Raw genomic sequence first — 115343 nt, forward strand, 5'->3', positions numbered from 1 at the left:
TCCACTGCCTTTTCATAGCTGCCCGACAGGGCGAGCAGCTCATCCCGGGCTGCCCGGAACAAAGTGGTGGCGCTGGTCTGGTTCATCGTGCCTCTTCCTCGTGCTTGGTGTCGTCAGCGGTGGTGCCGGGTGCCGTTCCGTCAGGGAAAACCGGTCCGGTCCAGGTGAAACGGGGATCCTCCTTGGCAAGGAAGGCGCGGACACCGATCCCCGGATCCGGTGCCGCCGCCATCTCGTGCTGCCAGCGGCGGCTGGCCGCCTCGAGGCCGGGCAGTTCCACCGGAGTCCCGCCGGCCGCAATAATGTCCACCAGTTCTTTCGTGGCCTGCAGCGAGAGCTGGGACCTGCCGGCGAGCCGGTGCGCAAAGGCAGCGACGTCGGTCCAGAAGTCCGCCTGCGGAATCACCCGTTCCACCAGGCCCAAGCGCAGCGCCTGTTCGGCGGGAACAAAGTCGCCGCTGAACAGCAGGTACTTGGCTGCACCGGGACCCGCCAGCCGGACCAGCCGCTCAATGCCGGAGAGCGGATACACAATCCCGATCTTGGCCGGCGTGATGCCAAAAACGGCCCGGTCCGAGGCCAGCCGGATGTCGCATGCACCGGCCACCTGCCACGCCCCGCCCAGGCAGTACCCGTCCACGGCGGCAATGACCGGTTTGGGGAACGCTGCAATGGCTTCCTCCCCCGCTGTGACGTCGCCGCCGTCGTGCAGGCCGTTGTCCGGATTGTGCAGGATCGCTTTCAAATCGGAGATGTCCGCACCGGCGGAGAAATCTTCGCCGTCTCCGCGGATGATCACCGCCTTGACGTCGGGATCCTCCGCAAGCGGAGCAAGCACGACGGCGAATTCCCGCCACATGTGCGCGGTCAGGGTATTGCGGCGGCCGGGATTGGACAGCGTCAGCGTTGCCACCGGCCCGTCCCGGGTAAGGCGCAGGGTGCCTTTGCTCATGGATTCCTCAGCTGCCCGGCAGGGTTCAGCCGCGCAGCTTAACGTTGATCTGCTTGGTTTGAGTGAATCCAGCCAGCATGCCTTCGAGCGACACCTCACGGCCGATCCCGCTCTGCTTGTAGCCGCCGTAGGACTGGCCCACCACCTGACCGCCGCCCTGGTTGACCTGCACCCAGCCGGCATCGACCCGGTGGGCGGTGTTCAGCGCGTTGTCCAAATTGTGCGACCAGACGTAGGCGGCCAGTCCGTAATGCGAGTCATTGGCCATGCGGATGACGTCTTCGGTGTCGCGCCACGGAATGGCGACGAGCACGGGGCCGAAGATTTCCTCCTGCGCCAGGCGGAAATCGTTGCGGCCGCCGCCAAAGATCGTGGGCAGGTGGAAGTAGCCGTCGGTCAGCGGGCCCTCTGCGGGAACGCTGCCGCCCAGGATGGTGTCCATGGACCCGCGGCCGTCTTCAAGGTAGCCGCTGATGGAGGAGAACTGGCTGTTGTTGATGATTGCGCCCATGTCGGTGGCCTCGTCCAGCGGGTTGCCCACCTTCAGGGCGCCGAGCTTGGCAGCGAGCCGTTCCAGCACCTCGTCGTAGATGTCCTCGTGCAGGAACAGCCGGGACCCGGCCGTGCAGCTCTGTCCCTGGCGGGTGAAGCGGGAGGCGAGCAGCAGGCCGTCAATCAGGTCATCATCCACGGCATCCGGGAAGACGATGGACGGGTTCTTTCCGCCGAGTTCCAGGGACACATGGGCGAGCCGTTCCCCGGCGGTGCGGGCGACGCCGCGGCCCACCTCGGTGGAGCCGGTGAAGGAAACCTTATCCACGCCGGGGTGCTCGGCCAGCGCAGCGCCGATGACGCTTCCGCGTCCGGTCAGCGCATTGACGGTTCCGGCCGGAAGATGGCGCGAGCAGATCTCGGCCAGCAGCAGGATGGTGAGCGGGGCGTCGTCGGCGGCCTTGAGGATCACCGTATTGCCGGCAGCCAGGGCGGCCGGCAGCTTGAAGCCGGCAATCATCAGCGGCGAGTTCCAGGGCAGGATGCAGGCCACCACGCCCAGCGGTTCCAGCCGGGTGTACTGCAGCTGGCCGTCGCCGGCCGGCAGTGTCACGCCCTTGACCTCGCCGGCAATTCCGGCAAAGTAACGGAACAGCGCCACCAGCGTGGTGACTTCCGGGCGGGCCTGCGTGCGCAGGGCGTTGCCGGTGTCCAGCGCCGTAAGCCGGGCAAAGTCCTCCGCCCGCGACTCAATCTCATCCGCGATCAGGGACAATGCCCGTGCCCGGACCGTGAAGTGGACGTTGCGCCAGCCCGGGAATGCTTCCCGCGCAGCGGCCACCGCCCGGTCCACGTCCTCGGGGCCTGCGGCCGGAACCCGGGCAATCACGATTTCCCGCTTGGCAGGGTTCATGACGTCCCGCCAGGAGCCCGAGGCAGCTTCCACCGGTTCCCCGCCGATCCACATGGGCTGGTCCGTGCCGGACAGAAACGAGCTGTAATCGGGCGTTTCGGAAGCTCCGGCCGCGGGTTCCGCCGGAATGTTGAGCTGGGTCATGATGCCTCGTTCTCTGGGTGGACTGGGTGGGATGGGTGGAGAGGGGAACGGTGCTTAGCGGTGCTTGAAGTCCGGCTTGCGTTTTTCGATGAACGCAGCCATTCCTTCCTTCTGGTCTTCGAGGGCGAATACGGAGTGGAACACGCGCCGCTCCAGACGGATGCCGGAGTCCAGCGTTGTCTCAAAGGCGGCGTTCACGAGTTCCTTGCCGAGCATGGCCACGGGAGCGGACATGGAGGCGATGGTCTCTGCGGTGGAGCGGGCGTCGTCGAGCAGATCCGCGGCCGGCACCACGCGCGAAACCATGCCCGAGCGCTCGGCCTCCTCGGCACCGATGGTCCGGCCGGTGAGGATCATTTCCATGGCTTTGGCCTTGCCCACCGCACGGGTCAGGCGCTGCGAGCCGCCGATTCCGGGAATGACTCCGAGCTTGATTTCCGGCTGGCCGAACTTGGCGGTGTCGGCGGCGATGATGAAGTCGCACAGCAGGGCCAGTTCGCAGCCGCCGCCCAGGGCGTGGCCGGCGACGGCGGCGATCACGGGGGTGCGCACGGCCGCCAGGGTGTCCCAGCCGCGGAACCAGTTCCCCAGATACATATCCATGTAGGTCTTCTCGGACATTTCCTTGATGTCCGCGCCGGCGGCAAAGGCCCGTTCGGATCCGGTGATCACGATGGCGCCGATGTCCGGATCGTTGTCCAGGTCGGTGGCTGCGGCCACCACGTCCTGCATCATCCCGAAGTTCAGCGCGTTCAGCGCCTTGGGCCGGTTCAGGGTGATGATGCCCACCCGGCCGCTGCGCTCCAGGAGGATGTTCTCGTACTCGCTCATGCTGCTCCGCTCTTTCCTGCCGGCTGCTGCCCGGCAGTGTCACTGTTGTTTTTGACGCTGCTGCTGTCAGTGCTGCTGTCCGCTGCGCCGCCGGTGGCGGCGCGGATGGTCTTGATGACGGCTGAAAAGTCTTCCCCGCCGCCGCCGGAATCCGTCAGGTTCCGGAAGATTTCCCCGGCCCGGCGGCCGAGGTCGGCCTGCACACCGGTGGAGTCCAGGGCGTCGGCGGCCAGACCCAGGTCCTTGGCCATGAGGGCCGCCGCGAATCCCGGCCGGTAGTCCCGGTTCGCCGGGCTCGCGGGGACCGGACCGGGGACCGGACAGTTGGTGGTCAGTGCCCAGCACTGTCCGGATGCCGCCGAAGCGACGTTGAACAGCGCCTCATGCGTCAGGCCGAGCTCCTCGCCCAGGACAAAGGCCTCGCTGACGGCGATCATGGACACGCCCAGGATCATGTTGTTGCAGATTTTTGCTGCCTGCCCGGCTCCGGGCCCGCCGCAGTGCACCACGCGTCCGCCCATCACTTCAAGCACGGGCAGGGCCGAGGCAAAGTCTTCCTCCGCTCCGCCCACCATGAACGTCAGGGTTCCCGCTTCGGCTCCCACCACGCCGCCGGACACCGGCGCGTCCAGGCCGCGGTGTCCGGTTTCCAGCATGAGGGCGTGGGCGGTGTTGGCGTCATCCACGGAGATGGTGGAGCACTCGATGAAGAGGGTGTCGGGGCCGGCGGCCGCGAGCAGCCCCAGGGAGTCGCCGTCGCCGGAGAGGACGTTCAGCACATGCGTTCCCGTGGGCAGCATGGTGATGACGATGTCGGTGCCGGTGACTGCCTGATCGGCGGTCTCCACCATGCGCACACCGGCGGCTGCTGCCCGCTCGGCCGCAGCCGGGACGGGGTCATACCCGGTGACGCGGTGGCCTGCGGCCACAAGATTGGCGGCCATGGGGCCGCCCATGTTGCCCAGCCCGATAAAACCGATCCGGGTGCCTTGTTCGGATGTCATGAAAGCTCCTGGCTGGTTGATCGGTTGGGGGTAAGTTGCAGTTCGGCGCCCTCCAGCGGCGCAAAGTAGGCCTGAACATCGGCCTGCCGCACCTCGTCCAGCGTCGCCGGCTCCCACTGCGGGTTGCGGTCCTTGTCGATGACCTGGGCACGGACGCCTTCCGCGAAGTCGGGTGCGGCCAGGGCGCGGAGCGAAACGCGGTACTCCTGTTCCAGGACGCTTGCCAGGTCCGGCAGTTCCCGTGCCCGGCGCAGTGACGCCAGCGTCACCTTGAGCGCAGACGGGGACTTGGCCTGGATGGCCGCGGCTGCCGCGTTCGCATCCGCGGACTCCGACGCGAGCAGCGCGTCAACAATGCACTCCACGTCCTCATGGGCGTAGCACGCGTCGATCCAGCCGCGGGCTGCGGCGAGCGGGGCCTCGGGAGCCTCCGAGCCGAAGTCCTGCAGCACTTCTTCCACGGGTTTCTGTGCCAGTGCGGCGGCGAGCTCTTCCAGCCGGGAGCTGTCCACATAAACATCCGCCAGGCCCAGGAGCAGGGCATCGGCACCGGTCATGGTTCCCGCTGTCAGGGCCGCATGGGTACCCAGCTCCCCGGGTGCCCGAGACAGCAGATAGGTGCCGCCCACATCGGGCACGAACCCGATGCCGGTTTCCGGCATGCCGACCTTGGTGCGTTCAGTGACGACGCGGTGCCGGGCATGCGCGGAAACGCCGACGCCGCCGCCCAGGACAATGCCGTCCATCAGCGCCACATACGGTTTGGGATAGCTGCTGATCCGGGCGTTCAGCGCGTATTCCTCGGCCCAGAACCGGGCCGATTCGGCACCGCCGTTGCCCGCATCGCGGTAGATGGCCACGATGTCACCGCCCGCGCACAGCCCGCGCTCTCCGGCACCGGAGAGCAGAACGGTGGCAACGCCGTCGTCGTGCTCCCACTCATCCAGGGCAGCGCTGATGAGGGAGACCATGGTGGCGGTCAGCGCATTGATCGCCCGGGGCCGGTTCAGGATGATGCGGCCCAGGTGGCCGGTGCGTTCAAGGCGGACCTCAGGCTCGGTAGCCTCGGGCGTAACAGGTGTCTCGGTCATGTCAGGCATCCGCCAGCGTCCGGCCCACAATGAGCTGCATGATTTCGTTGGAACCTTCCAGTATTTGGTGGACCCGCAGGTCCCGAACGATTTTTTCCAGCCCGTATTCGGAAAGGTAGCCGTAACCGCCGTGCAGCTGCAGGGCTTCATTGGCCACCTTGAACGCGTTGTCCGTGGCCACGCGCTTGGCGATGGCGCAGAGCTTCACGACGTCGGGGGCGCCGCGGTCCAGCGCATCGGCGCCGCGCCACAGCATGGTGCGGGCAGTCTGCAGTTCCATTTCCATGTCCGCGAGCCGGAACAGCAGCGAGGACTGTTCGATGAGCGGCTTGCCGAAAGCGGAGCGCTCCTTGAGGTATGCCACGGTCTTGTCCAGGGCCGCCTGGGCTCCGCCGAGGGAGCAGGCCCCCATGTTGAGCCGTCCGCCGTTCAGGCCTTTCATCGCCATGCCGAAGCCGGCGCCTTCCTCACCGAGGCGGTTGGCCACCGGAACCCGCAGGTCGGTGAAAATTACCTGGCCGGTGGGCTGGGCATTCCAGCCCATCTTGCGCTCGGCCGGGCCGAAGGAGAGCCCGGGGGTGTCGCCGGGCACCACGATGGCGCTGATGCCGCGCGGACCGGCGCCGCTGGTGCGGGCCATGACGATGTAGTAACTGGAGGACCCTGCCCCGGAGATGAACTGCTTGACACCGTTGAGCACATAGTCGTCGCCGTCGCGTTCAGCCTTGGTGACCAGGGCCGCCGCGTCCGAGCCCGAACCGGGTTCCGTCAGGCAGTAACTTCCCAGTGACTGCATGGTGGCCAGCTCCGGCACCCAGCGGGCACGCTGGTCCGCGTTGCCGAAGGTGTCAATCATCCACACCACCATGTTGTGAATGGAAATGTAGGCGGCAATGGACGGATCCGCCTTGGAGAGTTCTTCAAAGATCAGCACAGCATCGGAACGGGAAAGACCCGATCCGCCGTATTCTTCGGACGCGTAGATTGCCCCCATGCCAAGTTCTCCGGCCTGGGCCAGGACATCCACGGGAAAATGCTTTGTTTCATCCCATTTTGCGGCGTTGGGCGCCAAAGCATCGGAAGCGAACTCCGAAACCATATCCCTGATAGCCCGCTGGTCCTCGGTGAGTTCGAACATGCCCTGCCCTTCGTTGGTGCTGTGACGCCAAACATACTTGGACTCCCTACTAATTACTAGGGGCAGGTCTGTGGCCCTGCTGCGGGACTAATGCCGGCGGGGCGGTTGGCGGACCCTGCGCTTTGCCCGCCGGCGGAAAAAGGGCGCACTAGGCAGAGGCGTTAAACATCCTTTCCATTCTCGATATTCCTGCTGGGTCACGGGGCTTCATCTGCGTTCACAGCGGGTTATTTTCTTTGGCCTGTCCGGATGCCCGGGTTTAGCGTTTCGAAACTGCGGCTCATTTCTGCCCGTACCCAAATCCCCCTCAAAGGAGCACCCATGCTTATCTCCGGCCTTTTTGTGGGCATGGCCCTGGGCTTTGTGATGCAGCGCGGCCGCTTTTGCGTCACCGGTGCCTTCCGCGACATCTGGGTGACACGCAATACGCGCTGGCTGACCGCTTTTCTGGTGGTTGTTGCCGTCCAAAGCGTGGGCGTGTTTGCCCTGGATGCCGCCGGTGTCATCACCCTTCAGTCCAGCGCCTTTCCGTGGCTGGCCACCATCGTTGGCGGCTTTATTTTCGGCTTCGCCATTATCCTGGCGGGCGGCTGTGCCACGGGCACCTACTACCGTGCCGGTGAGGGCCTGGTGGGCAGCTGGCTTGCGCTGATCACCTACGCCTTGTTTGCCGCAATCATGAAGACCGGCCCGCTTTCCGGTTTCAACACCTCCATGAGGTCCGTGACGGTGGAGCAGAGCAACTTTTATTCCGTCCTGAACGTTTCACCCTGGATCTTCGTGGCCCTGCTGGTGGTTGGCGTTGGGCTGGCCGTACGCCATCACCTCAACAAGCCCCGGTTCAAGATGGCAGCACCCCCGGCGTCCAAAACGGGTCTGGCCCATCTTCTCTTCGAAAAGCCCTGGCATGCCTTTGCCACCGCCGTGGTCATTGGTTTGATTGCCATCGCCGCCTGGCCGCTGAGCTGGGCCACGGGACGCGAAGCCGGGCTGGGCATCACCACCCCGTCCTCCAACGCCGTGAACTTCCTGGTCACCGGTGATCCCGAACTCGTGGACTGGGGAGTGCTCCTGGTGGCCGGGATCCTGCTCGGCTCCTACATTGCCGCCAAGGGCAGCGGTGAATTCCGTATCCGGGTTCCGGATGCCGCAACGGTGGTCAAAAGCCTCAGCGGCGGCGCCCTGATGGGAATTGGCGCGGCCCTGGCCGGCGGCTGCACCATCGGCAACGCCATGGTGGAAACCGCTCAATTCAGCTTCCAGGGCTGGACGGCCATGGTGTTCATGATCCTGGGCACCGGCCTCGGAGCCCGGCTGACGATCATGAACCGCCGGCCCGCCCGCGGATCCGGAGCAGGCGGATCCGGTGCTGCCGGATCGGGAGCAGGCGGATCGGGTGCTGCCGGATCGGGCGCAGTCCGCAACGCTTCCGTCTCCGCGGCAACGCGCAGCTAGCTCCCCCCCCCCCCGCGCCTAGCTCCATCCTCTGCCGATAGCTTGCCCCCAACAGATCCAAGCACTACTCCCGAAAGGACACTTTTCCCATGGCACAGGTAACCCTTGAAACCAACGGTCAGGTCTGCCCGTTTCCCCTCGTCGAAGCCAAGGACGCCATGACTACCATGGCGGCCGGGGATGAGCTGGTCATTCACTTCGACTGCACCCAGGCCACCGACGCCATTCCGCGCTGGGCCGCGGAGAACAATTACCCGGTAACGGATTTCTCCAAGATCGGTCCGGCGGAATGGTCCATCACGGTACAGAAGGTCTAGGCAGAACGCACCGTCAATAAATCACTGACAGAACAGGCGCCGGAGTTGCTGTGAAAGCAGCTCCGGCGCCTGTTCTGTTGCCGGTAGGTGGTCGGCGGGTGGTCGGCCCCTGACAACTTCGCCAGCGATCTCCTCTAGCGGCTCGCCTTGGCGGCGAAAGCGGCAATCCGCTCCCGCGTATCCGCGGAACCTGCCATGGAGGCAATGGTGGCCGCTTCTTCCTGCAGATGCGCTTCATAGCCGGCGATGCTGCGGGCACGCAGCAGCCGCTTGGTGGGTCCCAGCACCGCAACTGATCCCGCTGCCAGCTGCTCCCCCAGCTGCTGTGCCTTGAGGGCAAGGTCTTCGGACGGGACCAACTCGTTGATGAGCCCCCATTCCAGGGCGTCGGCGTGGCTGGCGGTCCGCCCGGCCAGGCACATCTCTGCCGCCCGCCGCGGGCCGGCCAGTTCGGGCAGCAGATACGAGACCCCGCAATCGGGGGTTAGTCCCACTCCGGCATAGGCGGCCAGGAACCGCGCCTTGGGCGAGGCCAGAATGAAGTCGGCGTTCAGCGCCAGTCCCAGGCCCGCGCCCGCAGCAGGTCCGTTCACCGCGGCGATGCTGATCAGCCGCGACTTCGCCAGGCCCAGCATCACCTCATGCAGCTTGCCGGCAAGTTCCTTGAGGAAACCACCCTGATCCGCGGCCACAGCCATGGCCCCCACGTCGCCGCCGGCGCTGAAGAAGCGCCCTGCACCCTGCAGCACCAGGACATGGCAGTCCGCGCGCGCTTCAGCCTCTGCGAGCGCGGCGCAGAGTTCCCCCGCCAGCTCCAGGTTCAGGGCGTTGGCCTGGTTGGGGCGGTTCAGTGTCAGCCGCGCCAGTGCGCCGTCGTACTCCAGGGTGAGGTGGCGGAACGTCATTGGGTGTTTCCTCCTTGTGGGTGGGCCGTGATCGGGACTGGCGGCCAGTCTAACCGGGCATTTTGATTCTTCCCCTGCGGGCGCCGGTGGGACACAATGTGGCAACGGGTCCGCTGGCGCACCGAAGGTGGGGCAGCGGCAAGCATTCAACTTCGGAGGTTCCGCGTGTCCGCAGCACCGCTTCTTGCACTGTCCCGCAGCCAGTCCCTGGGTGATCTGCCGCGGCGCAGCGCCCTGCGCTTTCCGGACCGCACCGCCGTTGCGGACGGCCCCACCCGCCTGACCTTCGCCGAATTTGAGCAGGCAGTGGCCAACACGGCGGCGGCTCTGTCCGCGCAGGGCATCGAACCGGGCGACCGGCTGGCCCTGCTCTCGCGGAACACCTGGCAGTACGCCGTCCTGGTTTTCGCCACCGCGCGCACCGGCGTGGTGCTGGTGCCGATCAACTTCATGCTCGGCGCCGATGAGATCGCCTACGTCCTGGACCACAGCGGCGCCACCGCTTTTGTGGCGCAGGATGCGCTGGTGCCGGTGGCTGAGGCGGCCATGGACGCTGCGGCGACAGACGCCGTCGTCGTGCGTTCCTGCATCTGCAGCGGTACCGGTGCCGCGCCGGCCGGGTGGGGAAATGTGCAGGACTGGTGCGAGTACGACGGCGCGGCGCCGGCGGTTGCCGTGGCTGACGATGACCCGGTGCGGCTGATGTACACCTCCGGAACCGAATCCCGGCCCAAGGGTGCGCTGATGTCCAGCCGGTCGCTGATGTGGGAGTACGTTTCGGCTGTGGTGGACGGAAACATGACTTCCGACGACGTCGACCTGCACACGCTGCCGCTGTACCACTGCGCCCAGCTGGACTGCTTTCTGGGCCCGGACATCTACCTTGGTGCCACCAGCATTCTCCTTCCGGATCCGGATCCGGCGGCCGTCATGGCGACAATCGAACGCGAGCGGGTCACCAAGTTCTTTGCCCCGCCCACAGTCTGGATCTCGCTGCTGCGCTCGCCGCACTTCGATTCCGCGGACCTTTCCTCCCTGCGCAAGGGCTATTACGGTGCGTCCGCCATGCCGGTGCAGGTGCTCAAGGAACTGCGGGACCGGCTTCCCAACGTCCGGTTCTGGAACTTCTACGGTCAAACGGAGATGGCTCCGGTGGCCACCATCCTGGGTCCGGAAGACCAGCTGACCCACGCCGGATCAGCGGGCCGCCCTTCCCTGAATGTGGAGACGGCGGTGGTTGACGGCAATGACGTCCCTGCCGGTACCGTGGGCGAGATTGTGCACCGCAGTCCGCATGCGACCCTGGGCTACTACCGCGACCCTGAGCGCACCGCCGAGGCTTTCACCAACGGCTGGTTCCATTCGGGAGACCTGGGCTATTTCGACGACGCCGGTTACCTCAGCGTTGTGGACCGCAAGAAGGACATGATCAAGACCGGCGGGGAAAACGTGGCCAGCCGTGAGGTGGAGGAGGCCATCTACCTGCTCGACGGCGTGGCCGAGGTTGCTGTCTTCGGGGTACCCCATCCGCACTGGGTGGAGGCCGTAGCCGCCGTGGTGGTGCCGCGTCCGGGAGCCGAGCTGACGCCCGAGGCGGTCATGACCCACACCCGCAGCGTGCTTGCCGGCTACAAGACACCCAAATACGTGGTCCTCGCCGATTCCCTGCCCAAGAACCCCAGCGGAAAAATCGTCAAGCGCCAGCTGCGCGGGGAACATTCAGGGCTGGGGCAGGAGGCTCCGGCGGCCGCAGGACAAGCTGCGCCCTAGGAGCACCCGCCGGACGTGTTTCGGCCACCTGTCCGGTGCCGGCGGATCTGCCACAGCGTCATCCCTGCCACGCACATGCCCGCGAAGGCGCCGCCGACCAGGTGTCCGGGGCGAATTTGCCCATCGGGGATTGCTTCCACAGCGATGACCACCACTGCCATCAGCACTCCGGAAAGGAACACGACGACGGCCACAGGAGCACGCCGCAGCGCCGCAACTGCCTTGCTGCCGGCCGTCGTCCGAAAATCCTTGTCCCCGTTGTCCCCGTTGTTCATGCCGCAAGTATGCGGCATGCTTCCGCCCCTTGCGGCACTGGCACGGCGGCCCGCCTGAAACTCAGCTCCCGGGCCGTCGGCTCCTGGGCGCCGGATCCTGTTTCGTCCGCCTCTTTGACGGAAAAGGAAAGCTGGCTTAGCTTTACAGCTGTACCAACGTGATTTAGGTCACTGACAATAATGGGCAAAGGAAGCGCAGCTATGGAACACAGATACCTCGGCAACAGCGGACTGAAGATCTCCGAAGTCATTTACGGCAACTGGCTGACCCACGGGTCCCAGGTGGAGAACGACGTCGCCGCCGAGTGCGTGCGGGCTGCCCTGGACGCCGGCATCAGCACCTTTGACACTGCCGACGCCTACGCGAACACCGCCGCGGAAACAGTCCTCGGGACCGCCCTGAAGAGCGAGCGCCGGGAATCGCTGGAGATCTTCACGAAGGTCTACTGGCCCACCGGCCCCGCGGGGCACAATGACTCCGGCCTGTCCCGCAAGCACATCATGGAATCCATCAACGGCTCCCTGCAGCGCCTGCAGACCGACTACGTGGACCTCTACCAGGCCCACCGGTATGACACCGAAACTCCGCTGGAAGAAACGATGCAGGCCTTCGCGGATGTCGTGCGGCAGGGCAAGGCCCTGTACATCGGCGTCAGCGAGTGGACGGCCGAGCAGCTCAAAGCAGGCCAGGCGCTGGCCCGGGACATGGGCTTCTCACTGATCTCCAACCAGCCGCAGTACAACATGCTGTGGCGCGTGATTGAAGCGGAGGTGGTTCCGGCATCGGAAGAGCTGGGCATTTCCCAGATTGTTTTCTCTCCCATGGCGCAGGGCATCCTCAGCGGCAAGTACAAGCCCGGGGCTGAACTGCCCGCAGGCAGCCGGGCGACGGATGAGAAGGGCGGCGCAAAGATGATCAGCCGCTGGATGCACGACGACGTCCTCACCGGAGTGCAGAAGCTGCAGCCTATTGCCGAGGAGGCAGGGCTGACCATGGGCCAGCTGGCTGTTGCCTGGGTGCTGCAGAACCCGAACGTGGCCGGAGCCATCATCGGCGCGTCCCGTCCGGAGCAGGTCACCTCCAATGTGCAGGCTGCCGGCGTGGAGCTCAAATCCGATGTCCTGGCCCGGATCGACGAGGCAGTTGGTTCCCTCGCCGAACGCGATCCGGCCAAGACCCAGACCCCCGAAAGCCGTCCCTCCTAGAGGTTCCACCTGAGGAATTCCATCTGAGCGCATCGATTTGAGCTTTCACCTGAGCTTTCCCCTGAGGGGACCTCCTGCATCCATGCGGGTGGTCCCCTCAGGGGTTCAGGCAGCTGTGAGCGGGGATCTCGTTTCCACCAGGTCGCGGGCCAGATAGAGGGCGCCCTGCACCCCGGCCCCGTCGCCCAGAGCCGGGGAGCAGACGTATCCGCTGTCCGGCCGGGTCAGCGGATGTGCGTCGAGCGCGCCGCCGACAAGCTGGGAGAGCTGGCTCCGGACGGCATCGAGCAGTCCGGGGATCCGCAGGACGCCCCCGCCCAGGATGATGCGGTCCGGGGCCACCGCATAGGTCACCGCAGCGAGCAGCTGGGCAAGGTAATAGGCCAGCACAGGCACTGCTTCGGTTCTGGCACCGGCATCCAGCAGCTCTCCGGGGCGGCCCCACCTCCCCAGGACGGCCGGTCCGGAGGCCAGACCTTCAGCACAGTCTCCGTGAAAGGGACAGGTGCCGGGAAAGTCATCTCCGGGGTAGCGCCGGAGCAGCTGGTGTCCCATTTCCGGATGGCTGCGCTTGAGGAACGGCAGGCCGTCCGAGGCGAAGCCCGCACCGATTCCCGTCCCCACCGTCACATAGGCAACATTGCGAAATCCGACTCCCGCCCCGGCCCGCTGCTCCCCTATGGCTGCGCCCGTTACGTCCGTGACCACCTGCAGCGGTACCGAGTCCCCCAGTCCCAGCGCCCGGGGGACGTCGGTGTTGCGCCATCCCGGCTTCGGTGTGGACGTAATCCATCCGTAGGACGGTGAGGAACTGTCCACAATGACCGGGCCGAACGCAGCAAGGCCGACGGCGTCCAGGGTGCTGCGGTTGGCATGCCGGTTCAGGAAGGACCGTACGGCGCCCAGGGTTTCCGCGGGAGACGTGGTGGGGATGCGGATCCGCTCAATAATGTCCCCCGGGGCCGATGTTTCGGCAACGGCACAGATGACCTTGGTGCCTCCGGTCTCGATTCCGGCAATCACATGTGCTCCCCTGCGGCACCCGCAGGCTGAGCCAAGGCAGCTGTGCCGGTGTCTGCGGCGGCATCTGCGCCCGCATCTGCGAGAGCACCATCATTGCCGGCCGAATTAGTGGCAGCAGAATCTCCGATGCAGCGCAGCACAGGCCAGGAACCGGCAGACACCGGTGCCGCAGACAGTGCCGCTCCGTCGCGGCGGGAAACCGTGAAGGTGATGCTCTCACCCGGCAGGACGGTCTGCATCATGTCATCCACCTGCAGCAGGGATGCCGGCACCCCCAGCTCATCAGCCAGGCGGTCGGCAAAGAGGCAGACATCCCGCAGGAGGGTCCCGGCGGAAACGGTGACCAGGAGATTGCCGCCGGAGAGCTTCACCGACGACTCGAAGCGGGGCGCAGCAGCATCGAACACAGCATCGGGAACAAAGAACCACAACGCCCGCCGCTCAGCAGTGGGCCCGGCACCTGACCCGCCATCCGGCCCGTCGCCCGGCACCGTGTAGTCGGCGACCAGAAACTCTCCGGTGCCGTGGACCGCTGACGCGAGTTCGTCGTCGAGCACCAGGCGGGACGTCGCATCAGGCGGCGTGTCCAGCCGCAGGGAAACGCTCGACCCCTCGGTGCCGTCCGAGCGCAGCCGCCGTACCCGCACCTCGGTGGACCAGGGGGCCCATCCGTCGTTGACGGCAACAAGTTCCAGCCCGCCCGTTCCGGTGGGATCCTCCGTATCGCCGGGAATCCGCGGAACGATGGTCAGCAGCTGCGGGGCGAAGGAGCGGCGCAGTCCAAACCAGACGGGTTTTTCAATGCCGGCATTGTCCACTGCGGACCAGCTGAGCACCGGCCAGCAGTCGTTGAGCTGCCAGATCACCACACCGGCACAGCGTTCGCGGGAGCGCAGCCACTCCGCGCCGGCGCTTTGGCTGCGGGCCTGGACCACCTGGGTCAGGTAATGCCAGTCCTCCGCCGTCTCCGGCGTGCCGAAATAGGGCGCCAAACCGCGGGCCAGCTTTTCCATTCCCCTGTCCGCCCGCATGTGATGGACAACCTGCGGGTTATCGTGCACCAGGTCGCCCTCCGTGACGGCTGCGCGCAGGGTGCTCCAGGCCGGCGGCGCGCACCAGCCCATTTCGGAGACAAAAGCCGGGTTCACGTCCCGGTAGTGGACGTAGTCGACGTCGTTCCAGACGGTCCAGATATGCACCGGACCGCTTTCGGGATTGTTGGGGTGCGCCTCCAGGGATCCGGACCACGGGCTGTTGGGCAGATAGGGCCGGCCGGGATCCACCCGGTTGATGACCTCCGGAAGGATCTCGGTGTAGAACTTCGCACCCCAGGGACGGCCCTGCAGGACCTCACGCCAGCCCCAGTCGAAGTCGCCCCACACGCATTCGTTGCCTCCGCACCAGAGGACCAGGCTTGGATGGGCGGACAGCCGGGCCACGGCCTGCTCGGCTTCCCGGGTGACGCTGTCGATCATGTCAGGTGACTCGTCATAGGCGCTGCAGGCAAAGAGAAAGTCATGCCACACCATGAGGCCGCGTTCGTCGCAGCCGTCCATGAACGCTTCGGTGGAGAAGTATCCGCCGCCCCAGACGCGCAGCAGGTTCGCCCCGCCGTCGACCGCCTGGTCCAGCCGCTGGCCGAGCCGGCCCGCAGTGACTTCGGCAATAAACGGATCCTCGGGAATCCAGTTGTAGCCGCGGACCCTGATCCGGCGGCCGTTGACCACGATGGCCCAGCCCGTGCCCGCTTCATCAGGGCTTTCATCGATGCTGACCGTCCGCAGCCCCAGCCGGCGCCGGCTGGAAGCCAGCGCTTCGCCGTCGTGCGCCGCCTCAACCGTGAGCGTATACAGCGGCTGGCCGCCCAGGCCGGCGGGCCACCACAGCCGGGGCTCGGGAAGCGAGAGGTCGAATGAGGTGTCACCGGTTGCCGTCAGCGGAACGCTGGTGCGGGCGGCTTCGTTGCCCTCCGGGTCGGTCAGCACTGCAGCCAGGGTCAGCCCCTCTGCCGCTTCGGCGAGTTCGACGCCGACGGTGACGTGAACGGCGGCCGTTTCAGTCCCCTTCAACGTGACGCTGGGGCGAATCGAATCGATCCGTGCCGCAGACCAGGTTTCCAGGCGGATGGGCTGCCAGATTCCGGCGGTGATGTAATGCGGCCCCCAATCCCAGCCAAAGTTGCAGGCGCTCTTGCGGAGGTAGGGATACGGTTCGGCATAGGGCCGCGGGAGTTCGCCCACAACGCTCTCGCACTCGTGCGCCGCGTCCCAGGCGGACTTGAAGGTAATGTCCAGGACGTTCTCCCCCTCCACCAGCAGGTGGCCGACATCCCAGCGCCAGGCCACGTGCTGGTCGGCGGTTCGGGCGACTTCCTGTCCGTTCAGGCGGACGACGGCAATGGTGTCCAGTCCGTCGGCGACGAGCTCGGTGCGGAGGCCGGGTTTTTTCGGGTCTGTGCCGCTCCGGTCTGTGCTGTTCCAGTCTGTGCTGTTCCGGTCTGTGCTGTTCCAGATGAAGGTCCGGGCATAGGTCCATGTGGAATGCCCGATCCAGTATTGCTCGAGTTCTCCGAAGCCGGCGTCGGGATCCTGCAGCAGTCCTGCCGCCATCAGGTCCGTGTGGACCTGTCCCGGAACAGTGGCGGACAGCGGTTTCCCTGAACGGGCGTAAGCCGGCGACTCGTCGGGGCCGCTCTGCCAGGTGAGGCTCCACTGGCCGGTGAGGTCCAGTTGCTGCTGCGTGCTTGCTGGTGTCATGGTCTCGTGTGCTCCAAAAAAGTTAGTGGACGGCAGGGCCGCAAATGGTCCGGACTAGGCGCTGAGCCGTTTCTCGGGATTGGGTGCGGCCTCGGCCAGGAGGCGGGTGTATTCATGCTGAGGGTTCAGGATGACGTCGTCCGCGGCACCGCGTTCAACAATTTCTCCCTTGAACATGACCAGGATGTCGTCGGAGAAATGCCGGGCAGTGGCCAGGTCATGGGTGATGTAGAAGACGCCGAGGTTCTCTTCGCGCTGCAGGTCTGCCAGCAGGTTCAGGACCCCGAGCCGGATGGAGACATCCAGCATGGAGACCGGTTCATCGGCCACCAGGATCCGCGGTTCGGGCGCGAGCGCCCGGGCAATCGCGATCCGCTGGCGCTGGCCGCCGGAGAGCTCATGCGGTTTGCGTCCGGCCATATCGGGGTCCAGGCGGACCCGTTCCAGCAGCCGCTGCACGCCAGCCATGACTTCGTCCCGTCCGGAGGCTTTGCCGTGCAGAATCAAGGGCCGGCCCAGGTGGTGGGCGATGGTGTGGTAAGGATTCAGGGAGGCAAAGGGGTCCTGGAAAACCATCTGGACGTCACTGCGGTACTGCTTCAGGCCTGCGCCCCGGCGGATGACGGGCTTGCCGTCCAGCACAATCCGCCCCGAGGTGGGCTTTTCCAGTTGCATCAGCAGCTTAGCCAGCGTTGACTTCCCGCTTCCGCTTTGTCCCACCAGGGCCACCGTGCGCCCGGTTTCGACGGCAAAGCTCACGTGATTGACGGCAGTGAGCGTCCGGGACTGCCTGCCGTCCCGCAGCCGGTACTCCTTCACCAGGTCCTGCACTTCGAGGACGCTCATCGCTGTACTCCGGTTTCATGATCGTGGACGGTTCCGCGGACAAACGCTCCGCGCTCACCAGTGAGGCTGGGAAAGGATGCCAGCAGGGTGCGGGTGTATTCATGCTGCGGGTTGGTGTACAGCTCCACGGCGTCTCCTAGCTCAACAATCTCGCCGTCCCGCATAACGGCGATGCGGTCGCTGATTTCCAGCAGCAGCGGAAGGTCATGCGTGATGAAAACGACGGCGAACCCCAGCTCTTCGCGCAGCCTGGTTATCTCGCGCAGGATTTCCCGCTGCACCACCACGTCCAGGGCAGTGGTGGGTTCGTCCATGATCATGACCTGGGGATCCAGTGCCATCGCCATCGCAATCATCACGCGCTGGCGCATCCCGCCGGAAAGTTCATGCGGATAGGACTGCAGGCGCGCCCGGTCCACTCCCACACGTTCCAGCAGCTCGCCACACCGCTCGCGGCGCTCCTTCTTTCCCATGTCGGGCCGGTGGGTGGTGAAAATGTCCTCCATCTGCGCCTGAACAGAGATCACGGGGTTCAGGGAATTCATGGCTCCCTGAAAGACCATGGAAATTTTGTCCCAGCGGAATGCACGCAGTTCTTCCCCTGAATTTTGCCGAGGTCAAGGGAGTTCCCTTCCCGGGAATGGAACGAGACGTTTCCTCCCGTTATGACCGCCGGCGGCTTGAGCAGCCGGTTAATGCCGTAGGCCAGCGTTGATTTCCCGCAGCCGCTCTCGCCCGCCAATCCCAGAATCTCGCCGCGGCCAAGGGCCAGCGTCACGTTGCGCACGGCTTTGACGGTGCGCTCGCCCTGATACTCCACGCTGAAATTCTCAACGGTTAGGACCGGATGGGTAAGGGCCTCAGCCGCGCGCTCGGCTCGGCCGTGCAGCGGTCCGCGGTGCGCTTCATCTTTGGCTTCGGCCAGGAATGCAGGTTGATCGATGCTCACAGGACACCGTCCTTATCTGCCAGCCGCAGCTGGGCTTTGGAAACATTCCATTTGCGGCGGGTTCCCCGGGTCTGGGCCCGGAGCTTGGGATTGATGATTTCGTCAATGGAGAAGTTGATCAGGGAAAGGGCAGCCCCAAAGGCGGCGATCAGCAGTCCCGGCGGCACAAACCACCACCATGCTCCGAGCCGGAGCGCCATCCCGTTCTGGGCGAAGTAGAGCATGGTTCCCCAGGTGAAGGATCCGGAGGCGCCAAGGCCAAGGAATGAGAGGCCGGCTTCTCCGAGAATGGCGAAGATGACGGCGAAGACCGCCTGCGACGCCAGCAGCGGGATGAGGTTTGGCAGGATCTCAACCCCCAGAATCCGCCAGGGCTTCTCACCGGACACCCTGGCTGCGGCCACGTAGTCGCGGTTGCGGACGCTGAGGGTAAAGCCGCGCAGCACCCGTGCTGAGCCGGCCCAGCCCGTGATGGCGAGGACCACTGCCACCAGATAGATGCTCTTGTCCGGAACGTAGCTGGAAATGATGATCACCAGGGGCAATCCTGGTATCACCAGCATGACGTTGCTGAAGAGGGAAAACGCCTCGTCCAGCCAGCCTCCGGCGTAGGCGCCGACAATGCCGAAAACAGCGGACAGGAAGACAGTCAGCAAGCCCACGATCAGCCCGATGGTCAGGGAGCCGCGGGTTGCGTAAGCCAGCTGGGCAAAAACGTCCTGCCCGGTCTGGGTAGTGCCCAGGAGAAAACCGTCGCCGGGACCGGAGAGGCCAATGTTGTCAACTGTTGAGGGATTGCCCACGAACATCGGCCCGAAGATGCCAAAAGCGATGATGGTTCCGGCAATGATGAGGCCCGAAGCGAGCTTGGGGGTCATCGGCGGAAAGGCTCGTTTGGGGCGGGTGCTGCGGGCTGCCGCAGCAGCAAGGTCGGGATCCTGCGTGATGCTGGTCATTGCCGGCCTTTCAGCTTCGCGCCCGGGTGCGGGGATCGATGATGGTGTAAAGCAGGTCTACAAGCAGGTTGGCCCCGAGCACCGAGAGGGTAATGACGAGGAAAACACCTTGCATAAGGGAGTAATCGTTGCTGCTGACGGCGTTCAAGAGCGCCGAGCCAATACCCGGATAAGAGAACACGGCTTCGGTGACAATGGACCCGGCCACCACAAACCCGAGCGAGATGGCGAAACCCGCCACTGACGGAAGCACCGCATTTCGGGCGGCATATGCCGTCATGATCCGCCGCGGCCGCAGGCCTTTGGCTTCAGCCGTGACGATGTAGTCGTCCGAGAGCGTGGACACCATCATGTTGCGCATTCCCAGCATCCAGCCGCCCACTGATGAGATGACGATGGTCAGGGCGGGAAGGGTTCCGTAATAGATCAGGCTGCCAATGAACTCCCAGGACCAGCCCGGCGAGGTGTTGTACACGTTGTAGCCGCCGTTGAGCGGGAACAGTTTCCAGGTACTGCCCAACAGGAACAGCAGAATCAGGGCCAGCCAGAAATAGGGCACGGACTGGAACATGGTGGTTACCGGAATGAAGTTGTCCAGCCAGGAACCGCGCTTCCACCCCGCGAGCATCCCCAGGCCGACACCCACGAGAAATGAGATGAGCGTTGCAATTCCGATGAGGCCGATGGTCCAGGGAAGGGTCTGCCCGATCACGGTGGTGACTGATGCTGGAAAATAGGCGACGGAGACGCCCAGGTCCAGGGAAAAGATTTTGCCCAAATATTCGACATACTGCACCGGGAGGGACCCCTGCGAGTTGGTCCCCAGGAGCAACTCGATAGCTTCACGTGCTTCTGGGCTGACGGGACCACGCTGGGCCAGCTTCGTCAGCATCATGTCCACGGGGTTGCCAGGCATCAGGCGGGGAAGGAAGAAGTTCAGGGTCAGCGCTGCCCAGAAGGCCACAAGGTAGAACCCGAGCTTTTGAAGGATGTGTCGCATGTACCACTACTTTCGGCGGCAGGGCAGGTAGTTATGCTCTGCTGCCGACCCCCGGGAGGACCGGCAGCAGAGACGGCTACTTCTCTGTAGGAGTGAGGTTCTTCAGGACAATCCCGTTGTCCCAGGCCTTCCAGGACGCCGGAAGCGCGTAGCGGTTGTCATCCGTGGGCCAGCCGGTGGCACGGTCCGTGTTGAACTCGGTCAGCATGGAGTTCACATAGATCGGGATGTAGGGCAGGTCCTTGGCAATCTCCTGCTGGATAATGCCGTACTGCTCTTTCTGCACGGCTTCATCGTTGGTGGCACGGGCAACAGCTATGGCGTCATTGACGATCGGATTGTCATATCGCGCGGCGTTGCCGGAGATTGCAGATTCGCCCACAGGGGTGGTGTTCTGGACGTTGTACCACTTGTCGTACGTGAAGTACGGGTTGTTGGAGGGCTGCAGGCCAATGGAATCCAGTGAGAGCTGGAACTGGCCCAGTGTCTGGTTGCTGCTCCACTCGTTGTACGTCACCTGCGTTGGCTTCAGCTCTATGCCGGCCTCTGCCAGCTGCTGGGTCAGGGCGTCATTGATGGAGATGTAGTCGCTCCAGCCGGAGACGGTCTGGATGGCCAGGCTCAGGCGCTCGCCGTCCTTCGACCGGATGCCGTCGCTTCCCTTGGTCCAGCCCGCGGCGTCGAGAACCTTCTCTGCTTCGGACACACTTGCCGACTGCGGGATCTCCTTCATCTTCGGATCGGCAATCCACTTCGCGTCACGCTCCGGGAGCGTCATGGTGACCGACGCCGGCTCGGCGAAACCTCCGCCTGCGAGCTGGTTCAGTTGGTCACGGTCCATCGCCAGATAGATTGCCTGACGAACAGCGGGGTCCGTCTGCGGCCCCTCACAGCCCAAGGCTTCATTGGCGCAGGTGAAAATGGCGGTCATCATGGCCGGCGTGTTCACGTACGACAGGTTTTCGTGGTCCTGCAGGATGGTGTCCAGGCCAGGCAAGTACGAACTCATCCAGTCGATCTGTCCGTCCAAGAGGGCTCCGGTGGCGGCGTCGGCAGATTCAAGTGCGATGTAGCGGACTTCCTGAACGGCCGGCTTGCCTTCTTCCCAGTAGGAATCGTTCTTTTCCATGAGGTAGCTCTGGGGGGTGAAATCTTTCACCTTGTAGGGACCCGTGCCTACCGGGTTGGAGTTAATGTCCGTGATCGGATCCGCCACGTCTTTCCAGATGTGTTCCGGAACGATTGCGCGGCCACCCAGCACCTCGGGCTCCTGCATGAAGGAACTCTGCGGGAACGTCAGGACCACGGTTGTTGCATCGGTGGCCTCGGCCGTTGCCGAAAGTCCCGTCGTGTTCAGCTCCGGCGTCTCGGCCACCAGGTTGAAAGTGAAAGCGACGTCCTCCGCCGTGAAGTCTTCACCGTCTGACCATTTCACGCCTTCGCGAGTGGTGATGGTCAGCTGAGTTCCGTCCTCATTCCATTCGAAACCCGTTCCCAGCAGCGGCGTGGGATCCGCCTCGGAGGCTGCGTTGTACCAAAACAGGGGCTCAAACACGACACCGAGCGTGGGCTGCAGAGCCGTCGTGGAGAACGGGTTGAAGTTCTCCGTAATCGTGCCGGTTGCACCGTTGAACACGGTGATGGAAGAGACGTCGTCGTCCGTGGAACCGCCGCCGCCTGAGCCACAGCCGGTCAGGACAAGTGCAGCGGAGCCCACGACAGCCACGGCGGCAAGACTCAGCCGTCTCCGGGCCGGCAGGGTGCCTGAAAGTTTGAAGGACATCGTTGTACCTTTCGAGTTTCGGACGGCTGTATCGCCGCCGGAGCAGTGTGAGGTTCACCACATCAAGAACCGCTGGTACTTTCTTAGGCGACTTTATTTGGTACGTCAAGTAACTTTCGAGTAAGCGCGTGGTTTATTTTTTGAGTCTGAGGCGGGCTGGGTCCGCGTAAATTTGAAGACTAAAGTAAGTGATCTGTGTTACATCGATACTTTTGGGAGAAACCATGGACCACGCTTTGCCCCGAACTTCCCGGCAGCGAACTGTCTTCACCGGCGACAGCGTCACTGACTGCGGGTGGCGCACTGACGGCGTCGGCGGCCTGGGCGACGGGTATGTCCGCCTCCTCGCGGGCGGAGAACTCTTGGCCGAAGCCGACGTCGTCAACCGCGGCACCGGCGGAGACCGGATCGAGGACCTGGCCCGGCGCTGGGATGCTGATGTCCTGGCCGAACGCCCGCAACTGATTTCCGTGCTGATCGGCATCAATGACACGTGGCGCCGGTACGACGCCGGTCAGGAAACCGATCAGCATACCTTTATGGCCAGGTACCGGGCGCTGCTGGAGCGGGTGTCCCCCGACACCACCCTGGTGCTGATGGAGCCCTTCCTGCTGCCGGTGTCCGCGGAACAGCAGGAGTGGCGGACGGACCTGGATCCCAAAATTGCCGCCGTCCGGCGGCTGGCCAAAGAGTTCAATGCGGTCCTTGTGAGAACAGATTCCGTGCTGACGGCGCTCGTCGCGGACGGCACGCCCCCGGAATCACTCGCGGACGACGGCGTGCATCCCACCCCGCGCGGTCACGCCGTGATTGCCGAAGCCTGGGCAGAAGCGGTGCGGCTGGAGCCCTAGCCGCACCGCTTCGCCGTCGTCCGGCTCCCAATCTGTCCGGTTCCGGCTCACCTCCCCCTTCCCCACCGCCCCGTCTCTTCCTCCGCAGTCCGCAAGAGCTGCGGCACCCCCCTCAAGCAGTTGCGCGTTAGGATCCCCGTGAAGCAAAATCACCGCCGCGAATCGTCCCGCGGGAAAATAATGGACCTGATTCGTGTCTCCGGGCCGATCAGCCGTGTGGAGCTCGCGGACATGACCGGTCTGACCCAGGCCACCATCTCCACTGCCGTGCGTTCGCTGCTGAACGACGGCGTCGTCCTGGAAACCGGACGAGGCGAATCCACCGGCGGCAAACCGCGGATGCTGCTCGAACTCAACCCCGCCTCCCGGCTGGGACTGGGTGTGCACATCGGTCAGGACTACATCACCTATGTGGTGGCCGACCTGAGCGGGCAGGTGGTGGGACGGCGCAGGGTCAGCGGGCCCGGCGAGGCATCACCCATGACGGTCGTCAGCCGCATTACTGAGGACATCGAGGGGCTCTTCGACGCGCTGGCGGTGGACCGGGAGACCGTGGTGGGCATGGGACTCGCTGCCCCGGGACCGCTGGACCGTACGGAAGGAGCCATGATCGGAGCCCCTTCCTTCCGGGATTGGACCGGTTTTCCGCTGCGCCGGGCTCTGTCCACCACCACCGGGTTGCACTGCGAGTTCGACAATGACGCGACAGCCGCCGCGATTGGTGAATACTGGCTCGGCGCAACGGAAGGATATACCAGCTATGCCTCGGTATACATGGGTTCGGGGATTGGCGCCGGCATCGTCATGGACGGAACCATTTACCAGGGTGTCAGCTCCAATGTGGGGGAAATAGGACACGTCAGCGTTGATGCAAACGGTTTGCCCTGCAGCTGCGGAAACATCGGGTGTCTCGAGCTCTATGCGAGTCCTCAGGTGGTGGTGGCTCAGGCTGCCGAAGCCGTTGCCCGCGGTGAACTCGATGTTCCCCTGACGGGCATTGTCACCGAGGATTTCGCCGCGATCGGCACCGCAGCGAATAACGGAGACCCTGTGGCTCTGCGGCTGATCAACCGGTCCGCCGAATATGTGGCAAGTGCTGTCATCTCCATGGTCAACCTTCTGGACCTGCAGCTTGTTGTCCTGGCCGGCAGCGCCTTCGCCACTGCCGGGTCCTTCTATGTGGATACCATCGCCTCAGCTCTGGACAAACGCGCCATGGCGCGGGCTATCCATCGGGTTGAGGTACGGATGTCAGTTAACGGCAACGATGCCGCTGCGTTGGGTGCCGCTACGCTGGTCCTCCAGGACAGGCTTTCTCCACGGACGCTGCGCTCCGTTTCCACGGCCTGAGCAATCGAGTTTTCACGCATCCTTGAGAGGACTTCATGAACACCCCGCTCCCACTGGCAGGACGCACGGCAGTCATCACCGGTGTCAGCCGCTTCCAGGGCATCGGCTTTGCTGTGGCCTCACGGCTGGCCCGGATGGCGCCAGCCTGTTCCTGGCCCACTATTCCCCGCACGATAAGAACCAGCCGTGGGGCGCAGACCCGATCGACGACGTCGTCGGCAAGCTGCAGAGCCTCCTTACCGACGGTGCGCAACTGGCCCACGGGAGCATTGACCTGTCAGAAGCCGACGGCGCCGGGCAGCTGATCCGCGATGCTGTCGGGGCTCTGGGGCATCTGGACATCCTGATCTGCAACCATGCCCGCAGCGGTGGTGACGGCCCGCTGGCGGAGATGACTGCTGAGAAACTCGATGCCCATTGGCAGGTCAACACCCGGTCGACCCTTCTTGCCACCCGCGATTTTGCCCTGCAGCACAACGGCCGCGCTGGTGGCCGGGTTATCTGGATGACCTCAGGGCAGATCAATAGAGGGGTAATGGAGAACGAAATTGCGTACGCAACCTCCAAGGCTGCGCTTGCCGGCATCACACCGTCGGTCGCAGCTGATCTGATTCGCCGCGGAATCAACCTCAACACCGTGAACCCCGGCCCGGTCAACACCGGCTATCTGGACCTCGAGACTGCTGACCGTCCGCCGGAAGTTCTTGAAGAGGTGCTTTCGCACTTCCCCGGCGGCCGGTTCGGTGAGCCGGACGACCCAGCCAGGCTAATTGCCTGGCTGGTCAGCGATGAAGGACAGTGGATGGTGGGCCAGGTATTGAGCAGCGACGGCGGTTTCCGCTAGCCAAGCTTCCGGCCGCCCACCTCGTCAGAAGGGCGGCGGGTTGTCGCCGTAGTCGTAGGGATCGGGATCGTCGGGTGCTCCCCAAAGCGACGACGACGGCGGCGGACCTGAGGCAGCACCTGGACTGCCCGTAACAACCCCTGGCATGCCGATGGATAGAGAACCGGAACCCGTGCCCGAACCCGAGGCAAGGCGAAGGTGGGGTTCGGTGCGGTAAGTCCGGCCTCCCGGTGAAACCCATTCGATAATGCCGGGTGAGTGCTGTCTGGCTTTCCAGAAACCTTGGGTTTTGAACATGTGATGCCGCCGGCACAAATGTTCCAGGTTGTCATGATCCGTTGTCCCGCCATGGGACCAGGGTCTGGTGTGGTCGATCTCGGAAATCAGAACATTGGTCCGGCAGCCCGGGAACCGGCAGGTACCGTCCCGTGCCCGCAGCCAACGCTGGAGTCCCGGCGGTACTTTGCGCCGGCGGCCGACCCGAAGGATCTCTTCGGTGTGCGGATCGCGTTCCACCGGAGTCCACCGGGCCGCCTGGCGTGCGAGCCTTCGGGCTGTTTCGGCGCTGATCGGCCCGTAACCATGCAGTTCCGCAGGATCCTCATCGGCTCCGAGCAGGGTTTCAGCGGTGATCAGGACCAGAATCTCGGTTCGGGCACCGGAACCGTGCCTGATGGGACGGTCCTGTCCACGGCCGCCCGACCTCTCAGCGTCGTTACTCTTGTCTGTGTTGCCGTCGCTGTTGCTGTCGCTGTTGCGGCCGTTGCCGTTGCCGTTGCCGTTGCCGTTGCCGTTGCCGTTGCCAGCGTCATCCTTGCCTGCCTTGATGCTGTTGCCGGCGTGACCGGCACCCGCGAGGTTTGTGCCACCGGTGCGGTTGATGTCCCGGCCGAGCCGATCACCGAGGCCGCGACCAGTACTTTCAACGCTGTCGGAACTGTCAGCGCTGGCGGGTGTGTCGGGACGATCAGCGCTGTCGCTCTCGCCCCAGACCCACGCACCGTCACCGGCAGCTTCCCTGCCGCCGCAGGTCAGCAGGTCAGCAAGGATGTCGGCACGCAACTGATCCACCGGACGGGGATCCCCGGCAGCCTGCTCACCCCGAGCCGCAACACTGAGCTGCGTATAGATCGCCTGCGCTTTCTGCGCCGGAAGAAACGCTGAGAGCCAGGACATTCCGTCCGTGTCCGGCTGCAAACATACCCGGCGGGTTTCGAATGCGTTTTTGTGCCGGACCGCAATGGTCTCCGGGTAGCGGGTTTCGCGCAGCCGGCGCGCTTTGACCCGGAACTGTGCCAGGGTCAGACTCCCGTCATGCTGCCCGGCCGCCGTCAGCAGATCCTTCTCGAATCCGGGCAGGTCGGGGGCAGGAATGTTCTGGGACTGCTCCAGCACGGTCTGCACCTGCCCGTAACCGAGGGCTCCCGCTTCCAGGCGCTGCAGGGTGGCCGTGTGGGTATCACAAAGGGTTCCGGCGTCCATCATGAGCATCTTCGCGGTGCCGGTGGGCAGATGCAGGATCGCTGCTGCTTCCTCCGCCGCGAGACTGAAAGCCAAACCCGGGTCCAACTGCCGGTCTTCGTTCGATCCTGTTTCCGGCAGGAAGCCGTTCCGGAAGATCCCTTCCAGCCGGTTCAGGACCCTGGCCTGCTGGGCCTGCGCCCACCGGACAAGGTGATCCAAACGGGCCAGGACAGCACCGGCTTCATCCTGGTCAAAGACTTCAACACCTTGCAGAGCCAGGCTGCCGGTGAACCCGTCCCGGCAGGACGGGGCGGAAGGAAGACTCTCAACGGTGCCGGGCTCAGCGGAATAAACGGCTACATTCCGCGCCGTTGCCGTCCACGCACCTGACGTGTTCCCTGAAGAAGATCCGTGCTGATCCATGTCCTCAGGCTTTCACCCGCCACTGACATTCCCGACCCGAAAACAGCTCCGAAAGACCCAAAATCGGCCCTTCTACTACCGGCCAAATACTCGTCTTTTCTGGCGGAGCAGATTCTCCCCGAGGTCACCGCCAATGACGAAGCGAAGCCGGAACCACGGACACCGCGCCACGCACCTCAGCGGGCGACGCACCCCCGCACGGCCCCGGCCCCCAAACGTCTGCCCCTTAGACAACTGTGTGGACCTGCCTCGCATAAAGCGAAGCAGATCCACACAGAAAACTGACAGGTTGCCTGACTAGCCGGCGTGAGCCACAGCCGGAACCTTCATCAAGTCTTCCTTGGCCGGACGGATCATGAAGAAGCCGATCGGCGCGGCAAGGAACAGGGCGACGCCGGCCCAGATGAAGGCGGTGGAGTAGCCGCTGACCAGCGCCTCCAACTGCGCGGCAGGCCGGGCAGCGTTGTCGCTCAGGTAAGCGGTAATGGCGGCGGTGTAGATGGCAGTGAACAGTGCGGTGCCAATGGAACCGCCGATCTGCTGCGTGGCCGAAACAGCGGCACTGGCTACACCGGCGTCGTGCTCATCAATGCCGGCCAGCGCCACGTTCTGCAGCGGAACAAAGATCATGGCCAGGCCGAAGCCCAGCAGGATCAGGCCGGGCAGGACCTCTACGGCGTAGTTGCCCTCCACCGAGATGAAGGACAGCCAGACCAGGCCGGCCGCACCCACAATGGGACCCAGGGTCATGGGCAGGCGGACGCCGGTGCGCGGCAGCAGGTTCGACAGCACGCCGGCACCGACCATGATGGACAGGGTCATCGGCAGCGAAGCCAGGCCGGACTTCAGCGGCGAGTATCCCAGCACAATCTGGAAGTAGAAGATCAGGAACAGGATGCCGCCCAGCAGGGCGGCGCCGGTCAGCGCGGAGGTCAGGAATGCTCCGCCGCGGACGCGGTTGGCGAGCACACGCAGGGGCAGCAGCGGATTCGAAACCCGGCTCTCCACCCAGACAAACAGAGCGAGGATAACGACGCCGGCGGCAAGGAAGGCGATGGTCTCCACCCGGCCCCAGCCGTTCTCGGCCTGCGAGAAGCCGTAGACCAGCGAAGCCAGTCCGGCCACCACCAGGACGGCACCGGGCAGGTCGTAGCGTGTGTTGCCGTGCGCCTTGCTCTCGCGGATCAGCGGCAGGCCGGCGATCATGGCGACGACGGCGATGGGCACGTTCACGAGCAGGCACCAGTTCCAGCTGGCGTACTGGGTCAGCACTCCGCCGAGAAGCAGGCCGATGGCCGCCCCGCCGCCGCCGATGGCGCCGTAGACGGCAAAGGCCTTGATGCGGTCCTTGCCGGTGGGGAAGGTAATGGTCAGGATGGCCAGCGAGGCGGGCGCAAGGAGGGCGGCAAATGCGCCCTGCAGGCCGCGGGCGGCCAACAGCATTTCAGTGCTCGTGGCAAAGCCGCCAATGGCGGAGGCGATGGCAAAGCCGGCCATACCCACCATGAAGGTGCGCTTGCGTCCCCAGTAATCGGCGATGCGTCCGCCGAGGAGCAGCAGGGATCCAAAGGCCAGCGCATAGATGGTGACCACCCAGGTGCGGTCGCCGTCGGACATGCCGAGCTCACGCTGGGCGTCGGGCAGAGCGATGTTGACGATGGTTCCGTCCAGGACCACCATCAGCTGGGCCAGGGCCAGCACGGCCAGCAGCAGCCAGCGGTGCGGGTGCGCGGAATGATCGACGGCCGGATGGGCTCCGGCGGGGGTGGTGCGATCCATGTAGGGGAAATCCTCATCAAAACGAACTGGTTGGTTGGCTTAGCTATACTACAGGTATGAGAACCGACGGCGAAGCAACGCGGGCACGAATCATGGCAGCAGCGCGCAAGGAATTTGCCGCCCATGGCCTGGCCGGCGCGCGCGTGGACCGGATTGCGTCTGAGGCGCGGGCCAGCAAGGAGCGGCTGTATGCCTATTTTGGTGACAAACGCTCGCTCTTCGCTGCCGTCCTGACGGAAAACCTGCAGGAAACCACGGAACAGGTTCCGCGGGATGTCGAAGACCTGCCCGGCTTTGTGGGCGCGATGTTCGACCATGCGGTGGAAGAACCCGAGCACCTGCGCATGCTGGACTGGGCCCGCCTCGAAGAGGAACCGGAACTGCTGCCGCAGAGGCCCTGCGGCCGCCCCGGCCCCCGCAATGAAGACATCGTCCGCGCCCAGGAAAAGGGAATCATCGACGGGCATTGGAACCCGGATGACTTGATGACGCTGCTTTTTTCCATGGCTACGGCCTGGACGCAGTCCCCGGAAACCCTCTTTACGGGAAAGTCGGAGACCTGCACCGAATCACGTGCCCGACGCCGGGCGGCGGCCATCGAGGCTGCCTGCCGGCTGCTGGAGCCCAGACCGCAGGTTTAAGCGCCGCGGCAGGGGCCGAGAACACCCGGACTGCCGCCCCGAGTCACGAAACACGGCGTCTTGATCCATTGGCGGATCCTCCGGGCGGGGCAATACTGGGAGAGTCCACGCCACCTGCCCGAAAGGCCTCCCGTGCCCGAGTCCGTTCCAGAGCGAACCATCGTCATCACCGGAGCAAGCGACGGCATCGGAGCCGCAGCGGCCCGCAGCCTGCACAGCTTGGGCAACCGCGTCGTCGTCGTTGGCCGTTCCCCCGAAAAGACCGCGGCGGTGGCCCGTGAACTGGGCGCCGATTATCTGCTGGCGGATTTTGCCCGCCTCGACGACGTCCGCACACTGGCGCAGACCCTGCTGGAGCGCTATCCGCGCATCGATGTCCTGGCCAACAACGCCGGCGGCATCATGGCCAAGCGCGCAGACACCGTGGACGGCCATGAAAAGACGCTGCAGGTCAATCATCTGGCGCCCTTCCTGCTCACCAACCTGCTGATGGACCGGCTCGTGGAATCCCAGGCATCGGTCATTAATACCTCGAGCGTGGCTAACAGCATCTTTGCCCGCTTCAGCATTGAAGACCTGGAAGCACACCGAAAATACACGCCGAACCGGGCCTACGGAAACGCGAAGCTGGCGAACATCCTGTTCACCCGGGAGCTGGACGCCCGGTTTGGGACCGCAGGCATATCCGCCGCAGCCTTCCATCCCGGCGGTGTTGCCACATCCTTTGCCTCTGAATCCACCAGCATGATGCGGCTGATGTACCGTTCGGTGCTGAACCGGTTCCTGATCTCCCCGGACGAGGGGGCGCGGACGCTGGTCTGGCTCGCCACCGCCGAACCCGGAACGCAGTGGCAGTCCGGCAAGTATTACTACAAATGCCGGATCTCCACTGCCAACAAGGATGCCTACGACGCCGCCCTGTCCTCCCGGCTCTGGGAAGAAAGCGAACGGATGGTGGGGCTGGCTCCGGCTGCCCGCTGATACGTCACGGCACTGGCCTACGGGGTGCCGGGCTACGGGGTGCCGGGGCGCCGGCCGATGAAGAACCAGGCGACGGGGCCGAGCACCGGAAACGCGAGCACGATCAGAACCCATACCGCTTTCGCGGTGGCTGTCAGCTGACCGGAGCGGGCTATGCCGATGAGTGCGCCCGCCAAGATGACCAGCATCAACAGGCCGGTGCCCAGCACCAGAAAATTCCAGGCATCAGGCACAAGCGGATTTGATCCCTCGGCAACCAACAGCACAATAATCCCCCGTCGTTGATACCCGGCTTCCCGGGCAAGCACCCACCCTAACAGTGCAGATCTGTACCGGAGCTGAGCCGCTGGACAATCATTCTCCCCCGGCATCTTTCACCGCTGCATCTGTCACACCTCCGCACCGGTGGCTACCGTTGGAGGACACAGGGGTGGCTCTGCCGAGGAGTAATTGACCATGTACGACTCATCCGGCATCAACGTTTCAGTACGGCCTTCAGGCCCGGGCTGCGTGGAGTGCACGGCACAGGACGGCTGGTGGTTCCACCTGCGGCGCTGCGCCGAATGCGGCCATATCGGCTGCTGCGACAACTCGCCGGGCCAGCATGCCACCGGGCACGAGGAGTCAACCGGACATCCCGTGATCCGCAGCTACGAGCCCGGCGAAGAGTGGTTTTGGGACTACCGGACCAATTCCGTATTTGAGGGGCCGCTTCTTGCCCCGCCGCAGAGCCATCCGTTGAGCCAGGGAGTCCCCGGCCCCGCCGGACGCGTTCCCCCGAACTGGCCGGACGAACTGCGCTAGGGGCTGGATCATGCATCTGGAACCGGGATCGCTGCTTTCGTCTGGAACGCAGGGCCGGCGCGGTGTTGAAGACAGTCCCCAAGAGCTTAAAACGATGCGCCGCGCAAGTCAGTCCTCTCCCGCTAACTGCCGGCGGCTGGCGTAATCTTGAGGCATGGCACGTACATACATAGTCACTGGATCAGGATCGGGAATCGGCGCCGCTACAGCCGAACTGCTGCGCGAGCGCGGCAACACCGTTGTGGGAGTGGACCTTCGCGGGGCCGAGGTCGAAGCAGACCTCAGCACTTCCGAGGGCCGCCGAGCAGCTGCAGACAAGGCGCTGGAGCTGGCCGGCGGCAAGGTGGACGCAGTCATCGCCTGCGCCGGAATCTCCGCACCGGCAGCCATCACGGTGGCAGTCAACTTCTTCGGCGTTACGGAGTTCCTCGAACTGCTGGCACCGACGCTGGCCAAGAGTGATGCTCCGCGTGCTGCAGTGGTCAGCTCCATGGCATCGCTGCAGCCGAACTCCCCGGAGCTCGTCGAAGCAATGCTGGCCGGCGACGAAGCACTTGCACTGGAAATCGGCGGCAAGCTCGCTGCAAAGGGACCGGCTGAGGGATACCTTAACTACCCCTCCTCCAAGCGCGCCCTCAGCCGCTGGGTCCGCCGGGCAAGCATCACCGACACCTGGGCAGGCCACGGCATTCCGCTGAACGCCGTTGCCCCCGGCACGGTTGTCTCGGCCATGACCAAGGATCTGCTGTCCACCCCCGAGGGACGCAAGATGGTGGATTCCTCGGTACCCATGCCGCTGAACGGCCACTCCGAGGCAATTGTCATTGCACGGCTGCTCGCCTGGCTCACCAGCGAGGAGAACACGCACACCACCGGCCAAACGATCTACACCGACGGTGGTGCTGACGCCACGCTGCGCGGAGATGACATCTGGGGCGCCTAATGCCCTGGACTCCCCGGCCCCGGGGCTAAGAACGCCCTGAGGACACAGAAGCGGCTCCGGAACCTTTGTTCCGGAGCCGCTTCTGTGTCCGCCGCAGGATCCCCAGCCGCAATGACAGGTAGGCCAGCGCGCCAACGGGGATGGGCAGCCAGAACTGCACCAGGCGCCAGGAGAGCACTCCGAGGACGGCAACATGGCCCGGAGCTCCGAAACCTGCGAGCATAGGCACCAGTACTCCCTCAACCAGGCCCAGCCCGCCAGGCGTGAGCGGGGCCAGGGCCACCAGTGAGGCCAGCGAGTAGGCCAGCATCAACTCTGCGGGGGAGCTCACATGCCCGTAGGCTGCGAGGAAAACCCACAGGCAGGCCGCATCAAAGACGTAGCGGGCAGCGGCCAGGACCACCGCCGCCGCCAGCCGGCGCGGTTCCTGCCGGAACATCTGGACTTCAGCAGCTACGGTCCGCACAAACCCCTCCGCCGAAGCAGGAGAGATAATTCTCACTTTTCCGGCGATGGCCCGCACGGTTCGGACTGCACCGGGCAAATGCTGATCCAGCACGGTCAGCGCCGCAAGGGACAGTCCCAGCAGCACCAGCACCACGGCTCCGGCCGTACTGAGATATTGGCCTCCCGCAAAGCTGCCGTGAACGCTCAGCAGCGCCGCACCGAACAGGCCGGCCAGCACCAGATTCGCACCAACCACCTGGATGGTGGCGGCACTCAGCGCGTCCTCCGACTGCACTCCGCAGCGCGTGAGCAGCCGAAAGCGGACGGCGGCCGACGTCGTCCCGCCGCCGGGAACGGTGTGGTTCACCGTGAGATCCGCAAGATCAATCCGGAACAGAGTGAAAAAACCGGGCCTGGCATCACCGGTGAGCACCTCGCGCGTGAGCCAGCTGTAGCTGGCCAGCGACACCGTTTCCAGGAGCACTGCCAGCAGGATCAGGATCACGGGCAGTCCGCGCAGTGCCGAAATGACATTTCCGGAGCCAACCAGCTGGGGCAGGACAACGTACTCAACAACCAGGACCACGGCCAGGATGCCGATGATCCACTTCAGCCACCTTGAATGCTCGGCCCTGTGCCAGTCCGCGCGCAGGTGCAGGGTCATGCCTCAAGCAGAGCAGAACGACACAGAGGAGACCAGAGCCGGCCGCGCCGCACCGGCGGGCGCAAGCCAACCGGGACCGGGAAATTGCCCCGGACCGGATGTTTCTGACATTATGTTGGCATGATGCCGACACATTGTCGGCATCAACATCCCACAACCCACGGAGTTTTCCCATGTTTCTAGCGCTGCGTGAACTGCGCTTCGCCCGGGCACGGTTTGGCTTGATGGGTGGCGTCATTGCCCTGATCGCCATCCTCATGGTCCTGCTGTCCGGCTTGTCATCGGGCCTTGTTAACGACGGCGTTTCCGGCCTCAAGAGCATGCCCGCCACTGCCTTTGCCTTCAATGAGGGCACCAAGACCGACAACGCGTTTTCCCGAAGCGTGGTCGACGAGTCCCAGGCAGAGGCCTGGCGCGAACAGCCCGGCGTCGCCGACGTCACCCTGATGGGCACTTCAATGATGAACGGTGCCACCGACGACGGCACCCAGGTGGACCTGTCCCTCTTCGGCATCGACGGCAACTCTTTCCTCGCCCCTGAAATCGGTGAGGGCCGTGCAGCGTCAGCACCGAATGAGATTGTTGTCTCCCCCACCGGGGCGGACGAAGGTCTGGAGCTGGGCACGGTTGTCACGCTGGAGCGGATCGGCACGGAGCTCACCGTGGTCGGTTACACGGCAGACCAGGCAACCTTCGGACATGTCACGGTGGCCTACCTTCCCCTGAGCACCTGGCAGTACATTGCCGGCGGCGACGCGGCGCCCGGCGCACCCACGACAGCACAGACGGCAGCCACGGACTTCGCCACGGCAAGCACCGTTGCCCTCCTTGCCGAAGACGGCGAGAACATCGACTTCGCAGCCGGAGACGAAGCCGCGCATACCGTGACGTCCTCGCTGAAGGAATCCTTCAACGCCTCCCCCGGCTACAGCGCCGAAACCATGACCCTGCAGATGATCCAGGTTTTCCTCTACGCCATCTGCGCTCTTGTTGTCGGAGCCTTCTTCACCGTGTGGACCGTCCAGCGCAAGCATGAACTGGCCGTACTGCGTGCCATCGGCGCCTCCACCGGCTACCTCCTGCGGGACGGACTGGCCCAGGCTGCCATAGTCCTCGTCGGTTTCACCGCCGTGGGCGTGCTGCTGGGCCTCGGAATGGGCGCAGGCCTGGCCGGAACCGCCATGCCGTTCGCCCTGGAGGCAGGCCCCATTGGCCTGGCAACCGCCCTGACCATCCTTTTGGGACTGCTCGGAGCAGCCGCCGCTATTATCCGAATTTCCCGGGTTGATCCCCTGGCTGCCTTGGGAGGACAGCGATGAACACGCGAACCGAAACCCTGCCGGACACCGCTCTTGGACTGGTGATTGAAGGAGCCAGCCTTGCCCTGGGTGACGGCGACGCCACTGTGCAGGCACTGGACAATGTGTTCCTTACCGTGCGCCCCGGCGAACTCGTCGCCGTCGTCGGCCCCTCCGGAGCCGGCAAATCAAGCCTGCTGGCAGCGGCCGGCGCCCTGACTACACCGGACGCCGGAACCATCACCATCAACGGGACGGACCTGGCAACGCTGAACAGTGCAGCCCGTGCCCGTTTCCGGCTGCGCAACATCGGCTTTGTTTTTCAGTCCGGAAACCTGATTCCCGCACTGACTGCAGGCGAGCAGCTGGAGCTCGTGCACCGGATGGCCTTTAGAAAGAAGAGCTTCGACCCGCGGGAGCTGCTGGCCGCCGTGGGCATGGACCACAAGCTCAAGAGCCGCCCCGATCAGCTCTCCGGCGGTGAGCGCCAGCGGGTCGGAATTGCCCGCGCCCTGGTCACCCGGCCGCCGCTGCTGCTCGTGGATGAACCGACGGCCGCCCTGGACCGGCGCCGCAGCCAGGAAGTTGTGGCACTGCTGGCGCGCGAAACCGCAGAGCGCGGCGTTGCTACAGTTATGGTGACGCATGATCATGACGTGCTCCCCCACTGCCACCGCGTGGTGGAAATGGTTGACGGACGCCTGATCAGCTAGACGACACACAGCAAGTAACAAACAGGAGGGCATGTGCCCCGCATAACCGCCCCCACGGTCGCAGAACACCGTGTGGCCCAGCAACGGGCGCTTCTTGATGCGGCACGCACCCTGCTGGCCCAAACGGGCGAGGCTCCCAGCATGGCCGATGTGGCCGCGCTGGCCGGCCTCGCCCGTCCCAGCGCCTATCAGTACTACAAGTCCCGCCAGGACCTCCTGCATGCATTGGTCCTGGACGTCTTTCCGCGCTGGGCCCAGCGGGTGGAGGAAGCCATGCAGGCCGAAGCAGACCCGGCCGACCGCATCCTCGCCTATGTGCTGACCAACATCGCACTGGTCGCCGAGGGTGAGCATGCAGTCGGCAACGCACTGGCAGCCGTGGCCCCCAGTGAGGAACTCAACACCCAAAGCACCATGATGCATTCGAAGCTGCTGGATCCCCTTGTCGGCACTCTGCGCGAGCTGGGGTCCGAGGATCCCGCAGCAACTGCCGAACTGATCAACGGCATCGTCCACAGCGCCACCAAGCAGCTGGAGTCCGGCTCACCGCAGCAGTCGGTCAATGCACGGGTCACCGAACTTCTGGAACCCTATGTACGGGAGCACCGCCGCAACGGTGCCGGAAAGCAGCATCCGTGATTCACCCTGACACCCCCTCGGCCCCCCTTCCGGCTCCTTCGCCCCGCGCAGACCGCGCCGGCCGCAGCACCGCAGTGTTCCTGGCCCTCGACGTCGTCCTGATCCTCCTTTTCGCCGCACTGGGCCGTGACACGCACCGGCACGGGCTGGATCCGGCCGGAATCCTCATCACCGCCTCACCGTTCCTGATTGCCTGCCTCGCGGGCTGGGCGCTGCTGAGCCGCAGGCTTTTCCCCGCCCGCCTCTGGCCCGGCGGCGTTGTGCTGTGGATCATCACGGTTGTGGCCGGGCTTGGCATCCGTGCGCTTTTCGGCGGCGGCGTCGTCCTCAGCTTTGCAATCGTCACCCTGTGCGTCCTCGGGGCGTTCCTGCTTGTTCCCCGGGCTGCAGCGGCACTTATTGCCCGCAGGCGCGCTGCCCGCATCCGCCCGTAGAACCGCCGTCCGATAGGCTCGCTGTAGTGCGCCGGCTGCAGCAGAGCAGCGGCCCCGCCGCAGCATTACGAAAGGCTCCCCATGATTACCGCTTTTGTCCTCATCCAGACCGACTCCGCCCGCATCCCCGAATGTGCCGAGGAGATCTCGGAGATCGAAGGCATCAGCGAGGTCTACTCCGTCACCGGCGATTGTGACCTGATCGCCATCGCGCGCGTACGCCGCCACGAGGACCTCGCCGACACCATCGCCAACCGGCTCTCCAAGGTGGAAGGCGTCATCGGCACCACCACGCAGATTGCCTTCCGGGCCTATTCGCAACACGATTTGGACGCAGCTTTTTCGCTCGGTTTCGACAGCTGACGGCACTAATCAACAGCGTCCGGATAACACTTCCATAACAAATCAGAGCCCTTTTTCCTCCCGCCGCCGGAAGGAAAAAGGGCTCTGATTTGTTGGATTTAGTGCGGGCCGGCAGCCGCGAAAATCACCGCTGCACCCGGAAAATAAGGCTTACTGGGTTACTTCAATCCAGCGGTCCAGCGCCGCCTGGGCGGAGCCGGAATCAATGGAGTCCTCCGCCTGCCGGATGCCTGCCGCCAGTCGTTCGGACAGCGTTCCCTCGGCCTCGGGGCTCAGCGCCACCAGGGCCGCGGCAGCGTTGAGGACGACGGCGTCGCGCACCGGCCCCCGGTCCCCCGCCAGCACACTGCGAACCACGGCAGCGTTGGCGGCGGCGTCTCCGCCCCGCAGATCGTCAAGCGTGGCCCGGGGTATGCCGAGATCCAGGGGGTCCACCGTCGTCACGCTCACGGCACCGTTACGGACCTCCCAGACGGTGGAGGCGCCCGTCGTCGTCATCTCATCCAAGCCGTCTTCGCCCCGGAACACGAGCGCCCGTACGCCGCGGGCAGCCAGCACCCCTGCCATCAGCGGCGCCAGCCTGGCGTCGGCCACCCCGATGGCGGAGGCGGTGGGGCGCGAGGGGTTGGTCAGCGGACCCATGAAGTTGAAGGCCGTGGACACGCCCATTTCCCGGCGCGGGACAGCGGCGTAGCGCATGGACGGATGGAAGACCTGGGCAAAGCAGAACGTGATGCCGGCCTTCACTGCGGCCTCCGCAACCCGGTCCACCGTCAGGTCCAGGCGCACCCCCAGGGCTTCAATCACATCTGCGGACCCCGAAGCCGACGACGCCGCCCGGTTTCCGTGTTTGACCACCTTTGCGCCCGCACCCGCACAGACGAGCGCAGCCATGGAGGAGATGTTGACCGTATTGTGCCGGTCACCGCCAGTGCCGACGATGTCCAGGGTCTCGCCGGGGATGTTGATGGGCCGGGCATTCTCCAGCATGGCTTCCACGAGCCCGGCCAGTTCCTGAACCGTTTCACCCTTGGCCCGCAGCGCCACCAGGAACCCCGCCATCTGGGCGTCCGACGCCTCGCCGGCCATGATCGAATTCATCGCCCACCGGGTCTGGTCGCTGCGCAGATCCTCGCGCAAAATCAGGGCGTTGATCAGCGTTGGCCAGGTGTGTTCAGAGCTCGGATTCGTAGTCACATCCCCAAGGTTATCTACGAATCGTAGAAAATGCTGATTTCTTTCTGGGGAGCCACTTCCGCGCCGTTACTGGGATCCGCGGGCTTTCGGCACTATTTTGACGCGCCGAGCGTCTATATCTGTTGGAGAACTGGGTACTTTTACGTCCATAATGACTATGTGACAACAGCGACCCATGCCCCCAGTACCCCGGCTCACCCCACGCTGAACCGCCCCAACATGGTTTCCGTCGGAACCGTTGTGTGGCTGGCCAGCGAACTGATGTTTTTCGCCGCACTCTTTGCCATGTATTTCACCCTTCGCTCCACGTCGAGCGATCTGTGGGCCATGGAGACGGAAAAGCTCAACGTTCCGTTTGCGTTCGCGAACACGGTGATCCTTGTTCTAAGTTCCGTTACCTGCCAGTTCGGCGTCTTCGCCGCAGAACGCCTCCAGCCGCGCCGCACCGGGGGACTGTTCAACGTCTCCCGCTGGGGCATGGTCGAGTGGTTCCTCCTCACCTTCCTCATGGGATCGATCTTCGTGGCCGTCCAGGCTTTCGAGTACGCAACGCTCGTCACTGAAGGAGTCTCGCTCTCGTCGAACTCCTACGGTTCGTCGTTCTACCTGACCACCGGATTCCATGGCCTCCACGTGACGGGCGGGCTCATCGCCTTCCTGTTCATCATTGGACGCGCCTATGCGGCGAAGCGGTTTGGCCACTTTGAAGCAACCTCTGCGATCGTGACTTCCTACTACTGGCACTTCGTGGACGTAGTCTGGATTGCCCTGTTCGTCATCATCTACTTCCTCAAGTAACACCTGCTTGAGCCGGCAACCCCCTCAGATATCCACAGTGGCACCAGCACACCAAAGACCACACAAGTTAGGAACCACCAAGTGAAGGCACTATCGCAAAGGCGACGTCATCCCCTAGCAGCAGTTGCGCTGCTGCTGCTGGGACTCCTCGTTACAGGTGGGCTCTATGCGGCAGTCAGCGGCGCAAACGAAGCCCAGGCTGCCAGCACCGCCTACACGGCTGATGACGAAAACCAGGGCGAGAAGCTTTTCATCGCCAACTGCGCCACCTGCCACGGCATGGACGCCTCCGGCTCCGCCAACGGCCCCTCGCTCGTGGGCGTCGGCGCCGCATCGGTCGACTTCCAGGTTGGAACCGGCCGTATGCCCATGGCCATGCAGGGCCCGCAGGCCCAGCAGAAGCCGGTCCAGTTCACTGAAGAACAGACCACTCAGCTCGCTGCCTACGTAGCAAGCCTGGGCGCCGGTCCGGCCGTGCCGGACGCCGAAGCCACCGATGCAGCAGAGGGCAACGCAGCCGAGGGCGGCGAGCTCTTCCGGGTCAACTGCGCAATGTGCCACAACGCTGCAGGCGCCGGCGGCGCCCTGACGCAGGGCAAGTTCGCTCCGTCCCTCGAGGGTGTCAGCGAGAAGCACATCTACGAAGCCATGGTCACCGGCCCGCAGAACATGCCCGTCTTCAATGACGCCAACATCTCCCCCGAGGACAAGCAGAGCATCATCGCGTTCCTGAAGAACATCGAAGCCAACGGTTCGCCGGGCGGCGCCGAGCTCGGCTCGCTGGGTCCCGTATCCGAAGGCCTGTTCATCTGGACCGCAGGCCTCGGCCTCGTCATTGCTTTCACCATTTGGTTGACCTCCCGGTCTTCCTAGACATCACCCGCGCTCACCCACCTGGGTGACATCACAGTTACACATAGGTCTATAAATGCAGTTTCAAGAGAAGGATGAGGGGGATCATGGGCGACCATAGTCACGGCAGTCCGAACACCTCGGGCACCGTCGCTACGGCTGGCCAGGGCGACGAAGAGAAGTTCCGGAATCCCGGACTTCCTCCGCACCGCCCTCGCCTGGCCGATACGAATCCCCAGGCTGAGAAGCGCGCCGAGCGGCAGGTGGCGGCACTGTTCGTCATCTCCATCATCGGCACGCTCGTGTTTTTCGTTGGGTACTTCGGGATCAAGCTCGAAGGCGGCCACACCATTGCCGACATCCGGGTGCAGAACCTGCTCCTGGGCCTGGGCACCGCTTTCGCGATGCTCGGCATCGGCCTCGGCATTGTGCACTGGGCCAAGACGCTCATGCCGGACCACGAAATCACCGAGGAACGGCATGAGATCCGTCCCGAGGAAGACCGTGTCATTGCTGAAAAGATGGTTGGGGACATCATCGAGGAGACGGGCATCAAGCGCCGTCCCCTGATCCGGAACACGCTCCTCGGAGCCATGGTTCTGGCACCGCTCCCGGCCATCGCGGTTTTCCGCGACCTGGGTCCGCTGCCGAAGGACACGCTGCGGCACACCATGTGGGACGCAGGCGTTCACCTGACCCGCGACCCCAGCGGCACCCGCATCAAGGCTTCGGACGTGACCCTGGGCTCAGCCTTCCACGTCATCCCCGAGGGCCTGAACGAGTCCGAGCACAAGCTGGAGGAGAAGGCCAAGGCTGTTGTCCTGCTCATGCGCCTGGATCCGGACTCGCTGAACCCCTCCCCCGAGCGCAAGGACTGGAACGTAGACGGCATCGTCGCCTACTCCAAGATTTGCACCCACGTGGGTTGCCCGGTTGCCCTGTACGAACAGCACACCCACCATCTGCTGTGCCCGTGCCACCAGTCCACCTTTGACCTCACGCAGGAATGCAAGGTCATCTTCGGACCGGCTGTGCACCCGCTCCCGCAGCTGCCCATCGCCGTTGACGATGAAGGCTACCTGATCGCCACCAGCGATTTCCATGAACCGGTTGGACCGAGCTACTGGGAGCGTGGCTAGCCATGAGTGTTCCCTCTGTTACTCCCTATGAGCCCAAAACCCGTTTGGGCCGCGTCACCAACTTCGTTGACTCCCGTGTCAGCGGTTCGGCCATGGTCAAGGAGTTCGGCCGCAAGGTCTTCCCCGACCACTGGTCGTTCATGTTCGGTGAAGTTGCGCTGTACTGCTTCGTCATCCTGCTGATCTCCGGCACGTTCCTGACCTTCTTCTTCGATCCGTCCATGGCGGAAACGGAGTACCTGGGAAGCTACGTACCGCTGCACGGCGTTGAAATGTCGGTGGCTTACGAGTCCTCGCTGAACATCTCCTTTGATATCCGCGGCGGCCTCTTCATGCGCCAGGTTCACCACTGGGCCGCCCTGCTGTTTGTTGCAGCCGTCTCCGTGCACATGCTCCGCGTGTTCTTCACCGGCGCATTCCGCAAGCCCCGCGAGCTGAACTGGGTGGTGGGCGGCGTCCTGCTGATCCTCTCCCTCGCAGCCGGCTTCACCGGTTACTCCCTCCCCGATGATCTGCTCTCCGGCAACGGCCTGCGCATCATCGACGGCGTTATCAAGGCAGTTCCGGTCGTTGGTACCTACATCAGCTTCTTCCTCTTCGGAGGAGAGTTCCCGGGTACGGACATCATCAGCCGCCTGTACATGCTGCACATCCTGCTGGTTCCCGCCCTGATCCTGCTGATGATCGCCATTCACCTCTTCATGGTGGTTATCCACAAGCACACCCAGTTCCGCGGCCCCGGCCGTACGAACATGAACGTGGTGGGTTACCCGGTTGGACCGGTATACGCAGCCAAGGCCGGTGGATTCTTCTTCATCGTCTTCGGCATCATCGCCATCATCGCCGGTCTGTTCACGATCAACCCGATCTGGAACTACGGACCCTACGATCCCTCCCCCGTGTCCGCCGGTACCCAGCCTGACTGGTACATCGGCTGGGTTGACGGCGCCCTGCGCCTGATGCCGGGTTGGATCTTCAACATCCCGATGGAATGGAACATTCCCTTCCCCTGGGGCACCAACACGCTTTCCATGAACGTGCTGTTCCCGGCGCTGGTTCCGGCCGGCATCGTGTTCACTCTCCTGTTCACCTGGCCCTGGATTGAAGCCTGGCTGACCAAGGACAAGAGCGTCCACAACCTGCTCGACCGCCCGCGCAACGCTCCGTTCCGCACCGGCGTCGGCGTTGCCGGCATCATCTTCTACTGCACCATGTGGGCTGCTGCCAGCTCCGACCTCATCGCCACGCACTTCCATGTGTCGCTGAACGATGTGACGTACTGGCTGCGCTTCCTGGTGATCTTCGGACCGTTGATCGGCTTTGCCGTGGCCCGCCGCATCGCCCTGTCGCTGCAGCGCAAGGACCGCGAGCTTGTGCTCCACGGTGTGGAGAGTGGCCGCATTGTCCGCCTCCCGCACGGTGAGTACATCGAGGTCCACGAACCTGTGGACGAGTACAAGCGCTACAAGCTGGTGGACTTCGAGTCCCCGCAGGTCTCCCCGGCCCAGCCGGATGCCCGCGGCAAAATCTCCGGCAAGGAGAAGCTGCGCGGCCGCCTGTCACGCTTCTTCTTCGAAGATCGGGTTGCTCCCGTTACTCCGAGTGAGCTGGAAGCAGCGCACCACCACGAGTCACCCGCTGAAATTGAAGCGGTTGAGGACGACCAGGCTTCGATCACGAACCGGTAGTCCTTTGGGATAAACCAGCTCCATCAAGAAAGGGAGCCGACCAGCATCTGCTGACCGGCTCCCTTTCTTTGTGCCCGGGTTCTTTTATATCCGGGCTCTTAGTCCAAGGTGAAGGGCTGCTTGGCCGGAAGCGGGTGCCGGCGCTTCCACTGTGACGTATCGGCAACCGGTGCGGAGCCGATGCTCAGCTTGGTGAAATCAAGGTTGGCGTCCCGAAGGGCCACCAGCACGCCCTTTACGGCCTTGGGTACGTCCGGCACCAGGATGAAGATGTTGAGCTTGCCCGGGGCGAACTCACTCTCCTCGACGGAGCCCAGACCCCGCCAGGAGAAGTAGGACGCCAGAGTGGTGCGTGCCTTGTGTTCCAGGTAGCGGTCACGCTCGGTGCCCTCAGCCGACTTCAGTGCATACTGGGCAACCACCCAGTGCTGCTCCTCGGCGGGAATCTCCGCGTACCCCAGTTCGGCAGACTTTGCAGCGAAGGCAGCAAACTTCTTTTCGGCGGCGGCCTCATCCACACCGGCAGTCGCACTGCCGGTTCCCATGTTTCCGACTTTGCCCTGGTTCAGCATGAACTCCTCGGAGTCCGCGTCGTACATGGCCTCGCGGAAATACAGGACCCCCTTGCCGTCACGGTGGTACATGATGCTGATGCTCATTTCATAGCCTTCCTGGCTGGTGTTAGGTCAGTGGACGGACACGGCAGCGGCGCCGGTCCCTCACATTCAATTTGGTCTTAGGGGCATCCAGGCGGGAGTTTGGACATCCATCGCCTACCACGGCCCGGGCGCGGGACGGCGACCGGCCTTCCCTGCCGCTCCCCCGCTCCCCGCAGCGCCTCAGGAGCCCGGATGCCGTCCCGGGTGGTACGAGCGCGGTGTGCGCATTCCGGGACGCTGGAGGGGCACCCAGAGCTTGTACCGGTCGGCACGGTAATAGGAGACCGAATAGTCCACCATGGACCGGGACACGTAGGCATGGCGCTGGATCTTGAGCAGCGGTGCACCGAGCTCCACATTGAGCAGCCGGGCAATCGAAGCTGAAGCAGCAGTGGCCTCGATCGTGTCTTCGCCCCACTCCATCATCATCCCGTAGCGTTCGCTGAGCACACGGTACAGCGAGGTGGGAGGCTCTTCGTCGAGCATTCCCGGAACATGCACCGCCGGAATGAAGTTTTCATCCACGCTCATGGGTTCACCGTCGGCAAGCAGCTGACGCCGGAAACGGATGACCGGGGTGCCGGGGTCTATCTGCAGCTCCCGGGCCACCAGATGGCTAGCACCGACCTGCTCGAAGCTCAGCACGCGTGCGTCAGGGACCATGCCCCGGCGGGCCATTTCCTCACTGTAGGAGGTCAGCTTTACCTGCAGGTCCATCTTGGGGCGGGCCACAAAAGTCCCGAGGCCCACCACCCGCTCCAGGACTTCATCTGCCACCAGCGCATCAATTGCCTGGCGGACCGTCATCCGGGCCACGCCAAAGTGATCGGCCAACACCCGCTCGGAGGGAATGGCCGCACCCGCTACAGCGTGCTCATCCACGAATTTCCGCAGGATGCCCTGGAGCTGCAGGTGCTTGGCCACGCCCGCTCCGGCGCTGATCACGTCCGGCAACCGCCGCAGGGCCTGCTCCGTCATTTCTGCCCGGTCCCGGAGTCCGTCATCCTGCGCATGCGGTTCCTTTCCCTGGCCCTGCAGCTCATCAAATACTCATCCAAGGATAGCCGCTGATACCTGCAGGCGCGTCCCCTGCCCTGCTTTGCGAACAGGTCCGGATACACGAACAGAGGGCCCGCAGTTTCCTGCGGACCCTCTGTCTGAGCCGGCTGTTGTTCTGTGCCGGCCTGTTGTTCTGTGCCTTGCCGTTGCCCTAGTGGGCGTGGGCTCCGCGGCTGTACTCGAATACCCAGCCGACCAGTGCGATCAGCGCGAGGCCTGCACTGATGTACAGGACCCACCAACCCACGGCCATGCCCAGGAATCCGCCTGCAGCGGCTGCACCGAGCAGAAGCGGCCACCAGCTCCAGGGGCTGAAGAAGCCCTGTTCGCCGGAGCCCTCGTGGATTTCCGCGTCAAGGCGGTCTTCCGGACGGGCACCGACGCGGCGGCCGGTGAAGCCGATGTAAAAGGCGATCATTGCGGACATGGCAGCTGTCAGGAACAGGGCCAGGTAGCCTACCGGTTCCATCCACTCGACCATGAAGCCGTAGACAACACCGACTACCAGGAAGAACGGTGCCATATAGGCGAAGAGCTTGGACTCTACCTTCACTTGACTGCCTCCGTACGATCAGCGGCGCCCATAACCTTGCCGGCGGCCGACACGTCAGTTACCTTCTGCTGCAGTTCCGGGTGGTGCAGGTCCAGTGCAGGACGCTCCGAACGGATGCGGGGCAGGGAGGTGAAGTTGTGGCGCGGCGGCGGGCAGGACGTGGCCCACTCCAGAGATCCGCCGAAGCCCCAGGGGTCATCAACTTCAACCTTCTTGCCGTGGCGCCAGGTGATGTAGACGTTCCAGAAGAACGGGATCATCGAGGCACCCAGCAGGAAGGAACCAAAGGTGGAGAACTGGTTCATCAGAGTGAAGTTGTCCTCCGGCAGGTAGTCAGCGTAGCGGCGGGGCATGCCGATGACGCCGAGCCAGTGCTGGATCAGGAACGTGGCGTGGAAGCCAACAAACAGCATCCAGAAGTGGATCTTGCCCAGACGCTCGTTGAGCATCTTTCCGGTCCACTTGGGCCACCAGAAGTAGAAGCCGGCGAACATCGCGAAGACAACGGTTCCGAAGATCACGTAGTGGAAGTGAGCCACCACGAAGTAGGTGTCGGAAACGTGGAAGTCCAGCGGCGGCGAAGACAGGATGATGCCGGTCAGGCCACCGAAGAGGAAGGTGATGAGGAAGCCGATGCTCCACAGCATGGGGGTCTCAAAGGTAATTGAACCCCGCCACATGGTGCCGATCCAGTTGAAGAACTTCACACCCGTTGGCACTGCGATCAGCATGGTCATGAAGGCGAAGAACGGAAGCATCACGGCGCCGGTGACGTACATATGGTGTGCCCACACGGTGACGGACAGGGCTGCAATGGCGATCGTTGCGTAAACCAGGCCCTTGTAGCCGAAGATCGGCTTGCGGCTGAAGACCGGGAAGATCTCCGAGACGATGCCGAAGAACGGCAGGGCGATGATGTATACCTCGGGGTGGCCGAAGAACCAGAACAGGTGCTGCCACAGGATGGCACCGCCGCGCTCGGGGTCAAAGATATGTGCTCCGAACCGCCGGTCCGCACCCAGTGCAAACAGCGCTGCCGCCAGGGGCGGGAAGGCCATAAGGACCAGGATGGCCGTCACCAGGGTGTTCCAGGTGAAGATCGGCATGCGCCACATGGTCATGCCCGGGGCACGCATGCAGATGATGGTGGTGATGAAGTTGACCGCACCAAGGATGGTTCCGAAACCGGACAGTGCCAGGCCGAAGACCCAGAGGTCTCCGCCGACGCCCGGTGAGAACGTGGTGTTGGAAAGCGGTGCGTAGGCGAACCAGCCGAAGGAGGCGGCACCCTGCGGGGTGATGAAGCCGGCGACGGCGATGGTGCTGCCGAAGAGGAAGAACCAGAAGGCCAGTGCGTTCAGCCGCGGGAAGGCAACGTCGGGAGCACCGATCTGCAGCGGCATCATGACGTTGGCGAAGCCCGAGAACAGCGGCGTTGCGAACATGAGCAGCATGACTGTGCCGTGCATGGTGAACAGCTGGTTGTACTGTTCCTTGGTCTGCAGGATCTGCATTCCGGGTTCAAACAGTTCCGCACGGATGACCAGAGCCATCACGCCTGCGAGACAGAAGAAAATGAATGATGCGATCAGGTACATGAACCCGATCGTCTTGTGGTCAGTGGAGGTAATCCAACTGACGATGATGCGTCCCTTGGAGACGGGGACGACGCGTGGTGCAACTTGAGTATCTTCCGAAGTGTATTCGAGAGTAGTCACAGCTTCCTCCTACCTCCTTACTTCGCTTGAATCTGAGTTGTACACGCGGTCATACTCGGCGCCGGCCTGGCCCTGGGGCAGGGTGTCCAGGTACGCGTCGTACTCGGCCTCCGAAACCACCTTGACGTTGAACAGCATTTCCGAGTGGTACTCGCCGCAGAGTTCGGCACACTTACCTTCGTAGGTGCCCTCAACTCCGGGAGTGAGATTGATGTAGTTGGTGCGTCCCGGGTAAAGGTCCATCTTCTGAAGGAAGGCGGGAACCCAGAAGGAGTGCTGCACGTCGCGGGAGTTCAACTGAAGCTCAACGGTCTTGTTGACCGGCAGGTAAAGGGTGGGCATATCTGCCTCGGTCTTTTCCGTGCCGTCCAGGTTCACCTGGACGTTGACGTCGTACTTGTCCTCATTGACGTAGTTGAAGTCCCAGGACCACTGCTTTCCGCGGACGTCCACAACGACGTCGGGGTCATCTACGCGCTCATTGATGGCGCGGATGTCCTGGTCGGTGAAGTAGAAGAGCACCAGCACCATGAACAGCGGAATGGCTGTGTAGAAGATTTCCAGGGGCAGGTTGTAGCTCAGCTGCCGTGGGTAACCGGTCTCATTCTTCCGGCGCCGGTAAGCAATGATGCACCAAAGGATCAGTGCCCAGGTGAGCACGCCAACCGCCAGCGCCGCAATCCATGAATTGACCCAGAGGTCCATGATTCGGCCGGTGTGGTTGGTCATGTCGCGCTCCGTGGGCAACCAGCCTCTTTGGACTTCTGACGAACAACCCGATAAAAACAACGCGCCGGCCGACGTTACGGCTGAGATCTTAAAGATCCTGGCGCGTCGGCTGCTGGTTCGGTCCTGCGAACTCACAGACGGCCCTTCCTCTTGTTACGTGCAAGTGCGGCACAGCAGGCAAACGAATTCCCCACTGCGCACGATCAGTTTTACTACTACGTGTAGAGCTTACCCGCACGCGTGGCCATCCAGTGACAGACCGCACCGCGTCCCGGCAAAAAACCGTGATTCCACGGCCTCCGGCTACAAGGCCCCGTCAGTGAAACGGGGCCTTGGAACGCAGCTTAGTGGAACGAGTCCCCGCAGGCACATGAGCCGCCTGCGTTGGGGTTGTCAATGGTGAAACCCTGCTTGGAAATGGTGTCTTCGAAGTCGATGGACGCACCGGACAGGTACGGCACGCTCATCTTGTCCACAATGACCTCAACGCCGTCGAAATCCCGTACGGCGTCGCCGTCGAGGACGCGCTCATCGAAGTACAGCTGGTAGATCAGGCCCGAGCAGCCGCCGGGCTGGACGGCCACGCGGAGCCGAAGGTCGGTGCGGCCTTCCTGCTCCAGAAGGCTGCGGACCTTGCCGGCAGCAACCTCGGAGAGGGCAACTTCGTGGGTGGGCAGCTCAGTGTCCGGGGCCGCCGTGTCCACGCTGGTGCCGGTTTCGCTGGTGGAAGTGCTCATTGCTTCTCTCTTTCCTCGCTTGGACCGTGCACGGGAGGGCAGTTGCGCTCCCCCGAAGGCTCCGGGCCAGGTCCTTCTCAATGGTACGTCTGTGCCTACACCCAGACGCAACGCAGCCGGGCCCGAAAAGATTTCCCGGTCCCGGCTGCACTGACTCTTCGGTCAGAGGATCCGTTAGGAGCCGGACACCTGTCCCAGGCTGGCGAGCATCAGCGCTTCAGCGAGGACGGCGTTACGGAAATCACCCAGGTCCAGGGATTCGTTGGCGCTGTGGGCGCGCGAATCAGGGTCCTCGACGCCGGTGATCAGGATCTGCGCCGAAGGGAACAGTTCCGTCAGGTCGGCAATAAACGGAATGGACCCGCCCATGCCCGATTCCACCGGCTCCACTCCGTCCCAGGCTTCACGCAGTGCCCAGAGAGCGGTGCGGGCAGCGGGTGCCGAGGTGTCGGTGGCGAAGGCCTGGCCCTGTTCACCGGGGGTAAAGGTGACCTTTGCACCAAAGGGAGCGTGGGCCAGGACATGGCGCTCGACGGCGGCCATGGCCGCTGCGGGATCCTGTCCCGGCGCCAGACGGAGGCTGAACCGGGCACGTGCCTTGGGGGCAATGGTGTTGGAGGACACATCAACGGGCGTCACATCCATCCCGATGATGGCCAGGGCAGGCTTGATCCAGAGCCGGGAAGCGATGGATCCGGTGCCGGCCAGCTGGACGCCGTCGAGCACTGAGGAATCGGCACGGAAGTCCGCCTCGTCATATTCCACGGCGGCGGTGTCGGAGGCGACCAGGCCCTCGACCGCCACGTCCCCGGCGTCGTCGTGAAGGGTGGCAATCAGCCGCGCCAGCAGCGTGGGAGCGTCCAGCACGGGTCCGCCGAACATGCCCGAATGCACGGCGTGGTCCAGCACCTGTACTTCGAAGGTTCCGTCGACCACTCCGCGCAGGCTGGTGGTCAGCGCGGGTACGCCCACTTTCCAGTTGCCGGAGTCAGCCACGACTATGACGTCCGCTTCGAGGAGGTCACGGTACGTTTCGAGGAAATCGCGGAACGTGGGCGAACCTGCTTCTTCCTCCCCTTCAATGAAAAGCGTGATGCCGACGCCGGAATTCTCACCCAGTACCTCATCCAGGGCACGGATGGCGCCGATGTGGGCCATGATGCCGGCCTTGTCATCTGCCGCGCCGCGGCCGTAGAGCCGCCCGTTGCGTTCGGTGGCGGTGAAGGGCTCCGACTCCCACAGGGACAGATCGCCCGGCGGCTGGACATCGTGGTGGGCGTAGAGCAGGACGGTGGGCTTGCCGGCCTGCGCCGGACGGCGGGCGACGACGGCGGGGCCGCCGGGCTTGCCGTTGTTGTCCACCCGCAGGATCTGCACGTCGGAAAGCCCTGCTCCGCGGATCAGGCCGGCCACCGCTTCGGCGCTCTCATTCAACCGCTCCGGGTCAAAGGAGTCCCAGGCGATCCCGGGAATGGAAACGAGGGACTTGAGCTGCTCCACCGTGCGGGGGAAATCTGCGGCCACTGCGGACCGGAGGGCATCAACGTCCACGGCTGAAGAAGAAGATTCTGAATTCAAAGTCATAACAAAACAGTACATGCGGGCTGCCGGTGCGCGGCCGTCCGTAACGTTCTCCGGTGCAGAAGACGGATCTTCGCGGCACCCCGGTGCTCCCGCGGGTCACGGCAGCGCGCTGATGGGCGGCGCCCGGCCGCGCCAAGGTATCCTTTAAAGGTGTTCGGACGAAAGAATGAAGCGCCCACCGCGCAGGAAACTGTGGACCAGGCTGCTGCGGCGGCCCAGACGAGCTCAGCCCGTACGGCCGCGGGGAAGGGAACTCCCACCCCCAAGCGCCGGGACCAGGTTGCTGCCCGGCAGCGCCCGCTGGTCCCCACGGACCGCAAGGCAGCCAAGAACGCCAGCCGCGATGCGCTGCGTGAGGAGCGGCTGCGGACCCGCGCTGCCCTCGACACCGGAGATGAGCGCTACCTGCCCCTGCGTGACAAGGGTCCCCGGCGCCGGTTTATCCGGGACGTTGTGGATTCGCGCTGGAACATCGGTGAGTTTGTCATGATCGCCGCCCTCGTGTTCGTGGTGGTCAGCTTCATCCAGGACCTCACCGTGCAGAGCATCGTCATGCTGGCCTTCTGGGTGCTGATCCTTGCGGTTGTTGTGGACAGCTTCATTCTGCGGGCGATCATCCGCCGCCGTCTGAATGAGAAGTTCGACGGCCCCAACCCGGGTGACGTCTGGTACGGAATTTCCCGCTCCATTCAGCTGCGGCGTTTCCGCCTTCCCAAGGCCCAGGTCAAGCGCGGCCAGAAGCCCGCATAGGCCCGCTGCGGGGTCACAATAATCTTGCGTCAAACAGAAGGGCCGCTCCTGCCGGAGCGGCCCTTCTGTTTGTGCTTAGTGCCCCAGTTGTGCGTCACGCCTGGGTTTATTCCTCAACGTCAGGGTTTCTTCTTCAGGGTGCGGGCAAGCTGCCGGTTGATCCGGGCGGCCCAGAACGGGCCCTCATAGAGGAAAGCGGTGTAACCCTGCACCAGGGTGGCTCCGGCAGCAAGGCGCTCCCGGACGTCGGCTGCCGATTCCACGCCCCCCACCGAGATGATGACGGGGCCGCCGGCGCCAAGAGCTTCATGCAGGCGTTTGAGCACTTCCAGGGAACGGCTGCGCAGCGGAGCTCCGCTCAGTCCCCCGACTCCGCAGGCCGTCACCCGGTGCGGGTCGGTGACGAGGTTTTCGCGGGTGATGGTGGTGTTCGTGGCAATGACGCCGTCAAGCCCCAGGTCCAGGGCCAGCCGCGCCACGTCGTCGACGTCCGCATCCGTGAGGTCCGGGGCGATCTTCACCAGCAGCGGCACATGCCGGCCCGCCGCGCCGTCTGCCGTTTCCCGCACAGCAGTGAGCAGGGGGCGCAGGGAATCTATGTTCTGCAGCTGCCGCAGCCCGGGCGTGTTGGGTGAGGACACGTTGACCACCAGGTAGTCAGCCTGCGGGGCGAGCTCGCGCGTGCTGATCAGATAGTCGTCCACCGCGTCGGCCAGATCCACGGTCTTGGTTTTGCCGATGTTGACGCCGATGACGGGCCTGCCGGTCCCCCAGGTCTTGCGAAGCGCCGCACGGGCACGTGCCACGCGGGGTGCGACGGCGGCGGCGCCGTCGTTGTTGAAGCCCATCCGGTTGATCACTGCACGGTCCTCGACCAGCCGGAAGAGCCGGGGTTTGGGATTGCCGGGCTGCGCACGGCCGGTAACGGTGCCCACCTCCACATGTCCAAAGCCCATGTTGGTCAGGGCGACAATGCCGGAACCTTCCTTGTCAAAGCCCGCAGCCAAACCGAACGGCGAGGGAAAGTCCAGCCCCAGGGCGGAAACGCGGAGCGACGGCGACGGCCGCATCAGCCGCCTCATCAGCGGGCCGGCGGGCGTTGCCGCGGACAACTTGATCAGGTCGAAGCCGATTCGGTGGGCCTTTTCGGGGTCCATGCCGGCAAATACGACACGAAAGAAGGCAGGGTAGAGGCGCATGATTTCATGCTTCCACTGCGGTGCCCCGCGACCAAATCAGGTGTCGTGAGGGGTTTGCGGATCTTTTGCAGGCCGGTTGAGCCCGGTTAGGGGAGGATAGGGGCATGGGTGCTGCGTGGAAACCTGATTTTCTGGGCGACGGCTACCGGTTCCTGACCCTGGAACTCGGTGAAGATGACGAAGGTCCGGTGACAGCCACACTGGTGTCCTACACCCCGGAGCCTCCAACGGCACCCACGCAGGCAGTCCTGTATCTCCACGGCTGGACCGACTACTTTTTCCAGACCGAACTGGCAGAGTTTTGGAGCGGGCTCGGGGTGGCGTTCTACGCGCTTGACCTTCGCAAGTACGGCCGCAGCCTGCGGCCCGGGCAGACACCGGGCTACATCACCAATCTGCAGGAGTATGACGCGGACATCGAAGCGGCGATTTCCGCACTGACCGAGCATCTGCGCTCCGGCCGCGGAGCGGATACCCCGGTGAGGCTCAGCATCATGGCCCACTCCACCGGCGGGCTGGTTGCTTCGCTGTGGGCCCACCGGAATCCCGGCCGTATTGAAGCACTGATCCTGAACAGTCCCTGGCTGGAACTGCGCGGCTCGTGGATTGTCCGCACAGCCACAGCCGGGCTGCTGGAGCCAATGGCCCGGCTGCGGCCAAAGGCCCGGCTGAAGGTCCCTGAGCTGACCAACTACTGGCGCAGCATCAGCCGTGAAGGCGACGGAGAATGGGATCTGCATCCCGGCATGAGGCCGCCGTCCAGCTGGCCGGTCCGGGCGGGCTGGATGAAGGCGGTGCTCGCCGGACACGCCCAGGTGGCACGGGGACTGGATATCCGGGTGCCGGTCCTGCTGATGGCATCAGCAACCTCAACGGTGGCCGTTTCCTGGACCGACGCCATGAAAACCTCGGACAGCGTCCTTGATGTGTTCCTCATGGTCCAGCGCGGAGTCCTGCTGGGCCCTGAGGTGACGGTGTTCCGGTTCGCTGGTGCCCTGCACAACGTGCTGCTATCGGCGCTGCCGGTGCGGCGGCACGTTTACGGCAAGCTCGAGCAGTGGTCGCGGGCCTTTGTCCTGAAGCCGCTGAAGGGCGTGCAGACTTAGGCCGGAGCGGCCTGGTCCACCGCTCCCCCGTACCGCCGGTCCCGGCGGGCATAGATTTCCACTGCTTCCCAGAGGGTCCGGCGGTCAACATCCGGCCACAGCGTGTCCATGAAGACCATCTCCGCGTAGGCGGACTGCCACAGCATGAAGTTGGACAGCCGCTGCTCGCCGGAGGTCCGCAGGAACAGGTCGACGTCCGGCAGATCCGGTTCATCCAGATACTTCTGGATGGTTTTTTCACTGATGGATCCCGGACGCAGCTTGCCCCGTGCCACGTCCGCGGCAATGGCCGACACGGCGTCCGTGATCTCCGCCCGGCCGCCGTAGTTCACGCACATGTTCAGGGTGCACACGGTGTTGTCCCTGGTCGCTTCTTCGGCGATCTCCAGTTCCTTCACCACGGACTGCCAGAGCCGGGGACGCCGGCCGGACCAGCGGATCCGCACGCCCCATTCGCTGAGCTGGTCCCGCTGCCGGCGCAGCACGTCCCGGCTGAAGCCCATGAGGAAGCGGACCTCCTCCGGTGACCGTTTCCAGTTTTCGGTGGAAAAGGCATATACCGAAACATGCCGGATTCCCATTTCCACCGCACCGGCCATGACGTCCAGGAGTGCAGCTTCGCCGGCACGGTGCCCTTCGGTCCGGGGAAGGCCGCGCTGGTTGGCCCAGCGTCCGTTGCCGTCCATGACGATTGCCACGTGCCTGGGCACCAGATCTGCAGGTACCGGCGGCGGAACGGCTCCGGAGGGGTGCGGTTCGGGACGGACCGGTGAGGGGGACTTTGAAGCCAAAGCTTAGACACGCTCCACATGTTGAAGTGACTTGACGACCCGTTCCAGGTGCCATTGAAGATAGCCGCCCACCAGGCCGGCGGACTCGCGGCGGGACTGCTGACCCGCGGCGTCGGCGGTGGCCCAGTCTCCGGAGAGCAGCGCAGCCAGCAGGATCATGGTTTCCGGTGACGGCGACGCAGAGCCGGGAGGCCGGCAGGCAGAGCAGACGGCGCCACCCAAAGCTGCAGAAAAGGCCGTGTGCGGTCCCGGCGCGCCGCAGCGGGCACAGACCGTGAAGCTCGGCGCCCAGCCGGCGGTGGCCAGCGCGCGCAGCAGGTAGGAGTCCAGGATGAGTTCGGGGGCGTGCGCTCCGCGGTTCAGTGCTGCCAGTGCCCCGATGACCAGGTGGTAATGGGCGTTGGCGGACTCGCCGTCGACGTCGGTGAGCCGCTCTGCGGTTTCGGCGATGGCGGCGGCCGCCGTATACCGGGCGTAGTCCGACACAATTCCGTGCCCGTACGCACCGAGGGTTGACGCCTGCGTGACGATATCCAGGTTGCGCCCGGAGGAGAGCTGCAGATCGGCCACCATAAACGGTTCCAGCCGGGCGCCGAACTTGCTGGAAGTCCGGCGCACTCCCTTCGCTACCGCCCGCACCTGTCCGTGGCTGCGGGTCAGCAGCACCAGGATGCGGTCAGCCTCGCCCAGCTTGTGGGTGCGCAGGATGACGCCCTCGTCCCGGTATGTCCGGGAAGCAAATGATTTTCCTGCCACGTCTCCTATTTTCCCACGGCCGGCCCCTGCTGCGGCGCACCCGGGCCCTTCGGCCCGGGCGCGCCTGCTTCAGAGGCTAGGCCCGGTCCCGAATTGCCCGGTTGACGGCCGAAACCACGGCCTTGAGCGCGGACATGGTGGTGTTGGAATCGATGCCGGCGCCCCAGAGGACCCGCTCTCCCACAGCCAGTTCCACGTAGGCAGCCGCGGCAGCGTTTCCGCTGGCCGAGAGCGCGTGCTCGGTGTAGTCCAGCAGCCGGACATCGATGCCGTCTTCGCTGAGGATCTTCAGCAGCGCATCGATCGGGCCGGTTCCCGAGGCGGTGCGGTTCTGCTGCACTCCGCCGGCCCGCAGGGAAGCCGTCAGCTTGAAGGAGCCGTCTTCAGCGGTGTCTGCATTGACCGAGGACAGGGCGTAATGTCCCCAGGGTTCGCCGTCGGACTCCGGCGTGTGCGGCAGGTACTCGTCCTGGAACACCTTCCACAGTTCAGCTCCGGTGACCTCCCCGCCTGCGGTGTCGGTGCGGCGCTGGACCACGCCGGAGAATTCGATCTGGGCGCGGCGCGGCAGGTCCATGTTGTGCTCGTTCTTGAGCAGGTAGGCCACCCCGCCCTTGCCGGACTGGCTGTTCACCCGGATCACGGCCTCGTAGCTGCGGCCAATGTCCTTCGGATCGATCGGCAGGTAGGGAACCGCCCAGGGAATGCCGTCCACCGTGGTGCCGGCGGCCGCCGCATCCTTCTCCATGGCTTCGAAACCCTTTTTGATGGCGTCCTGGTGGGAACCCGAGAACGCCGTGAACACCAGGTCACCGCCGTACGGGGAACGCTCCGGCACGGGCAGCTGGTTGCAGTACTCGACGGTCCGGCGGACCTCGTCGATGTTGGAGAAGTCGATTTCCGGGTCGATGCCCTGGCTGAACATGTTCAAGCCCAGGGTCACCAGGTCCACGTTGCCGGTACGCTCCCCGTTGCCGAAGAGGCAGCCCTCGATGCGGTCGGCACCGGCCAGGTAGCCCAGTTCCGCTGCGGCCACGCCGGTGCCGCGGTCATTGTGCGGATGCAGGGACAGAATGATGGAATCGCGGTTGGCCAGGTTGCGGTGCATCCACTCGATGGAGTCGGCGTACACGTTGGGCGTGGCCATCTCCACGGTGGCGGGCAGGTTCAGGATCATCTGCCGGTCCGGTGAGGCCTCGAGGACTTCGGCGACGGCGTTGGAAATCAGCAGGGCGAAATCCAGTTCGGTGCCTGTGTAGGACTCGGGCGAGTATTCGTAGGTGACGTCCACGCCGCGCAGCTGCTCTTCATACTTTTTGCACAACCGGGCTCCGGAGAGCGCGATGTCCACAATTCCGTCCTGGTCCGTGTTGAACACGACCCTGCGCTGCAGCACCGAGGTGGAGTTGTACAGGTGGACGATGGCGCGGTCCGCACCTTCGAGGGAATCATAGGTCCGCTCGATCAGGTGCTCACGGGACTGGGTGAGGACCTGGATGGTGACATCGTCGGGGATGCGGTCGCCCTCGATCAGCTGGCGGACAAAATCGAAGTCCAGCTGCGACGCGGACGGGAAGCCCACCTCGATTTCCTTGTAACCCATCTGCACCAGGAGATCGAACATTTTGTGCTTGCGGTCCGGCGTCATGGGATCGATCAGGGCCTGGTTGCCGTCCCGCAGGTCCACTGCGCACCAGCGCGGGGCCTTGGTAATGAGTTTGTCCGGCCACGTCCGGTCGGGGAGTTCAAAACTGATTTGATCCTGGAACGGCGTGTACTTGGAGACGGGCATTCCCGAGGGCTGCTGTGCATTTCGCATGTTTGGTGGGGCCTTTTCTAGGAGATCAGAAGAGCGGCCGGGCAACACAAACTCCGCAGCGAGGGGCGGCCTATACGGAAGTCATGGCCTCGCCACGGCAGCTAAGGAGAAGGAGCTCTGCGCGCACGTGACCACCCTAACAGTGCGGGTGGACCCTACCCAATTGTTAATTTCCGAAGGCGCTCTGGCACGTAACCTGGGCTGCCGTCTGGCCGGACAAACCGCCAACGTCGCCTTCATCGGGCATGGCGGTTCCACTGGTGAAGTCCTGGCCCACCTGGACGCTGACACCGGCAACCAGGTTGCTGGCAACCACCTGGACAGCGGGGATGTGCAGTGCTTCGGCCACCTGCTGCGCCATTTCAAGGTACCCGGGAGCGTAGAAGATCTGCGTGGCCGGGCTGGCTGCGTCCGTCTGCCCGCCGGCCACGGCCTGCGTGTACCCCTGCGACAGCAGATGTGCGGCGAGGGCCTTGTCGCGGGTTTCGGAACCCTTGGCGTTCCCGGTGGCGTTGAGGATGGTCACGGGGATGTCGGCCGCCGAGAAGAGCGGAGCTTCCTCCACCGGAGCGGACGGTGCGGGGGTCTCCCCCGGCGTGGTGCTTTCCGGCGCGGGTTCGGGCTCGGTGATGTCCCGGTCTTCCACCAGAGCTTCAAAGAGGGGCTGCGCGGCTGCTTCATCCAGGACCAGCCGGTTGTTGTCGTATTCGTACGGAACCACCGGTGCGGTGACAAAGGCGACCCGGCTCAGGTCAACTTCCTTGAGCCGTCCGGCCAGGGCAATGAGCGAGGAAACGTCCGTCAGGTCCTTGTCGACGGTCAGGTTGCGGGTCACCGTTTCCGCAATGGAGTACAGCTTCGGAAGGTTGTTCAGCGTGCCTTCATCATTGACCTTGCGGACCATGGAGGCCAGGAAGCTCTGCTGGGCGCGGATGCGGCCCTCGTCTCCTCCGTTGCCGAAGCCGTGGCGGGTCCTCAGGAAGGCCAGGGCCTGGTCGCCTTTGATGCTGCTGACGCCGGCGGGGAGGCTGAGTCCGGACAGATCGTCCTCGATCGGCTGGTTCACGCAGACTTCCACGCCGCCCAGAGTGCTGGACAGCTCCTTGACGGCATTGAAATCAGCCATCATGAAGTGGTCAATGCTGAGGCCGGTGAGTTCGTTGATGGCCGCTACGGTGCAGCCCGGGCCGCCGTTGCCCAGGGCGCCGTTGAGCTGGCCAAGCTCGACGGCGGGGTAGGTGTTTCCACTTTCCGGATCCTTGCATTCGGGCAGGGGCACCAGCAGGTCACGGGGGAAACTGACCACCGTGACGTGGGAGCGGTCCGCAGACATGTTGGCGAGCATCATGACGTCGGAGTTGTTGCTGTCCTGGCCCTCGCGGTTGTCCGTACCCAGAATGAGGATCTGGAGCGGGTCGGTGTTGGTGTCCACCGGAGCGGCGGACTCCTGGTTGGAGCCCAGGTTCAGCGGTTTTGTCTCGAAGTTCTGCTGCAGCCGGACCAGCTGCACGCCCACAAACACCAGTCCGGACACCAGGGTCAGGGACAGGATCAGGGCAACTGCCCGCAGCACGGGGTGCGGGGCGTTCCTGCGGCCAAGGTGGCGCCCGCCCGGGGCGGACGGCACCTTGGGTCCGGAAGCAGAGTTTCCGGAGGCACCGGCACCCGTATCGGCAGGGCGAGATGACATGGGCCGGTCCCCTTCAAGAATTCGGATTAGGTCTTGCTAAACGGCAGTGGTGCAGTCAGCGGCTGTTCAAAGTGTACGCGGCGCCCCTGAAAAACGTATTCAGGGGCCGGCTCAGCAGCTAATGCTAGAACCCCAATTTGACCAGCTGCTTGGGATCGCGCTGCCAGTCCTTGGCGATCTTGACGTGCAGGTCCAGGTAAATCCGGGTACCCAGCAGCGCTTCGATGGCCAGGCGCGCGTTGGTGCCGACTTCGCGCAGCCGTGCGCCGCCCTTGCCGATGATGATGGCTTTCTGGGAGGACCGCTCAACGTAGAGGTTGACGCGGACATCCAGCAGCGGGTTGTCTTCCGGGCGTCCTTCGCGCGGAACAATTTCATCCACCACCACGGCCAGGGAGTGGGGAAGCTCATCACGGACGCCCTCCAGGGCGGCTTCGCGGATGAGTTCGGCCACCATGACGGCCTCGGGCTCGTCCGTCAGTTCCCCGTCCGGGTACAGGGGCGGCGAGGACGGCATGTAACCGGCCAGGACCTCGGCCACGGTGTCCACTTGGAAACCATCGGCGGCGGAGACGGGAACGACGTCGGCCCAGCCGGCTTCGCCCAGGACCTCGTTGCCCAGTGCGGTAACGGACATCAGCTGCTTGGCCAGGGCGGCGCGGTCCACCAGGTCCGTCTTGGTCACCAGTGCTATCACGGGCTTCTTCTTCAGCGCGGCAAGCTGCTTGGCAATGTACCGGTCGCCCGGGCCCACGGCTTCGTTGGCCGGAAGGCAGAATCCAATGGCATCAACTTCGGCCAGCGTGTCAGCCACCAGGTCGTTCAGGCGCTTGCCCAGCAGGGTCCGCGGACGGTGCAGCCCCGGGGTGTCCACGAGGATCAGCTGGGAGTCTTCGCGGTGCACAATGCCGCGGATGGTGTGCCGGGTCGTCTGCGGCTTGGCGGAGGTGATGGCAACCTTCTGCCCCACCAGGGCGTTGGTCAGCGTGGACTTGCCGGCATTGGGCCGGCCGACCAGGGAGACAAAGCCGGCTCGGAACTGTGGATCAGTCATTGCGTGGTACCAATTCTGTTGAGGCGACGCGGGAGGATGACCTGCCGTCGTCGGAGGATGTATCTGTGTCTGTGTCGCCGGGTTGTTTCCAGGCAATAATGTGGGACACCCGGTTGCGGCGGCCCTCCAGGCGCTCGGCGTGCAGGACGACGCCGTCGATCACCACTTCGCTGCCGACGATCGGCACCCGGCCCAGGGCCTTGGCCAGCAGGCCGCCCACGGTGTCCACTTCGTCGTCTTCAAGGTCGACGTCGAACAGTTCACCGAGGTCGTCGATGCCGGCACGGGAGCTGATGCGGTAGCGGCCTTCGCCGAGGTTCTCGATTTCGGGGCGCTCGGAGTCGTACTCGTCTACGATCTCGCCCACGATTTCCTCGATGAGGTCTTCGAGGGTCACCAGGCCGGCGGTGCCGCCGTATTCATCGATGACCACTGCCACATGGGTGGATTCGCGCTGGAGTTCCTGCAGCAGTTCGCTGACCGCCTTGGACTCCGGTACATAGCGGACGCCGCGGGCAAAATCCTCCACCCGGCTGACGGCGGCCTCCCCGGGATTGGAATGCATCTGGGCAGCCACATCCTTGAGATAGAGGATGCCCACAATCTGGTCTGCGCTGTCCTCGATCACCGGAACGCGGGAATAGCCCGAGCGCAGGAACAGGGACATGGCCTGCCGAAGGTTGGATCCGGCGTCGATGCAGACCATGTCCGTGCGGGGCACCATCACGGAGCGCACCTTGGTGTCGCCGAGCTCGAACACCGAGTGGATCAGTTCCGCCTCGGTGTTTTCGATCATGTCCGCCTCGGAGGCACGGTCCAGCAGTTCACGGAACTCCTCTTCGGTGAAGAAGGCCGCGTCCGGTCCCTGGGTGCCGGGGGCCACAGCGGTTCCCAGCCGGACGAGCCAGCCGGGAACCGGGCCCAGGACCACCCGCAGGAAGCGCACCATGCCCGCTGTCAGGACAACGACGGCGGTGACGTGCTTGCGCCCGATCTGCCGCGGAGAGACTCCCACCAGGACAAACCCGATGCCTGCCATCACGACTGTGGCCAGCAGGCCGGCCAGCCAGATGTTGTCCAGGAGCATCTGGAACAGGGTGGCCACCGAGACGGCGGTGGCCATTTCGAACCAGACGCGCCAAAACCGCAGCGCGTGCATGTGGGCTACCGGGTGCTGCAGGATCTTGCGCAGCGGTTTGCCGGACTTGCCGTGCAGCAGTGCTTCGGCTTCATGCCGCGGCAGGTAGCCGTAGGCGGATTCCGCCGCAGTCAGCAGCCCGGCCAGGACCATGAAAGCCACGGCCATGAAAATCAGCAGGGCAACGCTCAACTGCGGGTCTCCTTCGGGGCGTCACGGCCCAGGTAGGAGGACAGGAGCTCACGCTGCAGGCCGAACATTTCCTTTTCCTCTTCGGGTTCGGCGTGGTCGTACCCCAGCAGGTGCAGCACGCCGTGGGTGGTCAGCAGCAGCAGTTCTTCCTGCATGCTGTGGCCGGCCGTTTTGGCCTGGTCCGCAGCCACCTGCGGGCACAGCACAATGTCCCCGAGGACTCCGGCGGGCGTCGGACGGCCGGGAACACCGGGACGCAGCTCATCCATCGGGAAGGACAGCACGTCGGTGGCACCGGGGATGTCCATCCACTCGATGTGGAGCTTTTCCATGGCGTCCTCGTCCACCAGGATGATGGAGAGGTCCGCTTCCGGATGCACGTAGAGGTTTTCCAGCAGGAAGCGTCCCAGCCGGGACAGCTCTTCTTCATCCACGGCAACCGCGGACTCGTTGTTTACTTCGATGCTCATTTGGCGGTTCCCCGTCCTGCACCGCGGCCGGCCGGGGCGGAGCCCTGCGCGCTGCCGCGGCGCGACTCATCCCATTCGCTGTAGGCGGTGACGATGCTGCTCACCAGGGAATGCCGGACGACGTCGGACGCCGACAGTTCGGAGAAGTGCACGTCATCAATGTCGCCGAGGATGTCATGCACGATCCGCAGCCCCGAAGCGGTTCCGCCGGGCAGGTCAACCTGCGTCACGTCGCCGGTCACCACCATCTTGGAGCCGAAGCCAAGGCGGGTCAGGAACATCTTCATCTGTTCGGGAGTCGTGTTCTGGGCCTCGTCCAGGATGATGAACGCGTCATTGAGGGTGCGGCCGCGCATGTACGCCAACGGAGCAACTTCAATGGTTCCGGCGGCCATGAGCCGCGGAATGGAATCGGGATCCATCATGTCGTGCAGTGCGTCATACAGCGGACGGAGGTAGGGGTCGATCTTGTCGCTGAGCGTTCCGGGGAGGAAGCCCAGGCGTTCTCCGGCCTCCACTGCGGGACGGGTCAGGATGATCCGGCTGACTTCCTTCTGCTGGAGCGCCTGGACCGCCTTGGCCATGGCGAGGTACGTTTTTCCCGTACCGGCCGGGCCGATTCCGAACACAATGGTGTTCTCATCGATGGCGTCCACGTAGTTCTTCTGGTTCAGCGTCTTGGGCCGGATGGTGCGGCCGCGCGTGGAGAGGATGTTCTGGGTCAGAACCTCCGCGGGGCGCTGGGCACTCTGGTCCCGGAGCATGGTGATCAGCTGCTCCATGAGCTGCGGGGTGACCTTGGTCTGGCTGCGGGCGAGCACCCGGACTTCATTGACGAGACGGAGCGTCAGCTCAACCACCGGGGCCGGACCCGAAATCGAAAGCTCGTTGCCGCGTACGTGCAGGCTGGCCTCCGGGTAAGCGGCCTCAATAATCTTGAGTGCCTCGTCATTGGCGCCCAGCGACTGGACCATGTGCTCGGTGGAATCAAAGATGATGGTCTGGCGATCCAGCCCGATAGTGCCAATTCCTGAGGATTCAGTCATATGTTCGGCCTTCCCAGGCCTTTCATCGCCCCTTTGCAGAGTGTGTTGGAGAAGCAGTGTGTCAATACACAGTCACCTCAATATTACTTGATGCCTCAGCGCTCGTCTGCTCCCATTTATTCCGCTTTGAGCCGGAACCGGCACGTCTCAATCAGGTCTCAGTCCGGTCGCAGGACGGTTAAGACCGCCGGTCCGGGGTTCCCGGTGTGCCAAGCTGGAAAGCGACCCATCGGCGAAAGGAGGAAATACGTGCGCGCAATTTCGCAGCACCGGCATCTGTTGCGTCCCAGGAATCTACTGGGCCTGGCGGCCGCTTCCTCCCTTTTTCTGAGCGGCTGCGGTGTGGTTGCGGTTACTCCCACCACCACCATGCCCACCCAGTTCAGCGAGGCCGCGGGCTCACTGGCCGCCCCGCTGGGAACCACTCCCCCGTCCGAAGGAAAGCCTGCTCCGGGCCGCCTGCCCGTGTACTGGCTCGGCCTGAACGGTGACAACGTCTTCCTCTACCGCGAGTTCCTGCCGGCCGAATCCAGCAGCGACCCCATTGTTGAGGCGGTCCTGGCAATGACCGCAGGCAGTCCGCTGGATTCGGACTATTTCAACCCCTGGAACAAGGCCGGAAGAGTAACCGCCTCCATCTCCGGCAAGAACATCATTACCGTGGACATCTCCGCCGACGCCTTCAAGGCTTCGCTGGATGCCGGAATCGCCCACCGTGCCGTCCAGCAGCTCGTTTACACGGCCACTGCTGCGGCATCAAATGCAGGTCTCACCACGGTGGGCCATGACCCGCAGGTGGTGCTGCTGGTGGACGGCATGGCGGGCTACCGGGCATTCGGCCATGAAGTCCTGGAAGGGCAGATCGAGCGTGACCCGGCTTTGATGGCCCCCATCTGGATTATTGATCCGCAGGAAGGGTCCTCGTCGCAGTCCGCCCTGACGGTCCACGGCACCGCATTGTCCGAGGGCGGCCAGCTCTCCTGGCGGGCGGAACCCATTGTGGACGGCCGTCCGGCCGAGGACGCCGTGCAGACCGGTTATGCGGAACTGCAGGACCCCGCGGGAGGAACCTCCCTGTTCAGCTTTACCGCCGAGCTTCCGCCGGGCGAGTACAAGGTGAGCGTCTTCCACGGCTCAGGCCGGCAGGACGAGGACTCCAAGCGCGTCACCATCCATTCCCCGGCCCAGTAACAGCCCAGAGCCTAGTAACAGCCCAGTGACTCGGGCCGCCGGACCGGCGGCCCGAGTTTGCCTACCAGCGGCCGAGCGCGTGGTTGAGGACGGCCAGCGCCGCCGGTCCGGCCGTTGAGGAGCGCAGCACATGCGATCCCAGCCGAACCGCCACGGCGCCGCCTGAGCGGAGCAGATCAACTTCGGCGCTGCTGATGCCGCCCTCGGGGCCCACAACGACCGCGATGCTCAGCGGCCGGCCGCCGTTTTCGCGGCGTGCTTCGTCCACCGCCGGCACCAGGGCGCCGTCGGCTTCTTCATGAAGCACCAGGACCAGATCCACGTCCGCCAGCCTCCGGGCCAGGGCCTTGGTGTCCAGCATCTCCTCAGCGTCGGGAATCTGTGAGCGGCGGGACTGCTTTGCCGCCGCCGTGAGGATTGCCTGCCATTTCATCCGGCCCTTGGACGCCTTATCCGCACGCCAGCGGACAATGCTGCGCTCGGACTGCCAGGGGATGACCCCGTGCACGCCAAGCTCGGTGGCCGCTTCAATGGCCTGCTCGTCCCGGCCGCCCTTGGCGAGGGCCTGGACGAGCAGCAGCGTATCCGCGGCCTCATTTTCCTCGGTGACGGCCTCCACGGAGACCTCCAGCCTGGACGGTTCAGCGGCGGCTACGGTGCCTGTCAGCCGGCGGCCGGCGCCGTCCACAATGTCCACCTGCTCGCCCCGGGCCAACCGCTTCACGGCTACGGCGTGGTGCGCCTCGGGTCCTTCGAGCACAAACACGGAGCCGGGCCCGGCGGAGCGGACAGCATCCGGTTCACCGAAGAAAATGGGATTGGTCATCTCAGTGGTTGCCGAGGCGGTCCCGGAGCCGGGCAAAGACGCCGGTTCCGTTTCCGGCCAGGCGGCCCTCTGCGTATTCCTCGCCGCGCAGTTGTGCCAGCTTGCGCAGCAGTTCCTCCTGCTCGCCGTCCAGCTTCTGCGGGGTTTCCACGTGCAGGTGGACCAGCAGGTCGCCGCGGCCGTAACCGCGCAGGTGCGTCACGCCGAGTCCCTTGAGGGTGGTGATCTCCCCTGACTGGGTGCCTGCCTTGACCGCAATCTCGCGGTCGCCGTCGAACGTTTCAAAATTGATGTTGGAGCCGAGGGCGGCCGCCGTCATCGGAACCGTCAAGGTGGCGTGCAGGTCATCGCCTTCACGGACAAACGTGGGATCGGCATTGACCCGGATTTCCACGTACAGATCGCCCTGGGGTCCGCCGGCCGTGCCGGCTTCACCCTGTCCGCCCAGCTGGATGCGGGTACCGGTGGCAACACCGGCGGGGATCTTGATGTTCAGGGTGCGGCGGCTGCGGACGCGGCCTTCGCCGGCACACTCGTGGCACGGGTCCGGAATGACCGTTCCGTAGCCCTGGCAGGATCCGCAGGGCGCGGTGGTCATGACCTGGCCGAGGATGGAGCGCACGGCGCGCTGCACCTGGCCGGTGCCGTGGCAGATGTCGCAGGTGCGCGGCGAGGTGCCCGGCTGGCAGCAGCTTCCGTCGCAGGTGGGGCAGGTGACGGCCGTGTCCACTTCGATCTTCTTGTTGGTGCCGAAAACGGCATCCTTCAGGTCGATGCGAACGTTGATCAGGGCGTCCTGGCCGCGGCGTGTGCGGGACGCCGGGCCCCGGCCGCCGCCGCCGGCTGCTCCGCCGAAGAACGTGTCGAAGATGTCCTGGAATCCGAAGCCCTGGCCGCCGAAGCCGGCGCCCCCGCCGCCGAAACCGTTGTCATTGCCGTTTTCGTTTCCGGTGGTGTCATAGATCCGGCGCTTCTGCGGGTCGGCGAGGACCTCATATGCGTGGGTGACGGCCTTGAACTCGTCCTGCGCTCCGGGAGCCGGGTTGACGTCCGGGTGCAGCTTGCGGGCAAGCTTCCGGTACGCCTTCTTGATTTCTTCTCCCGTGGCATCGCGTTCGACGCCAAGGACCTGGTAGTGATCGCTCACTCGTGCACATCGCTTCCTGTAATTGGCAGTATCCGCGTTCTCCGCGCCGCCCTCGATTCGAAGGCGTCCGCCGGCCGGTGCCGCCCGCTGGCGGCCGCAGCCGGTGTACTGCTGATGTATTCTCTAACGCTTTTCTAGTTGTTCAAGATCCGGGAAAGATAACGGGCCACGGCCCGGACCGTGGCCATGGTGTTGGGGTAGTCCATGCGCGTGGGGCCGAGCACCCCCACCTTTGCCGAAGCATCGGGTCCGTAACCCGTGGCAACCACCGATGCTTCGGAGAGGGAACCGTGCGGGTTCTCACGCCCGATCCGGACAGAGACACCCCGGGCGTCCTGCTCCATTTCCGACAACAACCGGAGCATGACGACTTGTTCCTCAAGTGCCTCCAGAATCGGACCGATTGTCAGGGGAAAGTCTACTGTGGAGCGCGCCAGGTTGGCGGTGCCGGCCATGACCATGCGGTCTTCGCGGTTGATTCCGGCCAGCTGTTCCAGGGCGTGGGCCAGCGCGGCGGCGTTGCGGCGCTTGCGGGCCGGAACCAGGGCCAGGCAGTCGGCCAGCTGGCCGGTGATGCGGGTCAGCGGGGTTCCGCCGAGCGTAGACAGGAAGTGCTGGCGCAGCTCCAGCAGGTCCGGCTCGGTGACCTGCTCCGGAACGGTGATGACGCGCTGCTCCACCCGACCGGTGGTGGAGATCAGGACCACCAGCACCTGCGCCGGGGCCAGGAGGACAAATTCGATGTGCCGGACCTGGGCGTTGCCCAGATGCGGATACTGCAGCACCGCCACCTGGTTGGTCAGCTGCGAAAGCAGCCGGACGGTCCGTTCCATGACGTCGTCAAGGTCTTCCGCACCCTCAAGCAGGGACTGAATGGCCCGGCGCTCAGCCGCAGACAGCGGCTTGACGTCTGAAATCTGGTCCACGAACAGGCGGTAGCCCTTGTCAGTGGGGATGCGGCCGGCCGAAGTGTGCGGCGCAACAATCAGGCCCTCTTCTTCAAGGGCGGCCATGTCATTGCGGATAGTGGCGCTGGAGACCCCCAGCTGATGGCGCTCCACCAGTGCCTTGGAACCCACCGGCTCGCGCGAATGGACGTAGTCCTCAACAATGGCCCGGAGCACCTCGAGTCTGCGTGGTTCACTCATGGTTTTCACTCCCTCGCTGACGGCCAACGGATTAGCACCACCGGATTAACATTGCACTGAAGAATGGCGGTTAGCACTCACCATGCTCAAGTGCTAAGTCTAATACGGATCGGCGGCGTTGCTAGCATTGAAGCTCCCGTGCCCGCGTCCGCGGAACGGACTCGGAAACCAGCCGGAGCACCCAGAGTGAGGACTACACCCGTGTCGAATTTTTCGTGGGGGCCGCAGGACATCAGCGCCCCGGCCCGGCGCGTGCTGCCCAAGGTGGGAGCCGAAATGGGCCTGGTGCTCGAGGACGTGCAGACCGGGTGGGTGGGCGCCGTCGTGCGGGTGGAGAAATCCGGCGGACTGCACCTGATGGTGCTGGAGGACCGCCGCGGCAAGACCAAGTCCTTTGAGCTGGGCTTCGGGTTCCTGCTCGACGGCGAGCCGGTGGAGGTGGTTCCCGCGGTGAAGGCCGCGGCGCCGGTATCGCGGCGGACGGCGTCGGGCTCGGTGCGGGTGGACAATGTGCGGGCGCGGACCGCTCGGGCCAGCCGCATCTGGGTGGAAGGAAAGCACGACGCCGAGCTGGTGGAAAAAGTATGGGGCGATGACCTGCGCGTGGAGGGAATCGTGGTTGAGCCGCTCCACGGCGTGGATGACCTGCAGGCCGCGGTCCGCGACTTTGCTCCGGGACCGGGCCGCCGGCTGGGGATCCTGGTGGATCACCTGGTGGCCGGCTCCAAGGAATCCCGGATTGCCGCCGAAGCCATGGCGGTTCCGGGTGCACGCGGCAACGTGCTGATTGTGGGCCACCCCTATGTGGACGTTTGGCAGGCCATCAAGCCCGGCACCATCGGGCTGCCCGCCTGGCCGGTGGTGCCCCGGCACGAGGACTGGAAAACCGGAATCCTCAAGGGCCTGGGCTGGCCCCACCGCGACCACACCGACGTGGCGGTTGGCTGGAAAAAACTCCTGGGAAGCGTAAGCTCCTATTCCGATCTGGAACCGTCACTGCTGGGGCGGGTGGAGGAAGTCATTGACTTCCTGACCGTCCCCTAGCGGCCGGCAGCCGCCGCGCCGTTGCGGGCTGCGGGCTCCGGAGCCGCTACCCTAGATGAGAAATACCGCAGCCGGCCGACCCCGATCCGTACAGTCTCACCGGGAACCAGAGGCGAAGACCCACGAGTCCAGAGTCAAAAGGAAACAGCAGTGTCGAATATCCGTTCCAATCCCCAGCCCCAGCCCAGTGAACGGGGCGGGGAGCGTCCCGCATATCAGGGCGCCCCGGCAAATGCACTGCCCCTGACCGCGTCCGAGGACCGGCAGTGGGCAACCGTGGCCCACTTCGGCGGGATCCTGGGCTTCATTCCGTCAATGATCATCTATTTGGTCTTCCGCTACCGCGGACCGTTCACGGCACAGGAGTCCAAGGAGGCGCTGAACTTCACCCTGCCTCCCACCCTCATTGCCCTGCTGGCGTGGCTGCTGTCCTTCATTCCGGTGATCGGCGGGTTCTTCGCCCTTGTGAACGCCCTGCTGTGGGTTGCCATTGCAGTGTCCTCGATGATCGCCGGTATTGAGGTTAACCGCGGACGCCCGTACCGCTACCGCTGGAACCTGCGCCGCATCCCCTAGCCTGCGCTGCCGGCGGACAACTGCCCGCGGCAGAGAAAAGGGCCCCCGGGCCGGCAGTTTTGCCGGCCCGGGGGCCCTTTTCCGCGTTCAGGACTGTGTCAGCGCTGTGCCTTTAGCACGCAGGTCAGTCCGGCAGCAGGCGGCGCACGACGGCGTCCGCGAGCAGGCGGCCCTTGGTTGTCAGCAGCACGCGGCCTGTCAGCGCAGCCTTGGGGTCCACCAGGCCGTCCGCCATCAGGCCCGCAACGGCCAGCCGGCCTGCTTCCTTCAGCCGGGACAGTTCCAGCCCCTCAGCCAGCCGCGTGCGCAGCATGATGTCTTCCACGTACCGGGTTTCGGCGTCGAGCGTTTCGCGCCCGACGGCGGGTGACTCCCCTGCCGCGATGCGCTGGGCGTAGGCCGTGGGGTGCTTGGCGTTCCACCAGCGCACTCCGCCGGCGTGGGAGTGGGCACCGGGGCCGATCCCCCACCAGTCGTCGCTGCGCCAGTAGGCCAGGTTGTGCCGGCACTGGTCCGCCGGAGTCCGGGCCCAGTTGCTGACCTCGTACCAGGACAGGCCCGCGGCCGCCATCATTTCATCCGCCACCAGGTATTTGTCCGCGTGGTCGTCGTCGTCGATGGGCGGCACTTCGCCGCGCCGCATGCGCGCTGCGAGCTTGGTGCCCTCCTCGATGATCAGGGCGTAGGCGGAAATGTGGTCCGGCTCGTAGCTCAGGGCCTCATTGACGGAGACCTTCCAGTCCTCCATCGACTCCCCGGGCGTCCCGTAGATGAGGTCCACGCTCACGTGCAGTCCGGCGTCGCGCGCCCATTTCACGGCCTCCGGAACGCGCGACGGCGTATGCGTGCGGTCCAGGACGGCCAGGACGTGCGGAACGGCCGACTGCATGCCGAAGGACACGCGGGTGAATCCGGCGTCGGCCAGCAGCTGCAGGGACTGCGGAGTGACGGAGTCCGGGTTGGCCTCGGTGGTGACCTCGGCGCCGGGCGCCAGGCCCCACGCGTCAACGGCCGTTTTCAGGATGCCGGCCAGGTCCTCGGCGGGCAGCAGGGTGGGCGTGCCGCCGCCGAAGAAGACGGTACCCATCGGCCGCTCGGGCATCCCGGAGCGGCGCAGTGCGTCCGCGGCGAAAACCACCTCACGGGCGGCAGTGGCGCCGTAGGCGGCCTGCGAGGCGCCGCCGCCAAGCTCCGTGGCGGTGTAGGTGTTGAAATCGCAGTAGCCGCAGCGGACGGAGCAGAACGGAATGTGGACGTAGAGCCCAAAGTTCCGGTCCGCGGCTCCGTCCGCGGCCTGTGCGGGCAGGAGACCGTCGGCCGGTGCCGGGTCTCCGAGGGGTAATGCGCTGGGTGTCACTTCTTGGCTTTGTCCTTGGAGTCGTCGGAGGAAAGTGCTGCCACGAAGGCTTCCTGGGGAACTTCAACGCGTCCCACCATCTTCATGCGCTTCTTGCCTTCCTTCTGCTTTTCCAGCAGCTTGCGCTTACGGCTGATGTCACCGCCGTAGCACTTGGCGAGCACGTCCTTGCGGATGGCGCGGATGGATTCGCGGGCAATGATCCGGGAGCCGATGGCAGCCTGAATGGGCACCTCGAACTGCTGGCGCGGAATGAGTTCGCGCAGCTTCCCGGTCATCATCACGCCGTAGGCGTAGGCCTTGTCCTTGTGGGTGATGGAGCTGAAAGCGTCCACCTGTTCGCCCTGGAGCAGGATGTCCACCTTGACCAGGTCGGCAACCTGGTCGCCGTCGGCCTTCCAGTCCAGCGAGGCATAGCCGCGGGTCTTGGACTTGAGGATGTCGAAGAAGTCGAAGACGATCTCGGCCAGCGGGAGGCGGTACCGGATTTCCACCCGGTCCTCGGAGAGATAGTCCATGCCGCCCAGGACTCCGCGGCGGGCCTGGCACAGCTCCATGATGGCGCCGACAAATTCGTTCGGCGCCAGGATGGTGGCAGAGACCATCGGCTCGCGGACCTCTTTGATCTTGCCTTCGGGGTACTCGCTGGGGTTGGTCACGGTGACCACCTTTTTGTCCTCCAGCGTCACCTCGTACTCCACGTTGGGCGCGGTGGAGATCAGGTCCAGGTTGTACTCGCGCTCGAGCCGTTCACGGGTGATTTCCAGGTGCAGCAGGCCCAGGAAGCCCACGCGGAAACCGAAGCCCAGCGCCGCGGATGTCTCGGGTTCGTAGACCAGCGCGGCGTCATTGAGCATCAGCTTTTCCAGCGCCTCGCGCAGCACCGGGTAATCCGCGCCGTCGATGGGGTACAGCCCGGAGAACACCATGGGCTTGGGATCTGCGTAGCCGGGCAGCGATTCCGTGGCCGGCTTGGCCAGGTTGGTGACGGTGTCGCCGACCTTGGAGAGGCGAACGTCCTTCACACCGGTGATCAGGTAGCCCACCTCGCCGACGCCCAGTCCCTTGGAGGGAGTGGGTTCCGGGGAACTGACGCCGATTTCCAGGAGTTCGTGGCTGGCCCGGGTGGACATCATCTGGATGCGTTCGCGCGGTGACAGGGAACCGTCAATCACGCGGACATAGGTGACCACTCCGCGGTAGGTGTCATACACGGAGTCGAAGATCATGGCGCGGGCGGGAGCGTTGGGGTCGCCCTGCGGTGCCGGAATCTCGCGGACAATCTGGTCCAGCAGGGCCTCGACGCCCACGCCGGTCTTTCCGGAAACCCGCAGGACGTCCGCCGGATCGCCGCCGATCAGCTTCGCCAGTTCCTCGGCGTACTTCTCCGGCTGCGCTGCCGGGAGGTCAATCTTGTTCAGGACCGGAATGATCGTCAGATCGTTTTCCATGGCCAGGTACAGGTTCGCCAGTGTCTGGGCTTCGATGCCCTGGGCGGCGTCCACCAGCAGGATCGCGCCTTCGCAGGCCGCCAGGGAACGCGATACTTCATAGGTGAAGTCGACGTGGCCGGGCGTATCGATCATGTTCAGGGCGTAGGACTTGCCGTCGAGTTCCCACGGCATGCGCACGGCCTGGGACTTGATGGTGATGCCGCGCTCACGCTCAATGTCCATGCGGTCCAGGTACTGGGCCTTCATGTTCCGATGCTCAACGACGCCGGTGGACTGGAGCATGCGGTCGGCCAGGGTGGACTTGCCGTGGTCGATGTGGGCGATGATGCAGAAGTTTCTGATGATCGCCGGATCCGTCGCGGCAGGCACCGGTGAGAAGCGGGCCATAGGTGACACTGTGGCGGTTCCTTTACTGTTCACAGGACTTCACGGCGGCCGCGGCGGCGGAGGCCGCGTGCCGGAACCGGATAGGGCGCGGTTCGTCGGTTTTTCCTGGTGGGTTATCTACTGAATTAACAGTCTCCCACGAATGCCAGCCCGCGCTGGAACCGCAGAACGTAATAGCGTGGGGTGATGCCCTTCTCAAGCCGCTCCCTTCTTTCCCTGGCCCGCACGGCCATCCGCCTGCTGACCCGTCCCGAAACCGGTTCCGGGACGGGGACTTCTCCCCGGACCGGGCAGTCCCGCACCCGGAGCACGCCCGCCCGGCCGAAGTCCGCACCTTCGTCCCCTGCTCGGACGTCTTCTGTTCCGAAGTCCTCCGCTCCGAGGTCGGCGCCTCCGAAGCCTGCGTCAAAATCCGGCGGCACCACGTCCTCCCCTGCCGGCAAGCCGGCTGCCCCGGGCGCTTACCCCGGTGACTACCGGGGTAAGGTCACCCCCGTTTATGCTCCCTCGCCGGACGGGGCACCGGATCCGGGCGAAGTGGTGTGGGCGTGGGTTCCCTACGAGGATGACTACTCGCAGGGCAAGGACCGTCCGGTGCTGCTGATCGGCCGCAGCGGCTCGAAACTGCTGGCCCTGATGATGACCACCCGTGACCGCAACAATGCCCGGGAATCGGATCCGGACTATGTGGATGTGGGATCCGGGCCCTGGGATGCCCAGGGCCGGCCGAGCGAGGTCAAGCTGGACCGCGTGCTGCAGCTGGATCCGGCCGCCGTCCGGCGGCAGGGTTCCGTTATGTCTGCAGCAGCGTTTCAGCGCGTTGCCCAGCGTTTCACCGCCCGGAACTGACCCGCAAAGATGCGCCGCGGAGCCCGGCCGCGCACCCGGGAGGAGAAACGCCGTCGGCCGCCCTCCACCGTCAATGGGCCTTCGGGCCCAAGTTCTGCTAACATTTATTGCTGTGTGTCCGCGCAGGTCGACGGGCACTTCAGTTCAGGCGCCATTACGGTATCCCCACGCCGCTCAGTCAATGTCTGGGCTGAAATTCCCTCACCGACCAAGTCCGCAATACAAAGAGAGTTTATATAAGTGGCCAATATTAAGTCCCAGAAGAAGCGCATCCTCACCAACGAGAAGGCGCGCATGCGTAACAACTCGGTGAAGTCCGAGCTGAAGACCGCAATCCGCTCCGTTGACGCAGCCATCAAGGCCAGCGACAAGGATGCAGCAGTAGCAGCTGTGGCCACTGCCAGCCGCAAGCTGGACAAGGCTGTCAGCAAGGGTGTCATCCACAAGAACAATGCTGCCAACCGCAAGTCGGCCATCTCCAAGAAGGTCCGCGCGCTCTAAGCCGTTGTTTTTGCTTTAGTCTTCATCAGTCTGGCCGGTCCCCTCGGGGGCCGGCCAGACTGCTTTAAGCGGCCGTGTTGCCGACCGTTTGGCGGGCCGGGACGGGCACGCGCAGGCAGGACCGGCGTTTCCGCCGGCCCTGCAGCCTCAGCGGCCGGCGGCGGCCAGGGAAATCACGGTAACCGCGTGCTCGACGGCGTACACCGGATCGCGTCCGGCACCCTTGACCTGGGCATCTGCTTCGGCCAGCACCTGCACGGCCTTGATCAGCGACTCCTGGGACCAGTGCTGGGCATCCCGCCGGGCCTGGTCCACCTGCCACGGCGCCATGCCCAGTTCCTTGGCCATGGAGGCGGAGGAACCGCGCAGGTTTGCCACTTTGGCGACGGCACGGACCTTCATGGCCAGCGCACCGACCAGCGGCACGGGGTCCACGCCGGTGTCCAGCGCGTGGCGGAGCATGGACAGAGCCTGTCCGCCGCGGCCTGCCAGCGCCGCGTCGGCAACCTTGAAGGCTGTGGCTTCCACCCGGCCGCCGTAGTACTTCTCGACAAGCTCCTCGGTGATCTCCCCGGTGGCGTCGTTGATCAGCTGCCGGCAGGCTGCTGCCAAATCCGCCAGCTTTGAACCCACTGCGGCAACCAGGGCACGCGCGGCAGCAGGATCGATGCGGCGGCGTGCGGCTCGGAATTCCTGGGAGACGAAGTCCAGCTTCTCGGCGTCTTTCTTGAACGGCTGGCATTCCACCACCGGAGCGCCGGCGGCTTTGACCGCATCGAGGAGTTTCTTGCCGCGGTTGCCGCCGCCATGGTGCAGAACCAGCACGGTATCGGGTGCGGTATCGGTCAGATAAGAAAGAGTGTCCGTCAGGAATTCATCGTTCATCGCGGCCAGGTTGGAGGCTTCGATCAGCTTTGCCTCCCCGAACAGCGACGGGCTGGAATGCAGCGTCAGTTCCCCGCCGGCGTAGGCAGAAGCATCCAGCCGGACGATTTCCGTGTCCGGCTGCGCCTGGCGGAGCGTGGCGCGGATCCGTTCCAGGGCCCGCCCGGCCAGATAGTCCTCGGGACCGCTGAGCAGCACCACGGGCGCCGGTTCCACCTCGCGCCAGGAAACGACCTTTCCTGCGGACTTGCCGGCGGATTTCGCGGGGCTGCGCTTGGACGGGACGGCCGGATTCACAGCGAACAGACTCCTGGGATGGGGAAACGTTTAAGGGAACGGAAACACTTCAAGATTACCCGCCCGCCTTCACGGCCCGGCCATCCGGGCGGCATCGGCTTCCACCGTGGACCCTTCCACATGGCTGCTACCCGAACCAGGGTGCCTTGGCAGCATCGTAGGTTCCATCGTTGAAGCTCATGTTCAGCCACTGGTTCAGATATTCCTGAAACACACCGTCTCCACGCGGGAGGAGATACGCCTTTTGGGAGAAGTTGAACGGGTTCTCCGGATGTACAGCGCACAGCTCGGGATGTTCGTTGGCAACCCACAGGGTCTCCGACGCATCCGTGGTCATCACATCCGCACGGCCGGCGATGATCTCATCAAAGATGGCATTGTTATCCTCGAAACGGATGATATCCCCGGCCGGATAATTCGCTTCGGCAAACTTCTCATTGGTGCCGCCAATGGGGGTGATGGATCGGACACCCGGCTGGTTTATTTCTTCGACGGTGTCGTACTTGTCCACATTTTCGCACAGTGTGATGGGGGTTTTTCCCTCGTCCAGCGTCGCCATGGTGTAGAAGGCCTGTTCCGAGCGTTCCATAGAGATGGAGATGCCGCCGACGGCGATGTCGCATTTGCTAAGGAAGTCCGGCATCAATGTAGCCCAGGAGGTTTGAACATACTCCACGTCCACGTCCATTCTGGCTGCCAAGTCCTTAGCCATCTCTATGTCGATACCGCTCCATTCACCTGTTGCGGGATCAAGATATGTAAAAGGCCGGTAGTCACCTGTGGTGCAGACCTTTAAAGTGCCGTTGGCCAATACAGCATCCAGCCGGGAATCCTGCACGGGTGCGGCGTCCCCGCTGCTGGCCGCGCTCGGGCTGGGACTGGGGCTGTCACCCGACTCTGCAGCAGAGGTACACCCGGTAAGAACTACTAGGCCCACACCAATAAATGCACTGAGGGGATGGGTCTTCATGCGGGACCTGCTTTCTTCGTGAGACTTCGGTGCCCCTTCGGCCACTGGGCAGAGCATACATAGCTTTCGCTCTGATCCAGAAGGAAAAGCCCAGGTACAGAAGGAATAACTCAGGGCAGCTGCCGCGGACGGGCAACTCAGCAGTTGATTTCATACAACCCCGGCCAGGCCGCGTCCGGACCGCTGTGAAGAATGAGCGAACCGCCGTCGGTGTGGCACTTAAGCTCATAATTTTGCGCTGCTGAACGGTTTGTACCCAGTCATCGGATCTTTAGGAACCGACTTTTTGTCCAGCGCCTCCGACTCGAATTACATAGACATGCCTCTCCCGGCAGCAGGAAAGAGAACCCGCTGCTTCATTGCCCGGCCATCCGGGCAATGTGCAGCGTAGTCCCGTCCACGGTGAGACTGACCGAGCCCAGCTGATCCGTTCGGGCCACAACCGTCCCGTTTGAACTCAGCGCTTGAAGGATTTCCGGTCCGGGATGCCCATAGTCATTGTCAGCACCGACTGAGATCAGCGCCAGCCGCGGGGCCAGCGCATCGATCAGTGCTGTACCGCCGTTGCGGGCACCGTGATGGGGAATCTTGAGGACGTCCACGTCCACACTTCGTAACTCGGCATGCCGGGAGAGCAGGACGGCGGACGCATCTTCTTCAATGTCTCCGGTCAGCAGAATGCTTAATCGGGCGACGTCATCAGCCGGCGTCTGCTGGCCGTTCTCAGTCAGTGCCGCCGCGGGGTCCACGGTCATCAGAATCACGGAGCTGGCATCGTTTTCGTTGTCGGGCGTACTGCCAACCTCCGGCCACAGAACGTCCCAGTCAGCAGCACCGGTCCGGGTTCCCATGCCCTCGGTCAACCGGGTCGTCTCGGCTCCTGAGCCTTCCAGAACTTCTTGAAGCGGGGCGGGCAGATCCGGCTCCGCCGACGAATAGGCGATCTGCTGTACCGTGCGGCCGCGCAGCACACCGGAGGCTCCGCCGTAGTGGTCCAGATGGGCATGAGAAAGGATAAACAGGTCGACGACCTCCACCTGCAGCCGGGTGAGGCAGCGGTCCATCATCTCCGGATCGGGCCCGGCGTCAATGACCACGGCTCGGTGCTCCGCCGTGCGCACCACCAACCCGTCCCCCTGCCCCACATCACAGGCGGCGACTATCCATTCGGCAGACACCGCACCGGGCCTCAGATGCGTCCACGCAGCGGCACCCAGCGCGGGCAGGACCAGGAACGCTGCTGCGAAAGCGAGCCAGCGCGGCCGGGCCGCCCGGATCCGTGCCGGCGCTGCCCGCACCACGGCCTGTTGCCCGGCGTTTGCTGCCCCGCGCACCGCGTGTGTCGCAGAGGCTGCGCCGCGGCGGGTCATTGCCCCCGCTGCCACAGCGCTCTGTTTCTCCTCACCGGGTGGTCCGACACGCCACAACAGCCAGACACCGGCACCGGCGGCGGCCGCCATGAGGAGAACGCCCGCTGTGCCCGGCGGCCAGGGCAGCAATGATCCGGGCAGCCCGTCGAAGAACTTCGCGACCATGGCCGTCCATGCTGCGCCGCCTCCTGAGAGGACCACCAGCGGCCCCGCCGCAGCCGGGACTGACGCCGCGGCGACCGCTGCGAGCATGCCGACCACGGTCACCAGGGGCACCACAGGCGCGACGGCCACGTTGGCTGGCAGGGAGAACGCCGGAACCTGCGGCTGCAGGAGCACCAGGACCGGAGAACAGAAAAACTGGGCGGCCAGCGGCACGGCAAGGGCTGCTGCCACCGGCCACGGCAGGGCGCGGGCGAGGACCTCGGTCAGCCGCGGTCCGAGCAGCACCAGCCCCAGCGTCGCCAAAACCGAGAGGATGAACGCGTAGCTGCCGCTCAGCCAGGGATCAATGGCCAGCAGGACCGTGATGGAAAGGCTCAGCAGTGCAGCGGGGAGCTTTCCTCGCCCGGACAGCACAGCGAGCGTACCGAGGCTGCCCATGACCGCCGCCCGCAGGACGCTGGCATCGGGGCGTACCACCAGAACAAATCCCAGCAGGGCTGCGACGCCGGCGGCGGCAGCCACCCCGCGCGGTAGTCTCGCCGCCCTGGCCAGGAGAAAAACGAAGGCCAGCAGATATCCGCAGTTGGCTCCGGAGACGGCAACAATATGAGTCAGGCCCGTGTTTTTCATGGCGGTTGCCACCGAGTCATCCAGGGCGCTCCGGTCCCCCAGAACCATACCCGGGAGCAGGCCGGCCGCGTCATTGCCGATACTCCCCGCACGTTGCCGGGCAGAAGCGGCAAAGGCTGCCCGGATGCGCGCCGTTTCTCCGTACCAGCCGCCTGCCGCCTGCACCTCCGGCTGCCCGTTCGCGAAGAGCAGTGCCACTGACCATTCCCCGGGGTCGGTGGCCTGCAGGGTCCCGGCTGCACGGAACCGGTCTCCCAGCTGAACTTGTCCGTAACCGCTGCCGCCCAGGACCAGGACGGTTGCCGCGGCGGAGAACTTCCTGCCGTCTCCGGTTGCCTCCTCCAGCACGGCCTCCGTGACGTACCGGGGGCCTCCGCTGAAACGATCGGCCGCTGCGGCACGCGAGTCTGTGGTCGCACGGAACGTGCCTGTGATCGAACTTCCGTCAGCTATGGCGGCCGCCACGGGACCGGCAGTGCGCTCAGCGAGCAGAATGCCGGAGCACACGCAGACCAGCGCCGCGGCTGCCAGAGGTACCGCGGCAGCCCGGGCAGCGGTTCTGAAGATGAGATGGGCGCCGCTGGTTCTCACACCCGGGACCTGGTCTCTTCTCGGAACGAGAACGAGCACCACAAGGATCAGCGACACGACGGCGAGGACGACCCCAACCGTCTTGGCGTCGCCGCTGTCTGAACGGACCGCGAGCGCCGCCGAGCCCCACGACGCTGCTGCCACCGGCACAAGCCTCAACTCCAGCAGCGGACGGATTCGGCTCTCGGCCGGCCGCTCCGGTGCCCGGGCACGAAGGCGTTGCCCAAGGCCAACGAGGCGGTCTTGGTGTCGAAGTACCCCGTGGAGGAATCGCGGAGGCCGGATGCCGGATCCAGGGTGTCCCGCGGGTAGCGGGCTGTCCGCAGAAGGTGTTCCTGTCTCCCCCGGTCCGGGGCCCAATGATCCGGGACCGCGAATAGCTGCACTGGTGTATCGCTGCCAACGGCTGGGCTGGTGAAGATCACGCCGCAGCGGTTGCCCTGCTCCTCCGCGAGCTTCTTGTCCGGGCCCTTGAGCCTCGTGTCCCCTCGTCACCGCGCGGCTGTCAGACCGCGATGAGAGGAAGCAGCGCGGCCAGCATCGCTTCTCCTATGCCGGGAACTGCATCCAGGTCTTCAGGCCGGGAAAATTTCCCGTGATCGGCCCGCCAGTCGATGATCCGCTGCGCGATGACGGGTCCCACCCGAGGGAGGGCATCAAGTTCCTGCAGGGATGCCGAATTGATGTTGACCAGGGCACCCGACCCGGGAATCGACGCCGTACCCCCGGTTCCGCCTGGCCCCGTTCCGTTGCCGGCTGCTTCGCCGGCCGGCGGAGCGGTGACGGGTGCCGGGTTTTCAAGGGTTTCACCTACCCGGGGAACGATGACCATCATCCCGTCCTGCAGCGGCGCCGCGAGGTTCACCGCGGTGAGGTCCGCATCAGCCGCTGCTCCCCCGGCCGCATCCACGGCGTCGACGGTCCTGCTGCCGGAGGGCACTTGGACGACACCGGGCCGGCCCACGGCGCCGGCGACATGGATGACCAGGATCGATGGACGGGTGGGCGACTCCCCCGCTGCCGATTCAGTGGAAACCCCCGTCGGCTCGCTCCGGGACGCGCCCTCAGCGCCGGCTCCGGAACCGGCGGGACCTCCGGCGGCTCCATTCCCGTCGGCATCTGCGGCGGAGCCCGTACCGGTACCTGCTGAGGGATCTCCGGCCTCCGGACCGTCAGCAGCCAGGTCAACACTGCTGACCTCGGTATCCGCCCCGGCCCCCTTGAAGACCGCCAGGCCGGCGGTAATCCCCACCAGCAGACAAACCGCCAGAGCAGCGGCGCGGAAAGACATCATCCAGCGCCGCGGTGCAGGGACATCACCCGGGGCGTCCGCTTCACCCCGAGGGTCCTCGGCTGCAGAGACCGGAGGCGGTTCCTGCTGCGCAGCCCCGGAAGCCGGCCATGGAGAGTTCAGCCTCGATGCGGAGGGGGCGGTGTCCCAGCGGTGTTCTGCCATGCAGGCAAAGTTAGGGCGGCGCTGGGCTGCCCCGAACGGCGCGGACGTGACCTGTGCAGATCAACTGCTTTGCCTGGATGCAAGGCACCCTGTGCAGGATGACTTTCATCGGAGAAATTCAGGTTAAACGACCACAATCTCCGTTCCGTCTGCCTTGTAGTCCGCCATCGCCACGCTTTGGATAGCCGGGTCGTCGTACGTGTTCCAGTAATAGGTCATGGTCCGGGAGGAGAAGAGCCCGGTGTACGTGGTCTTTTCGAACTCGCCGGAACCCATGGCTGCACTCCCCTCCACCATCGCAATCTGCTGCAGGGTGTGGAACGCACGGCTGACGTTCTCCTCCTCAGTCGTCTTCTGCGGGTAGTGCGCGTTGACATAGGCCGCACGCACAAACCTTGACGGAGAGTAGTAATCGCCCGGTATCCCGCGCATGAGGGACCCGGATCCGAACGGCGTCAGATGCGCCTGGTTGATCACAACCTCCTCCGGGAAGTCCGGGGACGTGTTGAGGTAGTTGCGGAGGTTTTCATGGTGCCAGCCGAAACCGGGCTGGTTGGTGAGGACGTCGACGTCGTCGTGGAAGACGTTCATGCCCTCGCTCGTATGCTCCACCACGATGGCACGGGTCTTGTCGACGATTAGCCAGTGCAGCAGCGAGCTGGGGTACTTGTCATTGATCGGCCTGTCCACGATGACGACGTTTTCCAGTGCCGCCTCGACCTCGTCAACAGTGGTGAACTGGGAGGCAACCCAGAGCGGGAACTCAAACGCGGGAACGTTCGTCTTGCCCTCAACCGGCCCCGGAGCGTACTGCGCGTATCCCGGAAAATTCAGGCCGCCGACAGCCAGGCCCGCATCATTGCCGCAGTCGAAGTACAGCGGGGTGTCCTCCTGCACGATGCCCATGCCGATCACGGCGTGCTGGATGCGCGGCACCGCACCGAACGGAGACTTGGTGGCATAACCGGTGGGGGTCACCACCACCCGTTCCCCGAAGTCCGACGTCCAGTCGAGGTTGCGTGCGAAATAGAGGTTGCCGTTGCCGTCTGTGTACCTGATGCCTGTGCACATATCGATGCTCCCTGTTAGCGCGAAACTTTGACCAAAGCCTCGCTTGTCCGGTGGGCCCTGCGCGGGGCGCTCGAGGGCGATCAGAAGTGATCCGGGCCCGTTGTCCAGCCGTATCCGTCCTGCCCCGTTCAGCTTAGGTCCGGACCCCCTGCAGGTGTCAGAGGGATGAGTCAAACGCGGACCCGACGGATCGTATTCGCCGAGTGCATTCCTAGATCGCGAGTGGCAGGGACCAGGGACCACGAAGCTACACGCCATCAGTGGAAGCGGGCAGAGCACGGCCCGGTAACATCGAAGGTGCGAATCGCCCCGCAGCAGGGGCGCTGCGCCAGCCACATCCCGCCCGTCCAGATCCAGGAGCCCCCAACCGTTGAACAAGAAGTCCCTCACCGCCGACGGGTTCACCGGATTCCGGCCCATTGCGGCCCTCGACATCAACCGGATTCCGCAGCGCCAGGGGATCTTCATGGTGCTGCGGCCCGCCGGATTTGAGCCCCGGTTCCTTCCCCAAAGCACTGCCGGCACTTTCAAGAAGAAAAACCCGTCCCTTCCGAAGGACCAGCTCGCGGCCGAATGGGTGGCGGACGCAGATGTCCTGTTCATCGGCAAAGCCAGCCCGGGCAGCAAGGGAAACCGCGGGCTCCGCCGCCAGATCTCCGAATTTGTGGACTTCGGAAACGGCCGGCCCACGGGGCACTGGGACGGGAGGCTGATCTGGCAGCTAGCAGATGCGGAGGACCTTTTGCTGGCGTGGAAGGAACTGCCGGCGGAGGAACTCAATGGTGCGCTGGCTGCTTACCATGCGCAGTTCCTGCAGGTTCACGGCAGGCTGCCGTTCGCCAATCCGGTTCAGGCCCGCGGCTAAGACCGCTGCCTGAAGGCCCGCGGCGAAGCCAGAGCGCCCTACTGCGGCTCCGGCCCGGCAGCCCGTACCTGCGGTGAAACGCCGGAGTCCCCGGATACCGCCACCGCCAAAACCCCCAGCCCTGCGTGGGCCGCCAGGACTGCCGGCAGCGAGCAGATCGTCAGCTCAACGTCCGGAGATGTTTCCTCAATGGCACCGGCCAGCCGTTCGGCCTCGGATTCATTCCCGAAGTGGTGCACGGCCACGCGCACCGGGACGGTCCGTGCGGCGATTTCCTGTTGGACCAGTTCGGTGAGCCGGGCCAGTGCCCGGGGCGCCGAACGTACCCGTTCCAGCGGAACCACCTTGCCCGCCTTCACCACCAGGATCGGTTTGACGGCAAACAGGGTGCCGAACCAGCCTGCTGCTGCCCCGATGCGGCCGCCGCGGCGCAGCTGATCGAGGCTGGGTACGTAAAAGAGGATGGCGCTGGAGGCGGCGGCGGCGCGGGCAGCAGCCTCCACAGCCGCAGCCGAACCTCCGTCGCGCGCTGTTTCGGCAGCTGCCGTCACGGCGAAGCCCAGACCCATCGCCACGCTGGCCGTATCGACGACGGTCACCGGGAGAGGGGCGGAGCGGGCCGCCAGCCGGGCGGAATCCACGGTTCCGGACAATTCCCCGGACATGTGCAGTGAAACCACCGAGCTGCAGCCCAGGGCGGCGAGTTCTGCATAGGCAGCCTCAAACTGGCCCGGAGCCGGACGCGAAGTCCGCACGTCGGAACCCTGCGCCAAAGCCAACGCGAGGGCACCGACCAGGCGGTCGGTGCCCTCGCTGTAAATCTGGTCGCCAATCATGACCGGCATGGACACCACGCGCACCAGGTCGGTGACCTCGGCGGAACGTGCCCAGTTAGCCGGCAACGCGGCGGCGGAATCCGTAACTACACCTACACGGGGCACGGGGGCGGCACCGGTTTCCCGAAGCCGCCTCCGTTTTGCGCGCGCACTCAGCTTGTCCAGCCAGTCCACGTTCATCCGCCCCTCGTATCGCCGCGCGCCGCGCTGCAGCCGCGCCGTGCTTCCTGTTGAAGCGCCAGCTTACGCCGGAACGATGTTCACGAGCTTCGGCGCGCGCACGATCACGGTGCGGATTCCGCGCCCGTCCAGAACCTTCTGCACGGCGTCGGAGGCCAGCGCCAGTTCGCGCAGGTCATCCTCGCTGATGTCTGCGGACACCTCGAGGCGGTCGCGCACCTTGCCCTGCACCTGGACGACGGCGGTGACCGTGTCCTGGACCAGCAGCGTTTCATCCACGGCCGGCCAGCCGGCGTTGACCACGGAGGCCGGACGGCCCAGCAGTGCCCACAGGTCCTCGGCGGTGTACGGGGCGAACAGGCTCAGGATGATCGCCACGGTCTCGGCGGCTTCGCGGACCGCGGGGTCCGCTCCGCCGACGCCGGAGTCGATCGCCTTGCGGGTGGCGTTGACCAGTTCCATGGTCCGGGCCACCACCACGTTGAACTTGTTGTTCTCCAGCAGCTCGGTGGCGTCGGCAACCGTGCGGTGCGTCAGCGCGCGCAGCTTCTTGTCGCCCTTGGCGAAGTCGACGCCGGGTTCGCTGGTGACACCCTGGCCCAGGCGCCAGGCGCGGGCCAGGAACTTCGCGGAGCCCGACGGCGAAACGTCCGCCCAGTCGACGTCGTCCTCCGGCGGGGAAGCGAAGATCATGGTGAGGCGCACGGCGTCGACGCCGTACTTGTCCAGCTGCTGGCCCAGGTCCACGCCGTTGCCCAGGGACTTGGACATGGCCTTGCCGCCGTTCAGGACCTGGCCCTGGTTCAGCAGCGAGCTGAAGGGCTCGCTGGCTTCCAGCAGGCCCATGTCATGGACCACCTTGGTGAAGAAGCGCGCGTAGAGCAGGTGCAGGATGGCGTGTTCGACGCCGCCCACGTACTGGCCCACGGGCATCCAGTTCTTCGCAGCCTCCGGATCAAACGGTCCGTCGGTGTAGTGCGGGGAAACGAAGCGCATGAAGTACCAGGACGAGTCCACGAAGGTGTCCATGGTGTCCGTGTCGCGGCGGGCCGGGCCGTCGCAGGTGGGGCAGGAAACGTTGACCCAGTCCTCGGCGGAAGCCAGCGGGGAGGTGCCCTTCGGCGCCAGCGCCTCGCCCTTCAGCCCGGTGGGCAGGGTGACGGGCAGCTGGTCGTCCGGGACCGGAACCTCGCCGCAGTTCTCGCAGTGGATGATCGGGATGGGCGTGCCCCAGAAGCGCTGGCGGGAGAGCAGCCAGTCGCGCAGGCGGAAGTTCACGAACTTCTCGCCCGTGCCCTGTTCCTCGAGCATCTCGATGGCAGCGGGAATGGCCTCGGACTTGGGCAGCCCGTCCAGCTTGCCGGAGTTGATCAGGGTACCTTCACCGGTGGTGGCGATGCCGGTCTCTGCCGGATCCTCTTCCCCGGTGTCCAGGACGGCTTTGACCGGCAGGTCAAAGGTCTTGGCGAAGTCCAGGTCGCGCTGGTCATGCGCGGGCACGGCCATGATGGCGCCGGTGCCGTAGTCGGCCAGCACATAGTCGGCGGCCCAGACGGGCAGCTTTTCACCGTTGAGCGGGTTCACGGCGTAGCGGCCGGTGAAGACACCGGTCTTGGTGCGCTCGGTGGACTGGCGCTCAATGTCCGAGAGGGCCTTGACCTGCTCGCGGTAATCCTGCAGGGCGTCCATGTTTTCGTCGGTGGTCAGCTCGACCGCCAGCGGAGCATCGGCGGCCACCACGAAGAACGTGGCTCCGGCCAGGGTGTCCGGGCGGGTGGTGAAGACGGTGACCTGCTCGGCCGGCTTGTCGCCGTCGGCCTCGATGGTGAACCGGACGTGCGCGCCTTCGGAGCGGCCGATCCAGTTCTTCTGCATGGCCAGCACACGCTCGGGCCAGTGGCCCTTGAGCTGCTCCATGTCATCGAGCAGGCGGTCCGCGTAATCAGTGATCTTGAAGTACCACTGGTTCAGTGACTTCTTGGTGACCTGGGTGCCGCAGCGCTCACAGGCTCCGTTGACAACCTGCTCGTTGGCCAGCACGGTCTGGTCCTTCGGGCACCAGTTGACCGGGGAGTTCTTGCGGTAAGCCAGGCCCCGCTCGTAGAAACGCTTGAACAGCCACTGCGTCCAGCGGTAGTACTCCGGGTCCGAGGTCTGGATCCGGCGCGACCAGTCAACGCTGATGGCGTAGCGCTTGAACGACGCAGCCTGCGTGTCAATGTTGCGGTAGGTCCAGTCGCTGGGGTGCGCGTTGTTCTTGATGGCCGCGTTTTCAGCGGGCAGGCCAAAGGAGTCCCAGCCGATCGGGTGCAGCACGTCGTAGCCGAGCTGGCGCCAGTACCGGGCGACGACGTCGCCCATGGCAAACGCTTCGGCGTGGCCCATGTGCAGGTCACCGGAGGGGTACGGGAACATGTCCAGCACGTAGCGGCGTTCCTTGGAACCGTCGTCGGCGGGCTGAAACACACCGAGCTCGTCCCAGACCGCCGGCCACTTCTGCTCGATGTCCGCAAAACTGTATACGGCCTCTTCAGACTCATCCGTCTGTGACTGCGTACTCACTGTTGTCGCCTCTGTCCTCAAAGAAATCCTGTTGATCCGCGGTCGCCGGTCCGTGCCGGTCCCGCCGCTTAAAACTCAAGTTTCGCCACGCTCTCCCCCAGACACACAAAAGCCCCTCGGCAGGCAAGGGGCTGGGCCGCGCACGGACGGTGCGCGGCTACCTAAGGAGGAGGGAAACGTTCATCTTTCCACTTTACAACAGCCGCCCCTTTGCGGCAGCCGCGCCACAGCCTATGACGAAGCGATCGCATACAGCAGCGAATCTTCCCACCGGCCCCGGATGAGTTTGTGCGCGGGCAGCCGGGCTTCCAGCACCATTCCGGTCTTCTCCAGCACCCGGGACGAAGCGGCGTTGGCCGGCCGGCAGGTGGCGGTGATCCGGTTCAGTCCCAGCGTGCCGAAGCCAAAGCCGACGACGGCGGCCGCGGCCTCCGTGGCATAGCCTCGGCCCCAGTGGTCGGCGGCCAGGACGTACCCGACTTCCCCCGTGGACCCTGCGGTGCCGGATCCGGTACCGGTACCGGCCCCGTTCAGTGTCAGCCCCACGGAGCCGAACGGCTCGCCGGATCCTTCGCCGCCGGCTCCGTCACCGCGAAATCCTTCGCCGCCGTCGGGCGCTGTCAGCGCAAAGGTGAAGGCCCGCCGGGGAGTCTGCTGCTCCTCGGCGAGGCAGGAAGCCAGGAAGTCGCGGCTGTCCTGCAGGGTATTGGGACCCCATTCGACGTATTCGGTCAGCCGCCGGTCGGAGGCGAAGCGGTGCACGGCAGCCACATCCGCTTCCCGGTAAGGGCGCAGGAGGAGGCGGGGCGTGTGCAGTTCCATCCGGCGATTCTGCCATGCCTTCACAGAGATTCCGTCCGCTCCGTATCTTTTTGGCCACCCAGTGCGTCTACCGGTTAAGAACATGGCGCAGTGCCATGCTTTGCATCAGGCACCGCCTCGGCGGGGAGAGAGGGGATACCGGCAATGACACTCGGAACGGGAACGGCCATGGAAGCCGGAACGGCGGAAGAGAGCGCAGCTTTCGCGGAAAACAGGAGGGATCTGCGGCAGGCACGCCGCGATTTCCTGGTAGCGCTGGAGCCGGTGCGGGCCTCCGTGTACGCGTACTGCCGCAGCCTGACTCCCACGGTGTGGGATGCCGAGGACCTGCTGCAGGAAACTCTGACCAAGGCCCTGGCGGAGGCGTCACAGCGGCACGAACCGATTCGAAATACGCAGGCCTGGCTGGTGCGGATTGCCACGAACACCTGGATAGACTCCCTGCGCCGCAGCAGCAGGGCCGCGCTGGAGTGGACCGGCTCCGGCGCAGACCTTCCGGACGATACGGCCGCGGACCCGCTGGTGAGCCTGGAGGTGGAAGCTGCGCTGCGGCATCTGCTGCAGCTGCTGCCGCCGCGTGAACGTGCGTGCGTGGTCCTCAAGGACGTCTTTGCCTATCCGCTGGCTGAGGTGGCCGGGATGCTGGACACGAGCACCGGGGCGGTGAAGTCGGCCCTGCACCGCGGCCGGGCAACTTTGCAGGCAGCCCGCACCGGGGCCGGCTTGGCTGCAATTTCCGCGGATTCCTGGACCGGAACCGGCACCGCTCAGCCGGCCGAACATGCGCTGCTGCTGCGCCGGCTGACCGAAGCCTTCAATGCTTACGACATCGACGCCATGGTGGAGCTGTTCCTGTCCGGCGGACGCACCGAGGTGGTGGGCAACGTCAGCGAGACCGGACACGAGGAGATCCGCTCCGGGTCCATGAGCCACAACTTCGGTCCGGACGCCGGGGAGCTGTTCCGGGCGAGCATCCATCACTTCGACGGCGAGGACGTCATCCTGATGTGGGAGCGTCCGAAAAACGCACCGCACGAGCCCGAAGTGGTGGGCGACGTCCTGCGCCTCCGCGGCGCGTACGGGGCACCGCTCATTGCCGAGCTGAAGTGGTACTACTTCTGCCCCGAGGTGGTGGCGGAGGTGGCCGGCGGACTGGGCCTGCCGTTCAAGACCAGCGGTGTGAGCTACTTCTAGCCAAAGACGAAGGGCCCCGGCGGTTACCCGCCGGGGCCCTTCGCGAGAAAGCCCTGTGTCCTTACACCGTCCGAAGACCTGGTGCCGGTTCACAGACGCTCACGTGCCTGGGTTAGAGCACGTCCTCGTCAACCCAGTCAAAGGTCCGCGTTACGGCCTTGGACCACAGACGCATCTGGCGCTGGCGTTCGCTGTCTTCCATCTTCGGAGCCCAGCGCTTGTCTTCAGCCCACTTGGTCTCCAGCTCATCGGTGTTGTTCCAGAAGCCCACTGCCAGGCCGGCTGCGTAAGCAGCGCCCAGAGCCGTGGTCTCCACAATCTTGGGGCGGACTACGTCCACGCCCAGGATGTCTGCCTGGAACTGCATGAGTGCCTCGTTGGCAACCATGCCGCCGTCCACGCGCAGCTCGGTGAGCGGAACGCCCGAGTCGGCGTTGACGGCGTCGAGCACCTCGCGGGTCTGGAAGGCCGTGGCCTCCAGAGCAGCGCGGGCAATGTGGTTCTTGTTTACAAAGCGGGTCAGGCCCACAATGGCGCCGCGTGCGTCGGAGCGCCAGTGCGGAGCGAACAGACCGGAGAAGGCCGGCACAATGTAGACGCCGCCGTTGTCGGTGACCTCATTGGCCAGGGCCTCAATCTCCGGTGCGCTCTGGATCATGCCCAGGTTGTCCCGCAGCCACTGAACCAGTGATCCCGTGACGGCGATGGAGCCTTCCAGTGCGTAAACCGGCTTGGCGTCGCCCAGCTGGTACGCCACCGTGGTGATCAGGCCGTTCTCGGAACGGACAATTTCTTCACCGGTGTTGAAGATCAGGAAGCAGCCGGTGCCGTAGGTGTTCTTGGCGCTGCCCTGTCCGAAGGCTGCCTGGCCGAAGGTAGCGGCCTGCTGGTCGCCCAGGATGCCGGCAACCGGGGTTTCACGCAGCAGCTGTGAGGTGTGGACCGTGCCGTAGACCTCGGAAGAGGACTTGATCTCGGGCATCATGGACAGCGGCACGCCGAAGTCCTTGAGGATGTCCTCGTCCCAGGTGAGCGTCTCCAGGTTCATGAACAGCGTGCGGGAGGCGTTGGTGACGTCGGTGATGTGCACGCCGCCGTCGGTGCCGCCGGTGAGGTTCCAAACGATCCAGGAATCGGTGTTGCCGAAGATCAGGTCGCCGGCTTCGGCGCGCTCCCGCGCTCCTTCAACGTTGTCCAGGATCCACTTGATTTTGGTGCCGGAGAAGTAGGTGGCCAGCGGCAGGCCGACGCGGTCCTTGTAACGCTCCAGGCCGCCGTCGGCTGCCAGTTCGTTCACGGTGGGCTGCGTACGGGTGTCCTGCCAGACAATGGCGTTGTAGACGGGCTCACCGGTGGTCTTGTCCCAGACCACTGCGGTTTCGCGCTGGTTGGTGATACCGACGGCGGCAATGTCGTGCCGGGTCAGGTTCGCCTTGGACAGCGCGGTGCCCACAACTTCGCGGACGTTCGTCCAGATTTCCTGAGGATCGTGCTCCACCCAGCCTGCACGGGGGAAGATCTGCTCGTGTTCTTTCTGGCCGGTCGAGACAATGTTGCCGTCATGGTCAAAAACGATCGCACGGCTGCTGGTGGTGCCCTGGTCGATGGCAATGATGTACGTGGGGTCAGTCATGGTTCGCTCCTTTTACTGCTGAATGGACGAGGGGGTGGAGTCAGTTAACCGGTATGCGGTCTTAGACAACGGGCATCGGAATGCCGTTGAAGACAATGCCGGCCAGTGAACCGCCGATGATCGGTCCGACAATCGGCACCCAGGCATAGGCCCAGTCGCTCTTGCCCTTGTTGGGGATGGGCAGCAGGGCGTGCACGATGCGCGGGCCGAGGTCACGCGCAGGGTTGATGGCGTAGCCGGTGGGGCCGCCGAGGGAGGCGCCAATGGCAACCACCAGGAGGCCCACGGCCAGCGGGCCGAGCTCGTTGGGGGTCCCGCCGAAGGCCAGAATGACGAAGACCAGCACAAATGTGCCGATGATCTCAGTCACGACGTTCCATCCGTAGGAGCGGATGGCCGGGCCCGTGGAGAACACCCCGAGGATGTTCTCGGCGTCGGGCTCGTCATCGAACTGCTTCTTGTAGGCCAGCCAGGTCACCACGGCACCCAGCATTGCACCGAGCAGCTGAGCGCTCAGGTACACGAGCACTGAGGCAAAGCTTGTCTCCACACCGGGAGCCAGTTCCGAACCGTTGAACAGCAGCCCGAAGGTCACCGCCGGGTTGAGGTGTGCGCCGGACTGAACAGCCACGAACACACCTGCGAACACGCCCAGGCCCCAGCCAAAGTTGACCATGAGGGTCCCGCCCCCGCTGCCCTTCGTCTTGCGCAGGGCAACATTCGCCACCACGCCGCAGCCCAGCAAAATCAGTATTGCTGTTCCCGCAAACTCACTGAGGAATACCTCACCGAGAGTCACCATTGACTTCTCCATCCTTCTCATCTGATGTACCAGCAGATTTTTCGCTGGTTTTGGTTAACTCTGCCACGACTCCATCCCCAGTCAGCCACGGGAAGCTGAAGTACCGCTGTCCCGCTTGAGCAGTGTTGCCGTCGTGCACCATGCAATCAAGATTCTCCACCAAAACGCCACAGCCCACGGAAAGTACAGGTACTTTTCCGTGCCGGGCGGCCCCCTCATCCAGTGCCGCGGTCAGAAACGATTCCAACGGCGGGCGCCATCCTCGGTAGAGTCTTCTGCATGGAACCGGCACCCAAACTTACACTCAATAACGGCGTTTACATGGATCAGATGGGTTTTGGCACCTACAAGGTTCCCGCCCCGGATGCAGCACGACTGGTCCTTGACGCCCTCAAAACGGGCTACCGCCACGTTGATACCGCAGCGTTGTACGGCAATGAGGAGGGTGTTGGGGAGGGTCTGCGGACATTCACGGAAGAGACCAATACCGTCCGCGATGAGATCTTTCTCACGTCAAAGGTGTGGAATACGGACCAGGGTTACGACTCCACCCTGCGTGCCTTTGACGCCTCCATGTCCCGTCTCGGCCTGGACGTTCTGGACCTGTACCTGATCCACTGGCCCTGTCCCGAGCGGGGTCTGTTCGTCGAGACCTACCGGGCCATGGAGGAGCTGTACCGTGCCGGCCGGATCCGGGCGATCGGCGTGTCCAACTTCCAGCCGGACCACCTGCGCACCTTGATGAATGCTGCCGATGTGGTTCCGGCAGTCAACCAGGTGGAGCTGCATCCCTGGCTCCAGCAGCGCGAACTGATCGCACTGCACGAGGAACTGGGGATCCGCACGGTGGCGTGGAGTCCGCTGGGCCGCGGCGCGGTCCTCGCCGATCCGGTCATCACGTCCCTTGCCGCCGATCTGGGGGTCTCCCCCGCACAGGTCATCCTCCGCTGGCACATGGAGCAGGGCATCACCGCGATTCCCAAGGCCAGCTCCCCGGAGCGGATGGCAGAGAATCTTGACGTCTTTTCCTTTGAGCTAAGCCCCGCACAGCGCAATGCCGTTGCCGGCCTGGACCGGAACCAGCGCTCCGGCTCGCATCCCGACACGGTCAACTAGTGCGCACCGCCTTTCGGGGAAGCACGACGGCGGAGGTTACCTTCTCCCGCCGGGCCGTGGTCCGGACCTTTGCCGTGGACGGCACGCTGCAGCGCTGCTGGGATTTTCCCGCGGTACCCGGTGCCGGGGACGGCACGGCATCCAGCGGGCCCGAGGCTGAGGCGCCGCCGATCTTCATGGTCCACGGCTTCCGCGGCGACCACCACGGCCTGCTGCGCATCGTGGAGGCCCTCCCCGAGCACCGGGTTCTGGTTCCGGACCTGCCCGGCTTCGGCTCCGCCCAGCCCCTTCCGGGAACGCACGACGTCGGCGCTTACGCCGGCTTTGCGGCGGCGGCCCTCGCAGGCGGACTTCCGGACCTGGGCCCGGACACGGTGCTGCTGGGACATTCCTTCGGTTCCATCATTGCGTCCCGGGTGGCGGCCGAACATCCGGAACTCATCAGCGAGCTCATCCTGGTGAACCCCATCTGTGAACCTGCACTGGAGGGTCCTAAAGGCATCACCAGCAAGGCCGCGGAGCTGTACTACCTGGCCGCTGCCCGGCTGCCCGAGCCGCTGGGCATGGCCCTGCTGCAGCATCCGGCCATCGTCCGCGGCATGAGCATTTTCATGGCCAAGACCCGGGACCGTTCACTGCGGCGCTGGATCCACGGACAGCATGACGCGTATTTCAGCGCCTTCGCCAACCGGAACGTGGTGCTGGATGCCTTCCGGGCGTCGATTTCCTCCACGGTGCGGGACAGTGCCGGCGCGCTCGGCATGCCGGTGCTCCTGATTGCCGCCGAACGCGATGATCTGGGGTCCGTTGCCGGACAGCACCGGCTGGCTGCGCTGATGCCGGACGCGGAACTGCACGTGCTGCCGGGGGTCGGCCATCTGGTCCACTATGAGGCGCCGGCCGAGGCGGCGGAACTCATCTCCGATTTCCTGCGCCGGAGGCAGTCATGACCCTGCGCATAGCCATGGACGCGCGGTTCACGCGAACGGATCACCACGACGGGATCAGCCGGTACGGTGCCTCCCTGATCGAGGCCGTGTCCCGCCACGCGTCCGTGCTGATGCTGATCTCCGATGAACGTCAGCTGGCGCTGCTGCCGGACCTGCCCTGGGTGAAGATCAACAGTCCGCTCTCCCCCGCGGAACTCCTGGTGGCTCTGCGCGTAAACCGGCTTGGCGCCGACGTCGTCGTTTCCCCCATGCAGACCATGGGCAGCTGGGGACGGAAGTATCCGCTGATCCTGACCCTGCACGACCTGATTTATTACTCGAACCCGACGCCGCCGGGCTTCCTCCCGCTCCCGGTGCGGGGTCTGTGGCGGCTTTACCATCTGGCGTACTGGCCGCAGCGGCTGCTGCTGAACCGGGCCGACGTCGTCGCCACCATCAGTGACACCACCCGGTCGCTGATGGCCCGGCACCGGCTCACCAGGCGCCCGGTGCGCATTGTCGGCAATGCTCCGCAGCCGGGAACACCTGTCCGCGAGACCGGAGCTTCGCCTCAGAAGTCGCTGCTCTACATGGGCTCGTTCATGCCGTACAAGAACGTGGAAACCGTGGTGCGCGGCATGGAGCACCTGCCCGGTTACACGCTGCACCTGCTCAGCCGGATTTCGCCGGCGAGGCGCAGCGAACTGCAGGCGCTGGTGCCCGACGGCGCCCGCGTAGTGTTTTCCAACGGCGTCACCGACGCCGAGTACGGCGATTTGCTGCGGACGGCCACCGCCCTCGTGACCCTGTCCCGGGCCGAGGGGTACGGGCTGCCGATGATTGAGGCCATGGCAGCCGGCACCCCGGTGGTGGCCAGCGACATTCCGATTTTCCGGGAGGTCTCCGGCGGTGCCGCACTGCTGGTGGATCCGGACAGCCCGGAAGCCTTTGCAGACGCCGTCCGCACCCTGGATGATCCGCAGCGCTGGCACAGCGTCTCCGAGGCCGGGCTGAAGCGGGCCGCCGAGTATTCCTGGGAGACCTCCGCCGCGGAACTCCTTGCCGCCGCCGGTGAGGCCGTCCGCCTGTTCCGGAAGCGCTGACCGGCAATTCCAGCACAAAGCGGTCCCGGGCTTGGAGCCCGGGACCGCTTTGGAGGCAGGAGTCAGTGCGGAAGCACCGCCTCAGAAGGCCGGAATCAGGCCTTCAGGGTCACAATCATCTTGCCCTTGTTGGCGCCCTTCATCAGGTCAATGAAGGCCTGCGGGGCATTTTCCAGTCCGTCCACGAAGGTCTCGTCGTAGCTGACGGCGCCGTCGCGCAGCCAGCCGGACATCAGGGACGCAAACTCGTCAGCGTACTGGTTGTAGCTGCCCACGATGAAGCCGCGCAGAGTCAGCTCCTTGCCGATGGCCAGGGCCAGGTTGCGCGGGCCCGTGGGAGCGTCGGTGGTGTTGTACTGCGAGATGGCACCGCACATGGCGATCCGGCCGCCCTTGTTCATCACCGCGATGGCAGCTTCGAGGTGCTCGCCGCCCACGTTGTCGAAGTAGACGTCAATGCCGTCCTCGCCGGCAGCCTTCTTCAGCTGCTCCTTCACGGGGCCGTCGTGGTAGTTGAAGGCCTCATCAAAGCCGAGCTCCAGCAGGTGCTGGACCTTCTCGGCGGAGCCGGCGCTGCCGATGACCTTCTTGGCACCCATGGCCTTGGCGATCTGCCCGACGAGGGAACCCACGGCTCCGGCGGCACCGGAAACGAAAACAACGTCGCCTTCCTTGAACTCCGCGACCTTGGTCAGGCCGGCGTAGGCCGTCATACCGGTCATTCCCAGCACCCCGAGGTAGGTGGTGGCCGGTGCAATCTCGGTGTCAATGACGCGGGCGCGGGCGCCGTCCAGGACGGCGTATTCACGCCAGCCAAGGCCGTGCAGGACCTTGTCTCCGGGCTTGTGACCCTCGGAACGGGACTCAACAACTTCACCGATGGCGCCACCGTCGAGCGGGGCGTCAATCTGGAAGGGCGGAACGTAGGACTTGACGTCATTCATGCGGCCGCGCATGTACGGATCCACTGACATGTACAGGTTGCGGACCAGGACCTGGCCCTCCTGGAGTTCCGGCACCGGCACCTCGGCCAGGCGGAAGTTCTCATCCGTCGGCCAGCCTTCCGGACGGGAAGCGAGCTGGATCTGGCGGCTGGTCTGGGGGGAATTCGTCATGGACGATACCTTCCTTGATGCGGGCTTGGGGGCCCGTTGGGGACAAAAAATGGGGAAATCTGGCGGGGAAATCAGCTGAACGGAAATCGGTGGACGGGCGTCCGGCAAAGGCTAGCCTGCGGCAGTGCGCAGGGCGCGGGTAACTTTGACCAGCGTCTCCTGCAGTGCCCGCAGTTCCTCCGGTGCCAGTCCGGCTGCTTCGGCAACGTGCTGGGACAGCGGCAGGGCTTTTTCCCGCAGGCTGTGCCCGTCCTCGGTGAGGTGGACTTCCACACGGCGCTCATCCGCTGCGGAGCGGATGCGGCGCAGCAGGCCTGCGGCTTCGAGGCGCTTGAGCAGGGGCGAGAGCGTTCCGGAATCCAGTTCCAGGGCGCGGCCCAGGTCCCGGACGCTTCTGCCGTCCTCTTCCCACAGAACCATCAGCACGAGGTACTGCGGGTAGGTCAGGCCCAGCTCTTCCAGCAGCGGCCGGTACACCGCGGTGGCGGCGCGGGAAGCCGAGTACAGCGAAAAGCAGACCTGGCGGTGGAGGACGTCGTTCATAGTCCGAGCCTAGCCCACAATTTAGTTGTGCACAACCGAATCGGCAGTAGCCTGGGCTTTCCCTCGATTTTTCCGTGCATCAAACGCCGTCTTAAACTGCAGATGAACAACTTCCACCCGGACACCACGCAGGAAGGAGTTTGATACGCATGGCCTTCGGGTTCGGCCAACAGCCGGGACCGGAGGGTTCCGGACACCACCGCCCCGAATTCCCCTCCGCCGCTGCTTCGAACAGCGCCGTCCCCGTTGATCTGTACCGCCACGGGGACCATTACATCCTGAATGCCGATCTGCCCGGCGCGGACCCGGGCTCAGTGGAAATCACCCTGGCCGGCCAGCTCCTGACCATCCGTGCCCACCGCACCCTTCGGGATTGTTCGGGTCCCGGCTGGAGGGTTCATGAGCGCGGATGCGGCACCGTTGAGCGGCAGGTCCTTCTGGGCACGGGGATCAACACTGACTGCATCAATGTGCAGTACAACTGCGGGATACTCAGCCTGCTCCTTCCGGTAAAGCCGGACCACCGGACACGGAAAATCGGCGTGCGCGTGCGCTGAGCGCTGCTCGGTCCTTACAGGACGTCGGTTCCATCCACTCGGATGTACACCGGGTCTCCGGTCCTCTTGGCCGACACCGCTGCCTTTGTGGCCCGCATGGCAGCCGTCACCGCGGGAGCGGCAGCGTAGGGAAAGAACAGCAGCGTACGGTAGCGGCCGCCGGAGCCGCCCAGCTGTCCGTCCCGGTGAACGGGCGCGGGGCCGGGTGGATCTTCCAGCGGTGCAGGGCCCACCACACGGGCGTCCGGCGGCAGGTCCAGCCGCGGCACAAAAGCGCTGAGTGCCTCGCGGGAGCCGGTGAGCTCGGCATACCTCACCGCGGGCGGCAGACCCAGTTCCCGGCGCAGCTCCAGCTCCCGCTCAGCGGCGCCGGCCGGGTCCCAGCGCAGCAGGTGGCCCACCGTTGAAGTGTCATCGGCAGTGACCACTACCAGCCCCTTGTCTCCGGCGGGCCGGACCAGGGCGGCCGCGCTGAACCAGCGCCGCAGCGTCTCCTCCCCCGCGCGCAGGGATTCCCGCGACATCATGGCGTTGCCGTCCAGCAGCACGGCGGCCGCATAGCCGCCGGCCGCCACCGGCTCAGCCCCCGGCGTCGCCACCACCAGTGCCGGGGCATCGGAAACCTCGGCCCGGACATGGTCTCCGGCGGAGGATATGACCGTGACGGAAGGAAAGGCCCGGCCGAGTTCTTCCGCCGTTCGTCCGGCACCGGCCGCAGATCCGCGCAGCTGGGTGCCCCCGCAGTTTCCGCAGCTCCACATTGGTTCCGGGCGCCCGCACCAGCGGCAGGCCGGTACGCCGTTGCGGCTGGCCAGGCCCAGCGGTCCTGCGCAGGCCCGGCAGCGCGCCGGTTCCCGGCACTCCTGGCAGGACAATGCCGGCGAGAAGCCGCTGCGGGCCACCTGCACCAGCACCGGGCCGCGGGTCAGCCCGTCCTGCGCCGCCTTCCACGCGGCATGCGGAATCCGGGCGCGGGCCGCCAGCGGATCACGTTCCATGTTGAAGGAATCGGCGGTGCTGACCACGCGCGGAGCCAGCTGGCGCACAGTGCTGCGGTCAGCGGCGATGCTCGCAGCCCAGCCGCTGGCCACCAGCCGCTGGGCTTCGGTGCTGCGTGAGTGCGAGGCCAGCAGCAGTGCGGTGTTTTCCGCGGCGGCACGCAGCAGCAGGACATCGCGCACGTGCTGGTAAGGCGCGCGCTGTTCGGCGTGGAGGTCATCGGCGTCGTCCCAGATCACCGCGAGCCCCAGGTTGCGCACCGGCGCGTAGGCCGCTGACCGGGTACCGATCACCACCTGCACATCCCCGTGCAGGACCTTCAGGAAGGCACGGTAGCGCGGGGTTGCGCCGTCGTCGGCCGTCAGCCGCACAAAGGCAGCGGCGCCGATGCGCGCTGCCAGCGCGGTTTCCAGCCGGGCCAGGTCCTTGGCATCGGGCACGACGACGACGGCGCCGCGCCCGGAGAGCAGGGTGTGCTGTACTGCCGCGGCGATTTCGTCCGGCCACGCCCCGGGGCCGTAACCGCCCAGGGAGGAGAGCACGGCGCGCGGGCTGTGTCCGGCCGCCAGATGGGTCAAAAAACGCGGACCGTGTGGATACCGTGCCCAGGGATTGGGCCCGGAGCCTTCGGGGCCGTCCGGCACATCGGCGCCCGCCTCCGCAGCCTCGCATGCCTGCGGGGTGAATTCCTTTTCCACGCGTGCGGCGCGCGGCGGCACAGCCACCCGCAGCACGTCATGGACGGTGCCGGAATAGCGGGCCGCCACCGCCTCCGCGAGCTGCAGGATCTGCGGTGCCAGGACCGGCTGCGGGGAAACAACTTTGCCCAGCGGAACCAGGCGGGCGGAGGTGTCCGCAGCAGCTGCCCGCCCGATAATGAATCCGGGCAGCTGCTGCCCGCCGAAGCGGACCTTGACCCGCGCGCCGGGCACGGCGTCCCGGTCCAGGTCCGCCGGCACCAGGTAATCGAACGGCCGGTCCAGGTGCGGCAGCGGTGAATCCAGCAGCACCCGCGCTATGGGCAGCTCGGGTGCTGCGGGCTGCGTGCCCAGGCTCCGGGCCGGGGCAACAAACCCGTGCAGCAGGGAGAGCTGCCCGTTGTCTCCGGCCGGATCCTGGCGCATCGGAGCCTCCGGGCTAGGCGTTGAAGTAGCTGCGGAGGGCTCCGACCTTGTCCTTGCGCTCCCAGGTGAATTCCGCATCCTCACGACCAAAGTGGCCGTTGGCTGCGGTCTTCTGGTAGATCGGGCGCTTCAGGTCCAGGGCGTTGATGATGCCCAGCGGACGCAGGTCAAAGACTTCGTGGATGGCGTCGGCAATGCGGGCCGGGTCCACCGTTTCCGTGCCGAACGTTTCCACGTAGATGCCCACGGGGTGTGCCATGCCGATGGCGTAGGCCACCTGGATTTCCGCGCGGCGGGCGAGGCCGGCCGCAACAACGTTCTTGGCCACCCAGCGCATGGCGTAGGCCGCGGAGCGGTCCACCTTGGACGGATCCTTGCCGCTGAACGCGCCGCCGCCGTGCCGGGCAAATCCGCCGTAGGTGTCCACGATGATCTTGCGTCCGGTCAGGCCGGCGTCTCCCACCGGACCGCCGATGACGAACGGGCCGCCCGGGTTCAGGATGTGCTTGACGCGGGAGGTGTCCAGCTCGGTTCCGGCCAGGACCGGCTCGATGACGTGGACGGCGAGGTCTTCGCGCAGCTGCTCAAGCTCGACGTCGGCGGCGTGCTGTGAGGAGATGACCACGGAATCCACGGAGACCGGGCGGTCGCCGTCGTATCCGATGGTGACCTGGGTCTTGCCGTCCGGGCGGAGGTAATCCAGCGTGCCGTCCTTGCGGACGGCCGTGAGGCGCTCGGAGAGCCGGTGCGCCAGCCAGATGGGGGTGGGCATGTACACGGAGGTCTCATCCGAGGCGTAGCCGAACATGATGCCCTGGTCCCCTGCGCCCTGCACGTCGAGGGGGTCGGAGGTGCCGGCCCGGTTCTCCACGGAGTTGAAGACGCGCGAGGCAATTTCCGGGGACTGCTGGCCGATGGAGACCGAGACGCCGCAGCGGGCGCCGTCGAAGCCGTTGGCGGAGGAGTCGTAGCCGATGCCCAGGATGGTGTCCCGGACCAGCTGCGGGATTTCCACATAGCCCTCGGTGGTTACTTCACCGGCCACATGGACCAGGCCGGTGGTGACCAGGGTCTCCACTGCTACGCGGGACTCGGGGTCCACCTTGAGCATGCCGTCCAGGATGGCGTCACTGATCTGGTCACAGATTTTGTCCGGATGACCCTCGGTGACGGATTCCGAGGTGAATAGGCGCAGCCCGTCGCGGGCAGCCGAAAGTACTGAAGTATCTGGGGAAGTCACGGAATTTACTCTACTGGTTCCGGGCCGGGTCCTCCGAATGGGGGCCGGAAGGCTGTGGATCCGGCAGGCCCCGGCGGGAAACTTCAGCTGACCACAGGGACTGCTTGAAACTCCTGCTCGATGCGGGCAATGATGCTGCGCGCCACGTCGGACTTGGTGCCGGTGTAGGTGGCCGGCGGGGCCGTCTCGGAATCCTGCGGTGAAAGCAAAGTCACTTCGGTGCTGTCCTGGCCAAAGACCAGGGAGGTTCCCACCCGGTTGAGCACCAGGAGGTCACAGCCCTTGCGGACCAGTTTCTGCCGGCCGTAGTCCAGGACGTCGGCGCTGCCGTCTCCGGTTTCTGCGGCAAAGCCCACGATCAGTGCCGGACGGGCCGGTCCTGCGTTCGCTGCACGCTGCTGGACGGCTTCGGCCAGAATGTCCGGGTTGCGGATCAGTGTGATGACCGGATCCGCGCCGTCGTCGCGCTTTTTGATCTTGGTGTCGGAGAGTGTATCGGGGCGGAAATCCGCCACTGCGGCCGCCATGATCAGCACGTCCGATCCGGGAGCGGCGGCGTGCACGGCTTCGCGCAGTTCCAGGGCTGTTTCCACTCGGGTGAGCTCAACGCCGTCGGGGGCGGAAATGTCCATGTGCGCCGCGATGAAGCGGACCCGCGCTCCGGCGTCGAGGGCAGCCCGGGCCAGGGCAGCACCTTGCTTGCCGGATGAGCGGTTGCCCAGGAAGCGGACGGGATCCAGGGGTTCACGGGTGCCGCCGGCGGTGATGGTGACGGTTTTGCCGCTCAGCGGACCGGGTGCGGATTCCGGCTCGGCCGGCAGGCGGTTTACCGCGGCCATGGCGGCGGCGAAAATGTCTTCGGGGTCCGGCAGGCGTCCGGCCCCGGAATCCTTGCCGGTCAGGCGTCCGATGCCGGGTTCCATCACCAGGGTTCCCCGGCTGCGCAAGGTCTGGACGTTGGCACGGGTGGCAGGATGCGCCCACATTTCCGTGTGCATGGCGGGCGCAAAAAGGACCGGTCCGCGCGCCATGAGCAGGGTATTGGTGAGCAGGTCATTGGCCTGCCCGGAGGCCGCCCGGGCCAGCAGGTCGGCGGTGGCAGGAGCCACCACAATGAGGTCGGCCTCGTGTCCGAGCCGGACGTGGTTGACCTTCTCGACCTCGTCAAAAACCGAACTGGAGACGGGGTTGCCGGACAATGCCTCCCAGGTGGCCACGCCCACAAACCGCGTGGAGGCTTCCGTGGGGATCACTGAGACGTTGTGTCCGGCTTCAGTGAAAAGACGCAGCAGCGACGCGGACTTGTAGGCGGCGATGCCGCCGCCCACACCCAAAACTATGCGCACCGCTGCTGCTCCTGACCCTGACCGCTCGGGTCAGCTTTTACTGGTGTTATCCGGCGAAGTTATTCGGCGGATTCCACGGGGCGGCTGACCAGCATGCCCTCGTTGATTTCGCGCAGCGCGATGGACAGCGGCTTCTCGTTCAGCTTGGTTTCCACGAGCGGGCCAACGTATTCAAACAGGCCTTCGTGCAGCTGGGAGTAGTAAGCGTTGATCTGGCGTGCGCGCTTGGCGCCGTAGATGACCAGCGCGTACTTCGAGTCCGCTACGTTCAGCAGGTCGTCGATCGGCGGGTTGATGATGCCTTCAGACACAGTAGACACAGATTCTCCAAAATTCTTGATACGGGATATTGCGGTACGTCAGCGCGGACGCGGACTGATTCCCATGAGTGATACAAGCTCAGCTGCTGCCCGCTGGACGTCATCATTTACCACGGTGTGATCGAACTCGGGCTCGGCAGCAAGCTCCAGTTTAGCGGTTTCCAGCCGCTGCTGCTGTTCTTCGGGCGTTTCCGTGCCGCGTCCCACCAGCCGGCGGACCATTTCGTCCCACGACGGCGGAGCGAGGAACACGAAATTAGCCTCCGGCATGGTCTTTTTGACCTGCCGTGCACCCTGCAAATCAATTTCCAGGAGCACGGACCGGCCTTCGGCCATGGCCGACTCTACCGTGCTGCGCAGCGTGCCGTAACGGTTGCGGCCGTGGACAACGGCCCACTCCAGCATTTCGCCCTTTTCCACCAGGGAATCGAATTCCTCCGGGGAGACGAAGAAGTAATGCACCCCATGCTCTTCGCCGGGACGCGGCGGCCGGGTGGTGGCGGAAACGGACAGCCACACCTCCGGGTAGTTGTCCCGAATGAACGTGGACACCGTGCCTTTGCCAACTGCGGTTGGACCTGCCAGGACTGTCAGCCGCGGTTGCGACACTGAGGACCTTCTTTGCTCTCGTTGTGGTTCGGCCCCGGCGGGCCGCAGCGAAGCGCGGCCCTAGTCGGATGCCAAAAGTTCTATCAGCGCCTTGCGCTGGTGGATGCCCAGACCGCGCACTCGGCGGGTCGGAGCAATGCCCACGGTGTCCATTATTCCAGCTGCGCGGCGCTCTCCGACGCCAGGCAGCGCCCGAAGCAGGTCCACCACCTTGAGCCGGCCCACGGCTTCCTCGGAAGAGCGGGACAAAATGACCTCTTCGACGGACATTTCTCCGGTCTTGATCTTGGCCTTAATCTCGGCCCGAACGGACCTGGCGGCGGTTGCCTTTTCGCGCGCCTTGGTGCGTTCATCTTCGGTCAGTGGCTTGAGGTTCAAGAGACCCTCCCGGGCGGAGACCGGCCCGGCACTGCGGCACATGGCGCAGCTGCGGTGCTGGGGCGGTGCTTGGTGTATGGGGGTACGGTCTGAACCGTAGCCTCATCCGAACCGCAATTGCAACGTGCCGCGCTACCCGATCCGCGCCTCGTGCGGGGCCGCACATGCCAGTGCGGCCCCGCACGCAAGCTACCGGGCCAGTTCCGCCAGGGTCCGCCGGGCGGCGTCCCGCAGGGCGGCCGGTTCCGGTCCGGCCCGCAGGATGTCCCGGCTGGAGGTGGCCAGGACATTGGGGTAGGCGGCCCCGAAGGTGGCCGCCAGATCCGCTGCGGTGGCGCCCTGGGCGCCGAGACCGGGCGCGAGGATAGGCGTGTGTGCAGCAGCCAGATGGATGCCCAGTTCCGCCAGCGCAGTTCCCACCGTTGCGCCGATCACCAGTCCGGTGGAACCCAGGCGCGGATTTGCGGGAACGGAGGCCGCCCCGGATGCTGAGCCGGAAGCATCCCCGGCAGCGGATGCGGCGGCCGCTGCCCGTCCCAGTTCACGGCTGTTTTCAGCTGCGGCGGCGTCCACGATCCGGGCCGCCACGGAGTGGTCCCCGCCTGCGTGCTGCACCGACTGGCCTTCAGGGTTGGAGGTCAGTCCCAGGACGAACACTCCGCGCCCGGTTGCCTGGGCCAGATCCAGTGCGGGACGCAGCGATTCGAAGCCGAGGTACGGGCTGACGGTAAGGGCGTCCGCGGCCAGGGCGGAGCCGTCCCGCAGCCAGGCATCTGCGTACGCGGCCATGGTGGAACCGATGTCTCCGCGCTTGGCATCGGCGATGCTCAGCACGCCCGCCTCGGAGCAGGCGGCCAGCACCCGCTCCAGGGCGGCCATCCCGGCGGAGCCGTGACGTTCAAAGAGAGCCACCTGAGGCTTCACGGCCGCGGCCTGCTCCCCCACCGCGGCCAAAACGGTGAGGGAGAATCGCTCCAGGGCGGCGGCGTCGTCGTTCAGTCCCCAGGCGGCCAGCAGCGCCGGGTGCGGGTCGATGCCCACGCACAGCTGGCCGCGGGCGTCCATGGCCTGCTGCAGCCGGATGCCGAAGGACGCCCGCGCCGGCTCAGGCTCAGACACCGGATGAAGCCTTGAGCTTGGCGGCGTGCTCCTGCAGGGAGGTGACATCCCATTCGTAGGAGCGCATCGCTTCAATCGCCTGCACGGCGGCGCCGAATTCGGAGACCGTGGTCACCACCGGGCAGCCGATGGAGGTGGCGGCGGCCCGGATTTCGTAGCCGTCGCCGCGGGCCTGGCCGCCGGAGGGTGTGTTGACCACCAGGTCAATTTCCCCGGCAGTGATCAGGTCCGCGACGGTGCCCTCGCCGTTCGGCCCGGTGCCCTCGCTGACCTTGCGGACCGTGGTGGCGGTGATCCCGTTGCGGCGCAGCACCTCGGCGGTTCCGCCGGTGGACAGGATCTCAAATCCGAGGTCCACCATCAGCTTCACCGGCATGATGATGGAGCGCTTGTCCCGGTTTGCCACGGAGACAAACACCTTGCCGCCGGTCGGCAGCGCGGAGTTGGCCGCGGCCTGGGACTTGGCGAAGGCGGTGTCAAAGTACTTGTCGATGCCCATGACTTCGCCGGTGGAGCGCATTTCCGGGCCGAGCAGGGAATCCACCACGGTGCCTTCGGGGGTGCGGAAGCGGCTGAAGGGCAGCACGGCTTCCTTCACGGCCACCGGGGCGTCCAGCGGCAGGACTGAACCGTCGCCCACGCTGAACAGCTTGCCGGCCGCGCGCAGCTCCGCGATGGACTGCCCGGTGCCGATGAGCGCCGCGGCCTTGGCCAGCTGCACGCCGGTGGCCTTGGAGACGAACGGCACCGTGCGCGAGGCGCGCGGGTTGGCTTCGATGACGTAGAGCACGTCGGAGGCCAAGGCGAACTGGATGTTGATCAGCCCGCGCACTCCCACGCCGGCGGCAATGATGCGGGTGGCTTCACGGACGCGGTCGACGACGTCGGTGCCCAGGGTGATCGGCGGCAGGACACAGGCGGAGTCGCCGGAGTGGATGCCGGCTTCTTCGATGTGTTCCATGATGCCGCCCACGTACAGGTCAGTGCCGTCGAAAAGTGCGTCGACGTCGATCTCGATGGCGTCTTCCAGGAACCGGTCCACCAGGACGGGGTGGTCCGGGGTGATTTCCGTGGCGTTGGCGATGTAGCGCGAAAGGTTCGCTTCGTCGTAGACGATTTCCATGCCCCGGCCGCCCAGGACGTAGGACGGGCGCACCAGGACGGGGTAGCCGATCTCGTCGGCAATCTTCTTGGCGTCGTCGAAGGACACGGCGGTGCCGTTCTTCGGGGCGATCAGTCCGCCCTCGTCCAGGACGTGCTGGAAGGCGCCGCGGTGTTCGGCCAGGTCGATGGCTTCCGGGGAGGTGCCGAGGATGGGAACGCCGGCGTCGGCCAGGGACTGCGCCAGCTTCAGCGGCGTCTGCCCGCCGAGCTGGACGAAGACGCCCAGCACTCCCCCGGTGCGCTGCTCCGCCGCGATGACTTCCAGGACATCCTCAAGGGTCAGCGGCTCAAAGTAGAGGCGGTCGGAGATGTCATAGTCCGTGGACACCGTTTCCGGGTTGCAGTTGATCATGACGGTCTCGTGGCCGGCCTCGCGCAGCGCCATGGTGGCGTGCACGCACGAGTAGTCAAACTCGATGCCCTGCCCGATCCGGTTGGGTCCGGAGCCCAGGATGATGATGGACGGCTTTTCGTGCTGCCCCACCTCATCCTCCTCGTCATAGGAGGAGTAGTGGTACGGCGTATAGGCGGCGAACTCGGCGGCGCAGGTATCCACCGTCTTGTAGACCGGCCGGATGTTCAGGGCGTGCCGGACACCGCGGATGACCGCCTCCGGAGTGTTGGTCAGGGCGCCGATCTGCTCGTCGGAGAACCCGTGCCGCTTGGCCAGGCGCAGGATCTCCTCGTTGACCGTGCCGGCGCCGGAAATTTCCGCTGCCACCTCGTTGATCAGCTGGAGCTGGTCCAGGTACCAGGGATCAATGCCGGTGGCGTTGTAGAGGTCCTCCACGGTGGCGCCGCCCAGCAGGGCCTGCTGGACCTGCTGAAGCCGGTTGGTGGTGGGCCGCTTGGCGGCTTCGATCAGGGCGGGCACGTCAGCGGGATCCACGGGGGCGAAGGACAGCGAGGCGCCCTTCTGTTCCAGGGAGCGCAGCGCCTTCTGCAGGGCTTCGCTGAAGTTGCGGCCGATGGCCATGGCTTCGCCCACTGACTTCATGGTGGTGGTCAGCGTGGGGTCGGCGGCGGGGAACTTCTCGAACGCGAAGCGCGGCACCTTCACCACCACGTAGTCCAGGGTGGGCTCGAAGGAGGCCGGGGTCTTCTTGGTGATGTCGTTCGGGATCTCGTCCAGCGTGTAGCCGAGGGAGAGCTTGGTGGCGATCTTCGCGATGGCGAAGCCGGTGGCCTTGGAGGCCAGCGCGGAGGAACGCGAGACGCGCGGGTTCATTTCAATGACGACGACGCGGCCGGTGTCCGGTTCGATGGCGAACTGGATGTTGCAGCCGCCGGTGTCCACTCCCACCTCGCGGATCACGGCGATCGCGATGTCGCGCAGCTTCTGGTATTCACGGTCCGTCAGCGTCATGGCCGGAGCCACCGTGATGGAGTCGCCCGTGTGCACGCCCACCGGATCGAAGTTCTCGATCGAGCAGACCACAACCACGTTGTCATTCTTGTCCCGCATCATCTCCAGCTCGTATTCCTTCCAGCCGAGGATGCTCTCTTCGAGCAATACCTCGGAGGTCGGGCTGTACTGGATGCCGGCCCCGGCGATGCGGCGCAGGTCTTCGGCGTTGTAGGCCAGGCCGGAGCCAAGTCCGCCCATGGTGAAGGAGGGGCGGACCACCATGGGGTAGCCCAGCTTCTCCGCGGCGGCAAAGGCTTCATCCATGCTGTGCACGATGATGGATTCGGCCGATTCGGCGCCGCAGCGTTCCACGACGCCCTTGAACTTCTCGCGGTCTTCACCGAGTTCAATGGCGGCAATGTTGGCGCCGATCAGCTCCACGTTGTACTTCTCCAGGACGCCGTTCTTGTCCAGCGCGATGGCGGTGTTCAGCGCGGTCTGCCCGCCGAGGGTGGGAAGGATCGCATCGGGGCGTTCCTTGGCGATGATCTTTTCCACGATCTCGGGGGTGATCGGCTCCACGTAGGTGGCGTCGGCAAACTCGGGGTCCGTCATGATGGTGGCCGGGTTGGAGTTCACCAGGATGACCCGCAGGCCCTCCTCCTTCAGCACGCGCAGCGCCTGGGTGCCGGAATAGTCGAATTCAGCGGCCTGGCCAATGACAATCGGACCGGAGCCGATAACCAGGACGGACTTGAGGTCGGTTCTGCGGGGCATTAGTGGGATTCCTTGATCTTGCTGGCGGCCATGAGGTCCACGAAACGGTCGAACAGGTAAGCCGAGTCGTGCGGCCCGGCGGCGGCTTCAGGGTGGTACTGGACGGAAAAAGCGGGGATGTCCAGGCAGGCCAGGCCTTCCACGACGTCGTCGTTGAGGGACACGTGGCTGACCTCCACGCGGCCGAAGCGGGGAACGGGCGCGGTGACGGGTCCCTCCAGCGGCGCGTCCACGGCAAAGCCGTGGTTTTGGCTGGTGATTTCCACCTTCCCGGTGCGCCGGTCCAGCACGGGCTGGTTGATGCCGCGGTGGCCGTAGCGCAGTTTGTAGGTGCCGAAGCCCAGGGCACGGCCCAGGATCTGGTTGCCGAAGCAGATGCCGAAGAACGGAATGCCGGTGTCCAGCACGTCGCGCAGCAGGTCCACCTGCACGTCTGCGGTGGCGGGATCGCCGGGGCCGTTGGACATGAACACACCGTCGGCGTTCAGTGCCGTAATGTCCGTCAGCGCGGCGGAGGCGGGCAGGACGTGCACCCGCACGCCGCGCTCGGCGAAGCGGACCGGGGTCATGGATTTGATGCCCAGGTCCAGGGCGGCCACGGTGAAGCGCGGCTCCCCCTCCCAGCCGTGGTCCTTGGGCTCGATGACGTAGGCGGCGTCCACGCTTACTTCCTCGGCAAGGCGGGCACCGGCCATGGGTTCCTGGGCCAGGACGTCGGCGAGCAGCTCGCTGTCCGGGCGGGCGGCGTCGGCTCCGGAGAAGATTCCGGCCTTCATGGCGCCGCGCTCGCGCAGGTGGCGGGTGACGGCGCGGGTGTCCACGCCGGAGATTCCGACGACGCCCTGGGCGCTCAGTTCCTCGTCCAAGGTGCGCTCGGAGCGCCAGTTCGACGGGCGCCGGGCAGCGTCGCGCACAATGTAGCCGGCCACCCAGATGCGCCGGGATTCGGCGTCGTCGGTGTTTACGCCCGTGTTGCCGATGTGCGGCGCGGTCTGCACCACTAGCTGGCGGGCATAGGAGGGATCCGTGATGGTCTCCTGGTAACCGGTCATGCCGGTGGCGAAAACGGCCTCGCCGAGGGCGGTTCCCTGCACGCCGTAACTGCGGCCGCGGAAGGTTCGGCCGTCTTCAAGCATCAGGACAGCCGGGGTGGGAGCGGATGTGTTTGAGACGGTCACAGTTGTTCCTCGCTTGTTTCTGACGGCTCTGCCGGCAGGATTTCGGTAATTGCTGTTACCAGCGGTGTTTTCTCTTCGGGGGTTCGGTTGCGGAAACCGGTGTCCACTTTCGTGCTGCCCAACTTCCAGGTGACGATCACCAGGCCCTCTTTTTCCACGAATTTTCCGGCCATGCCCCGCTCCAGGCGGACGCTCTCCAGGTCTTCGCGGGGGATCCAGATGTCGGGGGCACCGCTGCGGACAAACAGCAGCCCCTCATCGAAGACGGCGGCGGTGGCGTTGGACTTCACGCCCAGGCCGTAGACGGCAATCCGGTCCAGCCAGTCCCCGGCGGTGGTGGTGCAGACGTACTGGCCCAGGGCCTGGAAGCGGGGTACTTCCAGGCCGTCAGGCATCGGCACCGGCCGCGGTACGCCCGCCTGGCGCTGCTGGCGTCCGCGCCAGCTCCAGGCAAAAAGGCCCAGGAGCACCAGGATCAGGGCAAGCGTGCCCAGGGCGAACATCAGGCGATCCATGCGGACTCCTCTGTGGAAACGGGGGAAGGCGTGTTGAGGGCGGCATCCAGGACCGTGGGATGGCCGGCGAAGAATGTTGCCTGCACGACGCCGGGCAGTTCCAGGCCGGCAAACGGTGAGTTGCGTCCCTTTGAGGCCATCTTAGAAGGGTCAACCGTCCGCCGCGCAGACGGGTTCACCAATATGACGTTCGCCGGTTCCCCGGCTGCCAGCGGCCGGCCCTGGGTTTTCACGCCGCCAATGGCGGCCGGAGTGACGGAAGTCACCCGGGCGAAGCCCTCCCAGTCCATCAGCCCGGTGTCGATCATGGCGTGCTGGACCACGGAGAGCGCCGTTTCCAGTCCGGTCATGCCCATCGCCGCCTGCGCCCACTCGCATTCCTTGTGCTCGGAGGGGTGCGGTGCGTGGTCGGTGCCGACGATGTCGATCGTGCCGTCGGCCAGGCCCCGGCGCAGCGCCTCGACGTCGGCCGCTGTGCGCAGCGGCGGGTTCACCTTGTACACCGGGTCGTAGCTGCGGACCAGGTCGTCGGTGAGCAGCAGGTGGTGCGGAGTGGCTTCGGCGGTGACGTTGATGCCGCGTTCCTTGGCCCAGCGGATGATCTCCACGGAGCCGGCAGTGGACACATGGCACACGTGCAGCCGGGACCCGGTGTGCTGGGCCAGGAGCACGTCGCGGGCAATGATGGATTCCTCGGCGACCGCGGGCCAGCCGGCCAGGCCCAGATCGGCACTGACATCGCCCTCGTTCATCTGGGCGCCTTCGGTCAGGCGCGGTTCCTGCGCATGCTGGGCGATGACGCCGTCGAACGCCTTGACGTATTCCAGCGCGCGGCGCATGAGCACGGGGTCGGAGACGCATTTGCCGTCGTCGGAGAACACGCGGACCCGGGCGCGGGAGTCTGCCATGGCACCGAGCTCGGCCAGCCGCTCCCCTTCCAAGCCCACGGTGACGGCGCCGACGGGACGGACATCCACCCAGCCGGACCGGCGGCCCAGGCTCCAGACCTGTTCCACCACGCCGGCGGTGTCCGCCACGGGGTTGGAGTTGGCCATGGCATGAACAGCGGTGAAGCCGCCCAGCGCGGCGGCGCGGGTGCCGGTTTCCACGGTTTCGGCGTCTTCGCGGCCCGGTTCGCGCAGGTGGGTGTGCAGGTCCACCATGCCGGGCAGGGCAATCAGGCCGGCAGCGTCGATAACGACGGCGTCCTGCGGCGCCTCAAGCGCCGGTCCGACGGCCTTGATCCGGCCGCCCGAAATGAGGATGTCGGCGGTTTCCCTGCCCAGCAGGGAGGCGTTCTGAATCAGATAGATGCCCGGGGCGGGCGGGAGCTGGGGGGTTGTCACTGTGCGTTCTCCAAGGTGGCGGCGGCAGCGGGGGTGTCCCCGCCTGCCAGCAGAAGGTAAAGGGCGGCCATGCGCACGGACACTCCGTTGCTGACCTGCTCCAGGATGGTGGCCCGGGGCGAGTCCGCGGCACTGGAGGAGATCTCCAAGCCGCGGTTCATCGGTCCGGGGTGCAGCAGGATCGTGTCGGTCAGGCCAAGGGCGTCCAGCCGGCCGAGCCGCACGTCGTCGAAGCCCCAGCGCCGCGAGTATTCACGGACAGAGGGGAAGAACGCGGAGTGCATGCGTTCGCCCTGCACGCGCAGCATCATGACGGCGTCGGGCCGGGTTTCCAGGGCAGCATCGAGGTCATAGCTGACCTCGCAGGGCCAGGATTCGACGCCGAAGGGCAGCAGGGTGGGCGGCGCCACCAGCGTGACCGACGCCCCCAGCGTGCGCAGCAGCCACAGGTCGGAGCGGGCCACCCGGGAATGCAGCACGTCGCCCACAATAACCACGTGCATGCCGGTGAGGTCGGTGCCGGTGGAGGCCGTGCCGTGCAGCCTGGCCCAGTGCCGGCGCATGGTGAACGCGTCCAGCAGGGCCTGGGTGGGGTGTTCGTGGGTGCCGTCCCCGGCGTTGAGCACCGCGGCGTCGATCCAGCCGGAACCGGCGAGCCGGGCCGGCGCACCCGAGGAGCCGTGGCGGATGACGACGGCGTCCGCCCCGATGGCGGCCAGGGTCTGCGCGGTGTCCTTCAGCGATTCGCCCTTGGAGACGGAGGAGCCCTTGGCGGAGAAGTTGATGACGTCTGCGGAGAGCCGTTTGGCGGCCGCTTCGAAGGAGATGCGGGTGCGGGTGGAATCCTCGAAAAAGAGGTTCACCACGGTACGTCCGCGCAGCACCGGCAGCTTTTTGACCTCGCGCTGGGAGACGGCCGCCATCTGCTCGGCGGTGTCCAGGATGGCCAGTGCGTCGGTGCGGTTGAGGTCCCGGGTGGAGAGCAGATGCTTCACGGGGCAGCCTCGATAACCACTTCGTCCACAGCCGGATCATCGGTTTCGTGCAGCCGGACACGGACTTTTTCCGCGGCGGCGGTGGGCAGGTTTTTGCCCACATGGTCAGCGCGGATGGGCAGCTCGCGGTGTCCGCGGTCCACCAGGACCGCTAGCCGGACAATCCGGGGGCGGCCCAGCTCGGTCAGCGCGTCCAGGGCGGCACGGATGGTCCGGCCGGAGTAGAGGACGTCGTCAACGAGGACCACCACTTTGTCATCAATTCCGGACAGTGGAACCTTGGTGGCATGCGGTGCGCGGGTGGGCTGCCGGGCCAGGTCGTCACGGAACATCGTGACGTCCAGCTGCCCCACTATTGCATCGGCATCCACTGACGCGTCAGCGGCGGCAATCTTGGCGGCAAGGCGGCGGGCGAGCGGGTAGCCCCGGCGCGGGATCCCCATTAAGACGAGGTCATCGGCGCCTTTGTTGGCTTCCAGGATCTCATGTGCGATCCGGGTAAGCGCGCGGTCAATATCAGCTGAAGCCAGAACTGTGCGTGCGGGCGCGGGTGCGCCCGGCGAATTGGACAAGTCCATAGTCTGCCTCCTCCTTCCCCGCCTCACAGGACGGAATTTAAAGGGTGAATGCGTGTTCAAGCTATCACGGCAACCGGTGTGCCCGGTGAACTGTTACGGCGGCCCGGCAATCCGGCTGCCGGGGTCCAGGTTTCCCGCACATGCGATTTAGGTCACAAGGGGGGCCGCCGACGCGCCGGGTCCGGCGCAATGGAGCCTCTTCCTTTTATGGTTGGCCTATGACAGGCGGAATTTCATGAGCGGCCACGGTCCCGACCAGTTTCCGGAGCGGGACCGTGTTCCCTGGACGCCGCCGCCGGGCGCCCCGCAGCCGGCACAGGTTCAACCCCCGAACCACGGCCCGGTACCCGTGCAGCCCCTCTGGTCCGCCGCCCCGCGGGGAGGCAGGGGCACCGTCGTCACCGTTGTGCTGATCATCGCCGCCGCTGCCGTGCTGCTGGCGGTGGCTTGGTTCCTGTGGTGGCAGCTGGGAACCGCGGCGTTTGCCCTCTGCGGCATCCTTGCACTGGTTCCGCTGGGAATCTGTTTGCTGGGGCTGCGCTGGGTGGACCGGTGGGAGCCGGAGCCGCGCTCAGCACTGCTGTTTGCCTTCCTCTGGGGTGCGGGCGTATCGGTGGGCATCAGCCTGCTGGTCGGGCCCTTCTTTGCCCAGTTCCTGTACCTGCTGCTGCCCGGAATCCTGCCGGAATACATCGGCCCCGTTTTCGAGGCTCCGATCGTGGAAGAAACCGCCAAGGGCCTGGGTGTGCTCATCCTGGTGTTTGTGCGGCGCAGCCACTTTGACGGCCCGGTGGACGGCGTGGTCTATGCCGGGACGGTGGCGGCCGGGTTCGCGTTCACCGAGAACATCCTGTACTTCGGTTCAGCGCTGATCAGCAGCGGCGGTCTGGGTGTGCATCTGGGCTTTGTCTTTGTGCTGCGCGGGCTCCTCTCCCCCTTCGCCCACGTCCTGTTCACCTCGGCCCTTGGCCTGGCGCTGGGGTTCGCCGTGCAGCGCGGCGGAACAGCCCGGATTATCGGGGCGTTCTTCGGCGGCCTCGTGATTGCCGTCCTGGCGCACATGCTGTGGAACGGGGGAACTGCACTGGCCTCCGGCAACTTCTTTTCCTTCTACTTCCTGCTTCAGGTGCCGCTGTTTGTGCTGGCCGTTACGGGAGTGATCCTGCTGCGCCGCGCGGAGCAGCGCCTGACCCGGCAGCGGCTGGGCGAATATGCCGCGGCCGGGTGGTTCACTCCCCAGGAAGTGCTGATGCTCTCCACCCGTGCCGGCCGACACCAGGCGATGGCTTGGGCCTCCGGGTTTGGTGCGGGGCGCACCATGAAAACCTTTATCTCCGATGCCACCCGGCTTGCCCTGACACGGCAGCAAATTGCGGCCGGCAGGGATGTGCCGGCCAATCAAGCCACGGAACGGACCCTCCTGCACGATGTCACCCGTGCCCGCTCCATGATGCTGGCACGTTCCGCCGGCGCCTATTAGCGTCCGGGAGAACAAGGGGACAGCATGCGGACAGCAAAAAACCCGCCCGGCTCCCCTTGGGAAGCCGGGCGGGTTTTTGGTGCCGGAACCTGCACTGTGCACAGGTTGCGGCCGTTCAGCTCTCGATCAGGCAAGCAGCGAGGGCTTGAGCTGGTGGAGCCGTCCCAGCAGTCCGTTGACGAAAGACGGTGATTCGTCCGTGGACAGGGTCTTGGCCAGTTCAACGGCTTCGCTGATGGCCACCTTGTCCGGGATGTCGTCGTTGTACAGCAGCTCCCAGGCGCCGATCCGCAGGATGATGCGGTCCACGGACGGCATGCGTTCCAGCGGCCAGCCCTGCGAATAGGTGCTCAGGAACTCGTCGATGGTCTCCTGCATGGAAACCACACCCTCCACCAGGTCCATGGTGTAGGGGTTGATCGTCTGATCGGTCTGTTCCCTGCGGGCCTTGATCATGTCAAAGGCTGATGCTGAACGCTGTTCAGCTTCAAACAGAACTTCCAGTGCCCGGGTCCGGGCCTTTGTGCGTGCACTCACTCGTTAACGCGTCCCAAATAATCGCCGTTGCGGGTATCTACCTTGACCTTGGTTCCCTGTTCCAGGAACAGCGGAACCTGGATTTCGTAACCGGTTTCCACGGTGGCGGGCTTGGTGCCGCCGGTGGAGCGGTCGCCCTGCAGGCCCGGCTCGGTGTACGTGATTTCCAGAACCACCGACGGGGGCAGTTCGATGTACAGCGGGGAGCCCTCGTGGATGGCAATGGTCACCATCATGGATTCGAGCATGAAGTTGGCGTTGTCGCCCACGATGGTCCCCGGTACGGTCAGCTGATCGTAGTCGGAGGTGTCCATGAAGACGTAGTCGTCGCCGTCCTGGTACAGGTACTGGTAATCGCGGCGGTCAACGGAGGCCGTTTCGATCTTGATGCCGGCGTTGAACGTCTTGTCCACTACCTTGCCCGAACGCACGTTACGCATCTTGGTACGGACAAACGCACCACCCTTGCCCGGCTTCACGTGCTGGAACTCGATGATGCTCCAAAGGTTGCCTTCAAGCTTCAGCACGGTGCCGTTCTTGATGTCGTTGGTCGTCGCCACAGTTTCTCTTTCGTTGATTCGCCAAGTTTCGTTTTAAGTCCGTCGACCATTCTACCTGTTCGGCGGCAGCCCGGCTGTAACCGAGGATCAGGAGAAGACGGCAACGAGGTACACGCCGAACACCGCAAGGTGCGCGGCCCCGTGCATCGCTGTCACTTTCCCGGCGGCAAAGGTCGTTGCCGAGAGCAGCAGGGTGACACCCAGGAGGAGCAGGTTGACCGGTGTTTCCGCCAGCACGACGTCCTGTCCGGTAAGCAACCCGATGATGAGGACGGCGGGGATGGTCAGGCCAACAGTGGAGACGAGTGCGCCGTGGCAGAGGTTGCTCACCCGCTGGATCTCGCCGTTCAGGGCCGCGCGCACCGAAGTGATTGACTCGGGCAGGAAGACGATCATGGCGATCAGGATTCCGGACAGCGCCACCGGCGCCCCGATGCGGTCCAGGCCGTCGTCCAGGAGGGTGGCCATGTCATGCGACAGCAGGACGATGGGCAGGACCGTCACAATGAGCAGCGCCATCCGCAGTACGAGCTCGGTGCGGTGCTCAGCGATTACTGCCGTGATGTTGGAGCGCTCGTGCCTCACCCCGGTTTTTTCGGATGTTGATGCTCCGGCAGCCGGAAGCGGGTCCACCTCACGGAAGTTGTCCGCTTGGCTGCCTGTCTGCTGACTAAGAAAGAAGACGTACAGGGCCAGGGTCAGCACGATGATGGGGATTTCCTGCCCCGGCGCGTAAGAGCCCTCACTCCCGATCACGGCCGGCAGTGCGAGGGCCAGCGCGGTGAGGACGACGAGCAGTGCCAGGTAGACCGAGGTGCCGGTGCGGTTGTGCTGCAGGCTCCCGTGCCTGATGCCCCCGACGACGAGGCAAAGCCCGATAACCCCGTTGAGGATGATCATCGACACGGCCATCACCGAGTCGCGGCCGATGGTGTCATGCTCACCCGGCCCCAGCATCACGGCGCTGATGAGTACCACCTCGATCAGCACAATTGACAGGGTCAGAACCAGGGAACCGTAGGGATCGCCCAAGCGGCGGGCGAGGTGTTCAGCTTCGTGTACGACGCCGAAGGAACAGACCAGGATGACGGCAACGATCGCTGCGAGTGTACCGATGAGCAGAGGGGCGGGAACCGGTGGCGCAAGCAGCGGCCCGGCGAAGACCAGGCCAAGAACGGCGCCCCACCCGATGACCAGCCGCACAATGGCGGCAGGGGTGAGAATGGATTGCACAGCGGAGGAGTTCAAGGGTTGAACCTGTTCCACGGGGCCGTCCCCGTATCCGATCAAACGAACGGGCCGTCCCGTCCGCTGTTACGGTCGCATCCCCCTGTCCGCAGCGCGGATCCGGTACATCTGGCAGGGGACGTCGCCTTCTAGGATATGACACCCGCCGGCACCTCGGCCCCCGCAGTGTCCAACGCAACAATGAACCGCAGGGTGGTCCCGTGTTGCGTACGCTGCAGGCTACAAGCTGAGGCGGATCCCGCCCTGCGGCTCCGAAGCGATTTCCTGATAGGCCGCAAACAGCAGCGATGTGTCGGGGACCTCAAGCATGGACGGCTTGGCGAGCCCGTCCAGGACCACGAAGCGGAGCAGGTCGCCGCGGGACTTTTTGTCCCGGCGCATCCCGTCCAGGAGGGCCGACCAGCGGTCCTTCCGGTACGTCACCGGAAGGCCCAGGGACTGGAGGATTTCCTTGTGCCGGTCCGCGGTGGCGTCATCGAGCCGTCCCACCATGCGCCCCAGTTCGGCGGCAAAAACCAAACCCACGGAAACAGCGGCACCGTGGCGCCACTGGTAGCGTTCGGCCAGTTCGATGGAGTGGCCCAGGGTGTGCCCGTAGTTCAGGAACTCCCGGCGGCCGGCTTCGCGCAGGTCCGCGGAGACAATTTCGGCCTTGACGGCGATGGAGCGTTCCACGAGTTCACGCACGACGTCGGAGGCGCCGTCCCCCACAGCTTCGGTATTCGCTTCAATGAGGTCCAGGATGGCCGGGTCGGCAATGAAGCCGCACTTGACCACCTCGGCCATGCCGCTGAGCAGTTCATTCTTGGGCAGGGTTCCCAGGGCGTCCAGGTCCGCGAGCACGCCTGCCGGCGGATGGAAGGACCCCACCAGGTTCTTGCCCTCGGCGGTGTTGATGGCGGTCTTGCCGCCTACGGCCGCATCCACCATACCCAGCAGGGAGGTGGGGATGTGCACTACCTTGATGCCGCGCAGCCAAGTGGCGGCCACAAAGCCGGCCAGGTCGGTGACGGCGCCGCCGCCCACCGCAACAATGGCGTCGGAGCGGGTGAAGTCGTTCTGGCCCAGAACCTGCCAGCAGAAGGAGGCAACCTGGATGTGCTTGCCTTCTTCCGCGTCGGGAATTTCGGCGGTCACGGCGGTCAGGCCGGTGGCGGCCAGTTCGTCGCGGACAGTGTCGCCGGTGGCGCGCAGAGCCCGCGGGTGGATGACCAGGACGCGCCGCACGCGCTCCCCCAGCATGGCCGGGAGGCGGTCGAGCAGCCCGTTGCCGATGACGACGTCGTAATTGTTGGCGGGGCTTTCGCCGGTCACCGGGATAACGGTGGGATCGGAGGCCATGGGATTAAGCTCCTTCATTGAGGGCAGTTGTCAGCCGGTTGATGACGGCCGGGACGGTGAGTCCCCTGGTGTCGACGGTGATGTCGGCCAGGGATTCGTAAACGGGGCGCCGGGCCTTGGCCAGCTCTTCCCAGCGGCGCAGCGGGTCGCCTGCGAGCATGGGGCGGTTTCCGGAACGGAGGATGCGGGGGCGGACCGTGTCCAGGTCCGTGTCCAGGAACACGACCGTGGCCCGGCGCAGCAGCTGCTGGGTGCCGGTGTCCAGGACCGCTCCGCCGCCGAGGGAGATGACAGCACGGGGCTTGTCCGCCAGCGCCGAGGCGACACAGCGGGCCTCGAGTTCACGGAAGCCGCATTCCCCGCGTGCGGAGAAGATCTCGGGAATCGGACCGTGTTTTTCCACGATGAGCTGATCCGTGTCCACGAACTTGAGCCGGTGGCGGGCAGCCAGTTCCCGTCCCACCACCGACTTGCCGGCGGCCATGAAGCCGATCAGGACAATGTGCGCAGAGTCACGGCTGCCGGACATTGGTGCCAGCCGACTCGAGGGCAGACGGAATGTTCTCCAGGTAGGTCCGGAGGTTCCGAGCGGTTTCCGCCACCGAATCCCCGCCGAACTTCTCCGTGACCGCTTCAGCCAGCACCAGGGCCACCATGGCCTCGGCCACGACTCCCGCAGCGGGAACCGCGCAGACGTCGGAGCGCTGGTGGTGGGCACGTGCGGGTTCGCCGGTGCTCACGTCAACGGTCTGCAGTGCATGCGGCACGGTGGCGATGGGCTTCATGGCGGCCCGGACGCGCAGGACTTCGCCGATGCTCATGCCGCCTTCGATGCCGCCGGCGCGGTTTCCGGAACGGATGACCCGGCCGCCGGCATCCTGCAGGATTTCATCGTGTGCTGCGGAGCCCCGGCGCGCGGCCGTAAGGAATCCGTCTCCGATTTCAACACCCTTGATGGCCTGGATTCCCATCAGGGCTCCGGCGATGCGGGCATCCAGGCGCCGGTCCCAGTGAACGTAGCTGCCCAGTCCCGGCGGCAGGCCGTAGGCCACAACCTCCACCACGCCGCCGAGCGTTTCGCCGTCTTTGTGGGCGGCGTCCACCTCGGCCACCATGGCGGCGGAGGTGTCCCGGTCAAAGCAGCGCAGCGGATCAGCGTCCAGCGCGGCAACGTCGCCGGGGCCGGGCAGGGCGGACCCTTCGGGGCTGGCCACGCCGGCGATGCTCACCGTGTGCGAGACCAAATCAATGCCCAGGGATTTCAGGAAGGAGGACGCGACGGCGCCGAGGGCCACCCGGGCAGCGGTTTCGCGGGCGCTGGCACGTTCCAGCACGGGGCGGGCTTCGTCAAAACCGTACTTCTGCATGCCGGTAAAGTCGGCGTGGCCCGGCCGGGGCCGGGTCAGCGGGGCGTTGCGCGCGGAATCGGCCAGCAGCGCGGGGTCCACCGGGTCCGGGGACATGACCTGCTGCCACTTGGGCCACTCGGTGTTCCCGACTTCAATGGCCACCGGGCCACCCTGGGTGAGGCCGTGGCGGACACCGCCGAGGATCCGGACCTGGTCCTGTTCGAATTTCATCCGGGCACCGCGGCCGTAGCCGAGACGGCGGCGCGCCAGGGCTTCCTGGATCAGGGCCGTGTCCACTTCGACGCCAGCGGGGACGCCCTCAACTATTCCTACCAGTGCAGGCCCATGGGACTCACCGGCGGTCAACCAACGCAACATGGTTTCAATACTGCCATGTTCGGTGCGCGCGTTCAGCGCCGCGGTACTCCGACTGCGTCACACATCACATTTGT

General features: G+C 65.1%; 107 protein-coding genes and 1 pseudogene (2 of these 108 running past the window's edge). 34 read left to right on the forward strand and 74 right to left on the reverse strand.

Annotation, left to right across the window (positions count from 1 at the left end):
• The 7 genes in view from AC4D2W_RS03905 to AC4D2W_RS03935 are tightly spaced (at most 54 nt apart) and all read right to left on the reverse strand, a layout consistent with a single transcriptional unit that may run on beyond the window.
• Positions 1–86, reverse strand: partial view of an AMP-binding protein gene (locus AC4D2W_RS03905; protein WP_490925580.1) — the 5' portion only. Its footprint begins 1642 nt before the window's first position; the window shows 86 of its 1728 coding nt (coding positions 1–86); the start codon lies at positions 84–86; the stop codon falls past the left edge of the window.
• Positions 83–952 carry an enoyl-CoA hydratase/isomerase family protein gene (locus AC4D2W_RS03910; RefSeq protein WP_490925581.1) on the reverse strand — a complete coding sequence of 290 codons (870 nt, stop codon included), beginning with the start codon at positions 950–952 and terminating at the stop codon, positions 83–85. Before AC4D2W_RS03910 ends, AC4D2W_RS03905 begins: the two co-directional genes overlap by 4 nt.
• 25 nt (positions 953–977) lie before the next feature.
• The gene (locus AC4D2W_RS03915; RefSeq protein ID WP_490925582.1) at positions 978–2501 is read right to left on the reverse strand and encodes an aldehyde dehydrogenase family protein; all 1524 of its coding nucleotides are present in this window, start codon (positions 2499–2501) and stop codon (positions 978–980) included.
• A 54-nt stretch (positions 2502–2555) separates the two neighbouring features.
• Positions 2556–3332, reverse strand: coding sequence for an enoyl-CoA hydratase (locus AC4D2W_RS03920; RefSeq protein ID WP_490925583.1), 777 nt, complete (start codon positions 3330–3332; stop codon positions 2556–2558).
• Positions 3329–4336, reverse strand: coding sequence for a 3-hydroxyisobutyrate dehydrogenase (mmsB, locus tag AC4D2W_RS03925; RefSeq protein ID WP_490925584.1), 1008 nt, complete (start codon positions 4334–4336; stop codon positions 3329–3331). The genes AC4D2W_RS03920 and mmsB overlap by 4 nt, the downstream gene beginning before the upstream one ends.
• A complete protein-coding gene (locus tag AC4D2W_RS03930) occupies positions 4333–5427 on the reverse strand; it encodes an enoyl-CoA hydratase/isomerase family protein (protein ID WP_490925585.1) in 1095 nt (364 codons plus the stop codon). The genes mmsB and AC4D2W_RS03930 overlap by 4 nt, the downstream gene beginning before the upstream one ends.
• Before the next feature lies 1 nt (position 5428).
• Positions 5429–6565 (reverse strand): acyl-CoA dehydrogenase family protein, encoded by a 1137-nt coding sequence (locus AC4D2W_RS03935; RefSeq protein WP_490925586.1) that lies wholly within the window; start codon positions 6563–6565, stop codon positions 5429–5431.
• Between the two features lie 321 nt (positions 6566–6886).
• Here AC4D2W_RS03935 and AC4D2W_RS03940 point away from each other — a divergent pair, with 321 nt between their 5' ends.
• Together AC4D2W_RS03940 and AC4D2W_RS03945 are read left to right on the forward strand one after the other, a co-directional pair.
• A complete protein-coding gene (locus tag AC4D2W_RS03940) occupies positions 6887–8020 on the forward strand; it encodes a YeeE/YedE family protein (protein ID WP_490925587.1) in 1134 nt (377 codons plus the stop codon).
• 89 nt (positions 8021–8109) lie between these two features.
• Positions 8110–8337 (forward strand): sulfurtransferase TusA family protein, encoded by a 228-nt coding sequence (locus AC4D2W_RS03945; RefSeq protein WP_490925588.1) that lies wholly within the window; start codon positions 8110–8112, stop codon positions 8335–8337.
• Between the two features lie 134 nt (positions 8338–8471).
• On the opposite strand, the gene AC4D2W_RS03950 is transcribed toward AC4D2W_RS03945, so the two are convergent.
• The gene (locus tag AC4D2W_RS03950) at positions 8472–9242 is read right to left on the reverse strand and encodes an enoyl-CoA hydratase/isomerase family protein (protein ID WP_490925589.1); all 771 of its coding nucleotides are present in this window, start codon (positions 9240–9242) and stop codon (positions 8472–8474) included.
• Positions 9243–9407: 165 nt separating this feature from the next.
• Between AC4D2W_RS03950 and AC4D2W_RS03955 the strand changes: the two genes are divergently transcribed.
• Positions 9408–11012 (forward strand): fatty acyl-CoA synthetase, encoded by a 1605-nt coding sequence (locus tag AC4D2W_RS03955; protein WP_490925590.1) that lies wholly within the window; start codon positions 9408–9410, stop codon positions 11010–11012.
• Here the strand turns inward: AC4D2W_RS03955 and AC4D2W_RS03960 are convergent.
• Positions 11009–11287, reverse strand: a complete 279-nt coding sequence (locus tag AC4D2W_RS03960; RefSeq protein ID WP_490925591.1) for a hypothetical protein — start codon at positions 11285–11287, stop codon at positions 11009–11011. The genes AC4D2W_RS03955 and AC4D2W_RS03960 overlap by 4 nt on opposite strands.
• A 201-nt stretch (positions 11288–11488) precedes the next feature.
• Between AC4D2W_RS03960 and AC4D2W_RS03965 the strand changes: the two genes are divergently transcribed.
• Positions 11489–12493, forward strand: coding sequence for an aldo/keto reductase family protein (locus AC4D2W_RS03965; RefSeq protein ID WP_490925592.1), 1005 nt, complete (start codon positions 11489–11491; stop codon positions 12491–12493).
• A gap of 105 nt (positions 12494–12598) precedes the next feature.
• Here AC4D2W_RS03965 and AC4D2W_RS03970 read toward each other — a convergent pair whose 3' ends face one another.
• The 7 genes and pseudogenes from AC4D2W_RS03970 to AC4D2W_RS04000 all read right to left on the reverse strand — a co-directional run bounded on the left by AC4D2W_RS03970 (position 12599) and on the right by AC4D2W_RS04000 (position 21806).
• Positions 12599–13516: an ROK family protein gene (locus AC4D2W_RS03970; RefSeq protein WP_490925593.1), complete on the reverse strand. Its 918-nt coding sequence runs from the start codon at positions 13514–13516 to the stop codon at positions 12599–12601.
• On the reverse strand, positions 13513–16272 hold the full coding sequence (locus AC4D2W_RS03975; protein WP_490925594.1) for a glycoside hydrolase family 2 protein: 2760 nt from the start codon (positions 16270–16272) through the stop codon (positions 13513–13515). Before AC4D2W_RS03975 ends, AC4D2W_RS03970 begins: the two co-directional genes overlap by 4 nt.
• 54 nt (positions 16273–16326) lie before the next feature.
• Positions 16327–17118, reverse strand: coding sequence for an ABC transporter ATP-binding protein (locus AC4D2W_RS03980; protein WP_490925595.1), 792 nt, complete (start codon positions 17116–17118; stop codon positions 16327–16329).
• A pseudogene (locus AC4D2W_RS03985) lies at positions 17115–18007 on the reverse strand (ABC transporter ATP-binding protein). The gene AC4D2W_RS03980 and the pseudogene AC4D2W_RS03985 overlap by 4 nt, the downstream one beginning before the upstream one ends.
• 56 nt (positions 18008–18063) lie before the next feature.
• Positions 18064–19023: an ABC transporter permease gene (locus tag AC4D2W_RS03990; protein WP_490925596.1), complete on the reverse strand. Its 960-nt coding sequence runs from the start codon at positions 19021–19023 to the stop codon at positions 18064–18066.
• 10 nt (positions 19024–19033) lie between these two features.
• Positions 19034–20023: an ABC transporter permease gene (locus AC4D2W_RS03995; protein WP_490925597.1), complete on the reverse strand. Its 990-nt coding sequence runs from the start codon at positions 20021–20023 to the stop codon at positions 19034–19036.
• A gap of 76 nt (positions 20024–20099) precedes the next feature.
• Positions 20100–21806, reverse strand: coding sequence for an ABC transporter substrate-binding protein (locus AC4D2W_RS04000; RefSeq protein ID WP_490925598.1), 1707 nt, complete (start codon positions 21804–21806; stop codon positions 20100–20102).
• A 224-nt stretch (positions 21807–22030) separates the two neighbouring features.
• Between AC4D2W_RS04000 and AC4D2W_RS04005 the strand changes: the two genes are divergently transcribed.
• The 3 genes from AC4D2W_RS04005 (at position 22031) to AC4D2W_RS04015 (ending at position 24851) form a co-directional block, all read left to right on the forward strand.
• On the forward strand, positions 22031–22657 hold the full coding sequence (locus AC4D2W_RS04005) for an SGNH/GDSL hydrolase family protein (RefSeq protein ID WP_490925599.1): 627 nt from the start codon (positions 22031–22033) through the stop codon (positions 22655–22657).
• 180 nt (positions 22658–22837) lie between these two features.
• Positions 22838–24007 (forward strand): ROK family transcriptional regulator, encoded by a 1170-nt coding sequence (locus tag AC4D2W_RS04010; RefSeq protein ID WP_490925600.1) that lies wholly within the window; start codon positions 22838–22840, stop codon positions 24005–24007.
• 22 nt (positions 24008–24029) lie between these two features.
• Positions 24030–24851, forward strand: a complete 822-nt coding sequence (locus AC4D2W_RS04015; RefSeq protein ID WP_490925601.1) for an SDR family oxidoreductase — start codon at positions 24030–24032, stop codon at positions 24849–24851.
• Positions 24852–24875: 24 nt separating this feature from the next.
• Here AC4D2W_RS04015 and AC4D2W_RS04020 read toward each other — a convergent pair whose 3' ends face one another.
• Both AC4D2W_RS04020 and AC4D2W_RS04025 read right to left on the reverse strand, forming a co-directional pair.
• Positions 24876–26738 carry an HNH endonuclease signature motif containing protein gene (locus AC4D2W_RS04020; RefSeq protein ID WP_490925602.1) on the reverse strand — a complete coding sequence of 621 codons (1863 nt, stop codon included), beginning with the start codon at positions 26736–26738 and terminating at the stop codon, positions 24876–24878.
• Positions 26739–27035: 297 nt separating this feature from the next.
• The gene (locus AC4D2W_RS04025; RefSeq protein WP_490925604.1) at positions 27036–28517 is read right to left on the reverse strand and encodes an MFS transporter; all 1482 of its coding nucleotides are present in this window, start codon (positions 28515–28517) and stop codon (positions 27036–27038) included.
• A 56-nt stretch (positions 28518–28573) separates the two neighbouring features.
• On the opposite strand from AC4D2W_RS04025, the gene AC4D2W_RS04030 reads away from it, so the two are divergent.
• Positions 28574–29158 (forward strand): TetR/AcrR family transcriptional regulator, encoded by a 585-nt coding sequence (locus AC4D2W_RS04030; protein WP_490925605.1) that lies wholly within the window; start codon positions 28574–28576, stop codon positions 29156–29158.
• 132 nt (positions 29159–29290) lie between these two features.
• Positions 29291–30139 carry an SDR family NAD(P)-dependent oxidoreductase gene (locus AC4D2W_RS04035; RefSeq protein WP_490925606.1) on the forward strand — a complete coding sequence of 283 codons (849 nt, stop codon included), beginning with the start codon at positions 29291–29293 and terminating at the stop codon, positions 30137–30139.
• Positions 30140–30171: 32 nt separating this feature from the next.
• Here the strand turns inward: AC4D2W_RS04035 and AC4D2W_RS04040 are convergent, their stop codons facing one another.
• On the reverse strand, positions 30172–30372 hold the full coding sequence (locus AC4D2W_RS04040) for a PLDc N-terminal domain-containing protein (protein ID WP_490925607.1): 201 nt from the start codon (positions 30370–30372) through the stop codon (positions 30172–30174).
• Positions 30373–30595: 223 nt separating this feature from the next.
• Between AC4D2W_RS04040 and AC4D2W_RS04045 the strand changes: the two genes are divergently transcribed.
• Both AC4D2W_RS04045 and AC4D2W_RS04050 read left to right on the forward strand, forming a co-directional pair.
• The gene (locus tag AC4D2W_RS04045; RefSeq protein WP_490925608.1) at positions 30596–30943 is read left to right on the forward strand and encodes a UBP-type zinc finger domain-containing protein; all 348 of its coding nucleotides are present in this window, start codon (positions 30596–30598) and stop codon (positions 30941–30943) included.
• A 154-nt stretch (positions 30944–31097) separates the two neighbouring features.
• A complete protein-coding gene (locus AC4D2W_RS04050; protein ID WP_490925609.1) occupies positions 31098–31886 on the forward strand; it encodes an SDR family oxidoreductase in 789 nt (262 codons plus the stop codon).
• 25 nt (positions 31887–31911) lie between these two features.
• Here the strand turns inward: AC4D2W_RS04050 and AC4D2W_RS04055 are convergent, their stop codons facing one another.
• Positions 31912–32997, reverse strand: a complete 1086-nt coding sequence (locus tag AC4D2W_RS04055) for a lysylphosphatidylglycerol synthase transmembrane domain-containing protein (RefSeq protein ID WP_490925610.1) — start codon at positions 32995–32997, stop codon at positions 31912–31914.
• A gap of 173 nt (positions 32998–33170) precedes the next feature.
• Here AC4D2W_RS04055 and AC4D2W_RS04060 point away from each other — a divergent pair, with 173 nt between their 5' ends.
• The 5 genes from AC4D2W_RS04060 (at position 33171) to AC4D2W_RS04080 (ending at position 36444) form a co-directional block, all read left to right on the forward strand.
• Positions 33171–34316, forward strand: a complete 1146-nt coding sequence (locus AC4D2W_RS04060) for an ABC transporter permease (RefSeq protein WP_490925611.1) — start codon at positions 33171–33173, stop codon at positions 34314–34316.
• Positions 34313–35008, forward strand: a complete 696-nt coding sequence (locus tag AC4D2W_RS04065; protein ID WP_490925612.1) for an ABC transporter ATP-binding protein — start codon at positions 34313–34315, stop codon at positions 35006–35008. The genes AC4D2W_RS04060 and AC4D2W_RS04065 overlap by 4 nt, the downstream gene beginning before the upstream one ends.
• 33 nt (positions 35009–35041) lie before the next feature.
• Positions 35042–35647 carry a TetR/AcrR family transcriptional regulator gene (locus AC4D2W_RS04070; RefSeq protein ID WP_490925613.1) on the forward strand — a complete coding sequence of 202 codons (606 nt, stop codon included), beginning with the start codon at positions 35042–35044 and terminating at the stop codon, positions 35645–35647.
• Complete coding sequence (locus AC4D2W_RS04075) at positions 35644–36081, forward strand: DUF3054 domain-containing protein (RefSeq protein WP_490925614.1); 438 nt, start codon at positions 35644–35646, stop codon at positions 36079–36081. The genes AC4D2W_RS04070 and AC4D2W_RS04075 overlap by 4 nt, the downstream gene beginning before the upstream one ends.
• Positions 36082–36162: 81 nt before the next feature.
• Positions 36163–36444, forward strand: a complete 282-nt coding sequence (locus AC4D2W_RS04080) for an Lrp/AsnC family transcriptional regulator (RefSeq protein WP_490925615.1) — start codon at positions 36163–36165, stop codon at positions 36442–36444.
• Between the two features lie 150 nt (positions 36445–36594).
• Here AC4D2W_RS04080 and trpD read toward each other — a convergent pair whose 3' ends face one another.
• Positions 36595–37641: an anthranilate phosphoribosyltransferase gene (gene trpD, locus AC4D2W_RS04085; RefSeq protein ID WP_490925616.1), complete on the reverse strand. Its 1047-nt coding sequence runs from the start codon at positions 37639–37641 to the stop codon at positions 36595–36597.
• Positions 37642–37800: 159 nt separating this feature from the next.
• On the opposite strand from trpD, the gene ctaE reads away from it, so the two are divergent.
• The 4 genes from ctaE (at position 37801) to qcrB (ending at position 42118) form a co-directional block, all read left to right on the forward strand.
• A complete protein-coding gene (gene ctaE / locus AC4D2W_RS04090) occupies positions 37801–38439 on the forward strand; it encodes an aa3-type cytochrome oxidase subunit III (RefSeq protein ID WP_400928784.1) in 639 nt (212 codons plus the stop codon).
• Positions 38440–38520: 81 nt separating this feature from the next.
• Positions 38521–39312 (forward strand): cytochrome bc1 complex diheme cytochrome c subunit, encoded by a 792-nt coding sequence (gene qcrC, locus AC4D2W_RS04095; RefSeq protein ID WP_490925617.1) that lies wholly within the window; start codon positions 38521–38523, stop codon positions 39310–39312.
• An 86-nt stretch (positions 39313–39398) separates the two neighbouring features.
• On the forward strand, positions 39399–40430 hold the full coding sequence (gene qcrA, locus AC4D2W_RS04100) for a cytochrome bc1 complex Rieske iron-sulfur subunit (protein WP_490925618.1): 1032 nt from the start codon (positions 39399–39401) through the stop codon (positions 40428–40430).
• 2 nt (positions 40431–40432) lie between these two features.
• Positions 40433–42118 carry a cytochrome bc1 complex cytochrome b subunit gene (qcrB, locus tag AC4D2W_RS04105; RefSeq protein ID WP_490925619.1) on the forward strand — a complete coding sequence of 562 codons (1686 nt, stop codon included), beginning with the start codon at positions 40433–40435 and terminating at the stop codon, positions 42116–42118.
• Between the two features lie 98 nt (positions 42119–42216).
• On the opposite strand, the gene AC4D2W_RS04110 is transcribed toward qcrB, so the two are convergent.
• The 7 genes from AC4D2W_RS04110 to AC4D2W_RS04140 form a co-directional block, all read right to left on the reverse strand.
• The gene (locus AC4D2W_RS04110) at positions 42217–42777 is read right to left on the reverse strand and encodes a hypothetical protein (RefSeq protein ID WP_490925620.1); all 561 of its coding nucleotides are present in this window, start codon (positions 42775–42777) and stop codon (positions 42217–42219) included.
• Between the two features lie 180 nt (positions 42778–42957).
• Positions 42958–43755 (reverse strand): GntR family transcriptional regulator, encoded by a 798-nt coding sequence (locus AC4D2W_RS04115; RefSeq protein WP_490925621.1) that lies wholly within the window; start codon positions 43753–43755, stop codon positions 42958–42960.
• A 232-nt stretch (positions 43756–43987) separates the two neighbouring features.
• Entirely contained in the window at positions 43988–44389 is a 402-nt protein-coding gene (locus tag AC4D2W_RS04120) for a cytochrome c oxidase subunit 4 (protein WP_490925622.1), read from the reverse strand.
• Positions 44386–46107, reverse strand: coding sequence for an aa3-type cytochrome oxidase subunit I (ctaD, locus tag AC4D2W_RS04125; protein WP_490925623.1), 1722 nt, complete (start codon positions 46105–46107; stop codon positions 44386–44388). The genes AC4D2W_RS04120 and ctaD overlap by 4 nt, the downstream gene beginning before the upstream one ends.
• Positions 46108–46116: 9 nt before the next feature.
• Positions 46117–46971, reverse strand: coding sequence for an aa3-type cytochrome oxidase subunit II (gene ctaC / locus AC4D2W_RS04130; protein ID WP_490925624.1), 855 nt, complete (start codon positions 46969–46971; stop codon positions 46117–46119).
• A 209-nt stretch (positions 46972–47180) separates the two neighbouring features.
• Positions 47181–47573 (reverse strand): HesB/IscA family protein, encoded by a 393-nt coding sequence (locus AC4D2W_RS04135; RefSeq protein ID WP_490925625.1) that lies wholly within the window; start codon positions 47571–47573, stop codon positions 47181–47183.
• Positions 47574–47747: 174 nt separating this feature from the next.
• Positions 47748–49157, reverse strand: coding sequence for a dipeptidase (locus AC4D2W_RS04140; protein WP_490925626.1), 1410 nt, complete (start codon positions 49155–49157; stop codon positions 47748–47750).
• 150 nt (positions 49158–49307) lie between these two features.
• Between AC4D2W_RS04140 and AC4D2W_RS04145 the strand changes: the two genes are divergently transcribed.
• Complete coding sequence (locus AC4D2W_RS04145) at positions 49308–49907, forward strand: DUF3043 domain-containing protein (RefSeq protein WP_490925627.1); 600 nt, start codon at positions 49308–49310, stop codon at positions 49905–49907.
• A 119-nt stretch (positions 49908–50026) separates the two neighbouring features.
• Here the strand turns inward: AC4D2W_RS04145 and AC4D2W_RS04150 are convergent, their stop codons facing one another.
• A complete protein-coding gene (locus AC4D2W_RS04150) occupies positions 50027–51106 on the reverse strand; it encodes a quinone-dependent dihydroorotate dehydrogenase (protein ID WP_490925628.1) in 1080 nt (359 codons plus the stop codon).
• 104 nt (positions 51107–51210) lie between these two features.
• Between AC4D2W_RS04150 and AC4D2W_RS04155 the strand changes: the two genes are divergently transcribed.
• Positions 51211–52212 (forward strand): alpha/beta hydrolase, encoded by a 1002-nt coding sequence (locus AC4D2W_RS04155; RefSeq protein WP_490925629.1) that lies wholly within the window; start codon positions 51211–51213, stop codon positions 52210–52212.
• Here the strand turns inward: AC4D2W_RS04155 and AC4D2W_RS04160 are convergent.
• From AC4D2W_RS04160 to AC4D2W_RS04195, 8 genes are all read right to left on the reverse strand, one after another.
• Positions 52209–53003: an isoprenyl transferase gene (locus tag AC4D2W_RS04160; RefSeq protein ID WP_490925630.1), complete on the reverse strand. Its 795-nt coding sequence runs from the start codon at positions 53001–53003 to the stop codon at positions 52209–52211. The two genes, AC4D2W_RS04155 and AC4D2W_RS04160, sit on opposite strands and share 4 nt — an antisense overlap.
• Before the next feature lie 3 nt (positions 53004–53006).
• Complete coding sequence (gene recO, locus AC4D2W_RS04165; RefSeq protein WP_490925631.1) at positions 53007–53759, reverse strand: DNA repair protein RecO; 753 nt, start codon at positions 53757–53759, stop codon at positions 53007–53009.
• A 76-nt stretch (positions 53760–53835) separates the two neighbouring features.
• Complete coding sequence (leuA, locus tag AC4D2W_RS04170; protein WP_490925632.1) at positions 53836–55578, reverse strand: 2-isopropylmalate synthase; 1743 nt, start codon at positions 55576–55578, stop codon at positions 53836–53838.
• Positions 55579–55744: 166 nt separating this feature from the next.
• Positions 55745–57268: an LCP family protein gene (locus tag AC4D2W_RS04175; protein ID WP_490925633.1), complete on the reverse strand. Its 1524-nt coding sequence runs from the start codon at positions 57266–57268 to the stop codon at positions 55745–55747.
• Positions 57269–57392: 124 nt separating this feature from the next.
• On the reverse strand, positions 57393–58322 hold the full coding sequence (era, locus tag AC4D2W_RS04180; protein ID WP_490925634.1) for a GTPase Era: 930 nt from the start codon (positions 58320–58322) through the stop codon (positions 57393–57395).
• The gene (locus AC4D2W_RS04185) at positions 58315–59652 is read right to left on the reverse strand and encodes a hemolysin family protein (protein WP_490925635.1); all 1338 of its coding nucleotides are present in this window, start codon (positions 59650–59652) and stop codon (positions 58315–58317) included. Before AC4D2W_RS04185 ends, era begins: the two co-directional genes overlap by 8 nt.
• Entirely contained in the window at positions 59649–60122 is a 474-nt protein-coding gene (ybeY, locus tag AC4D2W_RS04190) for an rRNA maturation RNase YbeY (protein WP_490925636.1), read from the reverse strand. The genes AC4D2W_RS04185 and ybeY overlap by 4 nt, the downstream gene beginning before the upstream one ends.
• Positions 60119–61168: a PhoH family protein gene (locus AC4D2W_RS04195; RefSeq protein WP_490925637.1), complete on the reverse strand. Its 1050-nt coding sequence runs from the start codon at positions 61166–61168 to the stop codon at positions 60119–60121. Before AC4D2W_RS04195 ends, ybeY begins: the two co-directional genes overlap by 4 nt.
• Before the next feature lie 249 nt (positions 61169–61417).
• On the opposite strand from AC4D2W_RS04195, the gene AC4D2W_RS04200 reads away from it, so the two are divergent.
• On the forward strand, positions 61418–62359 hold the full coding sequence (locus AC4D2W_RS04200; RefSeq protein ID WP_490925638.1) for a GerMN domain-containing protein: 942 nt from the start codon (positions 61418–61420) through the stop codon (positions 62357–62359).
• Between the two features lie 61 nt (positions 62360–62420).
• Here AC4D2W_RS04200 and AC4D2W_RS04205 read toward each other — a convergent pair whose 3' ends face one another.
• The 3 genes from AC4D2W_RS04205 to hrcA form a co-directional block, all read right to left on the reverse strand.
• Positions 62421–63185 (reverse strand): 16S rRNA (uracil(1498)-N(3))-methyltransferase, encoded by a 765-nt coding sequence (locus tag AC4D2W_RS04205; protein ID WP_490925639.1) that lies wholly within the window; start codon positions 63183–63185, stop codon positions 62421–62423.
• A gap of 1 nt (position 63186) precedes the next feature.
• Entirely contained in the window at positions 63187–64332 is a 1146-nt protein-coding gene (gene dnaJ, locus AC4D2W_RS04210; RefSeq protein WP_490925640.1) for a molecular chaperone DnaJ, read from the reverse strand.
• A 134-nt stretch (positions 64333–64466) separates the two neighbouring features.
• A complete protein-coding gene (gene hrcA / locus AC4D2W_RS04215) occupies positions 64467–65480 on the reverse strand; it encodes a heat-inducible transcriptional repressor HrcA (RefSeq protein WP_490925641.1) in 1014 nt (337 codons plus the stop codon).
• Positions 65481–65681: 201 nt separating this feature from the next.
• Between hrcA and AC4D2W_RS04220 the strand changes: the two genes are divergently transcribed.
• Positions 65682–66524: a DUF3097 domain-containing protein gene (locus AC4D2W_RS04220; RefSeq protein WP_490925642.1), complete on the forward strand. Its 843-nt coding sequence runs from the start codon at positions 65682–65684 to the stop codon at positions 66522–66524.
• A gap of 159 nt (positions 66525–66683) precedes the next feature.
• Complete coding sequence (locus tag AC4D2W_RS04225) at positions 66684–67100, forward strand: DUF4870 domain-containing protein (RefSeq protein WP_490926018.1); 417 nt, start codon at positions 66684–66686, stop codon at positions 67098–67100.
• 124 nt (positions 67101–67224) lie between these two features.
• Here the strand turns inward: AC4D2W_RS04225 and hemW are convergent, their stop codons facing one another.
• A complete protein-coding gene (hemW, locus tag AC4D2W_RS04230; RefSeq protein ID WP_490925643.1) occupies positions 67225–68457 on the reverse strand; it encodes a radical SAM family heme chaperone HemW in 1233 nt (410 codons plus the stop codon).
• Complete coding sequence (lepA, locus tag AC4D2W_RS04235; protein ID WP_490925644.1) at positions 68454–70307, reverse strand: translation elongation factor 4; 1854 nt, start codon at positions 70305–70307, stop codon at positions 68454–68456. Before lepA ends, hemW begins: the two co-directional genes overlap by 4 nt.
• Before the next feature lie 177 nt (positions 70308–70484).
• Between lepA and AC4D2W_RS04240 the strand changes: the two genes are divergently transcribed.
• Both AC4D2W_RS04240 and rpsT read left to right on the forward strand, forming a co-directional pair.
• Complete coding sequence (locus AC4D2W_RS04240) at positions 70485–71147, forward strand: type II toxin-antitoxin system PemK/MazF family toxin (RefSeq protein WP_490925645.1); 663 nt, start codon at positions 70485–70487, stop codon at positions 71145–71147.
• Positions 71148–71387: 240 nt separating this feature from the next.
• Positions 71388–71648 carry a 30S ribosomal protein S20 gene (rpsT, locus tag AC4D2W_RS04245; RefSeq protein ID WP_490925646.1) on the forward strand — a complete coding sequence of 87 codons (261 nt, stop codon included), beginning with the start codon at positions 71388–71390 and terminating at the stop codon, positions 71646–71648.
• A gap of 147 nt (positions 71649–71795) precedes the next feature.
• Here rpsT and holA read toward each other — a convergent pair whose 3' ends face one another.
• The 5 genes from holA to bsh all read right to left on the reverse strand — a co-directional run bounded on the left by holA (position 71796) and on the right by bsh (position 79083).
• Positions 71796–72749 (reverse strand): DNA polymerase III subunit delta, encoded by a 954-nt coding sequence (holA, locus tag AC4D2W_RS04250; RefSeq protein ID WP_490926019.1) that lies wholly within the window; start codon positions 72747–72749, stop codon positions 71796–71798.
• Between the two features lie 208 nt (positions 72750–72957).
• Positions 72958–73800 carry a transporter substrate-binding domain-containing protein gene (locus tag AC4D2W_RS04255; protein ID WP_490925647.1) on the reverse strand — a complete coding sequence of 281 codons (843 nt, stop codon included), beginning with the start codon at positions 73798–73800 and terminating at the stop codon, positions 72958–72960.
• A 356-nt stretch (positions 73801–74156) separates the two neighbouring features.
• A complete protein-coding gene (locus AC4D2W_RS04260) occupies positions 74157–76700 on the reverse strand; it encodes a ComEC/Rec2 family competence protein (RefSeq protein ID WP_490925649.1) in 2544 nt (847 codons plus the stop codon).
• Positions 76701–77061: 361 nt separating this feature from the next.
• Positions 77062–78012 carry a ComEA family DNA-binding protein gene (locus AC4D2W_RS04265; RefSeq protein ID WP_490925650.1) on the reverse strand — a complete coding sequence of 317 codons (951 nt, stop codon included), beginning with the start codon at positions 78010–78012 and terminating at the stop codon, positions 77062–77064.
• 123 nt (positions 78013–78135) lie between these two features.
• Positions 78136–79083, reverse strand: coding sequence for a choloylglycine hydrolase (gene bsh / locus AC4D2W_RS04270; RefSeq protein ID WP_490925651.1), 948 nt, complete (start codon positions 79081–79083; stop codon positions 78136–78138).
• Between the two features lie 370 nt (positions 79084–79453).
• Between bsh and AC4D2W_RS04275 the strand changes: the two genes are divergently transcribed.
• Positions 79454–79948 carry a hypothetical protein gene (locus tag AC4D2W_RS04275; protein ID WP_490925652.1) on the forward strand — a complete coding sequence of 165 codons (495 nt, stop codon included), beginning with the start codon at positions 79454–79456 and terminating at the stop codon, positions 79946–79948.
• Positions 79949–79986: 38 nt separating this feature from the next.
• On the opposite strand, the gene AC4D2W_RS04280 is transcribed toward AC4D2W_RS04275, so the two are convergent.
• The 3 genes from AC4D2W_RS04280 to AC4D2W_RS04290 all read right to left on the reverse strand — a co-directional run bounded on the left by AC4D2W_RS04280 (position 79987) and on the right by AC4D2W_RS04290 (position 84348).
• Positions 79987–80964 (reverse strand): DegV family protein, encoded by a 978-nt coding sequence (locus AC4D2W_RS04280; protein ID WP_490925653.1) that lies wholly within the window; start codon positions 80962–80964, stop codon positions 79987–79989.
• A gap of 63 nt (positions 80965–81027) precedes the next feature.
• Positions 81028–83526, reverse strand: a complete 2499-nt coding sequence (gene leuS, locus AC4D2W_RS04285) for a leucine--tRNA ligase (RefSeq protein WP_490925654.1) — start codon at positions 83524–83526, stop codon at positions 81028–81030.
• Positions 83527–83757: 231 nt separating this feature from the next.
• Entirely contained in the window at positions 83758–84348 is a 591-nt protein-coding gene (locus tag AC4D2W_RS04290) for a GNAT family N-acetyltransferase (RefSeq protein WP_490925655.1), read from the reverse strand.
• A gap of 144 nt (positions 84349–84492) precedes the next feature.
• On the opposite strand from AC4D2W_RS04290, the gene AC4D2W_RS04295 reads away from it, so the two are divergent.
• On the forward strand, positions 84493–85542 hold the full coding sequence (locus AC4D2W_RS04295) for a sigma-70 family RNA polymerase sigma factor (RefSeq protein ID WP_490925656.1): 1050 nt from the start codon (positions 84493–84495) through the stop codon (positions 85540–85542).
• A gap of 112 nt (positions 85543–85654) precedes the next feature.
• Here the strand turns inward: AC4D2W_RS04295 and glpK are convergent, their stop codons facing one another.
• Positions 85655–87175 (reverse strand): glycerol kinase GlpK, encoded by a 1521-nt coding sequence (gene glpK, locus AC4D2W_RS04300; RefSeq protein ID WP_490925657.1) that lies wholly within the window; start codon positions 87173–87175, stop codon positions 85655–85657.
• A gap of 61 nt (positions 87176–87236) precedes the next feature.
• Positions 87237–87974, reverse strand: coding sequence for an MIP/aquaporin family protein (locus AC4D2W_RS04305; protein ID WP_490926020.1), 738 nt, complete (start codon positions 87972–87974; stop codon positions 87237–87239).
• A 282-nt stretch (positions 87975–88256) separates the two neighbouring features.
• On the opposite strand from AC4D2W_RS04305, the gene AC4D2W_RS04310 reads away from it, so the two are divergent.
• The 3 genes from AC4D2W_RS04310 to AC4D2W_RS04320 are packed head-to-tail and all read left to right on the forward strand — an operon-like array spanning position 88257 to position 91125.
• Positions 88257–89093 (forward strand): aldo/keto reductase, encoded by an 837-nt coding sequence (locus tag AC4D2W_RS04310; protein WP_490925658.1) that lies wholly within the window; start codon positions 88257–88259, stop codon positions 89091–89093.
• Complete coding sequence (locus AC4D2W_RS04315) at positions 89093–90043, forward strand: alpha/beta fold hydrolase (protein ID WP_490925659.1); 951 nt, start codon at positions 89093–89095, stop codon at positions 90041–90043. The genes AC4D2W_RS04310 and AC4D2W_RS04315 overlap by 1 nt, the downstream gene beginning before the upstream one ends.
• 2 nt (positions 90044–90045) lie before the next feature.
• Positions 90046–91125: a glycosyltransferase family 4 protein gene (locus AC4D2W_RS04320; RefSeq protein WP_490926022.1), complete on the forward strand. Its 1080-nt coding sequence runs from the start codon at positions 90046–90048 to the stop codon at positions 91123–91125.
• Between the two features lie 95 nt (positions 91126–91220).
• Here AC4D2W_RS04320 and AC4D2W_RS04325 read toward each other — a convergent pair whose 3' ends face one another.
• Positions 91221–92240 (reverse strand): NADP-dependent oxidoreductase, encoded by a 1020-nt coding sequence (locus AC4D2W_RS04325; protein WP_490925660.1) that lies wholly within the window; start codon positions 92238–92240, stop codon positions 91221–91223.
• A gap of 111 nt (positions 92241–92351) precedes the next feature.
• The gene (locus AC4D2W_RS04330; RefSeq protein WP_490925661.1) at positions 92352–92783 is read right to left on the reverse strand and encodes a MarR family winged helix-turn-helix transcriptional regulator; all 432 of its coding nucleotides are present in this window, start codon (positions 92781–92783) and stop codon (positions 92352–92354) included.
• Positions 92784–92932: 149 nt separating this feature from the next.
• On the opposite strand from AC4D2W_RS04330, the gene AC4D2W_RS04335 reads away from it, so the two are divergent.
• Positions 92933–93340: an Hsp20/alpha crystallin family protein gene (locus tag AC4D2W_RS04335; RefSeq protein WP_490925662.1), complete on the forward strand. Its 408-nt coding sequence runs from the start codon at positions 92933–92935 to the stop codon at positions 93338–93340.
• Between the two features lie 14 nt (positions 93341–93354).
• Here AC4D2W_RS04335 and AC4D2W_RS04340 read toward each other — a convergent pair whose 3' ends face one another.
• From AC4D2W_RS04340 to pyrR, 13 genes are all read right to left on the reverse strand, one after another.
• On the reverse strand, positions 93355–95463 hold the full coding sequence (locus AC4D2W_RS04340; RefSeq protein WP_490925663.1) for a primosomal protein N': 2109 nt from the start codon (positions 95461–95463) through the stop codon (positions 93355–93357).
• Positions 95464–95476: 13 nt separating this feature from the next.
• The gene (gene metK / locus AC4D2W_RS04345) at positions 95477–96703 is read right to left on the reverse strand and encodes a methionine adenosyltransferase (protein WP_490925664.1); all 1227 of its coding nucleotides are present in this window, start codon (positions 96701–96703) and stop codon (positions 95477–95479) included.
• Between the two features lie 83 nt (positions 96704–96786).
• Positions 96787–98049 carry a bifunctional phosphopantothenoylcysteine decarboxylase/phosphopantothenate--cysteine ligase CoaBC gene (gene coaBC, locus AC4D2W_RS04350; RefSeq protein ID WP_490925665.1) on the reverse strand — a complete coding sequence of 421 codons (1263 nt, stop codon included), beginning with the start codon at positions 98047–98049 and terminating at the stop codon, positions 96787–96789.
• 59 nt (positions 98050–98108) lie between these two features.
• A complete protein-coding gene (gene rpoZ, locus AC4D2W_RS04355) occupies positions 98109–98369 on the reverse strand; it encodes a DNA-directed RNA polymerase subunit omega (protein ID WP_152217989.1) in 261 nt (86 codons plus the stop codon).
• A gap of 39 nt (positions 98370–98408) precedes the next feature.
• Positions 98409–98978, reverse strand: a complete 570-nt coding sequence (gene gmk / locus AC4D2W_RS04360; protein WP_400928636.1) for a guanylate kinase — start codon at positions 98976–98978, stop codon at positions 98409–98411.
• Positions 98979–99038: 60 nt separating this feature from the next.
• Complete coding sequence (gene mihF / locus AC4D2W_RS04365; protein WP_490925666.1) at positions 99039–99356, reverse strand: integration host factor, actinobacterial type; 318 nt, start codon at positions 99354–99356, stop codon at positions 99039–99041.
• Between the two features lie 189 nt (positions 99357–99545).
• A complete protein-coding gene (pyrF, locus tag AC4D2W_RS04370) occupies positions 99546–100523 on the reverse strand; it encodes an orotidine-5'-phosphate decarboxylase (protein ID WP_490925667.1) in 978 nt (325 codons plus the stop codon).
• Positions 100468–103764 (reverse strand): carbamoyl-phosphate synthase large subunit, encoded by a 3297-nt coding sequence (gene carB, locus AC4D2W_RS04375; RefSeq protein ID WP_490925668.1) that lies wholly within the window; start codon positions 103762–103764, stop codon positions 100468–100470. Before carB ends, pyrF begins: the two co-directional genes overlap by 56 nt.
• Positions 103764–104900: a glutamine-hydrolyzing carbamoyl-phosphate synthase small subunit gene (gene carA, locus AC4D2W_RS04380; RefSeq protein WP_490926023.1), complete on the reverse strand. Its 1137-nt coding sequence runs from the start codon at positions 104898–104900 to the stop codon at positions 103764–103766. The genes carB and carA overlap by 1 nt, the downstream gene beginning before the upstream one ends.
• Positions 104901–104938: 38 nt before the next feature.
• Positions 104939–105457: a PH-like domain-containing protein gene (locus AC4D2W_RS04385; protein WP_490925669.1), complete on the reverse strand. Its 519-nt coding sequence runs from the start codon at positions 105455–105457 to the stop codon at positions 104939–104941.
• Complete coding sequence (locus AC4D2W_RS04390; protein WP_490925670.1) at positions 105445–106803, reverse strand: dihydroorotase; 1359 nt, start codon at positions 106801–106803, stop codon at positions 105445–105447. The genes AC4D2W_RS04385 and AC4D2W_RS04390 overlap by 13 nt, the downstream gene beginning before the upstream one ends.
• Positions 106800–107798 carry an aspartate carbamoyltransferase catalytic subunit gene (locus tag AC4D2W_RS04395; protein ID WP_490925671.1) on the reverse strand — a complete coding sequence of 333 codons (999 nt, stop codon included), beginning with the start codon at positions 107796–107798 and terminating at the stop codon, positions 106800–106802. The genes AC4D2W_RS04390 and AC4D2W_RS04395 overlap by 4 nt, the downstream gene beginning before the upstream one ends.
• A complete protein-coding gene (gene pyrR / locus AC4D2W_RS04400) occupies positions 107795–108376 on the reverse strand; it encodes a bifunctional pyr operon transcriptional regulator/uracil phosphoribosyltransferase PyrR (protein WP_490925672.1) in 582 nt (193 codons plus the stop codon). The genes AC4D2W_RS04395 and pyrR overlap by 4 nt, the downstream gene beginning before the upstream one ends.
• 235 nt (positions 108377–108611) lie before the next feature.
• Here pyrR and AC4D2W_RS04405 point away from each other — a divergent pair, with 235 nt between their 5' ends.
• The gene (locus AC4D2W_RS04405) at positions 108612–109856 is read left to right on the forward strand and encodes a PrsW family intramembrane metalloprotease (protein WP_490925673.1); all 1245 of its coding nucleotides are present in this window, start codon (positions 108612–108614) and stop codon (positions 109854–109856) included.
• Positions 109857–109982: 126 nt separating this feature from the next.
• Here the strand turns inward: AC4D2W_RS04405 and nusB are convergent, their stop codons facing one another.
• From nusB to AC4D2W_RS04440, 7 genes are all read right to left on the reverse strand, one after another.
• Positions 109983–110393 (reverse strand): transcription antitermination factor NusB, encoded by a 411-nt coding sequence (gene nusB, locus AC4D2W_RS04410; RefSeq protein WP_290167614.1) that lies wholly within the window; start codon positions 110391–110393, stop codon positions 109983–109985.
• Complete coding sequence (gene efp / locus AC4D2W_RS04415) at positions 110390–110953, reverse strand: elongation factor P (RefSeq protein WP_342024497.1); 564 nt, start codon at positions 110951–110953, stop codon at positions 110390–110392. Before efp ends, nusB begins: the two co-directional genes overlap by 4 nt.
• Positions 110954–111040: 87 nt before the next feature.
• Entirely contained in the window at positions 111041–112201 is a 1161-nt protein-coding gene (locus tag AC4D2W_RS04420) for a calcium:cation antiporter (protein WP_490925674.1), read from the reverse strand.
• A 219-nt stretch (positions 112202–112420) separates the two neighbouring features.
• Complete coding sequence (aroB, locus tag AC4D2W_RS04425; RefSeq protein WP_490925675.1) at positions 112421–113542, reverse strand: 3-dehydroquinate synthase; 1122 nt, start codon at positions 113540–113542, stop codon at positions 112421–112423.
• A 4-nt stretch (positions 113543–113546) separates the two neighbouring features.
• The gene (locus AC4D2W_RS04430) at positions 113547–114071 is read right to left on the reverse strand and encodes a shikimate kinase (protein ID WP_490925676.1); all 525 of its coding nucleotides are present in this window, start codon (positions 114069–114071) and stop codon (positions 113547–113549) included.
• Positions 114055–115269, reverse strand: coding sequence for a chorismate synthase (gene aroC, locus AC4D2W_RS04435; RefSeq protein WP_490925678.1), 1215 nt, complete (start codon positions 115267–115269; stop codon positions 114055–114057). Before aroC ends, AC4D2W_RS04430 begins: the two co-directional genes overlap by 17 nt.
• A 32-nt stretch (positions 115270–115301) precedes the next feature.
• Positions 115302–115343: the 3' portion of a shikimate dehydrogenase family protein gene (locus tag AC4D2W_RS04440; RefSeq protein ID WP_490925679.1), read on the reverse strand. 849 nt of this gene lie beyond the right edge of the window; the window shows 42 of its 891 coding nt (coding positions 850–891); the start codon falls outside the window, past its right edge; it ends in the stop codon at positions 115302–115304.

This window comes from Arthrobacter sp. TJ-58 (assembly GCF_058269295.1).

Coding starts and splice junctions, on each gene's coding strand:
- AC4D2W_RS04150 (WP_490925628.1), bottom strand. CDS start 51,106: ATGCGCCTCTACCCTGCCTTCTTTCGTGTCGTATTTGCCGGCATGGAC.
- AC4D2W_RS03930 (WP_490925585.1), bottom strand. CDS start 5,427: ATGACCGAGACACCTGTTACGCCCGAGGCTACCGAGCCTGAGGTCCGC.
- carA (WP_490926023.1), bottom strand. CDS start 104,900: ATGCTTGAAGACGGCCGAACCTTCCGCGGCCGCAGTTACGGCGTGCAG.
- AC4D2W_RS04080 (WP_490925615.1), top strand. CDS start 36,163: ATGATTACCGCTTTTGTCCTCATCCAGACCGACTCCGCCCGCATCCCC.
- aroC (WP_490925678.1), bottom strand. CDS start 115,269: ATGTTGCGTTGGTTGACCGCCGGTGAGTCCCATGGGCCTGCACTGGTA.
- AC4D2W_RS04030 (WP_490925605.1), top strand. CDS start 28,574: ATGAGAACCGACGGCGAAGCAACGCGGGCACGAATCATGGCAGCAGCG.
- era (WP_490925634.1), bottom strand. CDS start 58,322: ATGACTGATCCACAGTTCCGAGCCGGCTTTGTCTCCCTGGTCGGCCGG.
- carB (WP_490925668.1), bottom strand. CDS start 103,764: ATGCCCCGCAGAACCGACCTCAAGTCCGTCCTGGTTATCGGCTCCGGT.
- AC4D2W_RS04010 (WP_490925600.1), top strand. CDS start 22,838: ATGGACCTGATTCGTGTCTCCGGGCCGATCAGCCGTGTGGAGCTCGCG.
- AC4D2W_RS04310 (WP_490925658.1), top strand. CDS start 88,257: ATGGAACCGGCACCCAAACTTACACTCAATAACGGCGTTTACATGGAT.
- pyrF (WP_490925667.1), bottom strand. CDS start 100,523: ATGTCACCTCCCTGCAGGAGCACGCCGCCAAGCTCAAGGCTTCATCCG.
- AC4D2W_RS03960 (WP_490925591.1), bottom strand. CDS start 11,287: ATGAACAACGGGGACAACGGGGACAAGGATTTTCGGACGACGGCCGGC.
- AC4D2W_RS04020 (WP_490925602.1), bottom strand. CDS start 26,738: ATGGATCAGCACGGATCTTCTTCAGGGAACACGTCAGGTGCGTGGACG.
- AC4D2W_RS03910 (WP_490925581.1), bottom strand. CDS start 952: ATGAGCAAAGGCACCCTGCGCCTTACCCGGGACGGGCCGGTGGCAACG.
- AC4D2W_RS04115 (WP_490925621.1), bottom strand. CDS start 43,755: ATGACGGAGCAGGCCCTGCGGCGGTTGCCGGACGTGATCAGCGCCGGA.
- AC4D2W_RS04265 (WP_490925650.1), bottom strand. CDS start 78,012: ATGGCAGAACACCGCTGGGACACCGCCCCCTCCGCATCGAGGCTGAAC.
- AC4D2W_RS04045 (WP_490925608.1), top strand. CDS start 30,596: ATGTACGACTCATCCGGCATCAACGTTTCAGTACGGCCTTCAGGCCCG.
- qcrB (WP_490925619.1), top strand. CDS start 40,433: ATGAGTGTTCCCTCTGTTACTCCCTATGAGCCCAAAACCCGTTTGGGC.
- AC4D2W_RS04430 (WP_490925676.1), bottom strand. CDS start 114,071: ATGTCCGGCAGCCGTGACTCTGCGCACATTGTCCTGATCGGCTTCATG.
- aroB (WP_490925675.1), bottom strand. CDS start 113,542: ATGGCCTCCGATCCCACCGTTATCCCGGTGACCGGCGAAAGCCCCGCC.
- AC4D2W_RS04065 (WP_490925612.1), top strand. CDS start 34,313: ATGAACACGCGAACCGAAACCCTGCCGGACACCGCTCTTGGACTGGTG.
- AC4D2W_RS04195 (WP_490925637.1), bottom strand. CDS start 61,168: ATGACTGAATCCTCAGGAATTGGCACTATCGGGCTGGATCGCCAGACC.
- AC4D2W_RS04335 (WP_490925662.1), top strand. CDS start 92,933: ATGGCCTTCGGGTTCGGCCAACAGCCGGGACCGGAGGGTTCCGGACAC.
- AC4D2W_RS03980 (WP_490925595.1), bottom strand. CDS start 17,118: ATGAGCGTCCTCGAAGTGCAGGACCTGGTGAAGGAGTACCGGCTGCGG.
- AC4D2W_RS04405 (WP_490925673.1), top strand. CDS start 108,612: ATGAGCGGCCACGGTCCCGACCAGTTTCCGGAGCGGGACCGTGTTCCC.
- qcrA (WP_490925618.1), top strand. CDS start 39,399: ATGGGCGACCATAGTCACGGCAGTCCGAACACCTCGGGCACCGTCGCT.
- AC4D2W_RS04290 (WP_490925655.1), bottom strand. CDS start 84,348: ATGGAACTGCACACGCCCCGCCTCCTCCTGCGCCCTTACCGGGAAGCG.
- AC4D2W_RS04000 (WP_490925598.1), bottom strand. CDS start 21,806: ATGTCCTTCAAACTTTCAGGCACCCTGCCGGCCCGGAGACGGCTGAGT.
- AC4D2W_RS03915 (WP_490925582.1), bottom strand. CDS start 2,501: ATGACCCAGCTCAACATTCCGGCGGAACCCGCGGCCGGAGCTTCCGAA.
- AC4D2W_RS03920 (WP_490925583.1), bottom strand. CDS start 3,332: ATGAGCGAGTACGAGAACATCCTCCTGGAGCGCAGCGGCCGGGTGGGC.
- ybeY (WP_490925636.1), bottom strand. CDS start 60,122: ATGAGCATCGAAGTAAACAACGAGTCCGCGGTTGCCGTGGATGAAGAA.
- hrcA (WP_490925641.1), bottom strand. CDS start 65,480: ATGAGTGAACCACGCAGACTCGAGGTGCTCCGGGCCATTGTTGAGGAC.
- AC4D2W_RS04135 (WP_490925625.1), bottom strand. CDS start 47,573: ATGAGCACTTCCACCAGCGAAACCGGCACCAGCGTGGACACGGCGGCC.
- AC4D2W_RS04140 (WP_490925626.1), bottom strand. CDS start 49,157: ATGACTTTGAATTCAGAATCTTCTTCTTCAGCCGTGGACGTTGATGCC.
- AC4D2W_RS03995 (WP_490925597.1), bottom strand. CDS start 20,023: ATGCGACACATCCTTCAAAAGCTCGGGTTCTACCTTGTGGCCTTCTGG.
- AC4D2W_RS03975 (WP_490925594.1), bottom strand. CDS start 16,272: ATGACACCAGCAAGCACGCAGCAGCAACTGGACCTCACCGGCCAGTGG.
- AC4D2W_RS04295 (WP_490925656.1), top strand. CDS start 84,493: ATGACACTCGGAACGGGAACGGCCATGGAAGCCGGAACGGCGGAAGAG.
- AC4D2W_RS04255 (WP_490925647.1), bottom strand. CDS start 73,800: ATGAAGACCCATCCCCTCAGTGCATTTATTGGTGTGGGCCTAGTAGTT.
- AC4D2W_RS04025 (WP_490925604.1), bottom strand. CDS start 28,517: ATGGATCGCACCACCCCCGCCGGAGCCCATCCGGCCGTCGATCATTCC.
- AC4D2W_RS03990 (WP_490925596.1), bottom strand. CDS start 19,023: ATGACCAGCATCACGCAGGATCCCGACCTTGCTGCTGCGGCAGCCCGC.
- AC4D2W_RS04205 (WP_490925639.1), bottom strand. CDS start 63,185: ATGACCAATCCCATTTTCTTCGGTGAACCGGATGCTGTCCGCTCCGCC.
- AC4D2W_RS04240 (WP_490925645.1), top strand. CDS start 70,485: ATGCCCTTCTCAAGCCGCTCCCTTCTTTCCCTGGCCCGCACGGCCATC.
- glpK (WP_490925657.1), bottom strand. CDS start 87,175: ATGACTGACCCCACGTACATCATTGCCATCGACCAGGGCACCACCAGC.
- AC4D2W_RS04055 (WP_490925610.1), bottom strand. CDS start 32,997: ATGACCCTGCACCTGCGCGCGGACTGGCACAGGGCCGAGCATTCAAGG.
- AC4D2W_RS04110 (WP_490925620.1), bottom strand. CDS start 42,777: ATGAGCATCAGCATCATGTACCACCGTGACGGCAAGGGGGTCCTGTAT.
- AC4D2W_RS04325 (WP_490925660.1), bottom strand. CDS start 92,240: ATGACGAATTCCCCCCAGACCAGCCGCCAGATCCAGCTCGCTTCCCGT.
- AC4D2W_RS03945 (WP_490925588.1), top strand. CDS start 8,110: ATGGCACAGGTAACCCTTGAAACCAACGGTCAGGTCTGCCCGTTTCCC.
- AC4D2W_RS04340 (WP_490925663.1), bottom strand. CDS start 95,463: ATGCGCCAGGATCCGGCCGGAGACAACGGGCAGCTCTCCCTGCTGCAC.
- leuA (WP_490925632.1), bottom strand. CDS start 55,578: ATGCGAAATGCACAGCAGCCCTCGGGAATGCCCGTCTCCAAGTACACG.
- AC4D2W_RS04050 (WP_490925609.1), top strand. CDS start 31,098: ATGGCACGTACATACATAGTCACTGGATCAGGATCGGGAATCGGCGCC.
- AC4D2W_RS04385 (WP_490925669.1), bottom strand. CDS start 105,457: ATGGATCGCCTGATGTTCGCCCTGGGCACGCTTGCCCTGATCCTGGTG.
- AC4D2W_RS03940 (WP_490925587.1), top strand. CDS start 6,887: ATGCTTATCTCCGGCCTTTTTGTGGGCATGGCCCTGGGCTTTGTGATG.
- AC4D2W_RS03935 (WP_490925586.1), bottom strand. CDS start 6,565: ATGTTCGAACTCACCGAGGACCAGCGGGCTATCAGGGATATGGTTTCG.
- AC4D2W_RS03950 (WP_490925589.1), bottom strand. CDS start 9,242: ATGACGTTCCGCCACCTCACCCTGGAGTACGACGGCGCACTGGCGCGG.
- AC4D2W_RS04060 (WP_490925611.1), top strand. CDS start 33,171: ATGTTTCTAGCGCTGCGTGAACTGCGCTTCGCCCGGGCACGGTTTGGC.
- pyrR (WP_490925672.1), bottom strand. CDS start 108,376: ATGGACTTGTCCAATTCGCCGGGCGCACCCGCGCCCGCACGCACAGTT.
- AC4D2W_RS03965 (WP_490925592.1), top strand. CDS start 11,489: ATGGAACACAGATACCTCGGCAACAGCGGACTGAAGATCTCCGAAGTC.
- AC4D2W_RS04005 (WP_490925599.1), top strand. CDS start 22,031: ATGGACCACGCTTTGCCCCGAACTTCCCGGCAGCGAACTGTCTTCACC.
- AC4D2W_RS04280 (WP_490925653.1), bottom strand. CDS start 80,964: ATGAACGTGGACTGGCTGGACAAGCTGAGTGCGCGCGCAAAACGGAGG.
- mmsB (WP_490925584.1), bottom strand. CDS start 4,336: ATGACATCCGAACAAGGCACCCGGATCGGTTTTATCGGGCTGGGCAAC.
- bsh (WP_490925651.1), bottom strand. CDS start 79,083: ATGTGCACAGGCATCAGGTACACAGACGGCAACGGCAACCTCTATTTC.
- AC4D2W_RS04330 (WP_490925661.1), bottom strand. CDS start 92,783: ATGAACGACGTCCTCCACCGCCAGGTCTGCTTTTCGCTGTACTCGGCT.
- AC4D2W_RS04155 (WP_490925629.1), top strand. CDS start 51,211: ATGGGTGCTGCGTGGAAACCTGATTTTCTGGGCGACGGCTACCGGTTC.
- AC4D2W_RS04175 (WP_490925633.1), bottom strand. CDS start 57,268: ATGTCATCTCGCCCTGCCGATACGGGTGCCGGTGCCTCCGGAAACTCT.